Source organism: Streptomyces sp. NPDC053560 (assembly GCF_044544605.1).
Taxonomy (GTDB): Bacteria; Actinomycetota; Actinomycetes; order Streptomycetales; family Streptomycetaceae; genus Streptomyces.
This window is the reverse complement of the sequence record NZ_JBITXI010000007.1, coordinates 115,344-202,915: the sequence shown is the minus strand read 5'-3', so window position 1 is coordinate 202,915 and position 87,572 is coordinate 115,344. Positions and strand designations below refer to the sequence as shown.

At 72.9% G+C, this 87,572-nt stretch carries 79 protein-coding genes, 4 tRNA genes, 1 pseudogene and 1 riboswitch; of the genes and pseudogenes, 40 read left to right on the top strand and 44 right to left on the bottom strand.

Annotation, left to right across the window (positions count from 1 at the left end; genetic code table 11):
• Window positions 1-134: 134 nt before the first annotated feature.
• Window positions 135-1,736 (bottom strand): beta-N-acetylhexosaminidase, encoded by a 1,602-nt coding sequence (locus ACIGQF_RS18745; RefSeq protein ID WP_399711674.1) that lies wholly within the window; start codon window positions 1,734-1,736, stop codon window positions 135-137.
• 200 nt (window positions 1,737-1,936) lie between these two features.
• On the opposite strand from ACIGQF_RS18745, the gene ACIGQF_RS18740 reads away from it, so the two are divergent.
• Both ACIGQF_RS18740 and glmS read left to right on the top strand, forming a co-directional pair.
• Window positions 1,937-2,212: a hypothetical protein gene (locus ACIGQF_RS18740; RefSeq protein ID WP_052867002.1), complete on the top strand. Its 276-nt coding sequence runs from the start codon at window positions 1,937-1,939 to the stop codon at window positions 2,210-2,212.
• Between the two features lie 43 nt (window positions 2,213-2,255).
• Window positions 2,256-4,076 (top strand): glutamine--fructose-6-phosphate transaminase (isomerizing), encoded by a 1,821-nt coding sequence (gene glmS / locus ACIGQF_RS18735; RefSeq protein ID WP_399711307.1) that lies wholly within the window; start codon window positions 2,256-2,258, stop codon window positions 4,074-4,076.
• A gap of 299 nt (window positions 4,077-4,375) precedes the next feature.
• Here glmS and ACIGQF_RS18730 read toward each other — a convergent pair whose 3' ends face one another.
• Window positions 4,376-4,897, bottom strand: coding sequence for a universal stress protein (locus ACIGQF_RS18730; protein WP_361562806.1), 522 nt, complete (start codon window positions 4,895-4,897; stop codon window positions 4,376-4,378).
• Between the two features lie 444 nt (window positions 4,898-5,341).
• Between ACIGQF_RS18730 and ACIGQF_RS18725 the strand changes: the two genes are divergently transcribed.
• The 4 genes from ACIGQF_RS18725 (at window position 5,342) to ACIGQF_RS18710 (ending at window position 8,119) form a co-directional block, all read left to right on the top strand.
• The gene (locus ACIGQF_RS18725; protein ID WP_399711304.1) at window positions 5,342-5,647 is read left to right on the top strand and encodes a hypothetical protein; all 306 of its coding nucleotides are present in this window, start codon (window positions 5,342-5,344) and stop codon (window positions 5,645-5,647) included.
• Between the two features lie 369 nt (window positions 5,648-6,016).
• Window positions 6,017-7,297 carry a GlxA family transcriptional regulator gene (locus tag ACIGQF_RS18720; protein WP_399711302.1) on the top strand — a complete coding sequence of 427 codons (1,281 nt, stop codon included), beginning with the start codon at window positions 6,017-6,019 and terminating at the stop codon, window positions 7,295-7,297.
• 5 nt (window positions 7,298-7,302) lie between these two features.
• A complete protein-coding gene (gene orn, locus ACIGQF_RS18715; protein ID WP_361562800.1) occupies window positions 7,303-7,935 on the top strand; it encodes an oligoribonuclease in 633 nt (210 codons plus the stop codon).
• Window positions 7,936-8,043: 108 nt separating this feature from the next.
• Window positions 8,044-8,119: transfer RNA gene (locus ACIGQF_RS18710), tRNA-His, on the top strand.
• Window positions 8,120-8,198: 79 nt separating this feature from the next.
• Here the strand turns inward: ACIGQF_RS18710 and ACIGQF_RS18705 are convergent.
• Complete coding sequence (locus ACIGQF_RS18705) at window positions 8,199-8,849, bottom strand: NAD(P)-dependent oxidoreductase (protein WP_399711299.1); 651 nt, start codon at window positions 8,847-8,849, stop codon at window positions 8,199-8,201.
• A 122-nt stretch (window positions 8,850-8,971) separates the two neighbouring features.
• Here ACIGQF_RS18705 and ACIGQF_RS18700 point away from each other — a divergent pair, with 122 nt between their 5' ends.
• Window positions 8,972-9,865 carry a helix-turn-helix domain-containing protein gene (locus ACIGQF_RS18700; protein WP_399711297.1) on the top strand — a complete coding sequence of 298 codons (894 nt, stop codon included), beginning with the start codon at window positions 8,972-8,974 and terminating at the stop codon, window positions 9,863-9,865.
• A 7-nt stretch (window positions 9,866-9,872) separates the two neighbouring features.
• On the opposite strand, the gene ACIGQF_RS18695 is transcribed toward ACIGQF_RS18700, so the two are convergent.
• The 4 genes and pseudogenes from ACIGQF_RS18695 to ACIGQF_RS18680 form a co-directional block, all read right to left on the bottom strand.
• Entirely contained in the window at window positions 9,873-10,910 is a 1,038-nt protein-coding gene (locus tag ACIGQF_RS18695) for a LacI family DNA-binding transcriptional regulator (RefSeq protein WP_399711295.1), read from the bottom strand.
• A 188-nt stretch (window positions 10,911-11,098) separates the two neighbouring features.
• Window positions 11,099-11,989 (bottom strand): annotated as a pseudogene (locus ACIGQF_RS18690) (chitinase); the annotation flags it as partial.
• A gap of 318 nt (window positions 11,990-12,307) precedes the next feature.
• A complete protein-coding gene (locus tag ACIGQF_RS18685; RefSeq protein WP_399711292.1) occupies window positions 12,308-13,720 on the bottom strand; it encodes an ATP-binding protein in 1,413 nt (470 codons plus the stop codon).
• Window positions 13,721-13,760: 40 nt separating this feature from the next.
• Entirely contained in the window at window positions 13,761-14,453 is a 693-nt protein-coding gene (locus ACIGQF_RS18680) for a response regulator transcription factor (protein ID WP_399711290.1), read from the bottom strand.
• A 157-nt stretch (window positions 14,454-14,610) separates the two neighbouring features.
• On the opposite strand from ACIGQF_RS18680, the gene ACIGQF_RS18675 reads away from it, so the two are divergent.
• Window positions 14,611-15,186 carry a hypothetical protein gene (locus ACIGQF_RS18675; RefSeq protein WP_399711288.1) on the top strand — a complete coding sequence of 192 codons (576 nt, stop codon included), beginning with the start codon at window positions 14,611-14,613 and terminating at the stop codon, window positions 15,184-15,186.
• 27 nt (window positions 15,187-15,213) lie between these two features.
• Here the strand turns inward: ACIGQF_RS18675 and ACIGQF_RS18670 are convergent, their stop codons facing one another.
• Together ACIGQF_RS18670 and ACIGQF_RS18665 are read right to left on the bottom strand one after the other, a co-directional pair.
• Entirely contained in the window at window positions 15,214-16,074 is an 861-nt protein-coding gene (locus ACIGQF_RS18670) for a spermidine synthase (RefSeq protein WP_399711286.1), read from the bottom strand.
• Window positions 16,075-16,121: 47 nt separating this feature from the next.
• Window positions 16,122-16,562 (bottom strand): hypothetical protein, encoded by a 441-nt coding sequence (locus ACIGQF_RS18665; RefSeq protein ID WP_399711284.1) that lies wholly within the window; start codon window positions 16,560-16,562, stop codon window positions 16,122-16,124.
• 234 nt (window positions 16,563-16,796) lie between these two features.
• Between ACIGQF_RS18665 and ACIGQF_RS18660 the strand changes: the two genes are divergently transcribed.
• Window positions 16,797-18,224: a tetratricopeptide repeat protein gene (locus ACIGQF_RS18660; RefSeq protein ID WP_399711282.1), complete on the top strand. Its 1,428-nt coding sequence runs from the start codon at window positions 16,797-16,799 to the stop codon at window positions 18,222-18,224.
• A gap of 67 nt (window positions 18,225-18,291) precedes the next feature.
• Here ACIGQF_RS18660 and ACIGQF_RS18655 read toward each other — a convergent pair whose 3' ends face one another.
• Entirely contained in the window at window positions 18,292-18,885 is a 594-nt protein-coding gene (locus tag ACIGQF_RS18655; protein ID WP_399711280.1) for a histidine phosphatase family protein, read from the bottom strand.
• Window positions 18,886-19,089: 204 nt separating this feature from the next.
• Between ACIGQF_RS18655 and ACIGQF_RS18650 the strand changes: the two genes are divergently transcribed.
• The 7 genes from ACIGQF_RS18650 (at window position 19,090) to ACIGQF_RS18620 (ending at window position 25,591) form a co-directional block, all read left to right on the top strand.
• Window positions 19,090-20,028 (top strand): phosphatase PAP2 family protein, encoded by a 939-nt coding sequence (locus ACIGQF_RS18650; RefSeq protein ID WP_399711278.1) that lies wholly within the window; start codon window positions 19,090-19,092, stop codon window positions 20,026-20,028.
• Complete coding sequence (locus ACIGQF_RS18645) at window positions 19,937-21,229, top strand: hypothetical protein (RefSeq protein ID WP_399711276.1); 1,293 nt, start codon at window positions 19,937-19,939, stop codon at window positions 21,227-21,229. The genes ACIGQF_RS18650 and ACIGQF_RS18645 overlap by 92 nt, the downstream gene beginning before the upstream one ends.
• Window positions 21,220-22,839 carry a hypothetical protein gene (locus ACIGQF_RS18640; protein ID WP_399711274.1) on the top strand — a complete coding sequence of 540 codons (1,620 nt, stop codon included), beginning with the start codon at window positions 21,220-21,222 and terminating at the stop codon, window positions 22,837-22,839. The genes ACIGQF_RS18645 and ACIGQF_RS18640 overlap by 10 nt, the downstream gene beginning before the upstream one ends.
• Complete coding sequence (locus ACIGQF_RS18635; protein WP_399711272.1) at window positions 22,836-24,194, top strand: AAA domain-containing protein; 1,359 nt, start codon at window positions 22,836-22,838, stop codon at window positions 24,192-24,194. Before ACIGQF_RS18640 ends, ACIGQF_RS18635 begins: the two co-directional genes overlap by 4 nt.
• A 90-nt stretch (window positions 24,195-24,284) precedes the next feature.
• Window positions 24,285-24,668 (top strand): hypothetical protein, encoded by a 384-nt coding sequence (locus tag ACIGQF_RS18630; protein WP_399711270.1) that lies wholly within the window; start codon window positions 24,285-24,287, stop codon window positions 24,666-24,668.
• Between the two features lie 184 nt (window positions 24,669-24,852).
• Window positions 24,853-25,449: a hypothetical protein gene (locus tag ACIGQF_RS18625; RefSeq protein WP_399711268.1), complete on the top strand. Its 597-nt coding sequence runs from the start codon at window positions 24,853-24,855 to the stop codon at window positions 25,447-25,449.
• Between the two features lie 68 nt (window positions 25,450-25,517).
• Window positions 25,518-25,591: transfer RNA gene (locus ACIGQF_RS18620), tRNA-Lys, on the top strand.
• Between the two features lie 77 nt (window positions 25,592-25,668).
• Here the strand turns inward: ACIGQF_RS18620 and ACIGQF_RS18615 are convergent.
• Complete coding sequence (locus ACIGQF_RS18615; protein ID WP_399711266.1) at window positions 25,669-26,907, bottom strand: M6 family metalloprotease domain-containing protein; 1,239 nt, start codon at window positions 26,905-26,907, stop codon at window positions 25,669-25,671.
• 314 nt (window positions 26,908-27,221) lie between these two features.
• Here ACIGQF_RS18615 and ACIGQF_RS18610 point away from each other — a divergent pair, with 314 nt between their 5' ends.
• On the top strand, window positions 27,222-29,132 hold the full coding sequence (locus ACIGQF_RS18610) for a putative bifunctional diguanylate cyclase/phosphodiesterase (RefSeq protein WP_399711264.1): 1,911 nt from the start codon (window positions 27,222-27,224) through the stop codon (window positions 29,130-29,132).
• A gap of 50 nt (window positions 29,133-29,182) precedes the next feature.
• On the opposite strand, the gene ACIGQF_RS18605 is transcribed toward ACIGQF_RS18610, so the two are convergent.
• The 3 genes from ACIGQF_RS18605 to ACIGQF_RS18595 form a co-directional block, all read right to left on the bottom strand.
• Entirely contained in the window at window positions 29,183-30,259 is a 1,077-nt protein-coding gene (locus ACIGQF_RS18605) for an LLM class flavin-dependent oxidoreductase (RefSeq protein WP_399711672.1), read from the bottom strand.
• A 171-nt stretch (window positions 30,260-30,430) separates the two neighbouring features.
• Window positions 30,431-31,159, bottom strand: a complete 729-nt coding sequence (locus tag ACIGQF_RS18600; protein ID WP_399711262.1) for a decarboxylase — start codon at window positions 31,157-31,159, stop codon at window positions 30,431-30,433.
• Window positions 31,160-31,237: 78 nt separating this feature from the next.
• Window positions 31,238-32,131, bottom strand: coding sequence for a decarboxylase (locus ACIGQF_RS18595; protein ID WP_361562769.1), 894 nt, complete (start codon window positions 32,129-32,131; stop codon window positions 31,238-31,240).
• A gap of 200 nt (window positions 32,132-32,331) precedes the next feature.
• Here ACIGQF_RS18595 and ACIGQF_RS18590 point away from each other — a divergent pair, with 200 nt between their 5' ends.
• Window positions 32,332-33,297, top strand: coding sequence for a D-2-hydroxyacid dehydrogenase (locus ACIGQF_RS18590; RefSeq protein WP_399711259.1), 966 nt, complete (start codon window positions 32,332-32,334; stop codon window positions 33,295-33,297).
• 97 nt (window positions 33,298-33,394) lie between these two features.
• On the top strand, window positions 33,395-34,801 hold the full coding sequence (locus ACIGQF_RS18585) for an amidase (RefSeq protein ID WP_399711257.1): 1,407 nt from the start codon (window positions 33,395-33,397) through the stop codon (window positions 34,799-34,801).
• 30 nt (window positions 34,802-34,831) lie between these two features.
• On the opposite strand, the gene ACIGQF_RS18580 is transcribed toward ACIGQF_RS18585, so the two are convergent.
• Window positions 34,832-35,353: a DUF3830 family protein gene (locus ACIGQF_RS18580; RefSeq protein WP_399711255.1), complete on the bottom strand. Its 522-nt coding sequence runs from the start codon at window positions 35,351-35,353 to the stop codon at window positions 34,832-34,834.
• 277 nt (window positions 35,354-35,630) lie between these two features.
• On the opposite strand from ACIGQF_RS18580, the gene ehuB reads away from it, so the two are divergent.
• The 6 genes from ehuB (at window position 35,631) to ACIGQF_RS18550 (ending at window position 39,955) form a co-directional block, all read left to right on the top strand.
• Entirely contained in the window at window positions 35,631-36,563 is a 933-nt protein-coding gene (gene ehuB / locus ACIGQF_RS18575) for an ectoine/hydroxyectoine ABC transporter substrate-binding protein EhuB (protein ID WP_399711253.1), read from the top strand.
• A complete protein-coding gene (gene ehuC, locus ACIGQF_RS18570) occupies window positions 36,551-37,315 on the top strand; it encodes an ectoine/hydroxyectoine ABC transporter permease subunit EhuC (RefSeq protein ID WP_399711251.1) in 765 nt (254 codons plus the stop codon). The genes ehuB and ehuC overlap by 13 nt, the downstream gene beginning before the upstream one ends.
• A complete protein-coding gene (ehuD, locus tag ACIGQF_RS18565) occupies window positions 37,312-37,962 on the top strand; it encodes an ectoine/hydroxyectoine ABC transporter permease subunit EhuD (protein WP_361562758.1) in 651 nt (216 codons plus the stop codon). The genes ehuC and ehuD overlap by 4 nt, the downstream gene beginning before the upstream one ends.
• A gap of 34 nt (window positions 37,963-37,996) precedes the next feature.
• The gene (gene ehuA / locus ACIGQF_RS18560) at window positions 37,997-38,767 is read left to right on the top strand and encodes an ectoine/hydroxyectoine ABC transporter ATP-binding protein EhuA (RefSeq protein WP_399711670.1); all 771 of its coding nucleotides are present in this window, start codon (window positions 37,997-37,999) and stop codon (window positions 38,765-38,767) included.
• 282 nt (window positions 38,768-39,049) lie between these two features.
• Window positions 39,050-39,808 carry an IclR family transcriptional regulator gene (locus ACIGQF_RS18555; RefSeq protein WP_399711249.1) on the top strand — a complete coding sequence of 253 codons (759 nt, stop codon included), beginning with the start codon at window positions 39,050-39,052 and terminating at the stop codon, window positions 39,806-39,808.
• A 73-nt stretch (window positions 39,809-39,881) separates the two neighbouring features.
• Window positions 39,882-39,955: transfer RNA gene (locus ACIGQF_RS18550), tRNA-Lys, on the top strand.
• An 81-nt stretch (window positions 39,956-40,036) separates the two neighbouring features.
• Here ACIGQF_RS18550 and ACIGQF_RS18545 read toward each other — a convergent pair.
• The 4 genes from ACIGQF_RS18545 to ACIGQF_RS18530 form a co-directional block, all read right to left on the bottom strand.
• A complete protein-coding gene (locus tag ACIGQF_RS18545; protein WP_361562755.1) occupies window positions 40,037-40,630 on the bottom strand; it encodes a lytic polysaccharide monooxygenase in 594 nt (197 codons plus the stop codon).
• Window positions 40,631-40,775: 145 nt separating this feature from the next.
• Window positions 40,776-41,192 carry an SsgA family sporulation/cell division regulator gene (locus ACIGQF_RS18540; protein ID WP_399711246.1) on the bottom strand — a complete coding sequence of 139 codons (417 nt, stop codon included), beginning with the start codon at window positions 41,190-41,192 and terminating at the stop codon, window positions 40,776-40,778.
• A gap of 9 nt (window positions 41,193-41,201) precedes the next feature.
• Entirely contained in the window at window positions 41,202-42,701 is a 1,500-nt protein-coding gene (locus tag ACIGQF_RS18535) for an SPFH domain-containing protein (RefSeq protein WP_399711244.1), read from the bottom strand.
• Between the two features lie 11 nt (window positions 42,702-42,712).
• A complete protein-coding gene (locus tag ACIGQF_RS18530) occupies window positions 42,713-44,002 on the bottom strand; it encodes a peptidoglycan-binding protein (protein WP_399711241.1) in 1,290 nt (429 codons plus the stop codon).
• Window positions 44,003-44,318: 316 nt separating this feature from the next.
• On the opposite strand from ACIGQF_RS18530, the gene ACIGQF_RS18525 reads away from it, so the two are divergent.
• The 4 genes from ACIGQF_RS18525 to ACIGQF_RS18510 all read left to right on the top strand — a co-directional run bounded on the left by ACIGQF_RS18525 (window position 44,319) and on the right by ACIGQF_RS18510 (window position 49,458).
• Window positions 44,319-44,392 (top strand) — tRNA-Lys (locus ACIGQF_RS18525).
• A gap of 109 nt (window positions 44,393-44,501) precedes the next feature.
• Window positions 44,502-45,182: a FadR/GntR family transcriptional regulator gene (locus tag ACIGQF_RS18520; RefSeq protein WP_399711239.1), complete on the top strand. Its 681-nt coding sequence runs from the start codon at window positions 44,502-44,504 to the stop codon at window positions 45,180-45,182.
• A gap of 395 nt (window positions 45,183-45,577) precedes the next feature.
• The gene (locus ACIGQF_RS18515; protein WP_399711237.1) at window positions 45,578-47,509 is read left to right on the top strand and encodes a glycosyltransferase family 2 protein; all 1,932 of its coding nucleotides are present in this window, start codon (window positions 45,578-45,580) and stop codon (window positions 47,507-47,509) included.
• The gene (locus ACIGQF_RS18510) at window positions 47,506-49,458 is read left to right on the top strand and encodes a galactose oxidase-like domain-containing protein (protein WP_399711235.1); all 1,953 of its coding nucleotides are present in this window, start codon (window positions 47,506-47,508) and stop codon (window positions 49,456-49,458) included. The genes ACIGQF_RS18515 and ACIGQF_RS18510 overlap by 4 nt, the downstream gene beginning before the upstream one ends.
• Window positions 49,459-49,527: 69 nt before the next feature.
• On the opposite strand, the gene ACIGQF_RS18505 is transcribed toward ACIGQF_RS18510, so the two are convergent.
• The 13 genes from ACIGQF_RS18505 to ACIGQF_RS18445 form a co-directional block, all read right to left on the bottom strand.
• Window positions 49,528-50,592, bottom strand: a complete 1,065-nt coding sequence (locus ACIGQF_RS18505) for a glycoside hydrolase family 6 protein (protein WP_399711233.1) — start codon at window positions 50,590-50,592, stop codon at window positions 49,528-49,530.
• Between the two features lie 327 nt (window positions 50,593-50,919).
• On the bottom strand, window positions 50,920-51,555 hold the full coding sequence (locus ACIGQF_RS18500) for a class F sortase (protein WP_399711231.1): 636 nt from the start codon (window positions 51,553-51,555) through the stop codon (window positions 50,920-50,922).
• Window positions 51,545-51,862, bottom strand: coding sequence for a hypothetical protein (locus ACIGQF_RS18495; protein WP_399711228.1), 318 nt, complete (start codon window positions 51,860-51,862; stop codon window positions 51,545-51,547). Before ACIGQF_RS18495 ends, ACIGQF_RS18500 begins: the two co-directional genes overlap by 11 nt.
• A 118-nt stretch (window positions 51,863-51,980) precedes the next feature.
• On the bottom strand, window positions 51,981-52,760 hold the full coding sequence (locus ACIGQF_RS18490) for an HAD-IIA family hydrolase (protein WP_052867035.1): 780 nt from the start codon (window positions 52,758-52,760) through the stop codon (window positions 51,981-51,983).
• 107 nt (window positions 52,761-52,867) lie between these two features.
• Window positions 52,868-54,373 carry an alkaline phosphatase family protein gene (locus tag ACIGQF_RS18485; RefSeq protein WP_399711226.1) on the bottom strand — a complete coding sequence of 502 codons (1,506 nt, stop codon included), beginning with the start codon at window positions 54,371-54,373 and terminating at the stop codon, window positions 52,868-52,870.
• 149 nt (window positions 54,374-54,522) lie between these two features.
• Window positions 54,523-55,590, bottom strand: coding sequence for a 2-aminoethylphosphonate ABC transporter substrate-binding protein (locus tag ACIGQF_RS18480; RefSeq protein ID WP_399711224.1), 1,068 nt, complete (start codon window positions 55,588-55,590; stop codon window positions 54,523-54,525).
• Between the two features lie 33 nt (window positions 55,591-55,623).
• Window positions 55,624-56,421, bottom strand: coding sequence for an ABC transporter permease (locus tag ACIGQF_RS18475; RefSeq protein ID WP_399711222.1), 798 nt, complete (start codon window positions 56,419-56,421; stop codon window positions 55,624-55,626).
• A complete protein-coding gene (locus ACIGQF_RS18470; protein ID WP_399711220.1) occupies window positions 56,402-57,310 on the bottom strand; it encodes a 2-aminoethylphosphonate ABC transporter permease subunit in 909 nt (302 codons plus the stop codon). Before ACIGQF_RS18470 ends, ACIGQF_RS18475 begins: the two co-directional genes overlap by 20 nt.
• Window positions 57,303-58,424, bottom strand: coding sequence for an ABC transporter ATP-binding protein (locus ACIGQF_RS18465; protein ID WP_399711218.1), 1,122 nt, complete (start codon window positions 58,422-58,424; stop codon window positions 57,303-57,305). The genes ACIGQF_RS18470 and ACIGQF_RS18465 overlap by 8 nt, the downstream gene beginning before the upstream one ends.
• Entirely contained in the window at window positions 58,408-59,133 is a 726-nt protein-coding gene (locus ACIGQF_RS18460; protein WP_399711216.1) for a phosphonatase-like hydrolase, read from the bottom strand. Before ACIGQF_RS18460 ends, ACIGQF_RS18465 begins: the two co-directional genes overlap by 17 nt.
• A complete protein-coding gene (locus tag ACIGQF_RS18455; RefSeq protein WP_399711214.1) occupies window positions 59,130-60,254 on the bottom strand; it encodes a TIGR03364 family FAD-dependent oxidoreductase in 1,125 nt (374 codons plus the stop codon). The genes ACIGQF_RS18460 and ACIGQF_RS18455 overlap by 4 nt, the downstream gene beginning before the upstream one ends.
• 242 nt (window positions 60,255-60,496) lie before the next feature.
• A complete protein-coding gene (locus ACIGQF_RS18450; RefSeq protein WP_399711211.1) occupies window positions 60,497-61,261 on the bottom strand; it encodes a GntR family transcriptional regulator in 765 nt (254 codons plus the stop codon).
• 33 nt (window positions 61,262-61,294) lie between these two features.
• Entirely contained in the window at window positions 61,295-62,419 is a 1,125-nt protein-coding gene (locus ACIGQF_RS18445; protein ID WP_399711668.1) for an ROK family protein, read from the bottom strand.
• Between the two features lie 149 nt (window positions 62,420-62,568).
• Between ACIGQF_RS18445 and ACIGQF_RS18440 the strand changes: the two genes are divergently transcribed.
• From ACIGQF_RS18440 to ACIGQF_RS18430, 3 genes are all read left to right on the top strand, one after another.
• Window positions 62,569-63,687: a Gfo/Idh/MocA family oxidoreductase gene (locus tag ACIGQF_RS18440; RefSeq protein WP_399711209.1), complete on the top strand. Its 1,119-nt coding sequence runs from the start codon at window positions 62,569-62,571 to the stop codon at window positions 63,685-63,687.
• Window positions 63,684-64,151, top strand: coding sequence for a heme-degrading domain-containing protein (locus ACIGQF_RS18435; protein ID WP_399711207.1), 468 nt, complete (start codon window positions 63,684-63,686; stop codon window positions 64,149-64,151). Before ACIGQF_RS18440 ends, ACIGQF_RS18435 begins: the two co-directional genes overlap by 4 nt.
• Before the next feature lie 70 nt (window positions 64,152-64,221).
• Window positions 64,222-65,190, top strand: coding sequence for a DUF3048 domain-containing protein (locus ACIGQF_RS18430; RefSeq protein WP_399711205.1), 969 nt, complete (start codon window positions 64,222-64,224; stop codon window positions 65,188-65,190).
• Between the two features lie 34 nt (window positions 65,191-65,224).
• Here the strand turns inward: ACIGQF_RS18430 and ACIGQF_RS18425 are convergent, their stop codons facing one another.
• The 3 genes from ACIGQF_RS18425 to ACIGQF_RS18415 form a co-directional block, all read right to left on the bottom strand.
• On the bottom strand, window positions 65,225-66,082 hold the full coding sequence (locus ACIGQF_RS18425) for a fumarylacetoacetate hydrolase family protein (protein WP_399711203.1): 858 nt from the start codon (window positions 66,080-66,082) through the stop codon (window positions 65,225-65,227).
• Window positions 66,083-66,224: 142 nt separating this feature from the next.
• Window positions 66,225-66,998 (bottom strand): YidC/Oxa1 family membrane protein insertase, encoded by a 774-nt coding sequence (locus ACIGQF_RS18420; RefSeq protein WP_399711201.1) that lies wholly within the window; start codon window positions 66,996-66,998, stop codon window positions 66,225-66,227.
• A gap of 161 nt (window positions 66,999-67,159) precedes the next feature.
• Window positions 67,160-67,462: a DUF6412 domain-containing protein gene (locus ACIGQF_RS18415; protein ID WP_399711199.1), complete on the bottom strand. Its 303-nt coding sequence runs from the start codon at window positions 67,460-67,462 to the stop codon at window positions 67,160-67,162.
• A gap of 134 nt (window positions 67,463-67,596) precedes the next feature.
• Here ACIGQF_RS18415 and ACIGQF_RS18410 point away from each other — a divergent pair, with 134 nt between their 5' ends.
• The 3 genes from ACIGQF_RS18410 (at window position 67,597) to ACIGQF_RS18400 (ending at window position 71,842) form a co-directional block, all read left to right on the top strand.
• Window positions 67,597-69,417 carry an AMP-dependent synthetase/ligase gene (locus tag ACIGQF_RS18410; RefSeq protein WP_399711197.1) on the top strand — a complete coding sequence of 607 codons (1,821 nt, stop codon included), beginning with the start codon at window positions 67,597-67,599 and terminating at the stop codon, window positions 69,415-69,417.
• A 185-nt stretch (window positions 69,418-69,602) separates the two neighbouring features.
• Window positions 69,603-70,361 carry a DUF4142 domain-containing protein gene (locus ACIGQF_RS18405; RefSeq protein WP_399711195.1) on the top strand — a complete coding sequence of 253 codons (759 nt, stop codon included), beginning with the start codon at window positions 69,603-69,605 and terminating at the stop codon, window positions 70,359-70,361.
• On the top strand, window positions 70,358-71,842 hold the full coding sequence (locus ACIGQF_RS18400; protein ID WP_399711193.1) for a DUF1996 domain-containing protein: 1,485 nt from the start codon (window positions 70,358-70,360) through the stop codon (window positions 71,840-71,842). The genes ACIGQF_RS18405 and ACIGQF_RS18400 overlap by 4 nt, the downstream gene beginning before the upstream one ends.
• A gap of 84 nt (window positions 71,843-71,926) precedes the next feature.
• Here the strand turns inward: ACIGQF_RS18400 and ACIGQF_RS18395 are convergent, their stop codons facing one another.
• Complete coding sequence (locus ACIGQF_RS18395) at window positions 71,927-72,808, bottom strand: PucR family transcriptional regulator (RefSeq protein WP_399711191.1); 882 nt, start codon at window positions 72,806-72,808, stop codon at window positions 71,927-71,929.
• A gap of 433 nt (window positions 72,809-73,241) precedes the next feature.
• Between ACIGQF_RS18395 and ACIGQF_RS18390 the strand changes: the two genes are divergently transcribed.
• From ACIGQF_RS18390 to ACIGQF_RS18380, 3 genes are all read left to right on the top strand, one after another.
• Window positions 73,242-73,919, top strand: a complete 678-nt coding sequence (locus ACIGQF_RS18390; protein ID WP_399711189.1) for a hypothetical protein — start codon at window positions 73,242-73,244, stop codon at window positions 73,917-73,919.
• Between the two features lie 131 nt (window positions 73,920-74,050).
• A complete protein-coding gene (locus ACIGQF_RS18385; RefSeq protein WP_399711187.1) occupies window positions 74,051-75,499 on the top strand; it encodes an NADH-ubiquinone oxidoreductase-F iron-sulfur binding region domain-containing protein in 1,449 nt (482 codons plus the stop codon).
• A 176-nt stretch (window positions 75,500-75,675) separates the two neighbouring features.
• Window positions 75,676-76,716 carry an SCO0930 family lipoprotein gene (locus ACIGQF_RS18380; protein WP_399711185.1) on the top strand — a complete coding sequence of 347 codons (1,041 nt, stop codon included), beginning with the start codon at window positions 75,676-75,678 and terminating at the stop codon, window positions 76,714-76,716.
• Here the strand turns inward: ACIGQF_RS18380 and ACIGQF_RS18375 are convergent.
• Together ACIGQF_RS18375 and ACIGQF_RS18370 are read right to left on the bottom strand one after the other, a co-directional pair.
• The gene (locus ACIGQF_RS18375; protein ID WP_399711183.1) at window positions 76,713-77,450 is read right to left on the bottom strand and encodes a class E sortase; all 738 of its coding nucleotides are present in this window, start codon (window positions 77,448-77,450) and stop codon (window positions 76,713-76,715) included. The two genes, ACIGQF_RS18380 and ACIGQF_RS18375, sit on opposite strands and share 4 nt — an antisense overlap.
• Before the next feature lie 80 nt (window positions 77,451-77,530).
• Complete coding sequence (locus tag ACIGQF_RS18370; protein ID WP_399711181.1) at window positions 77,531-78,880, bottom strand: DUF445 domain-containing protein; 1,350 nt, start codon at window positions 78,878-78,880, stop codon at window positions 77,531-77,533.
• Window positions 78,881-79,141: 261 nt separating this feature from the next.
• Here ACIGQF_RS18370 and ACIGQF_RS18365 point away from each other — a divergent pair, with 261 nt between their 5' ends.
• Window positions 79,142-80,452: an SGNH/GDSL hydrolase family protein gene (locus ACIGQF_RS18365; protein WP_399711179.1), complete on the top strand. Its 1,311-nt coding sequence runs from the start codon at window positions 79,142-79,144 to the stop codon at window positions 80,450-80,452.
• A gap of 15 nt (window positions 80,453-80,467) precedes the next feature.
• Here ACIGQF_RS18365 and ACIGQF_RS18360 read toward each other — a convergent pair whose 3' ends face one another.
• The 4 genes from ACIGQF_RS18360 to ACIGQF_RS18345 form a co-directional block, all read right to left on the bottom strand.
• On the bottom strand, window positions 80,468-81,163 hold the full coding sequence (locus ACIGQF_RS18360) for a DUF1707 domain-containing protein (RefSeq protein ID WP_399711177.1): 696 nt from the start codon (window positions 81,161-81,163) through the stop codon (window positions 80,468-80,470).
• A 35-nt stretch (window positions 81,164-81,198) separates the two neighbouring features.
• Complete coding sequence (locus ACIGQF_RS18355) at window positions 81,199-82,236, bottom strand: ATP-binding cassette domain-containing protein (protein WP_399711175.1); 1,038 nt, start codon at window positions 82,234-82,236, stop codon at window positions 81,199-81,201.
• A gap of 1 nt (window position 82,237) precedes the next feature.
• Window positions 82,238-83,002, bottom strand: coding sequence for an ABC transporter permease (locus ACIGQF_RS18350; protein ID WP_362208244.1), 765 nt, complete (start codon window positions 83,000-83,002; stop codon window positions 82,238-82,240).
• Window positions 83,003-83,063: 61 nt separating this feature from the next.
• The gene (locus tag ACIGQF_RS18345; RefSeq protein ID WP_399711173.1) at window positions 83,064-83,897 is read right to left on the bottom strand and encodes an ABC transporter permease; all 834 of its coding nucleotides are present in this window, start codon (window positions 83,895-83,897) and stop codon (window positions 83,064-83,066) included.
• A gap of 298 nt (window positions 83,898-84,195) precedes the next feature.
• Between ACIGQF_RS18345 and ACIGQF_RS18340 the strand changes: the two genes are divergently transcribed.
• Window positions 84,196-86,520 carry a transglycosylase domain-containing protein gene (locus tag ACIGQF_RS18340; RefSeq protein ID WP_399711171.1) on the top strand — a complete coding sequence of 775 codons (2,325 nt, stop codon included), beginning with the start codon at window positions 84,196-84,198 and terminating at the stop codon, window positions 86,518-86,520.
• A 63-nt stretch (window positions 86,521-86,583) separates the two neighbouring features.
• Here ACIGQF_RS18340 and ACIGQF_RS18335 read toward each other — a convergent pair whose 3' ends face one another.
• Window positions 86,584-86,904, bottom strand: coding sequence for a multidrug efflux SMR transporter (locus tag ACIGQF_RS18335; RefSeq protein WP_361562690.1), 321 nt, complete (start codon window positions 86,902-86,904; stop codon window positions 86,584-86,586).
• Window positions 86,905-86,958: 54 nt separating this feature from the next.
• Window positions 86,959-87,018: riboswitch (guanidine-III (ykkC-III) riboswitch) on the bottom strand.
• Window positions 87,019-87,137: 119 nt separating this feature from the next.
• Window positions 87,138-87,440: a co-chaperone GroES gene (locus ACIGQF_RS18330; RefSeq protein WP_019711573.1), complete on the bottom strand. Its 303-nt coding sequence runs from the start codon at window positions 87,438-87,440 to the stop codon at window positions 87,138-87,140.
• Window positions 87,441-87,572: the final 132 nt, after the last annotated feature.

Genomic DNA, 87,572 nt, shown 5'->3' with positions numbered 1-87,572 from the left:
GGGCCCGACACAAAGACCGGGGTGATGGGGGCGGCCACCCGCTCGGCCCAGCGCTTTGGGGGGGGGGGGGGGGGGGGGTTCCCCCCCCCCCGGGGGGGGGCGGGGGGGGGCCCCCCCCCCGCTCGGTCACCGGCTCACTTCGCCGGCCAGGGGATCTGCGGTGAGCGGTAGTAGTCGATGCCCATCGCCTCCCAGCGCGGGGCCTGCGCGGCGACGCGCTCCTTGTAGTTCTCCCAGTCGTGCGTGCTCGCCGGGGACCAGCCCAGCTCCGCGATGCCCGGCAGCCTCGGGAAGGCCATGAACTCGACCTGGTCGCTCTCGGAGAGCGTCTCGGTCCACATCGGGGCCTCCACACCGAGGACGGAGTCCGCGGGCGCGCCCGTCAGGTAGTCGCCCGGGTCCCAGTCGTAGGAGCGTTCGGCCGGCACGTACCCGGCCCAGTGCAGCCCGTACGGGGTGTCCTTGTTGTACTGCATGTCCAGGTAGGACCGGTCGGCCGGCGAGAGGATCAGCCTCGTGCCCTTCTTCGCGGCGTCCGTTACCTGCGCCTTCTCCGCGGCACTCGTCGCGTCGTAGCCCCAGTACTGCGCCACCGCGCCCTTCACCGGCGTCGCGCCGGTCAGCTGGTGCCAGGCGATCACCGTCTTGCCGTACTTCGCGACCACCGGCTGCACCTTGTTCATGAAGGTGACGTAGTCCTCGTGGCTGGTGGAGTGCGCCTCGTCGCCGCCGATGTGGAGATACGGGCCGGGCGTCATCGCCGCCAGCTCGCGGATCACGTCGTCCACGAAGTCGTACGTCACCTGCTTCGGCACGCAGAAGGAGCTGAAGCCGACCTCGGTTCCGGTGTAGAGCGGCGGGGCGACGCCGTCGCAGTTCAGCTCGGCGTACGAGGCGAGGGCCGCATTGGTGTGGCCCGGCATGTCGATCTCGGGGACGACGGTCAGGTAGCGGCTCTGCGCGTACCGGACGATCTCCTTGTAGTCGGCCTTGGTGTAGAAGCCGCCGGGGCCGCCGCCGACCTGGGTGGAGCCGCCGTAGGTGGTCAGCCGGGGCCAGGAGTCGATCGCGATGCGCCAGCCCTGGTCGTCGGAGAGGTGCAGATGCAGCTTGTTGATCTTGTAGAGCGCGAGCTGGTCGATGTAGCGCTTGACCTTGTCCACGGAGAAGAAGTGGCGGGAGACGTCGAGCATCGCGCTGCGGTACTCGTAGCGCGGGGTGTCGGTGATCGTCCCGGCGGCGATCGTCCAGGGCCCGGACTGTGCCGTGCGCCGCTCCGCCGCCGGGGGCAGCAGCTGACGCAGCGTCTGGACGCCGTGGAAGAGGCCGGCCGCGCGTGCCGCGGTGAGGGTGACGGCGCGGCCCGTGACGGTGAGCCGATAGCCTTCGGCGCCGAGCTTCCGCACCTCGGGCGCCCTGGACGCGAGCCGGAGGACGATGCCGTCGCCGCCCCGCGCGGTGACGGGGAGCGCATAGCCGGTCGACGGCCGCAGCACCCCCGCCAGGTACTCGGCGACCCGCTTCGTCTCGCCGGTGGCCCCGGGGATCCGGATGGCGGTCCGGTCCGTGAGGCGATGCGTGCCCGGGGCCGGGCGGACCGAGACCGGGGCGGGGACGACGCGGTCCAGGGGCACGGGTCCGGTGGCGGGCCGTGCGGCGGCGGGCGCCGCGCCCGCCGTGCCGAGGCCGGCCGCGGCCACCAGGAGGAGGGAACAGAACAATCGGTGCGGTCTCACGAGTGACACGGGTGATCCCTTCGGCGAGCTTCGTGCGGGGCATGGAGCAACCGAACGCTCACCTTGCGTACCGTGCGCCCCACCGAGGGTCAAGGTGTAGACCATTTCTCCTTCGGTCGGTCCGGGCGGCTCGGCGACACGCCTGCCCGATATCGGGCAGATTTCTTGCGAAAGCGCGCCCGGCACCGCAGTATCGATGGGTGCTCGATCGTCGTCCGTCCCACGAGGACCTGGTGGAACACCTGGTACGCAGTACGCCGCTGCAGCGCGGCGAGGCGGTCCGGGTGATCCAGGACGTCCTCGCGTACTTCGACGAGACGACCGAGGTGTTCGTACGCCGCAGACACCGCGAACTGCAGGGCCAGGGCCTGCGCAACGACGCGATCTTCGAGCGGATCGCCCACGAGCTGCCGCACCGCGCCGTGGCCCCGCCCGAGCTGTCGATACGTCAGCTGCGCCGCCTCGTCTACGGCTGAAGCAGCGGAGCACCACGAACCATCGATCAGGGAGGGTCCACCCATGTGCGGAATCGTCGGATATATCGGAAAGCGTGATGTCGCTCCGCTGCTCCTGGAGGGTCTGCAGCGCCTGGAGTACCGGGGTTACGACTCCGCCGGCATCGCCATCCACGCCTCCGGCAAGACCGGCGGGCTGAAGACCGCCAAGGCCAAGGGCCGCGTGCGGGAGCTGGAGTCGCGGCTGCCGAAGCGGTTCGCCGGCACCACCGGCATCGCCCACACCCGCTGGGCCACCCACGGCGCGCCCAACGACGAGAACGCCCACCCGCACGTCGACGCCGAGGGCAAGGTCGCGCTCGTCCACAACGGCATCATCGACAACGCCGCCGACCTGCGCGCCCGGCTCACCGCCGAGGGCGTGGAGTTCGCCTCCGAGACCGACACCGAGGTCCTCGCGCACCTCATCGGCCGCTCCGAGGCCGGCACGCTGGAGGAGAAGGTCCGCGAGGCGCTGCGGCACATCGAGGGCACGTACGGCATCGCCGTGCTGCACGCCGACTTCGCCGACCGCATCGTCGTCGCCCGCAACGGCTCGCCCGTCGTGCTGGGCATCGGCGAGAAGGAGATGTTCGTCTCCTCCGACGTCGCCGCCCTCGTCTCGCACACCCGCCAGGTCGTCACCCTCGACGACGGTGAGATGGCCACGCTCAAGGCCGACGACTACCGCACGTACACCACCGAGGGCTCGCGGACGACCTCCTCCCCGGAGACCGTCGAGTACGCCGCCGAGTCCTACGACATGGGCGCGCACGACACCTACATGCACAAGGAGATCTCCGAGCAGGCGGACGCGGTGGACCGCGCGCTGCGCGGCCGGATCGACGACCGCTTCTCCACCGTGCACCTGGGCGGCCTGAACCTGGACGCGCGCGAGGCGCGCGGCGTCCGCCGGGTCAAGATCCTGGGCTGCGGCACCTCGTACCACGCGGGCCAGATCGGCGCGCAGATGATCGAGGAGCTGGCGCGCATCCCCTCGGACGCCGAGCCGGCCTCCGAGTTCCGCTACCGCAACCCGGTCGTGGACCCCGACACGCTCTACGTCGCGGTCTCGCAGTCCGGTGAGACCTACGACGTGCTCGCCGCCGTCCAGGAGCTGAAGCGCAAGGGCGCGCGGGTGCTGGGCCTGGTGAACGTGGTCGGCTCGGCGATCGCCCGGGAGACCGACGGCGGCATCTACGTGCACGCCGGGCCGGAGGTCTGCGTGGTCTCCACCAAGTGCTTCACCAACATGGTGGTCTCCTTCGCGCTGCTCGCGCTGCACCTGGGCCGCATCCGCGACCTGTCCGTGGCGGACGGCAAGCGGATCATCGACGGCCTGCGCCGGCTGCCCGAGCAGATCACCGAGATCCTGGAGAACGAAGCCGAGATCAAGAAGCTCGCCGAACTGTATGCGGATGCGAAGTCGATGATGTTCATCGGCCGCGTCCGCGGCTACCCGGTGGCGCGCGAGGCCTCCCTGAAGCTCAAGGAGGTCTCCTACATCCACGCCGAGGCGTACCCGGCCTCCGAGCTGAAGCACGGCCCGCTGGCGCTCATCGAGCCGGCGATGCCGACCGTGGCGATCGTCCCCGACGACGACCTGCTGGAGAAGAACCGCGCGGCGATGGAGGAGATCAAGGCCCGCAGCGGCCGCATCCTCGCGGTCGCGCACGCGGAGCAGGAGAAGGCTGACCACACGATCGTGGTCCCGAAGAACGAGCCCGAGCTCGACCCCATCCTCATGGGCATCCCGCTCCAACTCCTCGCGTACCACACGGCCTTGACCCTCGGCCGTGACATCGACAAGCCCCGCAACCTGGCGAAGTCGGTGACGGTGGAGTAACTCCGACGTGAGTGAGGTGGACCTCCGGTCGCGCCACCATACGAGCCGGGGGTCCACCTCACGGTGCCGGCGTCGCCCTAACGCCGGCAGTGATGCCGCCTTCCCGGGAACCGTCACACCCGGGCGGCAGCACGCTGTGTGAAGGGCTTGTACCCCTCACAAGCGCACAACCCACCTCTACGAGTCAGTAGATTTGTCGACTACTGCCGGGGTGTGACGTCTCGTCACGCCGTACCGACGTCACGGAGTGGACGGGAGTACGAGGCCGAATACGTACGGTGTGGACGGGCGGGCCGCCGTCACGGCACGACGATCACCGGTCGCTGCGCGCGGCGCGCGAGCCGTCCGGCGACCGACCCGAAGATCCGCCCGACGATGCCGTGCGTGGAGCCGACCACGATGGCGTCGGCCGCGTACTCACGGCCGACCTCCTCCAGTTCGTGGCAGATGTCGCCGCCCCGCTCGACCAGGATCCAGGAAAGCTCGGCGAGATGATCGGCGCACGCCAGCTCCAGCCCCAGGACCTCCGTGCGGTGATCGGGGACGTCCACGAAGACGGGCGGCTCGCAGCCTGCCCAGACGGTCGTGGGGAGCCGGTTGGCGACGTGGACGATGATCAGCCCGGAGCCCGAGCGCCGGGCCATGCCGATGGCGTAGGCCAGGGCGCGCTCGCTGGAGACCGAGCCGTCGAAGCCGACCACCACACCGTGCTGGAAGGCGGGGTCGCAGGAGTGGTGTGACTGTTCCGCCGCTTCGAGGTCCGCCATCGGATCGGCGACCTGCTTGCGGTCCGCGGGTTCGGGGAATTCGTGACCGGCCATGAGTGTCTCGGCGAAGGGGAGCCCTCGTACCCAGAGGCGGAGGGGAACGGCGATTGACTTGTTCGGGCAGTTGACTGAACTGGGCGGAGAGCGGGGCGACGGCGATGGTTCAATGCCGAACAATACGGCCGGGAATCATCTTCCCAACCCCTTACCCCAAGAGTACGGCGCCACTCCTCCCCTGCCCAGAGTCTCCGTAAACGGCGCTTGTCCCTTTTGACCGGACAGCGCCCCCGAACGTTCCCCGGAGCATGCCGGAGCGTCGCGCCGTTGGCAATGGCCTCCAGCGCGTTCATACGGAGGCCGCGGGTCCGATACGGAGGTCCCAGCTCCGGTACGGCCCCCTCTGCTCCGTCCGAACGCCTCGCGGTGACTCCCCGTGGCCACCGGCGTTGTTCCAGTGGTCCCGCGCGGTCGGTGCGGATCACTCGGAAGGAGACCCCCTTGCCCGGTACGCCTCACCCGCCCGTGGACCCGGTGAGCGATGTGGTCCGCTGGGCCTCGTTCAGCTGCGCACTGGTTCCGCTTGTCCTCCTCGTGTGCGGTTCGTCGCTCGGCGGGGCGGCCGGCGCCGCCATCGGGCTCACGGCGGTCACGTGCGCCTGCCGGGCGCTGCTGCGGCAGTCCGAGCGGACCGCCGCCCGGCTGGCCGTCGAGCGGGCCTCCGTGCACCGCGGACGGCACGGCAGGACGGGCCTGGGGGCGCACCGGGGCGGGCGCCACGGCGGGGGGCGCACGCCGGGGGATTGAGGCGCTCACGCGCGAGTGCGGGGGTGCTCGCGCGGGCACCCGCGACCCTTTTCAGCCAACTTCGACCCCCGGCACATCCCTTGGCAAAAGCGACCCCCAACCGGCCTTTGAACTGGACGGGAGGGACCGCACGGCGTGGTTGTACCCCGCGACGGACGGGCAGGCGCGTGAGGCGTACTTCCCAGCGGAGCCCACGAGTGGAACGCTTCGTGATCGAATGCTTCGCGCCAAGTTGCCATATCGACTTACCAGCAGGTGGTGAACTTGGCACTCCATCCTCACGGGACACAGTAGATTCGATCTTGGCAATCACGGCGGGGGAACAGTGCAGGACCGAGAGGGCGAGACGACCGAGGGGGGCTTAGTGCCATGAGCCAGGACTCCGCTGCCGTACCAGATGCCGCACGCAAGCTCGCCGCCCGACGACGCCGCGAAGTAGTCGCGGTGCTCCTCTTCAGTGGCGGCCCCATTTTCGAGAGCTCCATTCCGCTCTCCGTATTCGGCATCGACCGACAGGACGCGGGCGTGCCGAGGTACCGCTTGCTTGTGTGCGCGGGCGAAGATGCGCCTTTGCGCACGACCGGCGGACTGGAGCTTTCCGCTCCATACGGACTGGAAGCGATCTCCAGGGCAGGTACCGTCGTGGTACCCGCCTGGCGTTCGATCACCCAGGCGCCACCACCAGCCGCGCTGGACGCACTCCGGCGCGCGCACGAAGAAGGGGCCCGCATCGTCGGGCTGTGCACGGGCGCGTTCGTGCTGGCGGCCGCAGGGCTGCTGGACGGCCGTCCGGCGACCACCCACTGGATGTACGCACCGACGCTCGCGAAGCGTTATCCGTCCGTCCATGTCGATCCACGCGAACTGTTCGTCGACGACGGCGATGTGCTGACGTCGGCGGGCACGGCTGCAGGAATCGACCTGTGCCTCCACATAGTGCGGACCGACCACGGCGCCGACGCGGCCAACGCGCTCGCCCGCCGGCTGGTCGTGCCGCCCCGGCGCACGGCGTCGGAGCTGGGGCACCAGCGTTACCTCGACAGGTCATTACCTGAGGAGATCGGCGCCGACCCGCTGGCCGAGGTCGTCGCCTGGGCGCTGGAGCACCTCCACGAGCAGTTCGACGTGGAGACGCTCGCCGCGCGCGCTTACATGAGCCGCCGGACGTTCGACCGCCGGTTCCGCTCACTCACTGGGAGCGCTCCCCTGCAGTGGCTGATCACTCAGCGTGTGCTGCAGGCACAGCGGCTGCTGGAGACGTCGGACTACTCGGTGGACGAGGTGGCGGGCCGCTGCGGCTTCCGCTCCCCCGTCGCGCTGCGTGGTCACTTCCGGCGGCAGCTGGGCTCCTCCCCCGCGGCCTACCGGGCGGCCTACCGCGCCCGGCGGCCACAGAACGGCGCCGCGGAGCCACCAGGGGCCACGGGCCGGCCGTCCGACCGGCCGGAGCGCCTGGACCGCACGGGGACCCCGGCGGCCGAGCGCTTCGGGGCGCACGCCCAGGTGCCGGGACAAGGGGGTTCACTGGGCGTTCATGAACCGGGCAAACCGGAGTCGGACGCGTACGCGACCCGGCTCGGGGAGCCCGCCGTCGGCCGCTCCACCGGACGCCCGGTGCTGCCCGGCCAGCGGGAGCGCCCCGTAGGGTGAGACGCATGAACGATCGCATGGTGTGGATCGACTGCGAGATGACGGGGCTCTCGCTGGCGAACGACGCGCTCATCGAGGTGGCCGCGCTGGTCACCGACTCGGAGCTGAACATCCTGGGCGAGGGGGTGGACATTGTGATCCGTCCCCCCGCCGAGGCCCTGGAGACCATGCCCGAGGTGGTGCGTGACATGCACACCACCTCGGGACTGCTCGCGGAGCTGGACGGCGGGACGACCCTCGCCGACGCCGAGCGGCAGGTCATGGACTACATCAGGAGTCACGTACCGGAGCCGGGCAAGGCCCCGCTGTGCGGCAACTCCGTCGGTACCGACCGCGGCTTCCTGCTGCGCGACATGCCGGAGCTGGAGGACTACCTCCACTACCGGATCGTCGATGTCTCGTCGGTGAAGGAGCTGGCGCGGCGCTGGTACCCGAGGGCGTACTTCAACAGCCCGGAGAAGAACGGCAACCACCGGGCGCTCGCCGACATCCGTGAGTCGATCGCGGAGCTGCGGTACTACCGGGAGGCGGTCTTCGTGCCGCAGCCGGGGCCGGACTCCGACACCGCCAAGGCGATCGCCGCCAAGCACGTCCTGCCCGCGGAGACCCCCGCGGCGGAGCGCGCCGGCGGACAGTGACGCAGCTCGCTCCCGGCCAGGGGGGAAACCGGGAGCGAGCACCCCTTCGGACCCTGTACACTTTTCTTCAGCCGGTGGGGAACAAGACACCACACAGCACCGGTCATGGTGGGTATAGCTCAGCTGGTAGAGCACCTGGTTGTGGTCCAGGATGTCGCGGGTTCAAGTCCCGTTACTCACCCCAACGAGTGAGGGCCCCGGACGCTTTGGCGTCCGGGGCCCTCACTCGTTTTTCCTGCCCCGGGAGTTCGGGACCCGGCCCGTCAGTAGCCGACCGTGAAGCGCTCACCGGTGTGGCGGGGCGCCTCCAGCTCGTCCAGAAGGGCGACGGCGTAGTCCTCGGTGGAGATCCGGCTGGTGCCGTCCGCGTCGGTGACGAGGTCGTCGACGGCGGTGCGGTAGCTGCCGGTGCGGGTGCCGGGCTCGATCAGGGCCGCCGGGCTGAGGTTGGTCCAGCGCACGTCGGTGACGGTGCGGTAGAAGTCCAGTGCGTCGCCGTGCGCGTGCATGATCTGCAGCAGGAACTCCGGCAGCCCTTCGGCGTCCCAGACCTGCGTGCCGTCGGGCGTGCGCAGCGAGCCGGCGCCGCCGACCGCGATCAGCCGCGGCGCCCCGTCGCCCAGCTTCCGCAGTCCGGCCACCAGGGATTCGGCGGAGGGCTTGATGGTGGCGACATGGCCCGGGCCGTCGCCGCCGCCGACCGCGCTGATCAGTACGTCCTGGCCCGCTGCGGCCGCGGCCACGGAGCCGGGGTCCAGGACGTCACCGGTGGTCACGGTGAGGTTCGGGTGGGTCCGGGTGAGCTTTGCCGGGTCCCGGACGACCGCGGTGACCTCGTGGCCGCGCTCCAGGGCCTCGTCGAGGACGCGGCTGCCGATGGTGCCGTTGGCGCCGAAGAGGGCGATCTTGGACATGGGGTTCCTCCGGTGAGCTGGTTTCCGTTTTCCGTCAACGCTTGTGGCGGCGTCTTCTACGCTAGAGCCAGAAACAGGGAATACCGGGGTAGGAGTGAGACGAGCCATGGTGAGAATGCGACATGCATGCTGATCAGCGTCCGGAGGACATCCCGGAGGTCCCGTTCTCGGCGCCCGCCGGGCGGCCCACCGGCGTGGAGGTCATGACGCTCGCCGAGCTGCGCGCCCGCGCCGACGTCTGCACGCTGGCCGTGCCGCACCGCCCCGGCTTCCACCACCTCCTCGCGCTGGACGCGGGCCGGCTCTCCCACACCGCCGACTTCCGCGAGTACCGGCTGGAGCCGGGCGACTGGCTGTGGGTACGGCCGGGCCAGGTCCAGCACTTCGGCGACCTGACGGCGGCCGAGGGCGTCCTGGTGCTCTTCGAGTCGGGCTTCCTGGATCCGGCGACGGCTGCCGCTGCCCGGCTGGAGGACTGGTACGGCCCGGCCGTACGCCGTCCGGACGAGGCGGCCGGGGCGGCGGCGCGGGCCGCCCTGGACCATCTGCACCGCGAGTTCGGCGCGCTGTGCGGGCTGCCGCTGGAGGCGCACCTGGACGTGCTGCGGCACCTGCTCTCGGTCCTGGTGCTGCGCGCGGCGCACCTGGTGCGGGACCCGGCGGACGACGCCGCCGACTGCGCGGCGACCGCGACGTTCCTGCGGTTCCGGGACGCCGTCGAGCGGGACTTCGCGGCCAGCCGCCGGGTCGCCGACTACGCCCGGGCGCTGGGCTATTCGCCGCGCACCCTCTCCCGCGCGACGGAGGCCGCCGCCGGTGTCGGGGCGAAGGAGTTCATCGACCGCCGGGTGGTGCTGGAGGCCAAGCGGCTCCTCGCGCACGGCGACCAGCCGGCGGCCGGGATCGCCCGCCGCCTCGGCTTCGAGGACGCGACGAACTTCAGCAAGTTCTTCCTGCATCGGACGGGGAGCACGCCGATCGCCTTCCGGGAGGGCGTACGCGGCGGAACGGCCTGAGCGCCCGTTACGAGGACTCCCGCACCACCAGCTCCGTCGGCAGGACGAGCTGCGGGCGCTCCCGGGAGCGTTCGCCGAGCTCCTCGACGAGCACCCGCGCCATCGCCCGGCCCATCTCCTCGATCGGCTGCCGCACGCTGGTCAGCGGCGGGTCCAGATGGCGGGCGACGGCCGAGTCGTCGAACCCGACCAGCGCCACGTCGGCCGGCACCCGCCGGCCGCGTTCCCGCAGTACGGCCAGCGCGCCCGCCGCCATCACGTCCGAGGCAGCGAAGACCGCGTCCACGTCCGGCCGGCGGTCCAGCAGCGCGGCCATCGCCCGCCGCCCGCCGTCCTCGGTGAAGTCCGCCGGGACGATCAGCGCCTCGTCCGCGCCGTGCCCGGCGTCGGCCAGCGCCTCGCGGTAGCCGGCCAGCCTGCACTGCGCGGCGTACATGTCCGGTGGCCCGGCGACCGTGGCGACCACCCGCCGGCCGCGCTCCAGGAGGTGCCGGACGGCGGCGCGCGCCCCGCCGGCGTTGTCGGAGTCGACGTACGGCACGGTCTCCCGCGCCGAACGGCGGCCGCTGAGCACCGCGGGCAGCTCCAGCCGCGACAGCAGGTCGGGCAGCGGGTCGTCCTGGTGCACGGAGACCAGCAGCACGCCGTCCACGCGGTGCGCGGCGAGGTACTGGCCCAGCCGCTCGCGCTCCTTAGGCGTACGGACGAGGATCAGCAGCAGCTGGAGATCGGTGTCGGCGAGCCCGGCGCCGACGCCGCGGACGATGCCGGAGAAGTACGGCTCGGCGAACAGCCGGGTCTCGGGCTCGGGGATGACCAGCGCGACCGCGTCGGTCCGGTCGGCGGCCAGCGCGCGGGCCGCGCCGTGCGGCACGTACCCCAGCTCGGCGATGGCCCGCTCGACCACGGCGCGGGTGCGCGGGCTCACCCGGGGCGAGCCGTTGACCACCCGGGACACGGTGCCCCGGCCGACGCCGGCCCGCGCCGCCACCTCTTCGAGGGTGGGGCGTCCGCCGCGCCGACCACCGCGCCCTGCCGCTGCCATGGCTGCCTCCGGACTCCCGGCCGCGAATGTTTCCCGCCATTACACAGCGGAACGCGACGCAATGGCGGAAAGCGGCGTCAGGTCGGCGCGGTACGGCGCAAGCGGAGGAGCGGGACGCAGCGGCCGTGGGGGGGGTGGGGATCCGCTGCGCCCCGCTGGTGTGGGGGGTGTGGGGGGTGGTTCCGGGGTCAGCCCTGGTACGCGCCGAGGGCCTTGGTGAAGTCCAGCGGCTGCTGGTCGATGGAGCTGCAGGTCGGCTGGGCCGTGCCGGACGAGCCGCCCTCGCAGGCCTTGTCGCGGGTGCCGGACCACATCGACAGCCACGCGAGGTGCTTGGTGGCGGCGAAGTCCGCCAGCTCCTTGGCGTCGTCGAGGGTGAAGATCTCGGTCGCCACGTCGTTGACGCCGATCATCGGGGTCACCGCGACCGCCTTCCAGGCGTCCGCCTCGCTCAGCCCGAGCGCGTCCTTGACCTGCTTCTGGGTGGCTGTGGCGGCCTGGATCGCGTACTTGCCCATGTCGCCGTCGTAGGAGGCGCCGTAGTCCATGGCCATGATGTTGACGGCGGAGATCTTGACGCCGTTCTTCTCGGCGTCCGCGAGGAGGTTCACGCCGTCCTGCGTCAGGCCCTCGGGCATGACGGGGAGGGTGAAGGAGACGTCCAGGTCCGGGTGGTCCTTCTGGAGCTGCGCGATGGCCTGGGCGCGGCGGGTGTTGGCCGCGGTGTCCGGGAGCGCGCCGCCCTCGATGTCGAAGTCGGCCTTCTTCAGGTCGTACGCGTCGACGACCTTGCCGTACGCGGCGGCCAGTTCGTCCGCCGACGTGCAGGCTAGGCCCAGCTCGGAGCCCGCCGCGCCGCCGAACGAGACGCGTACGTCGCCGCCTTGGGCGCGCAGCTTCGGTATCTGCTGGGCGACCGGGTCGCTGTCCAGGGCGCCGCTGCCGCCCCACTTGGGGTCGCAGCCGCCGCCGGAGGTGACGAAGGCGAGGTTGAAGGTCTTGACGCCGGTCTTCTCGGCCGTGCCCACGAGGTCGTACGCGGGGCTGAGCGAGGTGTCGGCGTACGGGGCGAACGCGCCCTTCGCCGCCGCCTGTTCGGCCGGCCCGGCCTTGCTCGCCCGGGCCGCGCCGGCGACGACGAACCCGCCGCCGACCGCGAGCGCCGCGGCGGTGCCGGCGCCGATCAGCTTGGCGGTGCGGCTCGTACGGCGGCGGTGTGCCGGAGAAGTCATCTGGTGCCTGCCTGTCGTTTTTGTGGGGGGTGGCCGTCGTGGGGGGTGACGTGTCCTGCTGGGGGGTGACGTCCCGCACGCTAGCTACCGGGAAACGGACAATCGGCAGGTAAGCCACGCCGGTCGGCGGACTTATGGCCCGCTTAAGGAACCGAAAGGGACCGGTTAAGCGCGGGCCCGGCGCGACGCCGCGAGGGTGCGCCGGCGGAGCCGGCCCAGCCGGCGGCGCGCCCGGTGGCGGCGGCCCGTCCGGGGGCCGCGCCGGCCGTCCAGGGCGAGCCAGACGCGTACCTCGGTACCGCCCAGGACGGAGCGGCCGATGCGGACGTCGCCGCCGGTGGACTCCGCGAGCCGGCGGACGATGTCCAGGCCGAGCCCGGTCGAGCCGTCGCCGCCGCCCCCGTGACCGCGGCGCAGCGCCGCCGCCGGGTCGGCGATTCCCGGGCCGGCGTCCGACACCAGGACGATCACCGCGTCCTCGGCGTTGTGCACGTCCACCGCGAAGGCGGTGCCCTCGGGCGTGTGCCGGAAGACGTTGCCGAGCAGCGCGTCCAGCGCGGCGGCCAGCTCGGGGCGCGCCACCGGGACGCGTACCGGCCGGTCCGCGCCCGCGACCCGTACGGTGCGCCCCTCGTCCTCCGCGAGCGCCGACCAGAACCCCATCCGCTCCCGGATCACCTCGGCCGCGTCGCACCCGGCCACCGCTGCCGCGGGCTGGGTCAGCGCCTGCTGCTCGCGCGCGGTCCGGATGATCTGGTCGACCTCGCGCTCCAGCTGGGCGACGGCGGCCCTGGTGTGCTCGGCGGCCGGGCCCTCGCCGAGCGAGGCCGCGTTGAGCCGCAGCACGGTCAGCGGAGTGCGGAGGCGGTGGCTGAGGTCGGCGGCCAGCTCGCGTTCGTTGGCCAGCAGCTGGACGACCTGGTCGGCCATGGAGTTGAAGGCCACGGCCGCGGAGCGCAGCTCCTTCGGGCCGTCCTCCAGGACCCGTACGCCGAGCTTTCCGTCGCCGAGGTCGAGCGCGGCGCCCGCCAGCCGCTCGGCGGGCCGCACCATCCGCGTACCCAGCCGGTCGGCCACCGCGACCGACCCGACGATCAGGGCGAGCCCGACGCCGGCGAGCAGCACCCAGGAGGTCGCCACCCCGTTGGTCACCGCCTGCTCGGGCACGAAGACCTCGACGACGGCGGTGCCGGAGGCCACGGCGGTGGGCTGGAGCAGCGAGGAGCCGCCCCGGACGGCGGCCACGGACGCCCGGCCGTACCGGGCCGCGCGCGCCACGTCCGCGTCCTTCGCCCGGCCCGCGCCGATCACCGCGGGCGCGCCGCCCCGGCCTGTCGCCGGTACGTGCACGCCGAGCTGGCCGCCGGGCCCGGTCTCGGCGCTGGCCACGGCGCGGGTCAGCTCGGCGCGGTCGGTGGTGATGGCCAGCACGGGGCCGATGGCCGCTGCCTGCCGCTCGGCGTTGGCGAACGCGCGGTCCCGGGCCAGTTCCTTGACGACCAGGCCGAGGGGGACGGCGAAGGCGATCACCACCATGGCCGTGACGGCGAGGGCGACCTTGACCAGCGCCCACCTCATGCCGCCGCTCCCCCGCCGGCTCCGGGTCTGCCCGCGGCGCTCACCGCGGGGGCTCCAGCTTGACGCCAACGCCGCGCAGGGTGTGCAGGTAGCGGGGGCTGGCGGCGGTCTCGCCGAGCTTGCGGCGCAGCCAGGACAGGTGGACGTCGATGGTCTGGTCGTCGCCGTAGGACTGCTGCCACACCTCGGCGAGGAGTTCCTTGCGGGCCACGACCACGCCGGGCCGCCCGGCCAGGAAGGCCAGCAGGTCGAACTCGCGGCGGGTGAGGTCCAGCGGCACGCCGTCCAGCTCGGCCTGGCGGCGCAGCGGGTCGACGGTCAGGCCGCCGACCCGGAGGACCCGGGAGGGCGGCCCGCCGCCGGGCCCCTGGGCGCGGGCCCGGCGCAGTACGGCGGCCATCCGCGCGGACAGGTGCTCCACGGAGAACGGCTTGGTGAGGTAGTCGTCCGCGCCGTCGTTGAGCAGCCGGACGATCTCGGCCTCGTCGTCGCGCGCCGTGGCGACGATCACGGGGACGTCGGTGATCCCGCGCAGCATCTTCAGCGCCTCGCGGCCGTCCAGGTCGGGCAGGCCGAGGTCGAGGACGACCACGTCGAAGCCGACCTGCGCCACTTCGCGCAGCGCCTCCAGGGCGGTGCCGACGCTGCGCACGGTGTGGGCGGCGTCGGACAGATGCCGGATGAGGGCCGAGCGGACGAACTGGTCGTCCTCGACCACGAGCACACGTGCCATGGGACGGCACCGTACGCCATTCGAGTGTGCTTCTTGACCGGCCATTGACGGTCGCTGTCCGTTCCGTACGAAGTGCGGCCCGGTCCGGTACGCAGTGCGGCTCCGTTCCCGTGCGAGCGCCGGCTCGGCCTCGTACCCGGCACCGGGGTGGTGCAATATGGCCCGGGTGCGACGAGGACTGGTTCACGCGGCGGCCTGGACGCTGGCGACCGGCGCCGCGGTCACGCTGTCGTGGTTCGGCGTGCACACCGTGGTCTCCGGTACGGCGTACGACCCGCCGCGCGCGCTCCCGCTCTCCGACGATGCGCCCGGAGTGCAGCCCGACGGCGAGAGCAGCGCCACGCCCCGCGTGTCCTCCACCCACCGCCCCAAGCCCTCCGGCACCCCCTCGCCCTCCCCCACCCGTAAGACCGCCCGGCCGGAAGTGCCGGCGACGCCCCCGAGCAGCCCGGCGCCGAGCCGTTCCACCACCGAGCCGAGCACGCCCGCGCCGGACGAGGGCGCCGGCACGGTCAGGGGCTACCGCACCGACGGCGGCCGCGTCGTGCTGGACGTGCGGTCCTCGTACGCGGAGCTGGTCTCGGCGACCCCGGGGGCCGGCTGGCAGATGCAGGTCTGGAAACAGGACGGCTGGCTCCGGGTCGACTTCACCCGCGGCAACGACCGCACCTCGGTCATCTGCGCCTGGAACGGCCACCCGCCGATCGTCACGACGGACAACCACGCCCGGTAGCGCCCGCCCCCGCGGGGCCTGCCGCCCTCAGTCGAACGTGCCCGGCGGCGGTGCGGGTGAGGCGACCGCGGTGGCGTCCGTGACCGGGGCCGCGCCCCCGGCGAAGTCCCGCAGCGCGGGGCCGTGTTCCACCCGCCCGGACTCCGGGTCGGTGGCGGCCCGCCGGGTCAGCTCGGCGACCGGCAGCGCCCCGTCCGCCGCCAGCAGTACGGCGTTCCCGAAGCGCTTGCCGCGCAGCACGGGCGGCGCCGCGGTCAGGCACAGCTCACCGAAGACCGCGCCGACGGTGGCGATCTGGGACCGGACGAAGGCCAGCGGCGGGCCGTCCGCGAGGTTGGTCGCGTACCAGCCCCCGGGGGCCAGCGCCCGCGCCGCCTCAGTGACGAACTCCGTGCTGGTCAGATGGGCGGGCGTGCGGGCGCCGCTGAACACGTCGGCGATGATCAGGTCGGCCCAGCCGTCCGGGACCTTGGCGAGCCCGGCGCGGGCGTCGCCGCCGCGCACCTTGATACGGGCACCGGAGTCCAGCGGCAGCTGTTCCCTGACGAACTGCACGAGGGGCGCGTCGATCTCCACGACCTGCTGCGTGGAGCGGGGCCGGGTCGCCGCGACGTAGCGCGCCAGGGTGAGCGCGCCGCCCCCGAGGTGCAGGACGCGCAGCGGCTTGCCGGGCGGGGCCGCGAGATCGGCGACATGGCCCAGCCGCCGCTGGTAGGCGAAGTCCAGGTGCGCCGGGTCGTCGAGGTCCACGAAGGACTGCGGGGCACCGTCGATCAGCAGCGTCCAGCCGCGCGGCCGGTCCCGGTCGGGCCGCAGCTCGGCCCGGCCGCCGGTCACCTCCGCCGTCACCGGCTCCGCTGCCACCCGCGTCCGTCTGTTCCTCGCCATCCGGCCAGTATCCCCGGCGGGGCCGGGGCGGGCCCGGGGAGGTGCGCTCAGCGGCAGCGGTCGACGGCCTCGATCGTACGGGCCGCCTCGCCGAGCGCGGCGCGCAGCACCGCGGGGTCGGTGGCCGCGCCGAACGCGCCATCCGGGGGGACCAGCCAGCCCGTGCCCGCGACCGGCGGCGCGTCCGCGTCCCGCGGGCCGCTCTCCCGCCCGCCGCCATACGTCTGGGTGCAGGCACTGCCCGGCAGGTCCCAGCCGGCGGCCGTGCCCGGCGGCACCAGGAATCCGAGGGTGTCGCACGCACCGTCGTGCAGGACCGGGCCGACCCCGTCCCGCAGCCGGAGGATGTCCACCGCCTCCAGGCCCTGCCGGGCCGGCACCGTGACCAGATCGAGGTCGAGGTCGCCGGTAGGCGCTGCGGCCCCGGTGCCCCCCGACGGCTGCGAAGCGGTCCCTACGACACTCTTGTCCACGCCAGCTTCCAGCACGGGAAACCCCTCCTCATGACGCGCCGCTCCCTACACCTGGAGCAACGCGAAAAGGCGTCAACAGCAACGGTGTCGGACCGCTGTAAAGGATGGCACTTCATGGCGGATGACGCGTGGGATATCCCCTTTTGTAAACAAACTCTCCGTACCGCCCTCATCACAGACGGTACGGTCGTCCCCGCCGTGCCGCCCAGGGCACGGCGTCGCCGCACGGATGGCATGGAGAGGCCCGCCATGACGTCGCCCACAGATCCGTCGAAGTCGGTACGCGACGTTCCGCCCCGGCCGAACACCGCTTTCAGGCAGTTGCGGGGCCGGTTGTCGCCCGGCGAGTTCGCGGCCGCCGTGCGCCGGGCCGCCCGGGAGATCGGCGAGCAGGTCTCGTGCGACGCGCGCTACGTGGGGCGCGTCGAGGCCGGGGAGATCAGGTGTCCCAACTACGCCTACGAACGGGTGTTCCGGCACATGTTCCCCGGCCTCACACCGGCCGACATGGGGTTCGCACCTCGCGAATGGGTACGCGGGCGAGGGGCGCGCACGCAGACGGGCGCCGCACCTCCGGCAGCACCACCCGAGCACCGCGACCACACCACCGAGAGCTGCGAGGAGAGCGACGTGCTGCGTCGCGCGTTCATGACCGGCGGCCCGGCCGCCGCCCTGGGGATCGCCGGCCTGGCGCCCCTGGGGTCCGTACCCGCCACCCGCGCCACGGCCGCCGGCCTGCCGGGCGCCGCCCCCGCCGGGGGCACCCGCCATGTGGGCGGGGCCGAGGCCGCCGCCGTGGAGGACGCGGTCCGCCGCATCCGGCTGCTGGACGACCGGCACGGCGCCGAGGGCATCTACCGGCGGGCGGCCCAGCCGCTGCGCGCCGCGTACGCGCTCCTGGACGCCGGAGCCCAACGCCAGTCGGTCGCCGACCGGCTGCACTCGGGCGCCGGCGAACTGGCCATCTCCGTGGGCTGGCTGGCCCACGACTCCAGCCGCTTCGGGGATGCCCGCTCGCACTACGCGGAGGCGCTGGCCACCGCCCGGGTGGCGGGCGATCCAGCGCTGGAGTCGCACGCGTTCTGCAACACCGCGTTCCTCGCCCGCGACGCGGGGCGCCCCCGCGAGGCGGTCCGTGCGGCACAGGCGGCCCAGCACGCCGCCAAGCACCTCTCCTCGCGCCGGCTGCTGTCCCTGCTGGCGCTGCGCGAGGCGGGCGGCTGGGCGGGGCTCGGCGACCGGCCGGCCTGCGAAGCTGCGCTGCTGCGGGCGCACCACCTCTTCGCCCGCGGCCCGTCCGACGCCGACCCGGAGTGGATGTCCTTCTACGGGGAGGCGGAGCTGGCCGGCCTGGAGGCCCAGTGCTGGTCGGCGCTGGGCGAACAGGGGCGCGCCGCGGAGCACGCGCGCCGTGCGGTCGCCCTCCAGGACCCGCACTTCACGCGGAACACCGCGCTGTACACCGCGGAGCTGGCGGGCAACCTGGCGCACAGCGGCGCGCCCGACGAGGCGGCCGCCGCCGGGCTGCGCGCCCTGGACCTGCTGGGCGAGGTCGGCTCGGCCCGCATCCGCTCGATGCTGGCCGGCACGGCGCGGACGCTGCGTCCCCGGCGGCGCATTCCGGCCGTCGCCGACTTCCTGGACCGGCAGGCGCTGGCGGCGTCCCGGACGGCCTGAGCGCACGGCCGGTCCTGCGGCGCGCGCTCAGCGCGGGTGGCGCGCGCTCAGCGCGGGTGGCGCGCGCTCAGCCCAGGTGGCCCGTGTCGTTCCAGCGCTCGATGGCCGGGGCTCCGTATGCCCAGCCGAGCACCGACAGAGAGGTGGGTTCGAGGCGCACCCGGGCGGCGAAGGAGATGTCCTCGCCGAGCCAGCGGGCGCACAGCGAGCGCAGGATGTGGCCGTGCGCGAAGAGCAGGACGTCGCGGTCGGCCGAGCGGGCCCACTCGATGACGCCGTCCACCCGGCGGGACACCTCGGCGAGCGTCTCGCCCTCGGGCACACCGTCCCGCCAGATGAGCCAGTCGGGCCGGTCCGCCTTGATCTCGGCGGGCGTCAGGCCCTCGTACGCGCCGTAGTCGATCTCCTTGAGGGCGTTCCAGTCCGTCGCGCGGTCCCCGAAGCCGGCCAGCTCGCAGGTCTCCTTGGCGCGGATCAGCGGGCTGGTGCGCACCTCGACGTCCGGCAGCCCGTTCCAGGGCGCGCGGTGCAGCCGTTCACCGAGCAGTTTGGCGCCGCGCCGCCCCTCGTCCAGGAGCGGGATGTCCGTGTGGCCGGTGTGCTTGCCGGACAGGGACCACTCCGTCTGCCCGTGCCGGGCCAGCAGGATGCGCGGTGCCATGGGATTACCTCTCACCGGGGCGAACCCGCTCGCCGCCGGCCTTGCTCGTTCGACCGCCGGCCGGGCCGGCGGCGGTACGTCTCGTTCCGTCCGCCCCATCATCGCGCATGCGGTCCCCGGGCCACCGACCCCGAGGGAACGAAGCAGGACATAAGGCGTAGGGTTGACCGCTTCTGACAGCGACTGACATGAAGGCTGGAAACAGTGAGTACGTTCCGGGTGCACGCCGCACCGCACACCCCCGTAGCGCGCGGCACCCGGCCGCACTGGTGGGCCGAGCTGCCGCTCCTCGCGCTCGTCTACGCCGCGTACTCCGCGGGCCGGCTGCTGGCCAGGGGCGACGTGACCGCCGCGACCGGCCACGGGGTGCGGCTGCTGGGCGCCGAGCAGCTGCTGCACATCGACTTCGAGCGGCCATTGAACCGCCTCTTCTCGGGCCTGCCCGCGCTCGGCATACCCGCCGCCTTCGTGTACGCGGCCCTGCACTATCTGGTCACGCCCGCGGTCCTCGTGTGGCTGTGGCGCCGGCACCCGGCCCGGTACCGCCTCATGCGGACCTGGCTGCTGCTCTCCACGACCATCGGCCTGGTCGGCTTCACCCTGCTGCCCACCTGCCCGCCCCGGCTGCTGGCCGCGGTGCACGGCTTCACCGACACGATGGCGGAGTACGCCTCGTACGGCTGGTGGGGCGGCGAGGCGAGCGCGCCGCGGGGGCTGGGCGCGCTGACGAACCAGTACGCCGCGATGCCCAGCCTGCATGTCGGCTGGGCCCTGTGGTGCGGCGTCGCGCTCTGGCTGTACGGCGGCTCGCGGCTCACGAAGGCGGCGGGCACGGCCTATCCGCTGCTCATCACGGTCGTGGTGCTGGGCACCGCCAACCACTACTTCCTCGACACGCTCGCCGGCAGCGCCGTCATGCTCCTCGGGCTGCTGCTCGCCCGCCCGGTGCTCCGGCTCACCGCCGCCGCGCGTGGCGTGATCGCTCCCCGCGCGAGCGGAGGTACGCCTGGTCCTCCCGCGAATGTCGGTGACGGATGCGAGACTTCCGCAGGTGAACGTTTTCCGCGACAGTCGGCCCGAGCCGGCAGCGGCACGCGCAGCGCGGCCGCGGCCGGCGACGGGGCTGCGCGCACGCCTGGCTGAGCTGCGCGGCCCCGTACCGCCCCGCCCGCTGGACGCCAGGGCGCTCGCCGCGCTGGCCGCCAACCCCGGCTGCCGGCGCCGCGCGCTGCTGGACGGCGCCGGCGTGGACAAGGCCGGGCTCGCCCGGGCGCTGGGCTCGCCCGCGCCCTTCGGCCAGTCCCAGTTCGCCATCGCGCGCGGCCATTCCTTCGAGGCGCGGGTCAAGGCCGACGGCGGCGCCGAGCTGGTCCGGCTGGCGCGGGAGCAGCTCGGCGGCGCCGCGGACCCGGAGCCCGGCCCGGCGGCCACGCCCGACCTCTCGGCCGCCGGCCCGCAGGGCCGCGCCGCGCGGACCGCGCTGGAGCTGCGGGAGGCGGCGGCGCGCGGCGGCTGGACCTTCCTGGACCATCCGATGCTCGCGCTGGACGTGGCCGGTTCGCCGGCGTATCTGGAGCCGGACGCCGTGGTCGTGCACCCCGACGGCCTCTGGAGCGTCATCGAGATCAAGTCCTTCCCGATGATCGACGGGGCGGCCGACACCGCCAAGGTGGGCGCGGCCGCCCGCCAGGCCGCCGTGTACGCCCTCGCGCTGGAGCAGGTCGCCGAGCAGGTCGCGCGGCACACCGCCGGGGAGGCGGCCCGGCCGGCGCCGCGGGTCGGCGAACGGGCGCTGCTGGTCTGCCCCAAGGACTTCTCCAACCTCCCGGCCGCGGCCCCGGTCGACCTCCGCAAGCAGCTGGCCACGACCCGCCGCCAACTCGGCCGGCTCACCCGGGTCGACGAGCTGGCCGCGGCCCTCCCCGAGGGCACCACCTTCGACCTGCGGCTCGCGGACGACGGGAAGACCGCCACGCGGTCCGCCGAGGAGCTGGCCGAGGCCGTGGAGTCGGTCGACGCGGCGTACGCACCGGAGTGCCTGTCCGCGTGCGAGCTGGCGTTCCACTGCCGGGGCCGGGCCCGGGAAGCGGACCTGGTGGAGTCGCTGGGCCGCGGCGTCCGGGGCGAGCTGGGCGGCCTGCGCACGGTCGGCGAAGTGCTGGCGGCGGCGTCGGGCCCGGCGGACGACGGGCAGGAGCCGGACCCCGCCGCCGAGGCGCTGCGGCGCGCCGCGGCCCTGCGCGCCGAGGCACTGGCCGCGGCGCGGCCGACGCCCTCGGTCCCCGCTCCGGCCCCGCCCCCGGCGGCCGAGCGCGACGCGCGTGAGGAGACGGAGTGTCGCTGATCGACGTGCTGGCCAGGATGGAGGCCGTGGCGGCCGGGCGGGCCACGCCGCTGGCGACCGTGCGGCACCGCCGGCTCGCCGACCGGCCCCTGGTGTTCGTCCCGCTGACGACCGCCGGTGAGACCGGTGCGCCGCTCGGCGCGCTGGTCGGGACGGACCGCGAGCGGCCGCTGCTGCTGACGGTGCCGCAGCCGCGCGACCGCGACCTGCGGTTCGCCTTCTTCGCCGAGCTGGCCGACGCGGTCCTGCCGTACGTGGACTCCTTCGCCGACGACGTCGAGGCCGCCGAGCGCAAGGAGACCGACCCGGAGACCGGCAAGCGGGTCACGGTCGAGACCGAGCTGTGCGCCGACGCGCCGCAGGTGCTCGTGCCGAGCGCGGCGGGCGTGGAGTTCGTACGACTGCTGGGCCGGTCCATGCGGTTCCGGCGGACCGCCGCGCAGGATCCGGACACCCCGCATCCCGCGCCGCCGCACGTCCCGCTGCTCGGCCGCTGGCTCACGCACTTCGGCGAGCGCGCCCGGGTGCCGGGGTCGAGCCTGCTGCTCCCGATGACCGGCCTGCTCGCCCGGCACTGGGCGACCGGCCAGAGCCCGGCAGAGGACCAGCACTTGGGGGCGCTGCTCGCCTGGATCGATCCACCCGAGGGCGAGTCGGGGCAGGACGCCGCGCTCCGCGCCGAGACCGCCAGGGACGCGGCCGGGCAGCTGCGGTGCCCGCCGGCCGGGCCCGCGACGGACCCCGCGTTCGACAACGGCCTGCTGGCGCCGGCCATCGGGCGGTACGACGCCGGAGTGCCGGGCGCGCGCGAGGAGTTCGACGCGCTGGTGGCGGGCGTGCTGCGGCCGACGTGGGACGCGGTCTGGCACGCCGTCGACCTGCTGCGCGCGCTGCCCGAGGGGGCGCGGGTGGCCGACCGCTGGAAGCGGGACCGCTGGTCCTACACCGCGCACCGGGACCGGGTGCGGGCCGGCGAGCCGCCGCAGCCCCGGCTGGACGACGCGGTCACCGCCGCGCAGAAGCTCGCCTCGCGGGAGACCGCGCAGGGCCGGCTGGACGCGCAGGAGGCGCTGGACGACCCGCTGGTGATGGCCGCGCGGCGGCTCACCGGCGAGGCCATGGAGGGCGAGGTGACCGAGGTCGAGATGGCGATGTCCGAGGGCAGGCGGCCGGTGCCCAGGCCGCTGGTCACGCTGCGCACGGGCGACCGGCCCCAGCTGGAGGAGCGGGCGAAGCTGTACCGCCCGCTGGACGGCGGGAAGACGCAGACCGCGGAGTTCGTGGCGTACGTACCGGAGCAGCCGGGCACGTTGGTGCTGCGGCTGACCGGCGGCATGGGGCGGGGAAAGACCCCCGAGCCCGGTTCGGTGCCGGAGAAGGGCGACCGGGTGTGCTGGACGCTCTTCGAGCACGCACCGCGCGGCGGCCCGGAGCTGCCCGACCCGGAGGACACGCCGTGGACGCACGGCGGGCCGCCGGCCGGCGGCGGCGCTCCCGGGACCGCGGCCGGTGGCACGCCCACGACCGTCCCGGCCCAGGCCGCCGTGGACGAGCCCGCCGCCGTACCGCTCCCCGACCCCGACCCCGTGACCGCGGAGGACTTCCTGTGAGCCGCGGAATCCCCGCGCCGGACCGTACGGACTTCGACCCCGGCGCGGCGGCGACCGCCGCGACCGCCGCGATTTTGCACGACACGCTGCACGGCGACCGGCGCGGCGTGGTCGTGGACTCGCCGCCGGGCGCGGGCAAGTCGACGCTCGTGGTGCGCGCCGCGCGCGAACTGGCCGCCGCCGGGCGCCCGCTGATGGTCGTCGCGCAGACCAACGCGCAGGTCGACGACCTCGTGCTGCGGCTGGCCGAGAAGGACCCCGAGCTGCCGGTCGGGCGGCTGCACAGCAGCGAGCCCGGCGCGTACGACCCGGCGCTGGAGGACGTCCCCTCGGTCCGTACGGCCGCCAAGGCCGCCGACCTCAAGGGCCTTCCGATCGTCGTCGCGACCGCGGCGAAGTGGGCCTACACGAAGGTGGACGAGCCCTGGCCGCACGCCATCGTGGACGAGGCCTACCAGATGCGGTCCGACGCGCTGCTGACCGTGGCGGGGCTGTTCGAGCGGGCGCTGTTCGTCGGCGACCCGGGGCAGCTGGACCCGTTCAGCGTGGTGGGCGCCGACCAGTGGGCGGGGCTGTCGCACGACCCGTCGGCGAGCGCGGTGTCGACCCTGCTGGCGCACAACCCGGACCTGCCGCAGCACCGCCTCCCGGTGTCCTGGCGGCTGCCCGCTTCGGCCGCGCCCCTGGTGTCGCACGCTTTCTACCCGTACACCCCGTTCCGCAGCGGGACCGACCACGGCGACCGGCGGCTGACGCTGGGCGTACCGTCGGACGGCTCGGCGGTGGACCGGGTGGTGGACGAGGCGGCGGAGACCGGCTGGGGCCTCCTCGAACTGCCCGACCGGCGTACGCCCCGTACGGACCCGGAGGCCGTGCACGCCGTGGCCCTGGTGGTGCGGCGGCTCCTGGACCGCGGCGGCGCGACGGTCAGCGAGCGCGGGCCCGACCCTGCGCCGCTGACGGCCGACCGGATAGCGGTCGGCACCGCCCACCGGGACCAGGCGGCGGCGGTGCGCGCCGCGCTCGCCGGGCTGGGTGTCACGGGCGTGGCGGTGGACACGGCCAACCGTCTGCAGGGGCGGGAGTTCGATGTCACGGTCGTCCTGCACCCGCTGTCCGGGCGTCCGGACGCCACCGCCTTCCACCTGGAGACCGGCCGGCTGTGCGTGCTGGCCTCGCGCCACCGCCACGCGTGCATCGTGGTGTGCCGGGAGGGCGTGGCGCAGTTGCTGGACGAGCATCCGTCCACGGAGCCGGTGCAGCTCGGGGTCACGGTGAAGTTCCCGGACGGCTGGGAGGCGAACCACGCGGTGCTGGCCCATCTGGCGGAGCACCGGGTGCCGTGGCGGCCGTAGCCGCGCCGGCCCGGGCGTACGGCCGCTGCCAGGGCGTACTTGCGGAGCGCGGGACAATGGGACGCGGCAGACGATTCTGGAGGTAGGTACATGTCCGAGCCGCAGTCGGCTCCCGACCCGCGCGGTGCGGCCTCCGCGCCCCGGCGGCTGAAACCAGCGCCGCTGCTGTTCGAACCGCCCGAGGCCGCGGCGGATCCGGAGCACTTCTTCGACCTGGAGTCGATCGAGGACCCCCGCGAGCTGCTGTCCCGCTCCACGGAGCTGGCGCTGGCCTTCCGCGCGGCGGCCGACCGGGCGACGGAGTTCCAGGCGATGGCGGCGGCGCAGCTGGCCGACCCGCGGCGGTTCGACCGGCTCACCCTGGCGGTGCTCGCCGAGCGGGCCGAGTGGACCGAGGACTACGCCCGCAAGATGGTGGAGTTCGGCCGGTCCCTGATACGGCAGGGCGGCAGCCTTCCGGACGAGGCCGGATAGGCCGGGCCGGGACAGGCGGCCGGACGGACGGCGCGCGGCGCGGCACCGCGGCTCATGATCACCAGCGTGTTGATCATGAGCCGTTGGCATATGCGGGTCAGAAGATACTCCGCCTCACTCTCCCGTGTCCCGATTTCTGGCGAACCGCAGAAACGGAACCTCATCTACCGGTAGACCTGTCGGCATGAGTGACTGGCCCCAGCCCCCGGCCCCCGACCTGCACCACGCGTCGTACGTCACGCTCGCGGGCGCGGACTGGCTCGCCTCGGCGAGCCCGCACCCGCGCCGGGTCCACCACATGTGGGCCACCCACCCCTCGGCGCCCAGCGTGCTGCCCTGCGGCACCGTCTTCGACGTGATCAGCGCCCCCGCCCTCTTCGGCCGCCGGATGGCGGACTGTTTATGGGCGGCCGGCCCCGGCTCCGGGCCGATGGCGATGCACCGCGACCGGCTGCTGCTGTTCGCCGCGCGCGGCACCGCCCAGCGGCTGCCGTCCCTGCTCGCCTGGGAGGAGTGGGCGCGGTCGGTGCCGCCGCTGCTGTGCCACGGCACGGGCGACGCGGTGAGCATCCCGCCGCTGTACCCCCGTCCCGCCGCGCCGGGCGCGCCGTCACCGGCCTCCCGCTGGCTGGTCGCCCCCGACGTGCGGAAGCCCTGGCTGCCCGGCCCGGACGTGCTGCTGTGGGCGTGCGTACGCGCGGCGCGCTCGGCCCCCGCGGAGAGCCCGGCCGCCCCGGACGCCGTGCGCCCGGTAACGCCCCGCGCGCCCGCTCGGGCCTGAACGGCCACCGGCGGCGAATCGATTTTTGCCCTCCCCGATCAGGGTGCTAATGTTTTCCACGTCAGCAGGCGCCGTTAGCTCAGTTGGTTAGAGCAGCTGACTCTTAATCAGCGGGTCCGGGGTTCGAGTCCCTGACGGCGCACAGACAAGGCGAAGGCCCTCACTCCGGTGAGGGCCTTCGTCGTATGCGGTGGCCGACCCGCCCACCGGTCCGGGCGGTCACTCCCGCGTGACCCGGACCGACCAGTCACCCGCCGCCGTGCGGCCCGTCACCGCCACCCGCACGCCGTCCCCCGCGTCCATGCTCTCGCCGACGCCCAGGGGCGCGTCCGCGAGCGGCGGGTGGACCGAGGCGCCCCAGCAGGCCGAGGTGCCCGGGTGGCCGTCGAGCACCCGTACGGGCCCCTCGCCGGACGATGTCGCGCCGTCGATGCGGTAGACGAGCACGCCCTCGCGGCACAGGCCCCGGTCGTTGCCGGCCGCGACCCGCGCCTCCACCGCGATCGCGCCGCTCTCCCCGGTACGGGCCACCAGCAGCCGCGGCCGTTGCGCACCGCCCTCGGTCATCGGCGCGGCCAGCGGACGCAGGGTGCGTACCGTGCTGCCGGTCGCCGGGATGCAGTCGACCTGGCGGTCGCCGAGCCAGCCGAGCTTCCACTTGTGCCAGGCGAAGGGCTCGGGGGCCATGCCGAACTGGCTGCCCATGAGGTCCCAGTCCCCTACATAGGTGTCCCAGTCGCCCATGCCGTCGGCCGGCCGGTGGTAGAGGTCCGGCAGGTCGAAGACGTGGCCGGTCTCGTGGGCGAGGACGTTGCGGTCCGGCGGGTTGCTCTCGAAGACGGTGACGAAACGGTGCAGCGGGGCGCCGTCCGCCGTCAGCGGCTGGTCGAGGTTGACGACCTTGGTCGCGTCGGGGTCGACGCCGGGCGCCTCGGGGTCGGCGACGAGGTAGACGACGTCGTACCGGCCGAAGTCCACCTGCGCGTCGGCCGCCGCCACCGCGTCGTCGAGGTACGCGGTGCGCCCCGCGGCGTCCCAGTCGCGCTGTATCCCGTACGCGGCGGACGTCCGCGGCATCTTCACCCAGCCCCGCCGGACGTGCGGGCGCAGCCGGAACTTTCCGTACGAGGCCGTCTTGAAGAAGCGGTTGGTGGCGGGGAAGTAGTCGCCGGCGAGCCGGCGGGGCGCCGTGCGCGGCCGCGCGTCGGGGAAGGACAGGAAGATCATGACGGCGTCGAGCGTCCGCAGCGGGCGCGCGTAGGTGCCGTTCCAGGAGTTCAGGCCCTCGGAGTGGTGGACGCCGGTGCGCGGCAGGGCGCAGGACAGCGTGGCCTCGGAGGCGGTGGCCGGAGCGGCGACGATGGAGGTGGCGATGAGCGCGATCAACGACGTGGCGATGGCCGCGAACCGCCGCAGCGGTCCGTGGTCCACCCCGTCGGGTGTCTGGGAGTGCTGCACATCGACCTCCCGGAACGCAGTCGGAACATCCCATCCACCCTGTGGGGGTTCGTGGGGTTTCGTCCTGTTCCATGGAGCCAGTTGAGTGACAGCAGCATCCCGCTGCGTCATCACCCAACGTCACAATCGATCGATCAGAGCAAGTCAGCGAACAGACGCGCACAGAATCCATCAAACATCTGCCATCGATGCCGATCCTCACGGTTGTGTTGCTGGCTAGCCCGTCCGGGAAACCTCTATGATCGCCACACTTACACCGCGGATTCCCCTTCCCCGAGATCGACCGACCGGACCAGCGCCAGCGGGAGCGAGCAGTGAGCGGACACTCCGACGGCACGAGCCGCGCCTCCGGAGCCACACTGTCTACGGTCACCCAGAGTGATGGTTCGGCCAACGGAAGCGCGGGGAAGACCCGAACGGGCAGCGAGCACTCCACCGCCCCGGACGGCGCCCCCGCACCCCTCCCCGCCTCCCCCGGCGGCTACCGCGCCGCCTTCGAGGCCGCCCGGCTGCCGATGGCCGTCCTCGGCCGGGACGGGCTGGTCATGGCCGCCAACCCCGCCTTCGGCGAGCTGCTGGGCAAGGACCCGCGCGCGCTGGCCGACGCCTCCGCCGCCGACCTCACCGACCTCGGCGGCGACCCGCACATCTGGGCCGCGTACCGCGACGTCCTGGCGGGCCGGAGCGACCGGCTGCGCTGCACCCGCCGGCTGAAGCACCCCGCGGGCCACTCCGTGTGGGCCGAGGTGAGCGTCGAGCCGCTGCCCGGCGGCGACGACGTCCTGCTGTCCGTCACGGACGTCAGCGACCGGCACGACCTCCAGGCCCGGCTGCGCCACCTCCAGATGCACGACCCGGTGACCCGGCTGCCCAACCGCGCACTCTTCTTCGAGCGGCTGGCCGCGGCGCTGGAGACGGCGACGTACGACCGGGGCGGCACCGGCCGGATCGGCCTCTGCTACCTCGACCTGGACGGCTTCAAGGCGGTCAACGACACGCTCGGGCACCGCGTCGGCGACCGGCTGCTGGGCGCCGTGGCCGAGCGGCTGACCCGCTGTGCCGAGCGCCCCGCCGGCCGGGCAGGGCGCGGCGGCCAGCTGGTGGCCCGGCTGGGCGGCGACGAGTTCGCGCTGCTGGTCGAGGACTCCACCGGTACCGAACGGTTGACCGACCTGGCGCAGTCCGTGCTGGACGCGTTGCAGCGCCCGTTCGACCTGGCGGGGCAGCGGCTCTCGGTCTCGGCGAGCATCGGCGTGGTGGAGCGGGCCGCCGCCGGCACGACCGCGACGGGCCTGATGCAGGCCGCGGACACGACGCTGTACTGGGCCAAGGCGGACGGCAAGGCCCGTTGGACGCTCTTCGATCCGGAGCGCAACGCGCACCGGATGACCCGGCAGGCGCTCTCCAGCACGCTGCGCCCGGCCGTGGACCGCGGCGAGTTCACGCTGGAGTACCAGCCGCTGGTCGGGCTCGGCGACGGCCGGGCCGAGGGCGTGGAGGCGCTGGTGCGCTGGCGGCACCCGCAGTTCGGAACGCTTCCGCCGAATCGGTTCATCGGATTGGCGGAGGAGAACGGCGCCATCGTCGAGCTGGGCCGCTGGGTCCTGGAGCGCGCCTGCTACCAGGCACGCGCGTGGCAGCTGGAGCGTCCCGACGAGCCGCCCCTCTTCGTGAGCGTCAACGTGGCGGTCCGGCAGGTCTGGGACTCCGACCTGGTCACGGACGTGGCCGGAATCCTGGAAGAGACCGGCCTGGCGCCCGAACTGCTCCAGCTGGAGCTGACCGAGTCGGCGGTGATGGGCTCGGCCGGCCGGCCGCTCCAGGCCCTGCAGGCCCTCAGCGACATGGGGGTCCGCATCGCCATCGACGACTTCGGCACCGGCTACTCCAACCTGGCCTACCTCAGCCGGCTACCGGTCTCCGTGCTGAAGCTGGACGGCTCCTTCGTCCGCGGCTTCCGTTCCGCCGAGCATCCGAATCCGGCCGACGAGACCATCGTCGAGGCGCTGGTGGCGCTGGCCCACCGGCTGGGCCTGACGGTCACGGCGGAGTGCGTGGAGAACGCCGAGCAGGCCGAACGGCTGCGCCGCATCGGCTGCGACACCGGCCAGGGCTGGCTGTACTCCCGCCCGCTGCCCGCCGACCGGGTCCCGGTGCTGCTCGCCGGCCCGCCGATGGCCGGGGAGGGCCCGCCGGCGAACGGCGAGGAAGGGAACCGGGGCTGACGGGACCCGTCACCGTCCCGGCAGCCCCGTCCCCCGTCCCGAGGCCCCCGTCAGGCGCCGCCCGGCAGCCCGTACGCGTCCGCGATCAGCTCGTAGGAGCGGAGACGGGCCGCGCCGCCGTGGGCATTGGCGGTGATCATCAGCTCGTTCGCGCCGGTGCGCTTGGCGAGGTCGTCCAGGCCCTGACGGACCGCGTCCGGCGTGCCGTACACGACGTTGCCGAGCCAGCTCTCGACGAAGTCCTCCTCGACCATGCTGTACGGGTGGCTCTCCGCCTCCTCCGGCGTGGGCACCAGGCCGGGGCGGCCCGTGCGCAGGCGGATCATGGAGAGCGCGCCGGCCAGCACCTGGCGGCGGGCCTCGGCCTCGGTGTCGCTCGCCAGCGCGCCGACGCCGATCAGCGCGTACGGCTCGTCCAGCACGGCGGAGGGGCGGAAGTGCTCGCGGTACAGGTCCAGCGCGGGAATGGTGTTCTGCGCGGAGAAGTGGTGCGCGAAGGCGAACGGCAGGCCGAGCTGGGCGGCCAGCCGGGCACTGAAGCCGGAGGAGCCGAGCAGCCAGACCGGCGGGCGGTGCGCGGACTGCACGCCACCGGGCGAGGTCGCCTGCACCGGCCCCGGCACGGCGTGGATGCGGGAGTACGGATGCCCGTCGGGGAAGTCGTCGTCCAGGAAGCGGATCAGCTCGGCGAGCTGCTGGGGGAAGTCGTCCGCGCCTTCGTTCAGCCGGTCGGTGCGGCGCAGCGCGGCGGCGGTGGCGCCATCGGTGCCGGGCGCGCGGCCGAGGCCGAGGTCGACGCGGCCCGGAGCCATCGCCTCGAGGGTGCCGAACTGCTCGGCGATCACCAGCGGGGCGTGGTTGGGCAGCATCACGCCGCCGGAGCCGAGCCGGATGGACTCGGTCTGCGCGGCGAGGTGGGCCAGGATGACGGCCGGCGAGGAGGACGCGACGCCGGGCATGGAGTGGTGCTCGGCCACCCAGTAGCGGTGGTAGCCGCGGCGCTCCGCGGTCCGCGCGATCTCACCGGCGGTGCGCAGTGCGTCGGTGGCGGTGCTCCCGGCGCCGACGGTCAGCAGGTCCAGGACGGACAGCGGTACGGGCGCGGTGCCCTGGGCCGTGCCCCGGATCTCCTCGTCGGTGCCGGGCGTGCCGGAGGCCCGGGCGGGTTCAGGGGCCGGGCCCCGGCTTTCGTCGTGGTGGCCGCTCACGATGCGGGTCCTCCTAGGTCGCGGGTCTTCCCCGCGGCCAACCGGAGTAGAACTCCGTTTATTCCCGGCGGCCGGTTCGCGCGGCTCCGGTCACTCCTCCCGCCGGGGTCCCGCGAAGAGGGTGCCCAGCTCCGGCCGGACGATCTCCCGGTCCAGCAGCCGCAGCCCCTCCCACACGGTGACCTGGTTGGCGGTCAGCACCGGCTTGCGCAGCGCCTCCTCGATGGCGGGGAGGTACGCCGCGGTGTGCAGCGCGGTGTCGGGGAGCAGGACCACCTCGGCGTCCGGGTGGTCCCCCGTACGCGCGAGGTGCAGCACCTCGTCCAGACCCCAGGTGCCCACTTCGGCGGCGGTGATGATGCCGCTGCCGCGGGTCTGGACGACCTCCGTGCCCGCCGACTTCAGGAAGGCGTGGAAGTGCTCGGCCACGTCCTCCGGATAGGTCGCCGCGATCGCCACGCGCTCGGCCCCCAGCGCCTGTACGGCCCGCGCGAAGGCGAAGGACGTACTGGACGCCGGCAGCCCGGCGACGGCCGACAGCTCCCGCACCTGGTCCTGCGCGCCCTCCCAGCCGAAGACGAAGCTGGCGCTGGTGCAGGCCCACACGACGGCCTCCGCGCCCTGGTCCTTCAGGTCGGCGACCCCGGCTGCCAGCCGCGCCGCCGAGCCCATTTCGAGCAGGGCGTCCACGCGGTGCGCGTCCTCACCGATGTCGGTGTGGACCAGCGGCAGCCGGACGCCGCCGCCCAGGAGGGACTCGATCCGGGGATAGTCGTCCTCGGCGGAGTAGCCGGGGTAGAGGAAGCCGACCGTTGCCATGCAGAACTCCCATACGTCGTGCGGGTGCGGGTGTGCTGACGGAGTACGCCGATGTGCTGTTCGGGACCGTACGGGCGGTCAGGCCTCGTACGGGTCGTCCGGAAAGGGCGGGGCGTCGAGCCCCTCGGCCTGCTCGGCCTCCGGTGCCGCCGGCGGGCCGGCGAAGGCCGCCTCCGGCTCCGGGTGGTGCCGCTGCGGGATCTCCGGTGACCCGGACATCGCCGCGGGACCGCGTCTCGCGACGGGGTCGAGCAGCGCCTGATAGGGGCCTACCGCGTGGATGCCGATGGCGCGCAGCGCGCCCCACATCGTGACCTGGTTGGCCGACAGGACGGGCATCCGCAGCTCGGCCTCCAGCTGCGGGATCACGTCGTAGGTCGGGAGGTTGGTGCAGCTGATGAAGAGCGCGTCGGCCGCGCCCACCACCGCCTGCCGTGCCATGTCGACCACGTCCCGGTACGGAACCTTCCAGATGTGCCGGGTCAGGCCGAGGTAGGCGCGGCCGGTGACCGTGATGCCGCCTTCCGCCAGATAGTCCTCCAGGGAGTCGGTGACGGATTTGGTGTACGGCGTGACCAGCGCGATCCGCCGCGCGCCGATCTCGCACAACGCGTCCAGCAGCGCCCCCGAGGTGGTCACCGAGGGCACTTCGCCGGCTTGCCGCATGGCGGAGCACATGGCGCGCTCGCCCGCCACGCCGCCGACGAAACTGCCCGAGGTGCAGGCGTAGGAGACGACCCGCGGGGCGACCGCGGACAGTGCCTGTACCGCCTCCCGGAGCGTCTCGTGCTCACTGACGAGCCGGGCGAGGTCGAGGGAGACCTCGACCGGTACGAAAGGGGTGCGGGTGAGGTGGAGGGACACGTCGTCGGGGACCCAGCGCCACAGCTCGCGGTCGAGTGCGAAGTCGAAGGGTGCAACGACGCCCACGCCGCACTGCGGCTGTGGGCCGCCCAGAAAAGAGACGTCCATGAATGGCCCCTAGAAGTACGAAAAGGGCTAGGCCATTGGCCAGGGATTTTGAAACAACCGGCACAAGCCGGGACGTCGGGACAGAGCCGTTGTTGACACGGTAGATACGGCTTCCTAGCGTGGTCAATCCTCGCATCTCAGGCATCTGTCGGCGCCCCTTTCAGTTAAAGGGGCACTCGTTTCAGAACGGTTTCTGGCTCATGACCGAAAACACCGTCCTCGTCCTCGGATCCGACCCGCCCCCGAAGCTCGGCAGACTGTCCGGAAGGGCCGAAGTGATCTTCGCGGACGAGAAGACCCTGGCCGAGCAACTTCCTACCGCCGATGTGCTCTTGGCCTGGGATTTCACCTCCGACGCGATCCGCGACGCATGGTCCGCCGGCGGGCCGCGGCCGGGCTGGGTGCACACCGCGAGCGCCGGCGTGGACCGCCTGCTCTGTCCCGGGCTCATCGAGGACGCGACCGTTGTGACCAATGCCCGGGGCGTTTTCGAGCAGCCCATCGCGGAGTACGTCGCCGGTCTCGTGATTGCCATGGCCAAGGATTTTTATGGCAGCTGGGAACTCCAGCGGCAGCGGCGCTGGCAGCACCGGGAAACTCTTCGGGTGGCCGGTTCCCGCGCCGTGGTGGTCGGCTCCGGGCCGATCGGACGGGCCATCGGGCAGACGCTGAAAGGCCTCGGCGTAAAGGTCGACCTGATCGGCCGGCGCGAGCGGACGGATGATCCGCAGTTCGGAACGGTGCGCGCGAGCAATGCGCTGGACGGGCTGCTGCCGGCCGCCGACTGGGTGGTGTGCGCGGCTCCGCTGACCGAGGAGACGCACCACCTTTTCGACCGGGCGGCGTTCGGCCGGATGAAGGAGTCGGCCCGGTTCATCAACGTGGGACGCGGCCCCATGGTCGTCGAGCCGGACCTCGTCGAGGCGCTGCGGGGCCGGCGGATCGCGGCCGCCGCGCTGGACGTCTTCCAGCAGGAGCCGCTGCCGTCGGACAGCCCGCTGTGGGACGTCCCGCACCTGATCATCTCGCCGCACATGTGCGGCGACACCCTCGGCTGGCGGGACGCGCTCGCCGAGCAGTTCATGGACAACTACGACCGCTGGGCGGCCGGCGAGCCGCTGCTGAACGTGGTCGACAAGCGGCTGGGGTACGTGCCGGTGCAGTAGCAGTCGCCGTATACGGCCGCCCGCCATGCCACCGGGCCCCGGCCGGTCGCCGGGGCCCGGAAATTCCGCACACTCCACTCCCCCGATGGAGGGCTCGATGACCCAACTGGCGGATCTCACAGCACTGCGGCTCACCGCCGGCTACGCGGCCGGCGAGTTCTCCCCGGTCGAGGCGGCCCGGGCCGCGCTGGAACGGGCGGAGCGGGTACAGCCGCACGTCAACGCCTTCACCCGGCTGGAGGCCGACGAGGCGCTGTCCGCCGCGAAGGAGTCCGCGGAACGCTGGCGGACCGGCACCACTGCCGGTCCGCTGGACGGCGTGCCGGTCACCGTGAAGGACATCTTCCTGATGCGCGGCGGGCCGACCCTGCGCGGCTCGCGGACCGTCCGCGCCAACCAGGCGTGGGACGAGGACGCGCCCTCGGTCGCCCGGCTCCGGGAGCAGGGCGTCGTCTTCATCGGGAAGACGACCACCCCGGAGTTCGCCTGGAAGGGCGTCACCGACAGCCCGCTCCAGGGAGTGACCGGCAATCCGTACGACCCGTCCCGGACCGCGGGCGGCTCCAGCGGGGGCAGCGCCGCGGCGGTGGCGCTGGGCGCCGGGCCGCTGAGCCTGGGCACGGACGGCGGCGGTTCGGTCCGGATCCCCGCCTCCTTCTGCGGGTGCTTCGCGATGAAGCCGACGTACGGGCGGGTGCCGATGTACCCGTCGAGCCCGTTCGGGACGCTGGCCCACGCGGGCCCGATGACGAAGGACGCGGCCGATGCCGCGCTGATGATGGACGCGATCTCCGGGCCGGACGCGCGGGACTGGTCGCAGCTGGCCCCGGTGTCCGGCTCCTTCCTGGAACAGCTGTCGGGCCCGGTGGCCGGGCTGCGGGTGGCGTACAGCCCCACCCTGGGCTGGGACGTGAACGTACGGCCCGAGGTGGCGGCGGCGGTCCGGCGGGCCGTGGAGAAGCTGGCCGAGCTGGGCGCGCACGTCGAGGAGGTGGACCCGCGGATCGAGGACCCGGTGGAGGCGTTCCACACCCTCTGGTTCAGCGGCGCGGCGCGGGTGGTGCAGCCGCTCGGGGAGGAGGCGCGCGAGCTGCTGGACCCGGCGCTGCGCGTGGTCTGCGAGCAGGGAGCGCGCTACAGCGCGCTGGACTACCTCGCGGCGGTGGACGTACGGATGGCGCTCGGCCGGCAGCTGGGCCGGTTCCACGAGACGTACGACCTGCTGGTCACGCCGACCGAGCCGATCACGGCGTTCGAGGCGGGCGTGGAGGTGCCCAAGGGGTCCGGGCACGAGCACTGGACGGGCTGGACGCCGTTCACGTACCCGTTCAACATGACGCAGCAGCCCGCCGCGTCGCTGCCCTGCGGCGTGGACGGTGACGGGCTGCCGATCGGCCTCCAGCTGGTCGGGGCGCGGCACTCGGACGCGCTGGTGCTGCGCGCCGCGCACGCCCTCTACGGAGCCGGGGTGGCGGACATCCCGGCCCCGGAACTGGCGGGCTGACCCCGGCCGCGGCGGGCGGTCAGGGGCGGCTCACGCCCGGCGGAAGCTGAGGGTCTCGCCGATCGCGCCGGCCCGCCAGAGGTCCTGGCAGGCGTCGGCCATCCGGTCCAGGCCGTCCACGACGGACCCCCAGACGATGCCGGGCACCCAGCCCGCGTCACCGTTGATCAGCAGGTTGTTGCGCTCGTAGAAGAGCGCGAGGTCGATGACGGTGGCGCGCTCGGCGTGCGCCGCCTTGCCGCCCTGCCCCTCGGCCGCCGCCTCGTACCCGTACGAGGAGGTGGCCAGCTGGGTGTCGGTGAAGGTGAAGTAGCAGAGATCGCCGGGGATCGGGGTGATCGTGGGGTTCTCCAGGGGCGGCTCCTCGGGGGCGAAGGGCGGCACCAGGGCGTAGATCTCGTTGCGGGCGTACTTGGCGTGGTAGACGTCGCCGCCGAGCGGGAGCGCGTCCCAGACGGCGGCGCAGGTGACGGGGGCGCGGTCGTCGAGCAGCTTCGCCGTGCAGCGCACGCCGCGCTTGTCCAGGGAGACCTCGATGAATCGGTCGGCCATGATGACCCCTCTTGGTTGATTACCATGCTTGTCGGGCTTACCGGTTCTTGCCGGTCATTGGTGATGTATCACCCGGCATGACGAGCGTAGGGCGTCGACGGACACTTCCCCGGGGACTCGGGGCAAGTCATTTCCCATCCGCCCCAACCGCCCCGCACACAGCGGTGGTTACCCGGACTTTCCCTCGCAACTCCGTGTACAACCCCTTCGGTACCGGAAGCATCAAGGGCCGGAAACGATCGGCATAGGTTCCCCGCCTTCGGGTAGTCGCGCGCCCATGGCTCCATCAATGGGGAACACCAAACAATTCAGGCGAAGTTCGGGAAGCGGCCTCCGCCGCCGCACGCTGCTCGCGGGGGTAGCGGCGCTCGGCGCGGCGGGCGCGATGGGCGCGACGAGCGCCTGCAGCCGGGTCTCGACGGCCGACACCGGCGACGGCGGACACCTGCTGGAACAGCTGCGTGCCAAGGGCACCGTACGGCTGGGGCTGGCGGGCGAGCAGCCCTACGGCTACATCGGCAAGGACGGGAAGATGACCGGCTCGGCGCCGGTCATCGCCGAGCGCATATTCAAACGGCTGGGCGTGGCGAAGGTCGAACCGTTCGCCACGGAATTCGGTTCGCTCATCACCGGCCTGAATTCCCTCCAGTTCGATGTCGTGGCGGCCGGCATGTACATCAATGCGGACCGCTGCGAACAGGTCATCTTCGCGGACCCCGAATACCAGATGCTCGACGCCTTCATCGTGCCGAAGGGAAATCCGAAGAACCTGCGCACCTACAAGGACATAGCCAGGACCGGCGCCCACATGGCGACGGGCGTCGGCTTCGCCGAGATCGACTACGCCAAGGAGGCCGGGGTCAAGCGCATCACGACCCTGCCCGACCAGCTGGCCGGCCTGCTCGCGGTGGAGCAGGGCCGGGTCGACGTGTTCGTCGGCACCGCGGTCACCGTGCGCAACGTCGTGAAGGAGACCGAGACCACGAAGGCGGAGGCCACCCAGGAGGTCACGCCGTACGTGGGCGGAAAGCCCATGGTCGACGTCGGCGCCTTCGCCTTCCGCAGCCCGGAGACCAATCTGCGGGACGCCTTCAACCGCGAGCTGCACAAAATGAAGAAGACCGGCGAACTCCTCGACGTCATGCGGCCCTTCGGCTTCACGAAGGACCAGATGACGACCATCACCGCCAAGGAGAGGTGCAAGCCGTGAGCGAAATCAGCTGGGGTTTGTGGGAACTCCTCCTCAAAGGCGTCTGGATCACCGTCCAGCTGACGGTCTTCAGCGCCGCGCTCGCCGCCGTGGTCGCATTCGTCATCGGTCTTGCGCGTACCCACCGGATGTGGATCGTACGCTTCCTCTCCGGCGCCTACTTCGAGATCTTCCGCGGCACCTCGGCGCTGATCCTGATGTTCTGGATCTTCTTCGTGCTGCCGATCGGCTTCGGCTGGCAGCTGGTCCCCATGTGGGCAGCCGTGCTGGCCCTCGGGCTCAGCTACGGCGCGTACGGTTCGGAAGTCGTACGCGGCGCCCTCAACGCGGTGGCCCCCGCCCAGCGCGAGGCGGGCATCGCCCTCAGCTTCAGCCCGGCCCAGCAGCTGCGGAAGATCATCCTTCCGCAGGCCTGGCCGGAGATGGTGCCGCCCTTCAACAACCTGCTGATCGAGCTCCTCAAGGGCACCGCACTGGTCTCGATCATGGGCGTGGCCGACATCGCCTTCGGCGCCTCGCTGGTCCGCAACGCCACCGGCCAGAGCGCCCCCGTCTACACGATCATCCTCGTCATGTACTTCGTCCTCGCGTTCATCCTGACGCGCGGGATGCGGATCGTGGAACGGCACGCCAAGGCGGGCATCGGCAAGGCACCGGAGAAGCGGTCGGGCCTGCGCAGCAGGCTGAGCCCCGACCAGGTCGGTGACATCGCGCGCTCCGGCGCGGCCCCCGCGGGAGGTGCTGGCCAGTGAAGTGGGACTGGAACGCCGTCGGCGACTTCATGCCGATGTTCTGGCACGGCCTGCTGGTCACCCTGGAGGCCCTGGCCCTCGGCTCGCTGATCGCCTTCGCCCTCGGACTGGTCTGGGCCATGGCGCAGCGCTCCGAGCACGCCGTGGTCCGCTGGCCGGTGGTGGGGGTCACCGAGTTCATCCGCAACACCCCCCTCCTCGTCCAGCTCTTCTTCCTCTTCTACGTGCTCCCCGAGTGGGGGATCACGCTCTCGGCCCTGACCACCGGCGTGATCGGCCTCGGCCTGCACTACTCGACGTACACCGCCGAGGTCTACCGCGCCGGCATCGACGGCGTCCCGGTGGGCCAGTGGGAGGCGGCGACCGCGCTCAGCCTGCCGCGCACGCGGACCTGGGGCGCGGTGATCCTGCCGCAGGCGATCCGCCGCGTCGTGCCGGCGCTGGGCAACTACGTCGTCGCGATGCTCAAGGACACGCCGATGATCTTCGTGATCGGCGTACTGGAGATGCTCGGCGAGGCCCGTCAGTTCTCCTCGCAGACGTTCCACACGATCGAGCCCTACACGATCGTCGGCATCGCCTTCATCGTCATCGCCTACCCGGCTTCCCTTCTCCTGCGAGCCCTGGAGCGTCGTCTTGTCCGCTGACAGCAACCTCTCGAAAGCAACGGCCAACCCGGCGGTGGACGGCAGCGAGCTGATCCGCTTCGACCGCGTCACCAAGCGCTTCGGCACCAATACGGTCCTGGACTCGCTGGACTTCACGGTCTCCTCGGGCAAGCACGTCACCCTGATCGGCCCGTCCGGGTCCGGCAAGACCACGATCCTGCGGCTGCTGATGACGCTGCTGAAGCCGGACGAGGGCACGATCAAGGTGGGCGGGGAATACCTCACCCACGAGAAGAAGGGCGAGAAGCTCGTACCGGCCGGCGAGCGGCACACCCGCGAGGTGCGCAAGAACATCGGCATGGTCTTCCAGCAGTTCAACCTCTTCCCCAACATGAAGGTGCTGCGGAACGTCACCGAGGCACCGGTGCACGTGCTGGGGATGTCCAAGGAGGCGGCCGAGGAGCGCGCTCACGAGCTGCTGGACCTGGTGGGCCTGACCGAGCACGTCGACAAGTACCCCACCCAGCTCTCCGGCGGCCAGCAGCAGCGGGTCGCCATCGCGCGCGCCCTGGCCATGCGGCCGCAGGTGCTGCTCCTGGACGAGGTCACCTCGGCGCTCGACCCGGAGCTGGTGGCCGGCGTCCTGGACGTGCTGCGGGACATCGCACACACCACGGACATCACGATGCTGTGCGTCACGCACGAGATGAACTTCGCCCGGGACATCTCGGACGACGTCCTGATGTTCGACTCCGGCCGGGTCATCGAGTCCGGCCCGCCGGAGAAGATCTTCACGGAGCCCGAGCACGAGCGCACCCGGGAGTTCCTCAGCGCGGTGCTCTGAAGCACGGCGCACGCACGGAAGGCAGCGGTCCGCCACCCCGGCAGGGGGCGGCGGGCCGCTGCCTTTCCGTAGAGGCTATGACCAGGGCATATGCCATGGTGGTGAATCGCTGAACAGAAGCATGCCGAACGCCGATTTTCACTCAAGACCCCCTCCTGTCCGCCAGGTTGGCCGCTATCGTGGTACGAGCCCCGCCACCCGGTAAGGCCGCGCGACGCATGCTGTCCGTGACGGGCGGCGACGGTGATGATGCAAACGGTCACAACCTGCTAGGGGGACACCGTGGCGCCGACGTACGAGCCCACCGCGCCTTATCACTCGGTGCGCTACGCACTCCGCGTTCTCGAAACGGTTTCCCGGCACGCCACCGGCACGACCGACACCCAGATCGCGCGCGAGACCGGACTGCCCGCCGCCCACCTCACCCACATGCTGGCGATGCTGCGCCGCGAGGGCTACGTCAAGCAGCTGTCCGACGGCGCGTACGTGGTCGGCGAGTCGCTGAACCTGCTGGGCGGCGGCGTCGGCCGGGCCCAGGCGCTCAACGACAAGCTCCAGAGCTCGCTGGACGAGCTGCGCGACTCCGTCGGCGCCGCGGTCTACATCAGCCGCTACATCGACGGCGAGGTGCGCATCCTGCACTACGCCGACGGCCCGCAGGCCCCCAAGGTCAACGAGTGGGCCGAGTTCCACCGCACGGCGCACGCGAGCGCGATGGGCAAGTGCCTGCTCGCCCAGCTCGACCACGACGGCCGGCGGGACCACCTCTCCCGGCACAAGACCGCCCGGCTCACCTCCCGGACGATCACCAACGAGAAGGTGCTCTTCCACAAGCTCGACAGCCAGCCGGCCTCCGTCCCCGTCCTGGACCTCCAGGAGTACGCCGTCGGCACGGTGTGCGCGGCCGTCCCGATCACGGCCGGCGCCACGGTGGGCTGCCTCGCGCTGTCGATGCCGCTGGAGCACGCCCACCGGCTGCGCAAGGCCGCCGACACCCTGAACCGCCGGGCGGCCCCGGTCCTGCTGTCGCTGGCGATCTGACCCGCCGGGTGTGGCCGGGGCCACATGGTCAGGAGCACCCCTCGGGAGCAGGTAGTATTTACTTCGTCAGCAGGCGCCGTTAGCTCAGTTGGTTAGAGCAGCTGACTCTTAATCAGCGGGTCCGGGGTTCGAGTCCCTGACGGCGCACAGACAAGGCGAAGGCCCTCACTCCGGTGAGGGCCTTCGTCGTATGCGGTCACGCCGTGCGCGGAGACCGGGCCGCGGCCGTTACGACAGGTTGACGTCGGCGCAGGAGTAGAAGGCGTTGCCGGTGTCGGCGATGTTCCAGACGCCGAGGATGATGTGCCGGCCGGTGTGCCCGGTGGGCACGGTGCCCTGCTGACTCCAGACCTCCGGCGGCTGCTTGCCGCCGAGCGGCACGTTCATGAAGGGCTGCGACTCCAGGGACGCACGGGTGAGCGGCTTGCTCGGGTCCCAGCCCTGCTTGGTGATGTAGTACCGGAAGTCCGTCGTGGCGTGCCGGGCGGTCATCTTCCAGGTGAAGTTGAAGCCCTGGCCGGCCTTGAGGTTCGTGGCGGGCCACTGGCCGCCGCGCGGGTCGTCGAGTTCCGCGAATCCGGAGTTGCCGCCGGCACAGATCTTGCCGTCGGCGGGGCCCGCCGCCGGGAAGCCCTTGGGGCCCTCGACGCTCTGCGGCTCGTACTGGATGGCGCCGCAGTTCTTGACGGTCCCGGCGGCGCACAGCGACTGGCGGCTCGCGGGCTGGGTGCCGTACCCGTGGCTGGAGGCGCTGCCGGTGGCAACCAGGGAGGCGCCGGCTATGCCGAGGGTGACCACGGCGACGCTGATCTTCTTGCGCATGCTTCGCTCCTGAACGAGGGGGAGGTTCCGTGAGCCGTGCATTGTGGTCTAGACCAAGCCGCAGCGTAATGAGGGCTGTTGCAGTTGTCCAGACCAATTACCACCGCTCGTCACCCACACCCCGCCCCCCGTTCAGGCGGACGTATCAGTTCCGTTCCGCGAACAGCCGCGCCAGGTGGGCGTCCAGATCCAGGTACCGGCTCTCCTGCCCGGGCGGCACCACCTCGGCGGTCGCCCGCACCCAGGCCGCCAGGTCGGTGGCCTCGGCCGTCAGCACGCACGCGCCGCCGTCGGCCCGCAGCTCGATGTGGACCCGGCGGAGCCCGACCGAGTCCCGGAAGGGCCGTATCCGCACGTTCCCCTCCCCCGCCGGGCCGCGCAGCCCGGCGAGCAGCAGCTCCCTTGAGAACACCCAGGTCGTGACCGTACGGCCCTGGCTGACGAAGGCGACCCTGACCTCGTACGGACGGTCACTGCGGTAGCCGAACCGGCCCGCCACGGGAACGACGGTGTCCGGACCGAGCAGCAGCTGCAGTTCGAGGGTGCGGGTCGTGGCGGCCACCACGGCGCCTCACTCCTGCGCCGCCGCGCTGCCGCGGGCGGTGTAGAACGCCACGGTCAGGTCCTTGACCAGCGCCTTGCGCTCGTAGTCGTCCAGCTCCACCAGCCCCCGGCTGGTGAGCCGCCGTACGGTGTCGTCCACCGCGTCCACCACCGAGGTCAGCACGGTGTCGCGGTGCCGGGCGTCGAGGGCTGCGACCTGCCGGCGGTGCATGGCGGCCGCCACCTCCGGCGCGTACTCGATACGGGTGGGCTGCGCGGAGAACACCTCGATGCCCACCGGACGGCAGTCCGCCGCGAGCTGCGCGGTCAGCGCGTTGCCCACCGCCTCCGCGTCCCAGACGCTGGGGGCGCCGCTCTTCTGCAGCGAGGGGCCGGCGGACGGCGCGTCGGCGGCCAGTCGGCCGATCACCCGCGCGGTCGCGGCCTCCACCTGTTCGCGCAGGTAGGCGACGTGGTCGTCGACCTCGTACCGGGCCCGGGCCGCGTCCACGACCCGCCACACCACCAGCACCACGGCCCGCAGCCGCACACCGGCCGCGTCCACCGCCGGCATCGGCTCGCTCCGCCAGTGGCGCAGCCGCACGTCGATCCGGCGGCGGCGCAGCACCGGGCTGATCCACACCAGTCCGGTCCGCCGGACGGTGCCGCGGTACCGCCCGAAGAGGCTGAGCACCCAGGCGCTGCCGACCCGGCCGCGGGCCAGCCCGCCGAGCGCGAACAGCACGGCCGCGCCACCGAGGCCGAGCAGCGCCGCGTCGCGGACCGCCAGCGGGGAGTGGCCCCGCGCCGGCAGCCGCAGCAGCCGTGCCGCCTGCTCGGGCAGCATCCCGTGCCACCACAGCAGCGCCCCGCAGCAGGCGGCCGCGACCAGCCCGGCGACCAGGGCGATGCCGCCGGGGAGCGAGGGACCGCGCCGCTCGCTGAGGTACGGGTCCTCCGCGGGGGCGCGCAGGCCACCGGCCGGTACGGGCGCGGGCCCGATGGGCTCCGGCCCGTCATAGGGCCAGGGCTCCGATTCCGCGGGGACGGCGGCCGGCGAGGCCACCCGGCTGCCGGCGTCGACCACGCCGAGGGCGTCGCTGAGGACCGCGCGTTCGGCGGTGTCGAGCAGCTCCTCGGCCGCCTCGATACCGGCCGGGGGCGGCAGGTCCTCCGGCCCCGGAACCGGGGTCGGCTCCGGGCTGGGCTCGGGTTCGGGCCGCGGGACGGGCGCCGGGTCCGGCATCGGCTCGCCCTCGACGGCCGCCCAGCCGGGGACCGGGGGCCGGGCGTCCTCGGGCGCCGGGTGCCGGACCTCGGCACCTGCCGCGTCCGCCGCACGCGCGCCGGCCGGGACCGGCCGTGCGGCGTCCGACGCGACGCCGAATTCGTCCACGAAGGGCAGCCCCGTGTCGGGGTCCATCAGGGGGACCATCCGCGGCGCCACCCCGTACGTCTGTCCCGCGCCGCCCGCCGGCTCCGCCGGGTACGCGGTCTCCGGCCGTCCGCTGTCCGTTCTGCCTGCCATGAAGTGCTCCGTCATTGGAAGAGTCGCCGCCAGGTCTCGGGGCCCGGATAGCCGTCGGCGTCCCGGCCGCGCCAGCCCTGCGCGCGCTGGAACGCCTCGACGTTCCGCCGGTCCGCCTCCGTCCAGCGCGGGCCGGGGCCGGAGAGGTAGTGCTTGCCGTAGCCCTTCTTCACGAGCTGCCGGCCGAGCTGTGTGACGTTCTTGCCGACCGCACCGGGCCGGAAGTGGCGGACGCCGGGGAAGCCGCCGCTCTTGGCGCCTGCGCCCGGGCCGCCGATGTCCCGGCCCTTGCCGCCGATCAGATACGCCCAGGTGTCGGGCCCGGGGATGCCGTCGGCCTCCGAGCCGCGCCAGCCCTGGGCACGCTGGAAGGCCCGGGTGGCGTCGCGGTCCGCCGCGCTCCAGCGCGGGCCCGGCCCCGAGCGGTAGAAGCCGCTGCCGCCCCGGGCGACCAGCAGCTTCCCGAGCCGGGTCACCCAGGAGTTGTCGGACCCCGGGCCGAAGTGCCCGAGCCCCGGGAAGGCGTCCGCCACCGCGTCGGGGATGCCGGTGTCGGGCAGCCCGCCGCCGGTCAGGCCCCGGTAGCGGTAGGGCACGTACTTGCCGGCGTTGCTCCAGTAGGCGTACGGGGTGACCCGCTTCCGGGCGTGTTCCGGCGCCAGTTCGTACGCGACGTACTTCGAGTGCGAGCCGTCCGCCCAGCCGCCGAAGATGGTCACGTGGGAGCCGGCCGAGGGGTTGGCCGCGTTGTGGTAGAGCAGGATGTCGCCGGGCTTGAGCTCGTCCTTCGTTATCCGCACGGCGTACCGGTGGAGCGATCCTGTCCACTGGCTGCTGCCCAGCCCCCAGGCCATCGAGACGAAGCCCGAGCAGTCCTCGCGGTAGCCGTCGGACCAGAAGCCGTTCATGTTGTACGGCACCCGCGCCGCGATCCAGGTCTTCGCCCGCGCGATGATCGCCGCGCGGGTGGTGGGGCGGGGCTCCGCCGCGAGCCGGGCCCGGCCGCTGCCCGCCCCGCCGTACAACCCGCTGACCTGCCCTTGCGGCGCCGTGGCCGGCTCGGCGTCGGCGGCCGCGCGGCCGGCGTCGGGCAGCACATCGGCGGGCAGCCCGTCGCCGGCCGAGCCGGCGAGGACCGTACCGGCCGCGGCGGCCAGCACCAGCGCGCGGCGAGCACCGTGGGCGGCGGGGTGGCCGCCGTCCCTGAGCCGCCCGAGCGCGAGGAGGCGCCGCTCCTGCGCACAGCCCGCGCAGGGGCAGTCGTCCGCGGGCTCGAATTCGACGAACACCGGCACCGTCATTCCCGTTCCCCTTCCGGCCGCTTCTTTCTCATAGGCCTCACACCGGCACAGCCTCTCAACTACCGGCGCATACCGCATGCTGACGGGGCAACTGATGACCTTGCACGCTGAAACACTCTTCCCCGTACAAAAACCGGCGAACCACCAGGCGAAAATGCGCCGGGGCATCACGGCGGGGAGCGCGACACGCGGAGGAAAAGCTGTCCTGCCCCGATTCCGGCAGGCGTGTCACACCTCACACGTTCGGCGGGGCGCCGACGGGTTTACGCGGTCCGGAGCACCCCTGGAGTTCGTGTAGAGTTTTCCAGGTCAGCGCGCGCCGCTAGCTCAGTTGGTTAGAGCAGCTGACTCTTAATCAGCGGGTCCGGGGTTCGAGTCCCTGGCGGCGCACGTAGGGCCGAGGCCCCCTCGTCACGACGAGGGGGCCTCGGTCGTTTCTTACCGGCACTTTGCGCGGGAGTGCTGGTCAAAAGGGTGGGCCGGGGTGCAGAGTCACGGGATGGCGAGGGACATCCAGGAGCGCATCAAGAGGCTGATCATCGACCAGCGGCTGCCGTCCGGCGCGCCCCTGCCGACCGAGCCGGAGCTGATGGAGCTGCTCGGGGTCAGCCGGAACTCCGTGCGCGAGGCGCTGAAGGCGCTCCAGGCGATGGGCATCGTGGAGATCCGGCACGGCTTCGGCACCTACGTCGGGCCGATGTCGATGGCCCCGATGATCGAGGGCCTGACCTTCCGCACGGTGGCCGGGCACTACCGCGGCGAGGACAGCCTGCTCCAGCTGCTGGAGCTGCGCGAGGCGGTGGAAACCGGACTGATCGCGCGGCTGGCGGGACGGGTGCCGGCGGCGGACCTGGCCGAGCTGGACGCGATCGTGGCGCGGATGCGGACGGAGGCGGCGGCCGGCGGCGTACGGGCCGGGACCGACCGAGCATTCCACGCCACTCTTCATCGAGGCCTGGACAATCTTTTGCTCAGCGAGGTGCTCGAAGCGTTCTGGGACGCCTTCCACCGGGTGCGTACCGACCTCGTCCCGGCGCACGGGGATCCGGAGACCACGGTGCGCCAGCACGAGGAGATCGTGGCGGCGGTACGGGAGGGCGACGGGCCCCGCGCGGAGCGGGCCGTCCGCCACCACTTCGACAACATCCGCCACAGGTTGCGCAGTTCAGGCGACCGCTGACGGGTGCGTCCGGCGGGGGAGCGCCGCCGGACGGAGGGGCGCACGGACCGCCGCACACCACTCCGAGTCCGCCCATACGCCTACACCTTCCGTAAGCACCTCATTCCGCCCTTGCGATCATGAAGGCCGGTTAGGGACCCTGACGTGGCGGATGGGTCGAAGATGGCCTTGACGAGCATGTGGGGGAAGGCCATCGGCTGCGCCGAACGAGGAGTTGGGGAACTCCGCGCGCTGCCATGATGGCGAGGCAGTACCGGGCAACCGGAAGGCGGGCGGCGCACTGCTGAGTGCGCGGGCGGCCGAGACCACGGAGCCTGAGCCGGTCAGGGGGACCAGCGGCTCGGGCGGGGAACAGACGGACACGCAGCCAGCTCTGCGTGCGGGGGGATGGAGTCATGACGTCGTCGACGCCTCACGGCGCCCGGCAGGAACAAGAGTACGATCCGTCCGCGACGACGCGGTTACGTCTGCCGCGCCAGCATCGCAGGCGCCCGCAGCAGCCCGCGCCGCTGCCGCGCTACGACTACGAGCACTACAGCCGGCTCGCCGGGCCACTGACCAGGCCCGAGCCCGGCAAGCCGTACAAGGTGCGGTACCGCAGCCTCCTCGCCGACGAACCGCACCGCTTACGCGCCGCCCTGCTGCTCGGCGCGGCACCGCTGGTCTCCCTCGGGCTCCTCGCCTGGCTGCTCCAGCCCGCCCACTGGACCGAGCGGGACTACCCGCAGTTCGCCTTCCTCCCCGTCCTCGACGTGGTCATGCTCGTCTCGATCGGCCTGATCGAGTTCTTCCGCTGCATGAACGTCCTCTCCAACGCCCACGCCACCCTCGTCGCCCGTGACCCGATACCGGTCATACCCGAGAGCGGCACCCGCGTCGCCTTCCTCACCTCCTTCGTGCCCGGCAAGGAACCGCTGGAGATGGTCACGAAGACGCTGGAGGCCGCGGTCCGGATCCGCCACCGGGGCCTGCTGCACGTCTGGCTGCTGGACGAGGGCGACGACCCCGCGGTCAGAGAGGTCTGCGCGAGACTCGGGGTGCACCATTTCACCCGGCACGGCATACCGGAGTGGAACCGCGCGAAGGGCCCGCACCGCGCAAGAACGAAGCACGGCAACTACAACGCCTGGCTCCAGGCCCACGGCGACGACTACGACTTCTTCGCCTCCGTCGACACCGACCACGTCCCCCTGCCGAACTACCTGGAGCGGATGCTCGGGTACTTCCGCGACCCCGACGTCGGCTTCGTCATCGGTCCCCAGGTCTACGGCAACTACGACACCTTCGTCACCAAGGCCGCCGAGTCGCAGCAGTTCCTCTTCCACGCGCTGATCCAGCGGGCCGGCAACCGCTACGGCGCCCCCATGTTCGTCGGCACCTCCAACGCGGTGCGCATCACGGCCCTGCAGCAGATCGGCGGGCTGTACGACTCGATCACCGAGGACATGGCCACCGGCTTCGAGATGCACCGCCACCGCAACCCCGCGACGGGCAAGAAGTGGCGCTCGGTCTACACCCCCGACGTGCTCGCCGTCGGCGAGGGCCCGACCGCCTGGACGGACTTCTTCACCCAGCAGCTGCGCTGGTCGCGCGGCACGTACGAAACGCTGCTCAAGCAGTTCTGGAAGGCGCCCTTCACGCTGTCCCCCGGCCGCCTCTTCAACTACTCCATGATGGTCATCTTCTACCCGATGTCCGCGCTGAACTGGATTCTCGCCGCCCTCAGTTGCGCGCTCTTCCTCGGGCTCGGCGCCTCCGGCGTGGAGATCGACCCGGCCGTGTGGATGATGCTCTACGGCAACGCCTCCGCACTCCAGATCGGCCTGTACGTCTGGAACCGCCGGCACAACGTCTCCCCGCACGAGCCGGAAGGTTCCGGCGGCGTGGCCGGCATGCTGATGTCCGCGCTCTCCGCGCCGATCTACGCGCGCTCCCTCTTCGACGCGGCGCTGCGCCGCAAGAGCAAGTTCGTGGTGACCCCGAAGGGCGACTCCTCCAGCCCCGACACCCTCTTCGGGACCTTCCGGGTGCACCTCTTCTTCCTGCTCGTCTTCGGTGCCTCCCTGATCGCCTCCTTCTTCTTCGGCCATGCCCACCCGGCGATGATCGTCTGGGCCGTACTGGCCCTGCTGGTCTGCTGCACCCCGATCGGCGTCTGGCGCTGGGGCCTGCGCCGGGAGGCGCGCCACCGGGCGGGCCCGGCCGCGCCGCCCGCGCAGCCCCAGCCGCAGTCACAGCCACCGGCCGCCGTGGACACCGTGCCCGCGGCCACCGATGACCGGATCGCGCAGACCGTGCAGATTCCCGTGGGGGGAACCAACCGATGAGATACCGACCGAGCCGCCGCACCCGCCGGTTGGGGATGGGTGCGGTGGTGGTGATCGCCCTGGCCGCGATGAACGGCCCGGCGGTGTACGGCTTCGCCTCGGAGCAGTACCACTCGTACAAGATCAATCAGCCGGAGTACAAGGAACGGAACGGCCACTGGGACGTGGTCGACGTCCCCGACGCGTACCGGATCAACACCATCCACGCGGCCCTGCTGCACACCGGCAAGGTCCTGCTGGTCGCCGGCTCCGGCAACAACGCGGCGAACTTCAAGGCCAAGTCCTTCCGCACGGTCCTGTGGGACCCGGCGAAGAACACCTTCAAGAACATCCCCACGCCCGTCGACCTCTTCTGCTCGGGCCACACCCAGCTCCCGGACGGCAAGCTGCTGGTCGCGGGCGGCACCCAGCGCTACGAGACCCTCAAGGGCGATGTGAAGAAGGCCGGCGGCCTGATGATCGTCTACAACGAGGACCCGGACGGCCCGAAGACCTTCCCCGCCGGCACGCTCTTCACCGGCAAGGAGAACGGCAAGACCTTCGTCTCCAAGGACCCGGTCGTGGTGCCGCGGGCGAAGAAGATCAAGGACAAGGCCACCGGGAAGGTCCGGGTCGAGCACAGCGAGGGCCGGGTCTACGTCGAGGCCCGCAAGGAGGGCCGCGCGCACGCCACCGGCGCCCAGGACAACTACCGCATCCACGGCCTGACCGGCGCGGACGCCCGGAACTTCTACGGCATCGCGCAGAAGCTGTCCTTCGACAAGAAGGACTTCCAGGGCATCAAGGACTCCTTCGAGTTCGACCCGGTCGCCGAGCGGTACATCCGCGTCGACCCCATGAACGAGGCCCGCTGGTATCCGACGCTGACCTCCATGGAGGACGGCAAGGTCCTCTCGGTGTCCGGTCTCGACGAGATCGGACAGGTCGTCCCCGGCAAGAACGAGCTCTACGACCCGACGACCAAGAAGTGGACCTACCTGCCGAAGCAGCGGTTCTTCCCCACCTACCCGACGCTCTTCCTCTCCGGCCGGGGCCAGGTCTTCTACACCGGCTCCAACGCCGGGTACGGCCCCGACAACAAGGGCCGCACGCCCGGCATCTGGGACCTGAAGAGCAACACGTTCCGGGTGGTGCCCGGGATGAGCGACCCGGACATCCTGGAGACGTCGATGTCCGTACTGCTGCCGCCCGCGCAGGACCAGCGGTACATGGTCCTCGGCGGCGGCGGGGTCGGCGAGGACCCGCGCGCCACGGCCAGGACCCGGATCGCGGACCTGACCGACCCCAAGCCCCGCTTCCGCGACGGTCCCGACCTGTACGCGAAGGCCCGCTACCCGAGCAGCGTGATCATGCCGGACGACACCGTGCTGACCACCAACGGCTCCGGCGACTACCGCGGCCGCAGCGACTCCAACGTCCTCATGGCCGAGCTGTACGACCCGGCGGCGAACAGTTCACGCCCCGTCGCCGACCCCCTGGTCGGCCGGAACTACCACTCCGGCGCGCTGCTGCTCCCCGACGGCCGGGTGATGACCTTCGGCTCCGACTCGCTCTTCGCCGACAAGGACAACACCAGGCCGGGCGTCTTCGAGCAGCAGATCGACCTCTACACCCCGCCGTACCTCTTCCACGGGTCGCGCCCCGGCCTCAAGGCCGCGGGCCCGACGACCGTACGGCTGGGCGGCAAGGCGACGTTCACCTCGGCGCACAGCGGGTCCCTGAAGAAGCTGCGGCTGATCCGGCCCGGCTCGTTCACCCATGTCACCAACGTCGAACAGCGCTCCGTGGCGCTGGACTTCACGACGAAGGGCGACACCGTGACCGCGACCCTGCCCAAGGACCCGTCCCTGGTCCCGCCCGGCTGGTACATGGTCATGGCCGTCGACGCGGACGGCACTCCGTCGAAGGCGGTGTGGCTGAAGGTGCCCGCCGCCAAGGACCGCGGCTGACCGTCGGGTACGTACGGAGGGGGCGCCCCGCAGGCGGGGCGCCCCCTCATCGTGTCCCTGCGCGCTGGGTCACTGCTTGCTGTTGCGGGCCAGGGCCAGCGCGTACGTCGGCCACCAGGCGCCTGCCTGCGGGCCGCCCTTGCACGTGCCGTCCGACTCGCCGGGGCGCTTGATCCAGAGGTAGGCGTCCACCAGCTCGTCGTCGGTCTTCGTGGTCGGCGGCTCGCCGAGCGCCCGGCCCGGCGGGTTGCACCAGTTCTCCGCGTCGTCGCCGCCCGGCGCCGGGCCGTTGCCGTTCCGGCTGGTGTCGATGACGAAGTGCTTGCCGCCCACCATCGCGGAGAGCTGCCGGCCGTACTTCTCGTTCTCCGCCGTGGTCTGGTAATTGGAGATGTTCAGCGCGAAGCCGTCGGCCTTCTCGATGCCGGCCCGCTTCAGGGGCTCCACCATCCGCCCGGGGTCCTTGATCCAGTGCGGGTTGCCCGCGTCGAGGTAGACCTTGGTGTGCGGCAGCGCCTTGAGCTTGCCGACGGCCTCGGTCAGCAGCGCGTACCGCTCCTCGTGGAACTCCTCGGGGGTGCACTTGTCCTCGATGTGCGGCAGCGCGTCCGGCTCCAGGATCACCGTCGTCGCCCGGTCGCCGATGCCCTTGATCACCCCGTCGAGCCAGGCGCGGTAGGCGTTGCCGTCGGCGGCGCCGCCCTTGGAGTAGCTGCCGCAGTCGCGGTGCGGGATGTTGTAGAGCACCAGCAGCGCGTCGCGGTCCGCCTTCGCGGCCGCCTCGGTGAAGCCGCGGGCCTCGCCCTGCGGGTCGTCGATGCCGATCCATTCGGCGACGGGCTGGGCCGCGATGCGGTGGATCAGCCGGGCATCGTCCTGCTTGCCGTCCTTGCGGTACGCGGCGGCCTGCCGGGCGGCCTTGCCGTCCGGGTTGACCCAGTACGGCACCGTGGCCCTGGGCCGCTGGCCCGGTGGCCCCGTACCCTCGTCGGGCTCGTCGGGCGAGGAGCATCCCGCCAGGCCGGCGGCTGCCAGCAGCAGGGCCGCCAGCGCCGGTACGGTGACGCCTCGTCCGCCGCGGTCACCGCGCCGTCCGCTCGAAGTCCCCCCGGACCCGGGTACAACGCCGTACATCCACTCCCCCCTCGGAGCACGGAACTTGGCCGGTCGCAGCAATCCTGGCACATGCGCGTGCCACGGCGACGGCGAGTGGGCAACCTGTTACGGTCCGCTTCCGTCGCCCTCTGTACGAGCGACGCGCAGGCGTTCTAAAGTGTGGTTCTGGCCCCGGCCCCCGGCCTGGATAGCGCGCTTCATGGCGCCTCCCGCCGGCGGCAGGGCAACTCCCGCAGTCCTGAATCGCGGCGGTCGAGGACCGGTCGGCCGGTGGTTCAGGGGGGAGCGAACCGCCGGCCGGGCCGGGCGATCCGCATTCCGTCCTCCGCACGTCGCTCACTTCCTTCAGGGTCCGTTGACGCCGGTCAGGTACGCGGAGACCACGGTGCGCGGGTGGTCCTCCGCGACGACCCGGAGTTCGGCGCGGCCGCTCTCGTGCGCCCCGTGGATCCACCGGGCGCCGGCCCGGCCGGCGGGGCGGGGCCGTACGTCCTCCACCGTGAACTCCGCGATGCTGCCGTCCGAGCGGGCCACCCGTACGGTCTCTCCCGCGTGGATTCCGGCCAGTCCGGCGAGGGGGCCGTGTCCGGGGCCCGCCTCGCCGCGCCCGGTCAGCACCGCCACGCCCGGCCGCCCCGGCTGTGCACCCGACGCGTCCCAGACCACGTCGTCCGGCTCCTGGCCAGGCGGCGTTCCGTCGGTGATGTCCGGGCCGCCCGGGATGACGTCCGCGTGGGCCATGCCCAGCGCGCCGATGCCGACGGCGGTGGGCCGGGCGGCGGGCAGCGGGTCGATCGCCCGGGGAAGTTCCTGGAGGAGCGGGCGGCCCACCGCGGCGACGTCCCCGGTGGTGGCGGCCGTCAGCTGTCCCTCGGCCGGGCCGCGCCCCCACACCCACAACCCGAGCAGCAGTACGGCCCAGGCCACGCCGGTCAGCAGCCGGCCGTATCCGTCGGTGGCGGCCAGGGGCTCATTCGGCATCACCGCCACCCCGCTTCCGCAGGACGTGCACGATGCGGCCGATCACGACGAGGGCGAAGCCGCCGGCCACCACGAGCCCGGCCGACCGGCCCGAGTTCATGCCGCCCTCGGACTTCCGGTCAGCTGTCGGGGGGAGGGGCCGGGCGGAGACCCGGTCAGCGGGCACCGCGGACCGTGCCGCCACCCCCGCGGTGGCGGCCGGCCCTGGCCGCGTGTCCGGGCGGCCCGCCGGTTGTGCGGTGCCGGCGAGCACCACGCAGGCGGTGACGGCCGTGCACGTACAGACGGTGAATCGTGGTGGACTCATGCGCACCTCCGGATATCTCCGAAGGTCCGCCCCGCCGGCCCGGCCCGCATCCTGAGCGGCCCGGGCCGTGCGCCGTCGGGGTGAGCGGGGTCTTCCGTACGGGTGGCGCGGCCGCCGGCTACACGAGCTGGACGAGGTCCGCGATGGAGTCCACGACGTGCGACGGCTTGAAGGGGTGCTTGTCGATGTCGCCGGGCCCGGTGAGTCCGGTGAGCACGAGGAAGGTCTCCATCCCGGCCTCCAGGCCGGCCAGCACGTCGGTGTCCATCCGGTCGCCGATCATGGCGGAGGTCTCGGAGTGGGCGCCGATGGCGTTCAGGCCGTGCCGCATCATCAGCGGGTTGGGCTTGCCGACGAAGTACGGCGCGCGGCCGGTCGCCTTGGTGATCAGTGCGGCCACCGAGCCGGTCGCGGGCAGCGGGCCCTCGTTGGAGGGGCCGGTCTCGTCGGGGTTGGTGGCGATGAAGGCGGCGCCGTTGTTGATGAGCCGGATGGCCTTGGTGATGGCCTCGAAGCTGTAGGTGCGGGTCTCACCGAGGACGACGTAGTCCGGCGAGTGGTCGGTGAGGATGTACCCGATGTCGTGCAGGGCCGTGGTGAGCCCGGCCTCGCCGATCACGTACGCGGTGCCGTTCGGCCGCTGGCTGTCCATGAACTTCGCGGTGGCCAGCGCCGAGGTCCAGATCGACTCGTACGGCACTTCCAGGCCGATGCGGGCGAGCCGGGCCTGGAGGTCGCGCGGGGTGTAGATCGAGTTGTTGGTGAGCACGAGGAACGGCTTGCCCGATTCCCGCAGCCGCTTGATGAAGGCGTCGGCGCCGGGGACCGGTACGCCTTCGTGCATCAGCACGCCGTCCATGTCGGTGAGCCATGACTCGATCGGCTTGCGCTCTGCCACTGCCGGACTCCTGCCGTACGGGGAACTGCTGCCTGACTGCCGAGGGCGCCGGCCGTTGCCGCACGTCTCATGCGAAACGTACGTACGACCGACGCCCACAGCCTAAGTCAGCCGGCCATGACCTTGACCCCGTCGACCGCCCAGTACCAGTTGTTGCCTCCGGTGTAGCGGAAGCGGACCCGCACGGTGCGGGCGCCGGAGGGCACGTCCAGGGCGACGGTCTCGGCCCGGGCGACGGCGTCGGCGGTGTAGCTGCGGACGGGGACCGGGGCACCACCGTCGTAGGAGACCAGCACCTCGGCCCGCTGGGTGCCCTCCTGGAGGTAGTGGGAGGAGAAGGAGAGCGTGGCCGGCGCGCCGCCCAGGACCGGCCAGGCGGGACTGACCAGCGTGGAGTCGAAGGTGCCGGTGGTGGCCGCGTCGGACCACTCGTCGCCGTCGGCGACCGCGAAGACGCCGCGCCCCCGGACGTTGGATTCGCGCTGCTGGCCAGGTGCTGCCTTGGTCCAGAACTCGTCGGTGGTGAAGGACCAGCCGCGCCACTCGGTGATCCCGCCGCCGCCCATCGCGGAGTTGTCGACGGACCAGCCGGGCGGCGGGGTGCGGGTGAAGCCGAGTACACCGGCGCCGACGCCGGTCTCGTCGACGGCCCCGGTCAGCCTCGGCCGCAGCGTGTCGAAGTCGTCGGCGGTGGGGGCCTGGAGGGGGCGGCCGTCCAGCTGCCATGCGGGGTCGGCGGTGATGCCGAGGTGGCGCAGGGCGGTGGCGGCCACGTCGACGATCCGGACGTCCTCGCGGACCGTGCGGGCGGGCAGTCCGCCGCCGGACGCCAGGACGAAGGTCTGCCGCTCGCCCCAGCCGTTGCCGCCGTGGCCGCCGGCGTCGGTGTGGCCGTGGTCGGCGCTGATCAGGACCAGCCAGTCCTCGGCGGCGTGGGAGGCCCGGGCTTTCACGGCCGTGAGCATCTCGCCGACCTGGGCGTCCGCCGTGCGGAGCGCGTCCAGGTACGCCCGGCTCGCGGCGCCGGACGCGTGGCCCGCGTGGTCGACGTTGTCGAGCTGGACGAAGACGGCGTCGGGGTTTCCGCTTTTCAGTTCGGCGACGGCCCGCGCGGTGGTGCCCTTGTCGTACTCGGCGGACGGGGTGGCGACGCGGGTGTCGACCTCGGCCGAGACGATCTGCTCGGTGATGGGTGCCCAGGAGGCGACGGCGTACGTGCGCAGGGCGCCGCGGGCACGCTCGACACGGGTGAGGAAGTCCGGGTAGCTGCCGTAGTCCGCACCGTTGAAGCTGTTGTCCCGGACACCGTGCTTGTCGGGCCAGACGCCGGTGAGCAGTGTCGACCAGCCGGGCGCCGACTCGGTGCGGGCCATCGGGCTCGCGTAGAGGCTGGTGGGCGCGGTGATCCCGGCGGCCATGAGGGAGTCGAGGACGGGGGTGTCGGCGTCCCGTACGCGGTCCAGCCGGCCGGCCCCGTCCAGGCCGATGAACAGGACCCTGGGGGTGCGGGCCGCGGCGGTGGCGACGGCGGCGAGCGGCCCGGCGGCCAGCGCGGCGCCGGCGAGGCCCGCGGTGGCGCCGACGAGCAGGGATCTTCTGCTGAGCTCGGACAAGGTGTTCCTCCGTGGGGTGCGATGTGCCCGGCACACTCCAACGCCCCTGCCGGAGCAGGGGCGTTGGGTCTGGACCCGTTACCATTCCGCGACACTGCGTGGAGCGCCAGGGCCGTGCGGTGAGAAGTGCGGGAACGGGAGGTGAGCCGTCAGCTGCCGGTGGCCGACTTCCAGGCGTCGATATAGGTGTCGAGGTTCTTGTCGATGTCCTGCCAGTCCGGCTCGAAGATCTCGACGCCCTTCATGATCTCCGCGAGCTTCCGGGCGTTCTCGTCGGTGGCCTTGACGTCCTTGCGGGCCGCGAACCCGCCGCCGACCGAGGAGACCTCCCGCTGGACCTCCGGGCTGAGCAGGTAGTCCAGGAACTTCTTGCCGTTCTCGGTGTGCGGGGCGTCCTTCACCAGGCCCGCGGCGTACGGCAGCGCGAAGGTGGAGGGCTTGCCGCCCTTCTTGGCCGCCGGGAAGAAGATGCCCTGGTCCGGCATCGACTTCATGTTGGCGTAGTTCATCTGCACGTCACCGTTGGCGACCAGCAGTTCGCCCTTGGCGGTCTTGGGCGCGAGCTGGCCGGTGGAGGAGGACGGGCCGACGTTGTTGGCCTGGAGCTTCTTGAAGTAGTCCATGGCCTGGTCGGTGCCGCCGAGGTCGTGCATGGCCTTGATGACGACGGCGGTGCCGTCCCCGGCCACGCCCGGCGTGGAGTACTGGAGCTTGTTCCTGTACTTGGCGTCCAGCAGGTCCTGCCAGCTCTCCGGGACCTCCTCGACCTGCTTCTTGTTGTAAATGAAGCAGAAGTAGTTGTTGACGACGGAGGTCCACTTGCCGCCCGGGTCCCGGTCGGCTGCGGCCACCTGGCCGTACCCCTTGGGCTCGTACTTCTGCAGCAGGCCCTTGCCGTCGGCCTGCTGGATGAACGGGGGCAGCGTGACGACCACGTCCGCCTGGGTGTTCATCTTCTCGCGGGCGAGCCGCTGCACGGCCGCGCCGGACCCGGCCTCCACGTAGTTGACCTTGATGCCGGTCTTCTTCTCGAAGTCCTTGAATACCTTGTCGTAGAACCCGTCGCCCTTCTCGCCCTTCAGGCCGTCGGCGCTGTAGACGGTGACTTCCTTGGCGTTCGGGTCGGCGGCGGTGCCGCCGCAGGCGGTCAGCCCGGCGCCGAGCGCCAGGACGGAGACGGTCGCGGCGACCGGCTTGAGGTACGAGTGGCTGCGCATGGCGGGTCGTGACTCCTCGGGGAACGGTACGCGTCAGCGGTAGGAGGCTCTGGTACGGATGCGGGAGACGCCGAAGAGCACGATCAGCGTCGCGGCCATCAGGACCACCGCGAGGGCCGCGCCACTGAAGAGGGCGCCCCGGTCGGTGGTGGCGAAGATCTGGACCGGCAACGGCAGCCAGTCGGGCGGATAGATCATCATCGTGGCGCTCAGCTCGCCCATGGACAGCGCGAAGCAGAGTCCGGTGGCCGCCGTGAGGGACGGCAGCAGCAGCGGCAGCTTGACCCGCCACAGGACGTACGCGGGCCGGGCCCCGAGGGCCGCGGCGCTCTGCTCGTACGCGGGGTCCAGCCGGTCCAGCGCCGCGCTCACCGACTGGTGGGCGAAGGCGGTGACCAGCACCGTATGGGCGATGATCACGATCTGCCGGGTGCCGTTGAGCAGCAGCGGCGGCTGCGAGAAGGCGACCAGCAGGGAGAGGCCGACGGCGACGGAGGGCACCGCCACGGGCAGCATGAAGAGGGTGTCGATCACCTTCCGGCCCCGGCCGCCCAGCCGCTGCGCGGCCAGCGCCGCCCAGGTTCCGGCGGCCAGCGCGAGCAGGCTCGCGGCGAGTGCGGTCAGCAGGCTGGTGACCAGTGCGTCGAGGGAGTCGCCCGTGGCCATGTCCTGGTAGTGCGTCAGCGTCGGCCCGGAGGGCAGCGCGCCGCTCCAGGTGGTGGCGAAGGACGCGGCCAGGATGACGGCGAACGGCAGCGCGAACAGCGGCAGGAAGAGCAGTAGGAAGCCCGCCCACACGCCCCATTTGGCCTTATTGCTGTGCACGAGCACGGCGGGCACCTCCCTCACGGCCGGTGCGCGCCACCAGGGCCCGGTAACCGGCGTACAGCGCCACGGACAGCGCGATGTTGACGACCGCGACGACGCACGCACCGGTGTAGTCGCCGTCGAGAATGGCCTTGGTGTAGACGAGCACCGGCAGCGTGACCACGTCCTTGGCGCCCGTGAACAGCACGATCCCGAACTCGTTCAGGCACATCACCAGCACGAGCGCGCCGCCTGCGGCCAGCGAGGGCAGCGCCTCGGGCAGGATCACCGTGCGCACGATCCGCCACGGCCGGGCGCCGAGCGAGGCGGCGGCCTCCAGCTGCCCGGTCTCCACCTGCGAGAACGCGGCCACCAGCGGGCGCATCACGAACGGCGTGAAGTACGTGATCTCCGCCAGCAGCACGCCCCAGGGCGTGTGCAGGAAGTCGAACGGGCCGCCGGCGGCGCCGGTCGCCGCGGTCCACAGCCCGTTGGCCACGCCCGTCGAGCCGTAGACGAACAGCAGGGCGAGGGTGATCAGGAACGACGGGAAGGCCAGGAAGATGTCGATGAACCGGCCGAGCGCCCGCGCGCCGGGGAAGGGCACGAAGGCGACGACCAGCGCGAGGGCGAAGCCGAGCGCCAGACAGCCGGCGGTCGAACCGGCGGCGATCAGGACGGTGTTGACCAGCGCGTCCCGGAAGGACGCCTCGGCCAGCACCTCCCCGTACGCGGCCGTGACCGGCCCGCCGTCGTCCGGCGTGAACGACTGCCGCACCAGCAGCACGAGGGGGTAGAGGAAGACCAGCGCGAGACCGGCGAGGGGCGGCAGCGCCCACAGGCCGCGCGGTACGGCCCGGACCCGCGACCGGGGCGTGACGCCGAGGCGCGCCCGCTGGGTGACGCTAGCCATCGGCACCCGCTCCCGCGGGGATCAGCACCGCGTCGTCCGGCGCGAAGTGCACGGTCACGTCGGCTCCCACGGCGGGCACCTCCCGCAGCTCGCGCACGTCGGCCATGACCCGGTGCCCGGCGACCTCGACGTACAGCCGGTGGGTGGCGCCGCGCCACTGGAGTTCGGCGAGCCGGCCGCGCAGCGCGTTCGGCCCCTCCCCCAGCCCGACCAGGTGCGGCCGTACGCACAGGGTGGCCGCCACGCCGCGCGCCACGCCCTCCGTGCCGCGCACCGCCAGCTCGGTGTCCCCGAAGGTCACGGCCGCTTCGCCGGGCCCCGCCGTGACCGGCAGCAGGTTGGCGTTGCCCACGAAGGAGGCGGTGAACTCGGTGCGCGGCGCCCGGTACAGCTCCCGCGGCGTACCGCAGTCCCGCAGCCGCGCCCGGTCCATGACCGCGATCCGGTCGGCGAGGGTGAGCGCCTCGACCTGGTCGTGGGTGACGTACAGGATCGACACGTCGGGCAGTTCGCGGTGGAGCCGGGCCAGTTCGGCGAGCATCCCGGAGCGCAGCTGCGCGTCCAGCGCCGACAGCGGCTCGTCCAGCAGGAGCACGCCGGGCCGGATGGCCAGCGCGCGGGCGATGGCCACGCGCTGCTGCTGGCCGCCGGAGAGCTCGCGCGGATAGCGCCGGGCGTACCCGGCCATGCCGGTCAGCTCCAGCGCCTCGGTGACACGCGCCGCGATCTCGCCGCGCGGCACCTTCTGCGCCTTCAGCCCGAAGGCGACGTTGTCGGCGACGCGCATGTGCGGGAAGAGGGCGTAGCTCTGGACGACCATGCCGATGCCGCGCTTGTAGGGCGGGAGGCCGGTGACGTCCCGGCCGCCGATCAGCACCCGCCCGGAGGCCGGCGTCACGAACCCGGCGACGGCCCGCAGCGCGGTGGTCTTGCCGGAGCCGGAGGGCCCGAGCAGGGCCATCACCTCGCCGGGTTCGACGGTCAGGTCGAGGCCGTCCAGCACGGTGTGCGCGCCGTACGCGACGGAGACGTTCTCGAAGCGGATGCCGGAGGCGGCGGGCTTCTTGGCGGGCGCCGCCGCGGGCGCCGCGGCGGTGTCAGGCGGGGCGGTCATCGCTCACCACTCCCAGCAGGGCGGGCAGTTCGGCGACCGAGCCGAGGACATGGGTGGCGCCCGCGCTGGTCAGCTGCTCCTTGTCGTGGGCACCGGTGAGCACGCCGGCGACGATCCCGGCACCGGCCCGGCGGCCGGAGAGCATGTCGTAGGAGGTGTCACCGGCCACCGCGATCCGCTGGACGGCGTCGGTGGCGCCGGTACGCAGCAGCGCGGCGAGCACCATGTCGGGGTACGGGCGGCCGCGCCCGCCGGCGTCGGCCGGGCAGAGGGTGAGCGGGACGAGGTCCTGCCAGCCGAGCGCGGCGAGGATCGCGTCCTGGGTGACCCGGGCGAAGCCGGTGCTGAGGACGACGGTGATGCCCGCGGCCTGCAGCGCCTCGACGGCCTCGCGGGCGCCGGGCACGGGCGCGATCAGCCCGCCGTCGACCAGCTCGCCGTAGGCCTGCTCGAAGCGGGCGTTGGCGCGCTGCGCCGCGTCCTCGTCGCCGAAGAGGTGCCGGAAGACGGAGATCTTGGACTCGCCCATCGTGGCGCGCACGTAGGCGAGCTTCTCGGCGTGGTCGGGGGTACCGGGCTCGACGCCCAGTTCGCGGGCCGCGGCGTCGAAGGCTTGCTCGACGAGGCCGCCGTCGGCGACGGTCGTACCGGCCATGTCGAGCACGACCAGCTCGATGTCGTTGGTGCTGCTCTCGGTCAATTCGCTCACCAGCCCAGTTCGTTCGCGGTCTTCTCGGCGATCGCCGGGGAGCAGGTCATGCCGCGCCCGCCGGGCCCGGTGACCAGCCACACGCCGTCGCTCGCCTGCTGGCGGTGCACCACCCGGCCGGTGTCGGTGCACTGCGCGTACACCCCGGCCCAGCGGTGCCGGATGCGCGGCAGCGGGCGGCCGAGGATCGATTCGACGACGCCGGTCAGGTGCTCGTAGGGCTCCTCGACGGTGTCGAAGGCGAACGGCGTGTCGTACTCGTGCGTGTCGCCGATGGTCAGCCCGCCGTCCGCGCGCTGCACCATCAGGAGCTGCATCTTGTGCGCGGCGGCGGTCGGGGCCTGCGCCTGGCCGGCGTTGAGGGCGTCCAGCGCCTCGCTGCCGTACGCCGGGTAGTAGCGGAAGCTGTCCGCGTCGGCGACGGAGGTGGTCAGCGGCTCGCCGAGCGGGTCGGTCTGCATCATCTGCAGGCGTACGCGGCGGACCGGGAGGTCCGGGACCAGCTCGCGGACCAGGCCGCTCAGCCAGGCGCCGGTGCAGAGCACGACCGCGTCGCCGCGGTGCGTCTCGCCGTGGTCGTCCCGTACGCCGATGCCGTTGCCGAGGACATCGCGGACCTCGCGCCCGCCGAGGTAGGTGTAGCGGCCGGAGGCGAGCAGCGCCTGCTTCAGCTCGCGCTGGGCGACGCGGGGCTCGACGGCGGCGTCCCGTTCGCACCACAGGGCGCCGAGGAAGTCGCCGCGCAGCGCGGGGTTGATCCCGCGGGCCTCCTCCGCGTCCAGCAGCTTGTAGCCGCGCGCGGCGGCGTCCGGGCGGCGGGCGGCGGCCTCGGCGACGGCCCGCTCGGCCTCGTTCTTCACGACGGTCAGCGAGCCGATGGCACGGAAGCCGAGCCCCGGCACGCGGGCGCCGATCTCCTCCCACAGCGCGCGGGCGCGGAGCGCGGTGTCCAGCTCCTCGCCGCCCGCGCGGCCGCTCACCCAGATCTGTCCGAAGTTCCGTACCGAGGCGCCGCGGGCCTCGGCCTCCCGCTCGATGTGCACGACCTCGTGGCCGCGTTCGACCGCTTGCCAGGCATGCATGGTCCCCAGCACGCCGGCTCCGACAACTATGACTCGCATGACGGCGACGCTCGTCGCGCCGGATGGCCGACCACGGTCCGCGCGGCAACGGGGCGGTTAACAGGCCATCAAGTTTGGCCTAGACCCGTTACCTCATCGTGACCTAAAGGGTCGGATGGGGCTGCGCCCCGTCAGGGGCGCTGGGCAGCGTTGATTTTGCGGCTCCGCCGCGTGGGCGCGACCAGCCACAACATGGCGGCACCCGGCCACCGGGCAATCGCTCCTACGGCGGGACGCCCGGGCTACGGCGCGTCGCCGAGCCGCGCCGTAAAGGAGAACCGGTCCCCGCGGAACAGCGTCCGCACCCGTTCCAGCGGCGCCCCCGCCGTATCGCGGCTGATCCGATGGATCAACAGCATCGGCAACGCCCCCGGCGTACCGATCAGCAACGCCTCGCGCGGCGTGGCGAGCACCGTCTCCAGCCGCTCGTCCGCGTCGCCGAAGCCGATGCCGAGCCGGTCGTGCAGGTAGGCGTAGAAGGAGGAGTCCGGCTCGAAGTCGGTGTCCAGCCGTGGCGCCCGCGCGACCGCCACGTACGTGCTCTCCAGCCCGACCCGCTCGTCGTCCGCGAGCAGCACCCGCTCCATGTGCCAGACCGGCTCGTCGACCGGCAGCCCCAGTTCCGCGGCGAGGGCCGCATTGCACGGGAAGCGGTCCAGCCCGATGAGGTGCCGCCCGGGACGGCGGCCCTGCTTGCGCACGCCCTCGGTGTAACTCGCCAGCGCCAGCGGCTGTTCGAGCTTGGGCCCGGCCACCACCGTGCCCCGGCCGAGCCGGCGGATCCGGCCTTCGAGGAGCAGGTCGCGCAGCGCCTGGCGCAGGGTTTCCCTCGACACCTCGAACCGCAGGGCCAGTTCGCGCTCGGTCGGCAGCGTCTCGCCCTCCCCCAGCTCGGCGAGCAGCTCGCCGATCCGCACCTTCGCGGCGTAGTACTTGGGAATGCGCCCGTGCTCGGGGATGCCGGCTCTGATCGGCGCACCGGGCGCCTGGTCCTTCGGGTAGTCCACCGGCCGATCCTCGCACGCCGTCCGGCGCGCGGCTCAGACCACCGGCAGCGCCCCGGTGAACGGCCCGTGCGGCGCGGCGAAGAGGGAGGCGAGGACGAGATGGGCCGCGCCGAGCGCCACCATGTGTGCGCCTCCGGGTGCGGCCGCGACCGGTACCGTGCGGGCGCCGCCCGCACCGTGCGCGCGCAGCTGCCCGTCGAGCGAGGCGGCGACCCCGCGTACGTACGTGTCGGGGTCGGCCAGCACCGTACGCCCGCCGAGCAGGACCCGGTCGACGTCGAGCAGTTCGACGAGGTTGGCCGCGCCGACGCCCAGCACGCGTGCCGCCTCCGCCGGGTCGCCGGCCGCCACCGCGGCCAGGCAGAGCGCCTCGATGCAGCCGCGCTTGCCGCAGCCGCACGGCGGCCCGTCCAGCTGCACCACCTGGTGCCCGAATTCGCCCGCTCCGGTCCTGGCCCCGCGGTGCACGGCCCCGTCGAGCACCAGCCCGGCGCCCAGCCCCGTACCCAGGTGCAGATAGCCGAACGAGCCGGCGCCGCGCGCGTGCTGCGCCAGGCCGTGCGCCGCCGCGTTGGTGTCCTTGTCCAGCACCACCGGCAGGCCGAGCCGTTCGGCGAGCGCGTCGCGCAGCGGGTAGCCGTCCCACTGCGGCAGGCCGGTGACCCGGTGCAGGACGCCCGTCCGATGGTCCAGCGGTCCTGGGCAGGCGACGCCCGCGCCGATCACCTGCGCCTCGGGGGCCGCGGCGCGCACCTCGGCGACCCGGTCGGCGGCGGCCGCCAGCACCTCGCGCGCCCCGGCGCCCAGGTCCAGCGGCGCGCGGCGGACCGCGACCGGCTCCCCGGCCAGGTCCGCGAGGACCGCGACGCTCTCGTCCCGGTCCAGGTGCAGCCCGATCGCGTGCCGGGCGCCGGGGACCAGCCGCAGGACCGTACGGGGCTTGCCGCCGGTGGAGGCGCGCCGGCCGGCCTCGGCGGCGAGCCCGTCCTCCCGCAGCCGTGCGGTGATCTTGCTGACCGCCTGTGGGGTGAGCCCGCTGCGCTCGGCCAGCTCCAGCCGGCTGACGCCGCCTTCGCCCGCGGCGCGCAGCAGCCCGAGCAGCACGGCCGCGTTGTGCCCGCGGAGCAGGGGGAGGTTGGCGCCGCCGGGCCCGCGCAGGGCCGGGCCGGCCGCCGAAGGGCCGGACGCGGAAAGACCGGGCGCAGGACCGGCCGGGGAAGGGTCGGCATGGGGAGGGTTCTCGCTGCTCACCCCTCCATTGTGGGCACCGCTTGCACTTTGGCAACAGCGTTGCTTAAGTGGGAGTCATGAGCAGCCCGAGCGACTCCACCGGTACCGCACTCCCCGGCAGCCCCCTCCGCGTCGGCCTCATCGGTTACGGCCTGGCCGGCTCCGTCTTCCATGCCCCGATGATCGCCGCGACCGAGGGCCTGGTCCTCGACACGGTCTCCACCTCCAGCCCCGACCGGCAGGCGCAGGCCCGCGCCGAGCACCCGCAGGTACGTACGGTCGCCACCCCCGACGAGGTGCTGGCCCGCGCGGACGAGCTGGACCTGATCGTCCTCGCCTCTCCCAACAAGACCCACGTCCCGCTCGCCACCGCGGCCCTGGAGGCGGGCCTCCCGGTCGTCGTCGACAAGCCGCTCGCGGCGACCGCGGCCGAGGCCGAGCAACTGGCCGCGCTGGCCGAGGACCGCGGGCTGCTCCTCTCCGTCTTCCAGAACCGCCGCTGGGACAACGACTTCCTGACCCTGCGCAAGCTGGTCGAGGAGGGCGCGCTCGGCGAGGTGTGGCGCTTCGAGTCCCGGTTCGAGCGGTGGCGGCCCAAGCCCAAGGGCGGCTGGCGCGAGTCCGGCGACCCCGCCGAGATCGGCGGGCTGCTGTACGACCTGGGCAGCCACGTCGCCGACCAGGCCCTGACCCTCTTCGGCCCGGTCGTCTCGGTGTACGCGGAGTCCGACGTGCGCCGCCCCGGCGCCGAGGCCGACGACGACACCTTCCTCGCGCTCACGCACGCGAACGGCGTCCGCTCCCACCTGTGGGTGAGCGCCACCACCGCGCAGCTGGGCCCGCGCTTCCGGGTGCTCGGCAGCGAGGCCGGTTACGTGAAGTACGGCCTGGACCCGCAGGAGGCGGCGCTGCGCGAGGGCCTCCGGCCCGGCACCGGCGCCGAGTGGGGCGTGGAGCCGGAGTCCTCCTGGGGCCGCATCGGCGCCGGGGAGTCCCCGGAGACCGGCGGCGGCGAACCCGTGCCGACCCTGCCGGGCGACTACCCCGCGTACTACGCCGCGGTCGCCGAGGCGCTGCGTACGGGCGGCACACCGCCGGTCACCGCCCTGGAGGCGGCCGCCGCGCTGCGTGTCCTGGAGGCCGCCAGGCTCTCGGCCGCCGAGGGCCGCACCGTCCGGATCGGGGCCACCCGATGACCGCCGACGACATCGACACCCTGGAGGAGCACGAGCGCCGCCTGGTCCTCGACCATTTCGGCAACGACGACGCCTGGGCGCTGGGCTCCCTCCTCGTCGGCCTGGCCCGCGAGCGGAACGCGGCGGTGACGATCAGCATCCGGCGCGGCTCCCAGCGCCTCTTCCACTACGCGCTGCCCGGCACCAGCGCCGACAACGACGCCTGGCTGGACCGCAAGTGCCGGGTGGTGGAGCGGTACGGCGAGGCGTCCTTCCTGGTCGGCGCCCGCTTCCGGGCCAAGGGCCGGACCTTCGAGGAGTCCTCCCGGCTGGACCCCGACACCTACGCGGCACACGGCGGCGCCTTCCCGATCCGGCTGCGCGGGACCGGGGTCGTCGGCGCGGTGGCCGTCTCCGGCCTCGCCCAGGCCGACGACCACGCCCTCGTCGTCGAGGCGTTGGAGCGATTCCTGCGCCCCGCCTGACGCAAAGCGTGCGCCCCGCCCGCGGAAACGGGAAAGCTGTGGGGGAACCGACAAGAGAGGCGGTACCCCCATGGCGTGGACGGGCGGGGCGGGCTGGACCGGAACATCACGGCGCACCGTCCTGGCGGCGGGGCTCGCCGCGGGGCTGACGCCACTGGTGGCGGGGTGCCAGGCGGGCGACGACGGGCGGTCGCCGTTCACCGGCGAGGACGGCGCGGGCGACAAGGTGCTCGCCGTGAAGATCGACAACGTCGCCGCCGCCCGGCCGCAGACCGGCCTGGAGAAGGCCGACATCCTCTACACCGAGCAGGTGGAGGCGGGCCTGTCCCGGATACTGGCCGTCTTCGCGGCCCACCTCCCCGACCGCGTCGGCCCGGTCCGCAGCGCCCGCGAATCCGACCTCGAACTGCTCCGCCAGTTCGGCAACCCGGCGCTGGCCTACTCCGGCGCGCAGGCCAAGCTCCGCCCCACGCTGGAGTCGGCGCCGATCGTCCCCCTGCCGCCGGGCGAGGCGCCCGACGCGTACGTCCGCAGCGCGGACCGCGCCGCGCCGCACAACCTCTACCTCCGCCCGGCCCGCGCCCTCGAAGCCGCCTCGGGCGCCTCGGCCCCCGCCGACATCGGCTTCCGCTTCGGCTCAGCGCCCTCGGGCGGCACCCGCACGAGCCGGCAGGACGTCGGCTACCCCGCGGCCCGCTTCGGCTTCACCTGGTCCGAGCCCCGGAACCGCTGGCTGGTCTCGATGGACGGCACGCCCTTCCGCACCACCGGCGCCGGCCAGTTGGGCGTCGCCACCGTGGTGATCCAGTACGTGACGGTCCGCTCCTCCCGCCTGCACGACAAATGGGGCAGCGTCACGCCGTACACCGAGACCGTGGGGTCGGGGGACGCACTGGTCCTCCGCAACGGCAAGAAGTACGAGGCCCGGTGGTCCCGCCCGGCCGCCGACGGCGGCACCACCTTCACCACCCCCGACGGCAACCGCCTCCCCTTCCCCCGCGGCCCGGTCTGGGTGGCCCTCACCCCGAAGAAGGGCTGAGGCGCGGACGCCCCGCGGGCCACCCGGCGGCGGGTCAGGCGTCCTTCAGCTCCTGGCGCTGGCGGCCCAGGCCGTCGATCTCCAGCTCGACGACGTCGCCGGCGCGGAGGTAGGGCTTGGGGTCGGCGTGGCCCATGGCGACGCCGGCCGGGGTGCCGGTGTTGATGACATCGCCGGGGTAGAGGGTCATGAAGTGGCTGAGGTAGCGGACGACCTCGGCGACCGGGAAAATCTGCTCGGCCGTGGTGCCGTCCTGCTTCAGCTCCCCGTTCACCCACAGCCGGACGCCGAGCGCCTGCGGGTCGGCGACCTCGTCGGCGGTGACCAGCCAGGGGCCCAGCGGGTTGAACGTCTCGCAGTTCTTGCCCTTGTCCCACTGGCCGCCACGCTCGATCTGGAACTCCCGCTCCGAGACGTCGTGCGCGATCGTGTACCCGGCGACGGCCGCGAGGGCCTGCTCGTCGGTCTCCAGGTAGCGGGCCGTGCGGCCGATGACGACGGCCAGTTCGACCTCCCAGTCGGTCTTCTCACTGCCTCGCGGTACGAGCACGGTGTCGTCCGGGCCGACGACCGTGTCCGGGGCCTTCATGAAGACGATCGGCTCGGCGGGGATGGCCGCGCCGGTCTCCCGGGCGTGGTCGTGGTAGTTCAGCCCGATGCACACGACCTTGCCGATGCCGGCGAGCGGCGCGCCCGTCCGCAGTCCGGCCGGGTCCAGTGCGGGCAGCCCGCCGGACGCGGCCGCCTCCCGTATCCGGGTCAGCGCGGTCTCGTCGGCGAGCAGCGTCCCGTCGATGTCCGGCACCAGTTCCGACAGGTCACGCAGGGTTCCCGACTCGTCGAGCAGCGCCGGGCGTTCCGCCCCCACCGGTCCGACACGCAGCAGCTTCATCGATTCAACTCCCGTGGTCGTGTGCGAAGGGTCGGCCCGGGAGGGTCTCCCGGGCCGGCCGATGGGTGCGGCCATCGAGCGATTCGGACGATCGTCCAAGAACGGGGTCCCGCCCGCAAGACCCCGTTCACGTACTGGACCTTTACTCGGCAGTAGCAGTCCGCGACTTGGCGCCGCCGACGGCCGGCCGGGCGGCTTCGGCGTCCGGTTCCCGGTCGCGCGTCAGCAGCGCCCGCTCGCACACCGTCCACGCCGTGGTCGTGACGACGTACAGGCCCGCGGCCAGCGGCACGACGGCCACGGTGACCAGGGTGCCGAAGGACAGCAGCGGCGCCAGCCTGGTCATCGCGGCCATGCCCGGCACCTGCTCACCGGTGGCGTCGGCCCGCGCCGCCGCCGTCGCCCGGCGCGTCCGCCGGAAGTTCCACGTCGCCACCGCAGCGACCAGCGCGAAGAGGGCCACGTACACCAGCCCGTGCGGGCCGAACGGGCCGCCGTCGGCGAGCGCGTCGGCCCAGCGGCCGCCGAGCGGGGCGTCCAGCAGCCGCTCCCCCAGCAGCCCGGAGCGGGGGGAGGTGAAGAGGTGGTACATCAGGAAGAAGACCGGCAGTTGGAGCAGCATGGGCAGACAGCCGGCCAGCGGCGAGGCGCCCGCGTTCCGGTAGAGGTCCGCCAGTTCGCGCTGCATCCGCTCGGGGTCCTTGGCGTGCCGGCGGCGTATGTCGGTCATCCGCGGGGCCAGCGCGGCCCGGGACTTCTCACCCCGTACGGCGGCCCGGGAGAGCGGGTGCAGGGCGGCGCGCACGGCGAGCGTGCAGACGACGATGGCGGCGGCGGTCGCCGAGGCGCCGAACACCGGGGCGAGGACGTCGGCGAGGTGGCCGAGCGCGGCGCCGAGCGTGGCGAAGACGGACATGGATGAGCCCTCCGTGGGTCACGTCGATTACCGGAAGAAAGCCGGCTTCCGGAAGAAAGGAATGAATCTCGGCGTGACGAGCCACGTGGGCAGACCCGTGCGTGCGCGGATGCGCGGACGGGTCCCGTGCGGGGCGGGGTGGAGCAGCGCCTTGCGAGCGCCTACGCGGCCGTCGGGAGACGGCCGCCCGGTGCCCTCGGCCGCGGCCGGCCGGCGGCGTCGGGGTCGCGCTGCGGCAGGAAGGCCGTACGGCGTTCCCGGTCCCGGATGGCGGTGCGCACCCGGTGCGGCGGATCGGGGCGTGCCAGCGTCGCGACGAGCACGGCGCTGCCGCTGAGCAGGAGGGCTGCGGTGGCCGCTGCCACGGTCAGCGCCGTGTCCGGCCCGCTCTGCGCGAGCACCAGCCCGGCCACCAGGAACAGGAGCGCGCCAAGATGCAGCCGCCGGCCTGCGATGCGGTGCATGCGTGCCCCCTCTCCCGCTCGGCTTTGTCCTCTTCCGCTCAAGAGTAACCACAGATCTGTGCAGTCGCGGTTCCCAGCGGGTAACTTTCCCGCTGCCACCGGCCACTCGGACCGGGGTGAACCAGGGAGGTGCCGTGCGCGAGATCAGTACGCCCGCCCTGGTGGCAGCGGCCCGCACCGGCGGCCTCGCCGACTCCGTGCACGAACTGGCCGAGCGGGTGCCGGCCCTCCCCGTGGCGGCCCGGCGGGACCCCGCCGACCCCGCCCGCTGGCGCCCGGTGACCGCCGACGCCTTCCGGGCCGAGGTGCTGGCCCTGGCAAAGGGCCTGCTCGCGGACGGCGTGCGCCCCGGCGACCGGGTCGCGGTGATGTCCCGCACCCGCTACGAGTGGACGCTGTTCAGCTATGCGGTCTGGTCGCTCGGCGCGCATCTCGTACCGGTCTATCCCACGTCCTCCACCGAGCAGCTGCACGCGCTGCTGGCCACCACCGGGGCGCGGACCGTCGTCATCGAGAACGAACAGCACGCCATGACCGTGGCGTCGGCCTGCGACGCGCAGGTCCGGCTGCACCGCGTCTGGCAGCTGGACCAGGACTGCGTCGGCCGGCTCGGCGAGCTCGGCGCCCGGCTGGCCGACGAGGACGTGCACCGGCTCCGCCGGGCCGTCGTCCCGCGGGACACCGCAGCCGTCGTGCAGACCTCCGGCACCACCGGGCGGCAGCGCGGCTGCGTGCTCACCCACGGCAATCTCGCCGCGGAGGCGGACACCCTGCTGGCGGGCTGGGGACAGCTCGCCGGGCCGCCCGGCGAGCAGCCGTCGATCCTGGCGTTCCTGCCGCTCGCGCACAGCTACGGGCTGATGGTCCAGGTCGCCTGCCTGCGCGGCGGCATCCTGCTGGGCCACGAACCGGAGCTGACCCCGCAGGCCCTGCTGCCCGCGCTCGCCTCCTTCCGGCCCACCTTCCTCTTCGGAGTCCCCTACGTCTTCGAGAAGATCTACGACACCGCGCGCCGGGTCGCCGAGGAGCACGGCCGGCTGCGGATGTTCGACGCCGCCGCGTCCACCGCGCTCGCGTATGTACGCGCCCTGGAACGCCAGGAACAGGGCCGCGGGCACGGCCCGGGCCCTGCCCTGCGGGCCAAGCACGCGCTGTACGAACGGCTGGTGTACGGGCGGATCCGCGGGGTGCTGGGCGGCCGGGTGCGCACCGCCGTCTCGGGCGGCTCACCGCTCCGCGCCGACCTCGGGCGGATCTTCGCCGGAGCCGGCCTGACCATCTACGACGGGTACGGGCTCACCGAGACCAGCGGCGCGGTGACGGCACAGCCGCCGGGCCGGGTGCGGTTCGGCACGGTCGGACGGCCGCTGCCGGGCTGCGCGGTACGGATCGCCGAGGACGGCGAGGTGTGGGTGAGCGGGGACGTGGTGTTCTCCGGGTACGTCGACGAACACGGCAGCGCGCCGCACGACGGCTGGTTCGCCACCGGCGACCTCGGGCTCCTGGACGAGGACGGCCACCTCGTGATCACCGGCCGCAAGAAGGACATCATCATCACCAGCGGCGGCAAGAGCGTGGCGCCGCAGGGGCTGGAGGAGCGGATCCGGTCCCATCCACTGGTCTCGCAGTGCCTCGTGGTCGGCGACAACCGGCCCTACATCGCGGCGCTGATCACCCTGGACCCCGACGCGCTGCAGCACTGGCGGCGCTACCGCGGCGGATACCAGCACGCCCGGCCCGGCGAGCCGCCGGAGGAGGGCGTGCGGGCGGCGGTGCAGCGGGCGGTGGCGGTCGCCAACGCGTCGGTCTCGCGCCCCGAGTCGATCCGCGCGTTCCGCATCCTGCCCGGCGAGTTCAGCGTCGCCGACGGGCTGCTGACGCCCTCCCTGAAGCTGCGCCGCAGGGCCATCGAGGCGGCGTACGCGCAGGAGATCGACGCGCTGTACAGCCGTTGAGCGGCATCCGCGTACGGGCCCGGGCCGCGCGGCGTGCCCGGCCTGGGCACGCGGGCCCCGCCGCACCGTAGCAGCGCCCGTGCCGCTCCGGCCGTTTCTTGTCCGGGCATGAGGACCCCGCGTTCCGCCGCCCGCCACCGGCCTAGCGTCCCAGTCGTCCCCACCGGACCGACCGGGAGGTTTCGTTGCGTTCCATCGCCGGCCTGGCGTCACCCGCATCCCCCGACGACGCGCGGGCGCTCGCCACCGGGCTGATCGTCGCCGCCCTCGCGGCCACCTTCATCGCCCTGCTGCTGCCCGTCCAGCTCTTCGGCCAGAACACCTCGGTGGCCGCCGCGGCGGCCGGCTGGGAGGACGACGGCGGCGGCACCGTCCGCACCCCGTACGGCCCGCTGACGCCGCTGGACCGGGACTTCGTGCGCAAGGTGCGGCTCGCCGGGCTCTGGGAGCTGCCCGCGGGCCGCCAGGCGCGGGAACGCGGTACACGCAAGGCCGTGCGGACCGCGGGCGACCACCTCGTGGCCGGGCACACGGAGCTGGACCGGCTCTCGGTACGGGCCGCCCGTGACCTGGGGATGCCACTGCCGGACGAGCCCACCGCACAGCAGCAGGGCTGGCTCGGCCAGCTGGACGCGGTGCGCGGCCAGGAGTTCGACCGGCGCTTCGCCCAACTGCTGCGCCGCGCGCACGGCAAGGTCTTCGGGCTCGTGGCGCTCGTCCGGGCGCAGAGCCGCAACGCGATGGTGCGGCGACTGGCCACTCGTACGAATGCGGTCGTCCTGGACCACATCACGGTCCTGGAAGGTACCGGCCTGGTCGACTTCGGCAACCTGGCGGCGGCCCGCCCCCGGCAGCCGTACGTTTCCCCGAACACGCGGCCGCACCCCCACCTCACTCTCCTCCGCACTTCCCACCACTCCCCACGAAGCGAAGTGATCGCATGACTCCACAGGCCCATAAACGCTCGCGCCTGACCACCCGGCTGGTTGCCGCGGCCGCCGCGCTGCTGCTGGGCGGCGGCGGGACCGCGCTGATAGCCGCCGGCGCCTCGGCGGACGGGACGGACGGGAACGGCCCGGGGCAGCGCGATGGCCGGGCGGCAGCGGCCGCTGCCGCCACCGTGTCCTGCCCGGACGTCGGCGACCGGCTGCGCCAGGTGCCGCGCGGTGCGAAGCTCCCGGTCTCGCGCGGGCTCGCGGCGCTGGACCGTCAGGTGGCTGCGGCGTACGAGAAGATGACGGCGGGCGGCCGCGGCAGCGGTACGGACGCCGTGCTCGGGCAGCTGCGGCAGCAGCGGGAGAAGACCATCGGGGCGATGGCCGACGCGATCGGCAGGTCGGCGCCCCGCCCCGACGCGCTGCTGAACATGAGTGCCTGCCGGATGAAGCCCACGGGCCAGCCGGTGTCGGTCGGCGAACCGGCCCCGGGCCAGGGGCAGGCGAACGGCGGCGGACAGCAGCAGAACGGCGGCCAGGACGGCAGCGCCGGTCAGGACAACGGCGGCCAGGACGGTAACGGTCAGCAGCAGGGCGGTGGGCAGCTGCCGCCCGTCGGCGGTCCCTCGCCCGACGACTTCGCCGACATCCGCTCCCAGCAGCCCAATGCCCAGCAGCCCCCGCAGGGCGACGGCGCGTCCACCGGCACCTTCGTCTCGGAGTGCGGCACCAACGAGGAGGGCCACTTCAACTCCGACAACGTCATCGTCACGCCCGGCGTCAGCAACGGCGCGCACCACACCCACGACTACGTCGGCAACGAGTCCACCGACGCCTTCTCCACCGACCAGAGCCTGGCCGCCTCCGGCACCACCTGCGGCAACGGCGACCTGTCCACGTACTACTGGCCGGTGCTGCGCGTCCTTGACGGCACCGCCGAGCACAAGCCCGGCGCGGGCCACGACGGCAACGTGGGCTCGGTCCTCACCCCGTCCGATGTGAAGCTCACCTTCAGCGGCAGCCAGGACGGCGACGTGACCGCGATGCCGCGCTTCCTGCGGATCATCACCGGGGACGCCAAGGCGTTCACCAACGGCACGGCCAACGCCAACGCCTCCTGGAGCTGCACGGGCTTCGAGGACCGGCAGCTGAAGGACAAGTACCCGATCTGCCCCAAGGGCTCCGACGTGGTGCGCACCTTCAACTTCCAGAGCTGCTGGGACGGGCAGAACACCGACAGCGCCAACCACCGTACGCACGTGGCCTTCGCGCAGCAGGACGGCTCCTGCCCGGCCGGCTTCCGCGCCATTCCGCAGCTGCAGGAGAAGATCACCTACGACGTGCCGGCCGGTGAGCAGTTCGCGGTGGACAGCTTCCCCGAACAGCTCCACAAGCCGGTCACCGACCACGGTGACTTCATCAACGTCATGCCGGACCGGCTGATGGACCAGGCGGTCGAGTGCATCAACAGCGGCCGCGACTGCGACTGAGCCGCCACGGTGGTCCCGGGCCCGCTCGGCCCGAGGCCACCGCACGGACGCCGCCCGCCGGGAGCCACCCGGCGGGCGGCGCGCTCAGAGCCCGTTCACCCGCGCCTCCCTGGCGATTCCCAGAGGCCGGACGCCGGTCACCGCCCCGGCCCGGCGCCCCGTCCGGGAGCGAAACCGCCGCACCCGGGCCAGCAGCCGCCGGCTGCGCAGCGCCATCTCCAGCTCGAAGCGGGTACGCGGATCACGCAGCGCGGGGCCGAAGAGCTTCTCGATCTGCCGCAGGCGGTACCGCACCGTCTGCGGATGCACTTGGAGCACCTTCGCCGCCTCCGGCGCGCCACCGCCCTCCAGCCAGGCCAGCAGCGTCACCTCCAGCCGCTCGCTCTGCCGGGGCGTCAGCTCCTCCAGCGGGCCGAGCCAGCGTGCGGTCAGCGCCCTGACCAGCGACTCGTCCTGCAGAAGCAGCAGTGCCGAGAGATGGTCGTCGACGAAGACCGGGCGTACGTCGGGGCCGCCGCGCCCCGGGCCGAGGGCCAGCAGCGCCCGGGCCCAGCGCAGCGAGGACGCCGCGTCGTCGGCGGGCACGGCATGGCCGACCGCCGCAGCGCGGCCCTTGAGCGCGGCCTCCAGCCGGGGCCGGGCCTGCGTCCCGGGGTCCGGCACGAGAAGGCAGGTGGTGCCGTCGACGGTGCCGACGAGCGCGTCGCCCAGCGCCGCGGCCAGCTGCGGCACCTCGGCGGCGGAGCCGAGCACGACGGCCCGCAGGGAGGCCGGTACGGGCCAGCCGGCGCACCGGGCGGGCTCGGACAGCGCGGCGGCCGACAGCGGCTGCTGTCCGGTGAGCGCGCCGAAGAGGACCTGGCGGGCGCGGGACACCGGCATCGGCGTGACGACGAGTCCGGCCGGCCGGCGTTCGCGCTCCGTCCGTTCCTGATAACCGAGCGAGGTCAACAGGGCCTGCTCCATGGCCCATTGTGCTTCCGCTGCCTTCGGGGATTCCGCGAGAAGGGCGGAAAAGGCGGGAAAAGCGATGCGCAGCTCTTCCACCATCTTCTCGGCGAGCGACGGAAGTTCCTTTCGCAGAACCCGGGTCCACTCACCTCGGGGGCGTGACCAGATGCGGTTCAGGAGTTCACACATCGCTACCTCGTTTCCTGCCGTCGGGGGGCGGCTGGGATACGGCCGTTGTGCCTGAGGGCCAGTGTCTGAGTCGGCATCATCCGCACCGGGACGGACGACGGCGATGCCGGTGCAGGAATTTGTCACAGCGCGCTAAAGGCCCGGAAGTCCCCGGACGCGTCCGCGATGCTGCCGGACACATCGCCGACGGTACGTACGGCAATTCCCCGCCCTTTCCGGGGCGTTGTGCATCCTTCCGCTCGATTTCCGTGGAGACCCGATGCCCGCGCCAGTCCCGCGCACCCGCCGCCGCCCGCATTCCGCTCCCCGCACCGGGAGACGACTCCCGCTGCGCCCCGTCCTGCCCGCCGCGCTGCTGCTCTTCCTGGCCGTCCTCGCCCGCTCCGGCGCCGCCGCCCGCGCCGCGGACTTCCTGGACTTCGGGGCCGGGGTGCTCGCGCTGGTCGCGCTGACCGGCACGGTGGTCTGGGGCCTGGCCGCCACCGACCGGCGGGTGCTCGCCTCCGGGCACCGGCTGCTGGCGCAGGCCGTGCACCGCGGCACCGGCGTGGCGGGCCTCGGTTTCCTCGCCCTGCACATCGGGGTGAAGGTGGCCCGCGGCCAGACCACCGGCCGGGCCGCCGCGCTGCCCTTCGCCGACGGGGCCCGCCCGGCCCTGATCGGCCTGGGCACGCTCGCCGCCTACGGGTTCCTCGCGGTGGCGGTGACCGGGGCCGCCCGCACCGCCTTCACCGGCCGGGCCGCCGCCCGGTGGTGGCGCGCGCTGCACATGACCGCGTACCTGGCCTGGGGCGCGGCGCTGGTGCACGGCCTGCGCGCGGGCCGCCCGGCGGCGGGCTGGGTCACGGCCGGGTACGCCGTGTGCGTCGCGGCCGCGGCCGCGGCCCTCGCGTACCGGCTGCGGGCCGACCGCCGCGCCCCGGAGGGGCGCCCGTGAGGGCGCCCTCCAGGGGCGCGGGAGGCGTCGACCTGCGGCTCCGCCGCGTGGGAGCGCCCAGCCACGACGGTGCTGCACCCGGCATCGCCCCCCTGGCCCCGCCCCCGTGGCCGCCCCGCCTACTAGCAGGGGTGACCACCCCGCACGGCGGCGCCACCCGGCTCGACCGCGTGGCCCACCTGACCGTGCACGGCACCGCCCCCGTGCTCTCCGCCGCGGAACTGGCCGCGCTCGCCGAGAACATCGGGCTGCGCGGCCGCGGCGGCGCCGGCTTCCCCTTCGCCCGCAAGGTCACCGCCGTACGGGAAGCACTGCGCCGCTCGGACGGCCGGGCCGCCGTGGTCGTCAACGGCACCGAGGGCGAGCCGGGCTGTCTGAAGGACACCGCGCTGCTCCTCCACGCGCCCCATCTGGTGCTGGACGGCGCGCTGCTGGCCGCGCACGCGCTCGGCGCGGGGGAGGTCGCCGTCGGGGTGGCCCGCGCCGACGTGGCCGAGTCGGTCGGCCGGGCGATCGCCGAACGCGGCCCGATGTCGCTGCGGTTGCGCGTGGCCCGGCTGCCGGAGCGGTTCGTGGGCGGCGAGGGCTCGGCCCTCGTCGACGGCCTCGACGGCGGCCCGGGGCTGCCCTCCGGGCGCAAGGTCCGCTCCAGCGAGCGCGGCCTCGGCGGGCTGCCCACCCTGCTGTCCAACACCGAGACCTACGCGCAGCTCGCGGTCGCCGCCCGGCTGGGCGCGCTCGGCCACCGCGCCATCGGCGTCCCCGACGAGCCGGGCACCCTCCTGCTGACCGTGTCCGGCGCCCACGTCCTGGAGGCCCCCACCGGCGTGTCCCTGGACCGGGTGCTGGCGCACTGCGGCACAGGCCCGGGCCAGGGCGTTCTGATCGGCGGCTACCACGGCACGTTCCTCGCCCCGGCCGCGGCGCGCACCGTCACCCTGGACCGCCCCGCGCTCGCCGCGCACGGCGCCGTCCTGGGCGCGGGCGCCGTCCTCCCGCTGCCGGAAGGCACCTGCCCGGCCGGGGAGTGCGCGGCGGTGACGCGCTGGCTGGCCGGGGAGTCGGCCGGCCAGTGCGGCCCGTGCGTACTGGGCCTGCCCGCGCTCGCCGACGCGCTGGCGGCGGTGGTGCGGGGCGGTGGCGCGCCTGCCCTGGCCGCCGTACGGGCCAGGACCAAGGCCGTGGAGCGGCGCGGCGCGTGCGGCCACCCCGACGGCACCGCCCGCTTCGTCGCCTCCGCGCTGGCCGCCTTCCCCGAGGAGTTCACCGCGCACGCGCACGGCGGCGGCTGCGGACGCCCGGTCCTGGGCGCCCTGCCGCTGCCCGGAGGTGCCCCGCCACCCGCCGCCGCGGCCCCCGTACGCCCGGCCGCGCCCGCCGCGCAGCTGGTCGTGGACTGGACGCTCTGCCGGGGCCACGGGCTCTGCGCCGATCTCGCGCCCGGCGTGGTCCGCCTCGGTCCGGACGGCTATCCGCAGCAGGCCGCCATGGCGCTGCCCGCCCGGATGCGCCGCCGTGCCCAGCTCGCGGTCCGCCGCTGCCCGGCCCTGGCCCTGCGCGTCCGGTCCCCCGCCGAATGACCCCGTACGGGCGTAGGCCGATCCCGCTCCGCCTCCGTACTGCCCATAGCGCACCGCCTTTTGACGTGAAGTGACAACTTTCGCGGGCGTTGAACGGCGGCAGCACCGCCTCCCGTACCCCGGTCCGTACCCCCGTCCCGACGGCACCTCCGCCGCCCCCACCGAAGGAGATCCCCATGAGCAACCGAGCCGCCCCGGTCAACCGGCGACAGGCGGGCATCGCCCTCACCGCCCTCACCGTGCTCGCCCTCACCGCCGCCTGCGGCGACAAGGACTACGGCGCCTCCGGCAGCGACCAGGTCCAGCCCGCCGGCCAGGGCACCTCCGACAACGGCTACGGGTCGGGCGCCGCCAAAGAAGGCGGATACGGCGACGACGCGGCGGGCGGCGCCGCGGCCGGCGGGCTCGGCGCCGTCGCCAAGTCCCTCGCCCTGAAGGAGGCACCGGGACTGGGCAAGGTCGTCACCGACGGCCAGGGCCTGACCCTGTACCGCTTCGACAAGGACACCCCGAAACCGCCGAAGTCCACCTGCGACGGCGACTGCGCCTCGACCTGGCCGCCGGTCCCCGCCGACGACGCCAACGCCACCGCCGGCATCAACGCCGCCGACCTCGGCTCGGTGACCCGGTCCGACGGCAGCAAGCAGCTCACCCTCGGCGGCTGGCCGGTCTACCGGTACGCCAAGGACAGCGCGCCCGGCGACACCAAGGGCCAGGACGTCGGCGGCGTCTGGCACGCGCTGGCGGCGAACGGCGGCAAGGCGGGCGAGGCGGCCGCGAAGCAGCCCCCGAAGGCGGACGAGGAGCCCGCCGCGCCGCCGGCGGCCGCCGAGCCGAAGGCCGACGTCTCGGTCGCCGACAACGCACAGCTCGGCAAGCTCATCGTGGACGGCAAGGGCCGCACGCTCTACCGCTTCACCAAGGACAGCCCCTGGCCGATGAAGTTCGCCTGCGTCGGCGCCTGCCTGGACACCTGGAAGCCCGCCGAGCCCGCCGACAAGGACAAGATCGAGGGCGTACCGGCCAAGCTGATCACCACCGTCAAGCGTCCCGACGGCACGAAGCAGCTGGCCGTGGACTGCTGGCCGATGTACCTGTTCAAGGGCGACAAGGCCCCCGGCGACGTCAACGGCCAGGGCGTGAAGGGCACCTGGTTCGCGGTCGGCCCCGACGGCAAGAAGATCACCAAGTCGGCCGGGGCCCCGAGCGCGTACTAGCGCGGCTCCATCTTCGCCAGCCGCGCCCACACGACCAGCCGGTACTTCGAGGTGTACTCCGGCGTACAGGTCGTCAGCGTCAGGTAGTAACCGGGCTCGGTGTAGCGGTGTCCGGGATGGACCGAGCTGTACGGGACCTCGGCCAGCACCGTGCCGTCGCCGGGCATGGTCTGCGGCAGGGTCCGGTCCACCACGTAGGTGTAGCGGGCGTCGGCGGTGTCGATGCGTACGGTGTCGCCGGCCCGCAGCAGGTTCAGCCGGCGGAACGGCTCCCCGTGGGTGTTGCGGTGCCCGGCCAGCCCGGTGTTCCCGGCCTGCCCCGGCTCGGCGGTCCCCGGGTAGTGCCCGACGTACCCCTTGTTGAGCACGGACTCCTTGCCGACCCCCTGGGCGACGGGGGCCGCGAGGCCGAGGCGCGGGATGCGCAGCACGGCGTACGCCAGGTCCTGGCCGGGGCGCCGGGCGGGGCGTTCGGCGCCCGGACGCTGATCCGGCGACGCGCTCGTACCGGACGCGCTCGTGCCGGGCGAGGAGGTGGGCGGTTCGCGTGAGGGCGCGGGCCGCTTCCACCCCCGCTCCAGCTGCGACACCCGCTCCCCGGCGCTCGCCTGCGCCTCCCGGTTGGTCCACCACAGCTGATGGACCACCAGCAGCGCCAGGACGGCGCCGAGCGTCACTGCCAGCTCCGCCGCCGTCCACACCAGCCGCACCACCACCGGTATCCGCTGCCGCACGCGGGGCACCGTACGGCGTGCGGGCGGCAATCACCAGAGCGATGGCGCCGCTCGGGCGACTTCGCCGCGGCGCGGCCCGGTCAGCCGCCCAGCGCGTGGGACACCGCGTAGATGCACAGCCCCGCCAGCGCGCCCACGACCGTGCCGTTGATCCGGATGAACTGGAGGTCCCGGCCGATGTGCGCCTCGATCTTCCGCGAGGTGTGCTCGGCGTCCCAGCTCGCGACGGTATCCGTGATCAGCAGCGTGATCTCGTCGCGGTACGTCGTCACGACGTGCACCGCCGCGCCTTCCAGCCAGCCGTCGACCTTGCCCTGCAGCCGGGCGTCCGCGGCCAGCCGCTTGCCCAGCGACAGCAGCGCGCCGCGCGCCCGCTGCCGCAGCTCGCTCCGCTCGTCCTCCGCGGCGGCCACCACCATGGCGCGGACCGAACCCCATGCCGACGCGATCAGGTCCTGTACCTCGCCCCGGCCGAGCACCTCCGACTTCAGCCGCTCCACCCGCGCCCGGGTGTCCGTGTCGGACCGCAGGTCGCCCGCGAAGTCGGTGAGGAAACGGTCCAGCGCGCCGCGTGCCGGATGCTCGGGCATGTCCCGCATCTCCGTGACGAACCGCAGCAGTTCCTTGTAGACCCGGTCGCCGACCTTGCGGTCCACGAAGCGCGGGGTCCAGCCGGGCGCGCCGCCCGCCACCGCCGACATCACGGAGTCGGAGTGCAGGACCAGCCAGTCGTGCGCACGGGCGCAGACCAGGTCCACCAGCCGGGTGTGCCCGCCGTCGGCGACGATCTTCTCCAGCATCGTGCCGAGCCCCGGGGCGATCTCCTGGGCGTCGGCACGGCGGGTGATCGCCTCGCCGACCACCGCCTGCACGTCGGAGTCGCGGAGCACCGTCAGCGCGCCGCGCACCGCCGTGGCCAGCTCGGCGGTGACGCGGTCGGCGTGCTCGGGCTCGGCGAGCCAGCGGCCGACCCGGCTGCCGATGCCGACCTTGCGCAGCCGCTGCCGCACCACCTCTCCGGAGAGGAAGTTCTCGCCCACGAAGTCGCCGAGGCTCTGCCCGAGCTGGTCCTTCTTCGTCGGGATGATCGCGGTGTGCGGGATGGGCAGGCCGAGCGGCCGCCGGAACAGCGCGGTCACCGCGAACCAGTCAGCGAGCGCGCCGACCATGCCTGCCTCGGCCGCCGCCGCCACATAGCCGGTCCAGCCGCCGGCCCCGGCGGCGCCCGCCCACTTCGCCAGCGCGTAGACGACGGCGACAGCCAGCAGCAGGCTGGTGGCGAAGGTCTTCATGCGGCGGACCCCACGCCGCTTCTCCTCGTCGGCCTCGTTGAATGTGAAACCGGCCACAGGATTCGCGGCGGTTCCGGCCGCCGGCCCGCCCTCCGCGCCGGTGGCCAGGTCCGTCTTCGTGCGTTCCATCCGCTCCATCCGTTCGACCGCCCCGGGTGTATGTCCAACTGTGACCTAGTCCTGGTTCCCTTCCTGGAACGAACCACGAGTTCCCGTCGTCCCACAGGTCGAGCGCATCGCCCCTGCCGCCGTCCCGGCGGCGAGGGAGCCGCCCGGCAGCCGTGGCGTCCACCATGGGATCATGGAGGATCGATCGGACTGCGACGGCGCCGCTGATCAGACGCTGCCCTTGCCCATCCGGAGCCAGCGGCTCCGCCTGCCCCAGGAGAACGCCCCCGCATGAACAAAAGTGTGGGTTACGCCCTGCTCGCCGGTCTGGCGGCAGTGGTGGTCCTCGTATCGACCGCGATCTTCGTCGGGTTCGGCGGCGACGGCGGCGGCACCGGCAGCGACCCGCACAGCCCGCGGAATTCCGCGGCACCCGCCGTCTCCGGCCAGTGGGTCGGCACCTGGGCGGCCTCGGCCGCGGCCGCCGAGCCGGGCACCCTCGACGGGTACGCGGGCATGTCGATACGGAACGTGATCCACACCAGCGTCGGCGGCACCAGCGCCCGCATCCAGCTCTCCAACCTCTACGGCACCCGACCGCTGGCCATCACCCACGCCACCATCGCCCTGGCCGCCGCACCCAACAACCCGACCGCGGCGACCGGCACGATGCGCCGCCTCACCTTCGGCGACCGCCCCTCCGTCGTCATCCCGGCCGGCGGCGCCATAGCGAGCGACCCCGTGCGGCTGGACGTGCCGCACGACGCGGACCTCCTGGTCACCACGTACTCCCCGGCGCCCTCCGGCCCCGTCACCTACCACCCGTACGCCCGGCAGACCTCCTACCTGGCGCGCGGCGACCGGGCCGCGGCCGAAGGGGGCACGGACTTCACCGAGCAGAGCCCGTACTGGCGCTACCTCACCGGCGTCGACGTCTGGAGCCGCGAGGCCAAGGGTTCGGTCGTCGTCATCGGCGACTCCATCACCGACGGCATCACCTCCACCATGGGCGCCAACCACCGCTGGACCGACTTCCTCGCCCAGCGGCTGCGCGAGGAGCCCGGCGCGCCCCGCCTGGGCGTCCTCAACCAGGGCATCAGCGGCAACCGCCTGCTGATCGACGGCAGCCGCTACTCCCCCAACAACGGCCCCAGCGTGCTCACCCGGCTGGACCGCGACGCGCTGTCGCGGACCGGGGTCAAGGCCGTGATCGTCGAGATCGGTCTGAACGACCTCTTCAAGACCCCGCGCCAGTGGGACCCGAAGAAGCTGGTCGCCGGCATGCGGAAGGTCGTCAAGCAGGCGCACGCGCGCGGCCTGCGGGTCACCGGCGGCACGCTCACCCCGTTCTACGGCCACCGCGGCTACAACGTCCGCATGGACCAGGTCCGCCAGCAGGTCAACGCCCAGATCCGGGCCGGACGCGTGTACGACAACGTGATCGACTTCGACAAGGCGCTGCGCGACCCGGCCCAGCCGAACCGGCTGCTCCCCCAGTACGACTCCGGGGACCACCTGCACCCGAGCGACGAGGGCTACAAGGCGATGGCCCTCGCGGTGAACCTCAAGCACCTCAAGGGCTCGGCCCCCGCCTCGCTGTAGGACGACGGGCGGCGGTCAGCCCAGCTCCTTGCGCCGCCGCTCCTTCTCCAGCGCCCTGCGCTCCCGCCGCTCGGCCTTCAGGCGCTCCTTCTCCGCCCTGGTCGGCTTCCGCTCGATGCCGACGCCGCCCCAGAACGCCAGGCCCGTCACGATCACCCGGGGCGCGCCGGGGTCGCCCGCCACCCCGGCCTCCCGGTGGTCGAAGCCGCCCATGATGCCCACGCCGCGCACGTCGACCTCGACGCCCGGCGGTACGACGATATTCACCCCGCCCATGATCGCGACGCAGTTGATCACCACCTCGCGGTCCGCGAACCGGGCCTCGCGCAGGTCGACCTCGCCGCCGCCCCAGAAGGCGACCGCCGTGAAGCGCCGCCCGACGGTCCACCGCCCGGTCCGCTGGAAGCCGCCCAGGATCCCGATCCCGGCCGACGAGCTGCCCTCGCCGCCCACGATCCGCTCCGCCCAGGCCGGCCCGACGGCGCCCCGCGGCGCGGCCGCCGGCAGCACCGGCACGTCCCGGGCCCCCACCGGCAGGTCCGCCGTCAACGGCTCCAACTCGCCGTACGTACGCGCCTGGTACGCCGCCTCCAGCCGCTCGTCGAATTCCTCCATCCGCAACCGGCCCTCGGCGAGCGCGTCCCGCAGGATCTCCGCGACCCGGTCCCGGTCGGCATCGGATGCCCGCAATTCGGGGAGTTCCTCATTCATGGCCAAAGAGTAGGCAGGGAACCGGCCGCCCGGCCCTACTTCACCGCGCTTCGGGTGTACATCCGCGCGATCACGTCCTCGATGTCCGGCTCGCGTACCGAGAGGTCGACCAGCGGCCAGCGTTCGGCGACCGCCGCCACCACCGGTGCCGCGCTCTGCGACGCCGGGAACGCCAGCCACTGCCGCGGTCCCTCCACCCGCACGGTCCGCGCCCCCGGCACGCCCTCGATCGGCGGCAGCTCCCGCTCCAGGTCCACCACCAGCGTCCGCTCGCTCTCCCCGACCCCGTGGAGCCCGTCCGGGTCGCCGTCGTACACCAGCCGCCCGTGGTCGATGACCATCACCCGGCGGCACAGCTGCTCGATGTCGGTCAGGTCGTGCGTGGTCAGCAGGACGGTCGTGCCGAGCGTGGCGTTCACCTCGCGAAGGAAGTCCCGCACCCGCGCCTTGCTGATCACGTCCAGCCCGATCGTCGGCTCGTCCAGGTACAGCACCTCAGGGTCGTGCAGCAGCGCCGCCGCGATGTCCCCGCGCATCCGCTGGCCCAGCGACAGCTGCCGCACCGGCACCGTCAACAGGGGACCGAGGTCGAGCAGTTCCACGCACCGGTCGAGGTTCTTGCGATACGTCTCGTACGGCACCCGGTACATCCGCCGCACCAGCTCGTAGGAGTCCTTCAGCGGCAGGTCCCACCACAGGGTCGTGCGCTGCCCGAAGACCACGCCCATCCGGCGGGCCAGCCGGGTGCGGTCGCGGTTGGGGTCTCCCCTGCTCGAGCGAAGCCGAGAGCTTGGGGAAGGGTCGATGCCCGCGACCCGGATACGGCCGGCGCTGGGCACGAGGATGCCGGTCAGCATCTTGATCGTGGTCGACTTCCCCGCGCCGTTCGGCCCGATGTACCCCACCATCTCGCCGCGCCCGATGCGGAACCCGACGCCGTCGACCGCCCGCACCTCCTGCTTCACCCGGCGCAGCCGCCCGGCCCTGCGGCGCACCTGGAAGACCTTCTCCACCCCTTCCAGTGCGATGAATTCCGGCCCCTGCCCGTCCGTCGTCCGGCCGTCCGTCGTCATGTCAGCTCCCCGTGCTCCGGTAACCCCGCAGACCCGCCCGCCACGCCAGCGCCGCGCCCCCGCACATCACCGCGGCCACCACGGGCCCCAGGAAATCCACCCAGCTCGGCAGCCCCAGCGGGTCGTCCCGGCCGAGGAGGCGGAGCGCCGGCAGCCAGTTCACGAAGGCCAGCGGAATGATGTACGTGACCCCGCGCACCAGGTCCTTGGCGAAGACGGTGGGCGGGTACTGCAGCATCGCGTTTCCGCCATATGTGAAGGAGTTCTGCACCTCGGCGGCGTCCTGGGCCCAGAACTGGAAGGCCGCGCCCAGCGTGAAGATCGCACCGTAGATCGCGGCCCCGCTCACCAGCATCGCCGCGACCATCACCACCCGGCCCGGCGTCCAGTCCACCGGGACCCGGGACAGCGCCCAGCCCAGCACCACAGCGGCCTGCGACAGCCGCCCGATCCGGCGCAGCGCGAACCGGTCGGCGGCGACCTGTACGTACACCGGCGCCGGGCGGACCAGCAGGACGTCCAGCGTGCCGTCACGCACCCGTGCGCCGAGCCGCTCCACGTTGCCCAGCAGCAGGTCCGCGAGCCCAAGAGCCGTGGCCGACGCTCCGTAGAGCAGGGCGACTTCGGGCAGCCCGAATCCGCCGAGCTCGTCGATGTGCGAGAACATCAGAAGGATCGTCACGAACTCCAGGCCGCTGCCCGCGGCATTGCCGAAGGCCATGATCGCAAACGACGCCCGGTAGGTGAGTGTGGACCGGACCCACATCGCTACGATCAGCAGGTATGCCCGTATGCCGTGCCGCACCGGCGCGGCCCGCCCGAAGGACTCAGCCACCCTGCACCACCACCTTCCGGGTGGCCGCCGACTGCATCAGCCGGCCGACCGCCAGCAGCACCGCCGCCCAGCCCGCCTGAAAGCCCAGCGCCCCCAGCACGGCGGCCCCTTCGTACCGCCCCAGCAGCACGTCGGCCGGCACCTGGAGCACCGACGCCCACGGCAGCATCCGTACGGCCTCGCCGAAGTCTCCGGGGAAGGCCCGCAGCGGCAGCAGCATTCCGGAGAAGAACATCGCGGCCAGCCCGCCGAGCACCGCCACCCCGGCGCTGTCCAGCAGCCAGAACGCGGTGAGCGCGACGAGATAGCGCAGCGCGAAGCTGACCGTCACCGCGAGCACGGCGGACACCAGGAACGCGGCCCACAGGCCCGGCGCTGCGGGCAGCGCCAGGGGGAAGGCGAGCGCGCCGACCGCCATCGGCAGCACCCCGCGGCCGAGCAGCTGGCAGGCGGCCCGGCCCAGGTCGGCGGAGAGCCACCACAGTTGGAGGTCGGCGGGGCGGTACAGGTCCACCGCGATGTCGCCGGTGCGGATGCGTTCCTGCAGCTCCTCCAGGCCGCCGTTGGCGGCCAGCGAGACGGTCGCCAGCAGCGCCTGGCCGATCCAGACGAAGGTCAGCGCCTGCGCCTGGTCGTAACCGCCCAGCTGCGGCCGCTGGTCCCACAGGGCCAGGTAGGTGTAGGAGATGATGAAGCCGAAGACGGTGTTGGTGAACACTCCGGCGGCGGTGGCGGTGCGGTAGGTGACGTACCGCCGGAAGCCGCCCCGGGCCACGGCCGCGTACAGCGCGAGGCCGCCACCACGCTCACGAAGTGCCCCGCCCACGCTTCCGTCCCCCGAGGTGTGACGCCAAAACAACGGAGCCTAGCTCCGCCGTTGGTGGGGGCACCACGGGTTTATCACCCGATCCAGTGAGGGAGAGAACCCATTCGGCCGGTCACAGACCGGTCACATGTGCGTGCCACCCTCTTGGGTCGGCCCGCAGGATGCGAGAGTTTCTCAACGGGCGACACTTGCATTTCGGAAGACACGACCTTTTTCCGGCGTAGGGCGCGAATCGCCCGCTACGACACCGATCCGCCGCGGCACAACCATCGGCGGCGGCCGAGGAGTCACTACAGACATGAACGACGATCCGCAGCAGGACGGCCGGGGAAGTAACGGTTCCCCCGACGGCGAACCGGGCGCCGCCCCGCCCTCCGGCAAGAAGGGCCGCCCCCGCCGCACGGGCTGGCGCCGCTTCCTGCCCACCTGGCGCATGACCCTCGGCGGCATCCTGGTGATCCTGCTGATCATCGTCGGCGGCTTCATCGCCGGCTATCTCCTCGTCGGCATCCCGCCCGCCAACCAGGCGGCCAAGGCCCAGAGCAACGTCTTCCTCTTCTCCGACGGCACCCAGCTCGCCCGCGACGGCGAGGTGAACCGCGAGAACGTCAAGCTCGACCAGGTACCCAAGACCGTCCAGCACGCCGTGCTCGCCGCGGAGGACCGCAACTTCTACAGCGAGTCCGCGGTCAACCCCGTCGCCATGATCCGCGCCGCCTGGAACACCGTCATCGGCAAGGGCAAGCAGTCCGGCTCCACCATCACCCAGCAGTACGTCAAGAACTACTACCTCGGCCAGGAACAGACCGTCACCCGCAAGGCCAAGGAGTTCTTCATCGCCATCAAGCTGGACCGCGAGGTGAGCAAGGACGAGATCCTGGAGGGCTACCTCAACACCAGCTACTACGGCCGCAACGCCTACGGCATCCAGGCCGCGGCCCAGGCGTACTACAACAAGGACGTCAAGGACCTCAACGCCGCCCAGGGCGCCTACCTCGCCACCCTCCTGAACGCCCCCAGCCAGTACGACATCGTCGTCCACCCCGAGAACCGCAAGCGCGCCGAGGCCCGCTGGAACTACGTCATGGACGGCATGGTCAAGAAGGGCTGGCTCAGCGGATCGGCGCGCGCGTCGACCAAGTTCGACCCGCCCGGCGAGGCCAAGGCCCCCTCCGGCCTCTCCGGCCGCCGCGGCTACTTCGTCAACGCCATCAAGGACTACCTCCGCGACAACGACATCCTCGACGAGGACGATCTCAAGGGCGGCGGCTACCGCATCACCACCACCATCGACAAGAAGAAGCAGCTGGCCCTCGAAAAGGCCGTCGACGACCAGGTGATGGACCAGCTCGACAAGAAGAACCGCGACGCCGACAAGAACGTCCGGGCCGGCGGCGCCTCCATCGACCCCGCCACGGGCAAGGTCGTCGCCATGTACGGCGGCATCGACTACGCCAAGCAGTTCGTCAACGGCGCCACCCGTGCGGACTACCAGGTCGGCTCCACCTTCAAGCCCTTCGTCTTCGCCTCCGCCGTCGCCAACCACTCCACCACCCAGGACGGCCGGACGATCACCCCGCAGACCGTGTACGACGGCACCAACAAGCGGATGACCCTCAGCAACGGGCAGCCCACCGGCTTCGCCCCCGCCAACGAGGACGACCGCTCGTACGGCCAGATCACGGTCAGCGAGGCCACCGACAAGTCCGTCAACGCCGTCTACGCCCAGATGGGCATCGACGTCGGCCCCGACAAGGTCCGGGAGACCGCCGTCGACCTCGGCATCCCCCGCGGGACCCCCGGCCTCGCCGAGTCCCAGGGCTCCATCTCGCTCGGCACCGCCACCCCCAGCGTCCTGGAGATGACCAGCGCCTACGGCACGCTCGCCCACCACGGCAAGCGCGTCCCGTACACCTTCGTCCAGAAGATCACCAAGAACGGCGAGAAGGTCGGCCTGCCCATGCGGCCCGAGCAGACCGCGATCCCCCGCGAGGCCGCCGACACCACCACCTCCATCCTGCGCAGCGTCGTCGAGAGCCCCGGCGGCACCGGCGCCGCGGCCCAGGCAGCCGGGCGTCCCGCCGCCGGCAAGACCGGCACCGCCGAGGAGGACAAGGCCGCCTGGTTCGCCGGCTACACGCCCGACCTGGCCACCGTCATCGCCGTGTTCGGCCAGGACCCCAAGACCGCGTCCCAGGAACCGCTGTACGGCGCCGGCGGCCTCGCCCGCATCAACGGCGGCGGCTGGCCCGCCCAGATCTGGGCCGACTACACCGCGGCCGCACTGGACGGCAAGGCGCCCGAGGACTTCGACCTGGAACTGGAGAGCGGCGCCCAGGAGCCGGTCCCCACCGGCACGGCGACGCCCACCGCGCCGGGCGAGACCGGGGTGCCCACCGCCCCGACCGAGACCACGCCTCCGGACTCGCCCCCGGTCACCACGCCGCCCCCGTCCACCGTCGAACCGCCGGAGCCCACCTTCCCGAGCGAGCCGCCGCCCACCTCGGCCCCCACCGAGGACTTCCCCACGGTCGAGCCCGGCGGCGGGCCGGGGGGCAATGGCGGCGGGCCCGGCGGCGGACCCGGCGGAGCACCGGGAACACCGTCCGACGACTGGGAGTAGCGCGGACGCACGCGAAGGGGCCCGGGCACGTTTCGTCGACGCGCCCGGGCCCCTTCGCCGCGCTCAGTGCCCCGACGTCGCCTTCAGACCCACGACGGCCACCAGCAGCAGACAGATGAAGAAGATGCGGGCCGCGGTCGCCGGCTCACCCAGCACCACCATGCCCACCACCGCCGCACCGGCGGCACCTATGCCCACCCACACGCCGTACGCCGTACCGATCGGCAGCGTCCGCGCGGCGATCGACAGCAGGGCCATGCTCACGACGATGCCCGCGCCCGTGAACAGGCTCGGCCACAGCCGCGTGAACCCATCGGTGAACTTCATCCCGATCGACCAGCCGACCTCCAGCAGACCGGCGACCAACAGCAGAACCCATGCCATGACGGCACCTCCGTGACAACCGCGCACACGCGCATGCGTGCGTGCATCTACAGGGGTGCGTCGTCTTGTCATGACCCGGTACGGCGCGTCTCGTCGGGATGTCTCCGACCATAGCAAGCCATGCCGAAACGGGCGGTGACGCCGGTCACCGCCCGCAGAAAATGCTGGTCAGGGCCTTACGGAACGAACGGGGCGGACTCAGAGGTACCGCCCCGGGACGAACAGGAACAGGCTCAGAGGTACAGCCCGGTGGAGTCCTCGGCGCCCTCCAGGCGCTCCGCCGCCACCGCGTGCAGATCGCGTTCGCGCATCAGCACGTACGCGACGCCCCGCACCTCCACCTCGGCGCGGTCCTCCGGGTCGTACAGCACCCGGTCCCCCGGCTCGACGGTACGGACGTTCTGCCCCACCGCCACGACCTCGGCCCACGCCAGCCGGCGGCCGACCGCGGCCGTCGCCGGAATGACGATGCCACCGGTCGAGCGCCGCTCGCCCTCGGCGATATCGGTACGGACGAGCACCCGGTCGTGCAGCATCCGGATCGGCAGCTTGTCGTGGGTGTCCTGAGTGTTGTTCGGGCTCACGGCAAGACCGTACCTGTACCCGCCCCCGCACCGGACCCCGGCCCGGGCGATACGGCCCCGGCAACGCCCCCGCGAGGCCCCAGC

Excerpts from the sequence above, each read along its gene's own strand:
- ACIGQF_RS18670 (WP_399711286.1), bottom strand. The coding sequence starts at position 16,074 with ATGGCGAGGAACAGACGGACGCGGGTGGCAGCGGAGCCGGTGACGGCG.
- ACIGQF_RS18335 (WP_361562690.1), bottom strand. The coding sequence starts at position 86,904 with ATGGCATGGGTTCTGCTGTTGGTCGCCGGTCTGCTGGAGGTCGGCTGG.
- ACIGQF_RS18350 (WP_362208244.1), bottom strand. The coding sequence starts at position 83,002 with ATGTGGGTCCGGTCCACACTCACCTACCGGGCGTCGTTTGCGATCATG.
- ACIGQF_RS18330 (WP_019711573.1), bottom strand. The coding sequence starts at position 87,440 with ATGCTGCACGACCGGGTGCTCGTCCGTACCGATATCGCCGAGGGCGAG.
- orn (WP_361562800.1), top strand. The coding sequence starts at position 7,303 with ATGAACGATCGCATGGTGTGGATCGACTGCGAGATGACGGGGCTCTCG.
- ACIGQF_RS18370 (WP_399711181.1), bottom strand. The coding sequence starts at position 78,880 with ATGGAGCGGATGGAACGCACGAAGACGGACCTGGCCACCGGCGCGGAG.
- ACIGQF_RS18480 (WP_399711224.1), bottom strand. The coding sequence starts at position 55,590 with ATGCGCAGCCACTCGTACCTCAAGCCGGTCGCCGCGACCGTCTCCGTC.
- ACIGQF_RS18510 (WP_399711235.1), top strand. The coding sequence starts at position 47,506 with ATGAGATACCGACCGAGCCGCCGCACCCGCCGGTTGGGGATGGGTGCG.
- ACIGQF_RS18685 (WP_399711292.1), bottom strand. The coding sequence starts at position 13,720 with ATGAGGTGGGCGCTGGTCAAGGTCGCCCTCGCCGTCACGGCCATGGTG.
- ACIGQF_RS18495 (WP_399711228.1), bottom strand. The coding sequence starts at position 51,862 with ATGAGTCCACCACGATTCACCGTCTGTACGTGCACGGCCGTCACCGCC.
- ACIGQF_RS18655 (WP_399711280.1), bottom strand. The coding sequence starts at position 18,885 with ATGGCACCGCGCATCCTGCTGGCCCGGCACGGGCAGACGGAGTGGTCC.
- ACIGQF_RS18695 (WP_399711295.1), bottom strand. The coding sequence starts at position 10,910 with ATGGCAGCGGCAGGGCGCGGTGGTCGGCGCGGCGGACGCCCCACCCTC.
- ACIGQF_RS18590 (WP_399711259.1), top strand. The coding sequence starts at position 32,332 with ATGACCGAAAACACCGTCCTCGTCCTCGGATCCGACCCGCCCCCGAAG.
- ACIGQF_RS18390 (WP_399711189.1), top strand. The coding sequence starts at position 73,242 with ATGCCCGCGCCAGTCCCGCGCACCCGCCGCCGCCCGCATTCCGCTCCC.
- ACIGQF_RS18440 (WP_399711209.1), top strand. The coding sequence starts at position 62,569 with ATGAGCAGCCCGAGCGACTCCACCGGTACCGCACTCCCCGGCAGCCCC.
- ACIGQF_RS18400 (WP_399711193.1), top strand. The coding sequence starts at position 70,358 with ATGACTCCACAGGCCCATAAACGCTCGCGCCTGACCACCCGGCTGGTT.
- ACIGQF_RS18660 (WP_399711282.1), top strand. The coding sequence starts at position 16,797 with ATGACGTCGCCCACAGATCCGTCGAAGTCGGTACGCGACGTTCCGCCC.
- ACIGQF_RS18600 (WP_399711262.1), bottom strand. The coding sequence starts at position 31,159 with ATGGCAACGGTCGGCTTCCTCTACCCCGGCTACTCCGCCGAGGACGAC.
- ACIGQF_RS18420 (WP_399711201.1), bottom strand. The coding sequence starts at position 66,998 with ATGTCCGTCTTCGCCACGCTCGGCGCCGCGCTCGGCCACCTCGCCGAC.
- ACIGQF_RS18630 (WP_399711270.1), top strand. The coding sequence starts at position 24,285 with ATGTCCGAGCCGCAGTCGGCTCCCGACCCGCGCGGTGCGGCCTCCGCG.
- ACIGQF_RS18505 (WP_399711233.1), bottom strand. The coding sequence starts at position 50,592 with ATGTACGGCGTTGTACCCGGGTCCGGGGGGACTTCGAGCGGACGGCGC.
- ACIGQF_RS18530 (WP_399711241.1), bottom strand. The coding sequence starts at position 44,002 with ATGACGGTGCCGGTGTTCGTCGAATTCGAGCCCGCGGACGACTGCCCC.
- ACIGQF_RS18465 (WP_399711218.1), bottom strand. The coding sequence starts at position 58,424 with ATGACCGCCCCGCCTGACACCGCCGCGGCGCCCGCGGCGGCGCCCGCC.
- ACIGQF_RS18360 (WP_399711177.1), bottom strand. The coding sequence starts at position 81,163 with ATGAATGAGGAACTCCCCGAATTGCGGGCATCCGATGCCGACCGGGAC.
- ACIGQF_RS18380 (WP_399711185.1), top strand. The coding sequence starts at position 75,676 with ATGAGCAACCGAGCCGCCCCGGTCAACCGGCGACAGGCGGGCATCGCC.
- ACIGQF_RS18675 (WP_399711288.1), top strand. The coding sequence starts at position 14,611 with ATGGCCCGGGTGCGACGAGGACTGGTTCACGCGGCGGCCTGGACGCTG.
- ACIGQF_RS18585 (WP_399711257.1), top strand. The coding sequence starts at position 33,395 with ATGACCCAACTGGCGGATCTCACAGCACTGCGGCTCACCGCCGGCTAC.
- ACIGQF_RS18455 (WP_399711214.1), bottom strand. The coding sequence starts at position 60,254 with ATGCGAGTCATAGTTGTCGGAGCCGGCGTGCTGGGGACCATGCATGCC.
- ehuB (WP_399711253.1), top strand. The coding sequence starts at position 35,631 with ATGGCTCCATCAATGGGGAACACCAAACAATTCAGGCGAAGTTCGGGA.
- ACIGQF_RS18680 (WP_399711290.1), bottom strand. The coding sequence starts at position 14,453 with ATGGCACGTGTGCTCGTGGTCGAGGACGACCAGTTCGTCCGCTCGGCC.
- glmS (WP_399711307.1), top strand. The coding sequence starts at position 2,256 with ATGTGCGGAATCGTCGGATATATCGGAAAGCGTGATGTCGCTCCGCTG.
- ACIGQF_RS18470 (WP_399711220.1), bottom strand. The coding sequence starts at position 57,310 with ATGGCTAGCGTCACCCAGCGGGCGCGCCTCGGCGTCACGCCCCGGTCG.
- ACIGQF_RS18580 (WP_399711255.1), bottom strand. The coding sequence starts at position 35,353 with ATGGCCGACCGATTCATCGAGGTCTCCCTGGACAAGCGCGGCGTGCGC.
- ACIGQF_RS18340 (WP_399711171.1), top strand. The coding sequence starts at position 84,196 with ATGAACGACGATCCGCAGCAGGACGGCCGGGGAAGTAACGGTTCCCCC.
- ACIGQF_RS18625 (WP_399711268.1), top strand. The coding sequence starts at position 24,853 with ATGAGTGACTGGCCCCAGCCCCCGGCCCCCGACCTGCACCACGCGTCG.
- ACIGQF_RS18730 (WP_361562806.1), bottom strand. The coding sequence starts at position 4,897 with ATGGCCGGTCACGAATTCCCCGAACCCGCGGACCGCAAGCAGGTCGCC.
- ACIGQF_RS18365 (WP_399711179.1), top strand. The coding sequence starts at position 79,142 with ATGAACAAAAGTGTGGGTTACGCCCTGCTCGCCGGTCTGGCGGCAGTG.
- ACIGQF_RS18520 (WP_399711239.1), top strand. The coding sequence starts at position 44,502 with ATGGCGAGGGACATCCAGGAGCGCATCAAGAGGCTGATCATCGACCAG.
- ACIGQF_RS18515 (WP_399711237.1), top strand. The coding sequence starts at position 45,578 with ATGACGTCGTCGACGCCTCACGGCGCCCGGCAGGAACAAGAGTACGAT.
- ACIGQF_RS18395 (WP_399711191.1), bottom strand. The coding sequence starts at position 72,808 with ATGGAGCAGGCCCTGTTGACCTCGCTCGGTTATCAGGAACGGACGGAG.
- ACIGQF_RS18415 (WP_399711199.1), bottom strand. The coding sequence starts at position 67,462 with ATGCACCGCATCGCAGGCCGGCGGCTGCATCTTGGCGCGCTCCTGTTC.
- ACIGQF_RS18705 (WP_399711299.1), bottom strand. The coding sequence starts at position 8,849 with ATGTCCAAGATCGCCCTCTTCGGCGCCAACGGCACCATCGGCAGCCGC.
- ACIGQF_RS18435 (WP_399711207.1), top strand. The coding sequence starts at position 63,684 with ATGACCGCCGACGACATCGACACCCTGGAGGAGCACGAGCGCCGCCTG.
- ACIGQF_RS18500 (WP_399711231.1), bottom strand. The coding sequence starts at position 51,555 with ATGCCGAATGAGCCCCTGGCCGCCACCGACGGATACGGCCGGCTGCTG.
- ACIGQF_RS18700 (WP_399711297.1), top strand. The coding sequence starts at position 8,972 with ATGCATGCTGATCAGCGTCCGGAGGACATCCCGGAGGTCCCGTTCTCG.
- ACIGQF_RS18595 (WP_361562769.1), bottom strand. The coding sequence starts at position 32,131 with ATGGACGTCTCTTTTCTGGGCGGCCCACAGCCGCAGTGCGGCGTGGGC.
- ACIGQF_RS18720 (WP_399711302.1), top strand. The coding sequence starts at position 6,017 with ATGAGCCAGGACTCCGCTGCCGTACCAGATGCCGCACGCAAGCTCGCC.
- ACIGQF_RS18535 (WP_399711244.1), bottom strand. The coding sequence starts at position 42,701 with ATGGCAGGCAGAACGGACAGCGGACGGCCGGAGACCGCGTACCCGGCG.
- ACIGQF_RS18430 (WP_399711205.1), top strand. The coding sequence starts at position 64,222 with ATGGCGTGGACGGGCGGGGCGGGCTGGACCGGAACATCACGGCGCACC.
- ACIGQF_RS18355 (WP_399711175.1), bottom strand. The coding sequence starts at position 82,236 with ATGACGACGGACGGCCGGACGACGGACGGGCAGGGGCCGGAATTCATC.
- ACIGQF_RS18545 (WP_361562755.1), bottom strand. The coding sequence starts at position 40,630 with ATGCGCAAGAAGATCAGCGTCGCCGTGGTCACCCTCGGCATAGCCGGC.
- ACIGQF_RS18425 (WP_399711203.1), bottom strand. The coding sequence starts at position 66,082 with ATGAAGCTGCTGCGTGTCGGACCGGTGGGGGCGGAACGCCCGGCGCTG.